Annotated in this window: 92 protein-coding genes; 44 read left to right on the top strand and 48 right to left on the bottom strand. The window is 70.5% G+C overall.

The features are described 5' to 3' along the window. Positions 1–352 precede the first annotated feature (352 nt). From Psi02_RS14610 to Psi02_RS14600, 3 genes are all read left to right on the top strand, one after another. Positions 353–892, top strand: coding sequence for an RNA polymerase sigma factor (locus Psi02_RS14610; protein WP_203974408.1), 540 nt, complete (start codon positions 353–355; stop codon positions 890–892). A 122-nt stretch (positions 893–1014) separates the two neighbouring features. Next, positions 1015–1992 (top strand): hypothetical protein, encoded by a 978-nt coding sequence (locus Psi02_RS14605; RefSeq protein ID WP_203974406.1) that lies wholly within the window; start codon positions 1015–1017, stop codon positions 1990–1992. A 135-nt stretch (positions 1993–2127) separates the two neighbouring features. Continuing rightward, positions 2128–2802 (top strand): endonuclease V, encoded by a 675-nt coding sequence (locus Psi02_RS14600; protein ID WP_239094891.1) that lies wholly within the window; start codon positions 2128–2130, stop codon positions 2800–2802. Positions 2803–2852: 50 nt separating this feature from the next. Here the strand turns inward: Psi02_RS14600 and Psi02_RS14595 are convergent, their stop codons facing one another. Then, on the bottom strand, positions 2853–3200 hold the full coding sequence (locus Psi02_RS14595) for an MmcQ/YjbR family DNA-binding protein (RefSeq protein WP_203974404.1): 348 nt from the start codon (positions 3198–3200) through the stop codon (positions 2853–2855). Next, entirely contained in the window at positions 3197–3502 is a 306-nt protein-coding gene (locus Psi02_RS14590) for an MTH1187 family thiamine-binding protein (RefSeq protein ID WP_275415195.1), read from the bottom strand. Before Psi02_RS14590 ends, Psi02_RS14595 begins: the two co-directional genes overlap by 4 nt. Before the next feature lie 180 nt (positions 3503–3682). Here Psi02_RS14590 and Psi02_RS14585 point away from each other — a divergent pair, with 180 nt between their 5' ends. Then, positions 3683–4867: an NAD(P)-binding domain-containing protein gene (locus Psi02_RS14585; protein ID WP_203974402.1), complete on the top strand. Its 1185-nt coding sequence runs from the start codon at positions 3683–3685 to the stop codon at positions 4865–4867. Between the two features lie 14 nt (positions 4868–4881). Here the strand turns inward: Psi02_RS14585 and Psi02_RS14580 are convergent, their stop codons facing one another. Continuing rightward, entirely contained in the window at positions 4882–5826 is a 945-nt protein-coding gene (locus tag Psi02_RS14580) for an SDR family NAD(P)-dependent oxidoreductase (RefSeq protein WP_203974400.1), read from the bottom strand. 180 nt (positions 5827–6006) lie between these two features. Between Psi02_RS14580 and Psi02_RS14575 the strand changes: the two genes are divergently transcribed. Continuing rightward, positions 6007–6585: a TetR/AcrR family transcriptional regulator gene (locus Psi02_RS14575; protein WP_203974398.1), complete on the top strand. Its 579-nt coding sequence runs from the start codon at positions 6007–6009 to the stop codon at positions 6583–6585. An 18-nt stretch (positions 6586–6603) separates the two neighbouring features. Here the strand turns inward: Psi02_RS14575 and Psi02_RS14570 are convergent, their stop codons facing one another. Both Psi02_RS14570 and murQ read right to left on the bottom strand, forming a co-directional pair. After that, a complete protein-coding gene (locus tag Psi02_RS14570) occupies positions 6604–7650 on the bottom strand; it encodes a serine hydrolase domain-containing protein (RefSeq protein WP_203974396.1) in 1047 nt (348 codons plus the stop codon). A gap of 6 nt (positions 7651–7656) precedes the next feature. After that, positions 7657–8574, bottom strand: coding sequence for an N-acetylmuramic acid 6-phosphate etherase (gene murQ, locus Psi02_RS14565; protein WP_203974395.1), 918 nt, complete (start codon positions 8572–8574; stop codon positions 7657–7659). 32 nt (positions 8575–8606) lie between these two features. On the opposite strand from murQ, the gene Psi02_RS14560 reads away from it, so the two are divergent. Then, positions 8607–9719, top strand: coding sequence for an exo-beta-N-acetylmuramidase NamZ family protein (locus Psi02_RS14560; RefSeq protein WP_203974394.1), 1113 nt, complete (start codon positions 8607–8609; stop codon positions 9717–9719). 2 nt (positions 9720–9721) lie between these two features. On the opposite strand, the gene Psi02_RS14555 is transcribed toward Psi02_RS14560, so the two are convergent. From Psi02_RS14555 to Psi02_RS14495, 13 genes are all read right to left on the bottom strand, one after another. Next, positions 9722–10588 (bottom strand): GNAT family N-acetyltransferase, encoded by an 867-nt coding sequence (locus Psi02_RS14555; protein WP_203974393.1) that lies wholly within the window; start codon positions 10586–10588, stop codon positions 9722–9724. Then, positions 10585–11607, bottom strand: coding sequence for an ABC transporter ATP-binding protein (locus tag Psi02_RS14550; RefSeq protein ID WP_203974392.1), 1023 nt, complete (start codon positions 11605–11607; stop codon positions 10585–10587). The genes Psi02_RS14555 and Psi02_RS14550 overlap by 4 nt, the downstream gene beginning before the upstream one ends. Next, the gene (locus tag Psi02_RS14545; protein WP_203974391.1) at positions 11604–12614 is read right to left on the bottom strand and encodes an ABC transporter ATP-binding protein; all 1011 of its coding nucleotides are present in this window, start codon (positions 12612–12614) and stop codon (positions 11604–11606) included. Before Psi02_RS14545 ends, Psi02_RS14550 begins: the two co-directional genes overlap by 4 nt. A 6-nt stretch (positions 12615–12620) precedes the next feature. Then, positions 12621–13532 (bottom strand): ABC transporter permease, encoded by a 912-nt coding sequence (locus Psi02_RS14540; protein WP_203974390.1) that lies wholly within the window; start codon positions 13530–13532, stop codon positions 12621–12623. Continuing rightward, a complete protein-coding gene (locus Psi02_RS14535) occupies positions 13529–14563 on the bottom strand; it encodes an ABC transporter permease (RefSeq protein WP_203974389.1) in 1035 nt (344 codons plus the stop codon). Before Psi02_RS14535 ends, Psi02_RS14540 begins: the two co-directional genes overlap by 4 nt. Further along, positions 14560–16365 carry an ABC transporter substrate-binding protein gene (locus Psi02_RS14530; RefSeq protein ID WP_203974388.1) on the bottom strand — a complete coding sequence of 602 codons (1806 nt, stop codon included), beginning with the start codon at positions 16363–16365 and terminating at the stop codon, positions 14560–14562. Before Psi02_RS14530 ends, Psi02_RS14535 begins: the two co-directional genes overlap by 4 nt. Positions 16366–16452: 87 nt before the next feature. Further along, positions 16453–17388 (bottom strand): MurR/RpiR family transcriptional regulator, encoded by a 936-nt coding sequence (locus Psi02_RS14525; protein WP_203974387.1) that lies wholly within the window; start codon positions 17386–17388, stop codon positions 16453–16455. 79 nt (positions 17389–17467) lie between these two features. Beyond that, the gene (locus Psi02_RS14520; protein WP_203974385.1) at positions 17468–18958 is read right to left on the bottom strand and encodes a glycoside hydrolase family 3 protein; all 1491 of its coding nucleotides are present in this window, start codon (positions 18956–18958) and stop codon (positions 17468–17470) included. Further along, positions 18955–19977: an N-acetylglucosamine kinase gene (locus Psi02_RS14515; RefSeq protein ID WP_239094887.1), complete on the bottom strand. Its 1023-nt coding sequence runs from the start codon at positions 19975–19977 to the stop codon at positions 18955–18957. Before Psi02_RS14515 ends, Psi02_RS14520 begins: the two co-directional genes overlap by 4 nt. 131 nt (positions 19978–20108) lie before the next feature. Beyond that, a complete protein-coding gene (locus Psi02_RS14510) occupies positions 20109–20333 on the bottom strand; it encodes a hypothetical protein (protein WP_203956593.1) in 225 nt (74 codons plus the stop codon). 76 nt (positions 20334–20409) lie between these two features. Continuing rightward, entirely contained in the window at positions 20410–22509 is a 2100-nt protein-coding gene (locus Psi02_RS14505) for a xanthine dehydrogenase family protein molybdopterin-binding subunit (protein ID WP_203974383.1), read from the bottom strand. Then, positions 22506–23504: an FAD binding domain-containing protein gene (locus Psi02_RS14500; protein WP_203974381.1), complete on the bottom strand. Its 999-nt coding sequence runs from the start codon at positions 23502–23504 to the stop codon at positions 22506–22508. The genes Psi02_RS14505 and Psi02_RS14500 overlap by 4 nt, the downstream gene beginning before the upstream one ends. Beyond that, on the bottom strand, positions 23501–24004 hold the full coding sequence (locus Psi02_RS14495) for a 2Fe-2S iron-sulfur cluster-binding protein (RefSeq protein ID WP_203974423.1): 504 nt from the start codon (positions 24002–24004) through the stop codon (positions 23501–23503). Before Psi02_RS14495 ends, Psi02_RS14500 begins: the two co-directional genes overlap by 4 nt. 139 nt (positions 24005–24143) lie before the next feature. Between Psi02_RS14495 and Psi02_RS14490 the strand changes: the two genes are divergently transcribed. The 3 genes from Psi02_RS14490 (at position 24144) to Psi02_RS14480 (ending at position 27445) form a co-directional block, all read left to right on the top strand. Then, positions 24144–24434, top strand: coding sequence for a DUF6400 family protein (locus Psi02_RS14490; protein ID WP_239094886.1), 291 nt, complete (start codon positions 24144–24146; stop codon positions 24432–24434). After that, a complete protein-coding gene (locus tag Psi02_RS14485) occupies positions 24421–24648 on the top strand; it encodes a hypothetical protein (RefSeq protein WP_203974379.1) in 228 nt (75 codons plus the stop codon). Before Psi02_RS14490 ends, Psi02_RS14485 begins: the two co-directional genes overlap by 14 nt. 109 nt (positions 24649–24757) lie before the next feature. Further along, the gene (locus Psi02_RS14480) at positions 24758–27445 is read left to right on the top strand and encodes a YfhO family protein (RefSeq protein ID WP_203974377.1); all 2688 of its coding nucleotides are present in this window, start codon (positions 24758–24760) and stop codon (positions 27443–27445) included. A gap of 25 nt (positions 27446–27470) precedes the next feature. Here Psi02_RS14480 and Psi02_RS14475 read toward each other — a convergent pair whose 3' ends face one another. Beyond that, the gene (locus tag Psi02_RS14475) at positions 27471–28787 is read right to left on the bottom strand and encodes an LVIVD repeat-containing protein (protein ID WP_373317630.1); all 1317 of its coding nucleotides are present in this window, start codon (positions 28785–28787) and stop codon (positions 27471–27473) included. 265 nt (positions 28788–29052) lie between these two features. Here Psi02_RS14475 and Psi02_RS14470 point away from each other — a divergent pair, with 265 nt between their 5' ends. Beyond that, complete coding sequence (locus Psi02_RS14470) at positions 29053–29694, top strand: DUF305 domain-containing protein (protein ID WP_203974374.1); 642 nt, start codon at positions 29053–29055, stop codon at positions 29692–29694. A gap of 430 nt (positions 29695–30124) precedes the next feature. Here the strand turns inward: Psi02_RS14470 and Psi02_RS14465 are convergent, their stop codons facing one another. The 3 genes from Psi02_RS14465 to Psi02_RS14455 form a co-directional block, all read right to left on the bottom strand. After that, on the bottom strand, positions 30125–31804 hold the full coding sequence (locus Psi02_RS14465) for a DEAD/DEAH box helicase (RefSeq protein ID WP_203974420.1): 1680 nt from the start codon (positions 31802–31804) through the stop codon (positions 30125–30127). 154 nt (positions 31805–31958) lie between these two features. Further along, entirely contained in the window at positions 31959–33431 is a 1473-nt protein-coding gene (locus Psi02_RS14460; RefSeq protein WP_203974372.1) for a class II fumarate hydratase, read from the bottom strand. A gap of 2 nt (positions 33432–33433) precedes the next feature. Next, the gene (locus Psi02_RS14455) at positions 33434–35158 is read right to left on the bottom strand and encodes an NAD-dependent malic enzyme (protein ID WP_275415194.1); all 1725 of its coding nucleotides are present in this window, start codon (positions 35156–35158) and stop codon (positions 33434–33436) included. 261 nt (positions 35159–35419) lie between these two features. On the opposite strand from Psi02_RS14455, the gene Psi02_RS14450 reads away from it, so the two are divergent. From Psi02_RS14450 to Psi02_RS14430, 5 genes are read left to right on the top strand one after another with little or no spacing between them, the layout of a single operon-like run. Continuing rightward, positions 35420–36919, top strand: a complete 1500-nt coding sequence (locus tag Psi02_RS14450; RefSeq protein WP_203974368.1) for a purine-cytosine permease family protein — start codon at positions 35420–35422, stop codon at positions 36917–36919. Further along, positions 36916–37575: a cysteine hydrolase family protein gene (locus Psi02_RS14445; protein ID WP_203974366.1), complete on the top strand. Its 660-nt coding sequence runs from the start codon at positions 36916–36918 to the stop codon at positions 37573–37575. The genes Psi02_RS14450 and Psi02_RS14445 overlap by 4 nt, the downstream gene beginning before the upstream one ends. Continuing rightward, positions 37572–38291 (top strand): GntR family transcriptional regulator, encoded by a 720-nt coding sequence (locus Psi02_RS14440; RefSeq protein ID WP_203974364.1) that lies wholly within the window; start codon positions 37572–37574, stop codon positions 38289–38291. Before Psi02_RS14445 ends, Psi02_RS14440 begins: the two co-directional genes overlap by 4 nt. Next, a complete protein-coding gene (locus Psi02_RS14435) occupies positions 38288–39304 on the top strand; it encodes an ADP-ribosylglycohydrolase family protein (RefSeq protein WP_203974362.1) in 1017 nt (338 codons plus the stop codon). The genes Psi02_RS14440 and Psi02_RS14435 overlap by 4 nt, the downstream gene beginning before the upstream one ends. Continuing rightward, positions 39304–40263 carry a PfkB family carbohydrate kinase gene (locus tag Psi02_RS14430; protein WP_203974360.1) on the top strand — a complete coding sequence of 320 codons (960 nt, stop codon included), beginning with the start codon at positions 39304–39306 and terminating at the stop codon, positions 40261–40263. Before Psi02_RS14435 ends, Psi02_RS14430 begins: the two co-directional genes overlap by 1 nt. Here the strand turns inward: Psi02_RS14430 and Psi02_RS14425 are convergent. Beyond that, positions 40227–41162: an NAD-dependent epimerase/dehydratase family protein gene (locus Psi02_RS14425; RefSeq protein WP_203974358.1), complete on the bottom strand. Its 936-nt coding sequence runs from the start codon at positions 41160–41162 to the stop codon at positions 40227–40229. The genes Psi02_RS14430 and Psi02_RS14425 overlap by 37 nt on opposite strands. A 102-nt stretch (positions 41163–41264) precedes the next feature. On the opposite strand from Psi02_RS14425, the gene Psi02_RS14420 reads away from it, so the two are divergent. Both Psi02_RS14420 and Psi02_RS14415 read left to right on the top strand, forming a co-directional pair. Next, a complete protein-coding gene (locus Psi02_RS14420) occupies positions 41265–41702 on the top strand; it encodes a MarR family winged helix-turn-helix transcriptional regulator (protein ID WP_203974356.1) in 438 nt (145 codons plus the stop codon). Between the two features lie 68 nt (positions 41703–41770). Next, a complete protein-coding gene (locus Psi02_RS14415) occupies positions 41771–42292 on the top strand; it encodes a hypothetical protein (protein WP_203974354.1) in 522 nt (173 codons plus the stop codon). 28 nt (positions 42293–42320) lie between these two features. On the opposite strand, the gene Psi02_RS14410 is transcribed toward Psi02_RS14415, so the two are convergent. Next, positions 42321–43220, bottom strand: coding sequence for a hypothetical protein (locus Psi02_RS14410; protein ID WP_203974352.1), 900 nt, complete (start codon positions 43218–43220; stop codon positions 42321–42323). 143 nt (positions 43221–43363) lie between these two features. Further along, the gene (locus Psi02_RS14405; RefSeq protein ID WP_203974351.1) at positions 43364–46030 is read right to left on the bottom strand and encodes a glycoside hydrolase family 3 protein; all 2667 of its coding nucleotides are present in this window, start codon (positions 46028–46030) and stop codon (positions 43364–43366) included. Positions 46031–46243: 213 nt separating this feature from the next. Between Psi02_RS14405 and Psi02_RS14400 the strand changes: the two genes are divergently transcribed. The 3 genes from Psi02_RS14400 (at position 46244) to Psi02_RS14390 (ending at position 49536) form a co-directional block, all read left to right on the top strand. Then, on the top strand, positions 46244–48268 hold the full coding sequence (locus Psi02_RS14400) for a helix-turn-helix transcriptional regulator (protein ID WP_239094884.1): 2025 nt from the start codon (positions 46244–46246) through the stop codon (positions 48266–48268). A gap of 174 nt (positions 48269–48442) precedes the next feature. Then, positions 48443–49042: an RNA polymerase sigma factor gene (locus tag Psi02_RS14395; protein ID WP_203974350.1), complete on the top strand. Its 600-nt coding sequence runs from the start codon at positions 48443–48445 to the stop codon at positions 49040–49042. 44 nt (positions 49043–49086) lie between these two features. Continuing rightward, positions 49087–49536 carry a hypothetical protein gene (locus tag Psi02_RS14390; RefSeq protein ID WP_203974349.1) on the top strand — a complete coding sequence of 150 codons (450 nt, stop codon included), beginning with the start codon at positions 49087–49089 and terminating at the stop codon, positions 49534–49536. Between the two features lie 218 nt (positions 49537–49754). Here Psi02_RS14390 and Psi02_RS14385 read toward each other — a convergent pair whose 3' ends face one another. The 3 genes from Psi02_RS14385 to Psi02_RS14375 form a co-directional block, all read right to left on the bottom strand. Then, complete coding sequence (locus Psi02_RS14385) at positions 49755–50525, bottom strand: peptidoglycan-binding protein (protein ID WP_203974348.1); 771 nt, start codon at positions 50523–50525, stop codon at positions 49755–49757. Next, positions 50509–50676: a hypothetical protein gene (locus tag Psi02_RS14380; protein WP_203974347.1), complete on the bottom strand. Its 168-nt coding sequence runs from the start codon at positions 50674–50676 to the stop codon at positions 50509–50511. The genes Psi02_RS14385 and Psi02_RS14380 overlap by 17 nt, the downstream gene beginning before the upstream one ends. A gap of 103 nt (positions 50677–50779) precedes the next feature. After that, on the bottom strand, positions 50780–52456 hold the full coding sequence (locus tag Psi02_RS14375) for a class I adenylate-forming enzyme family protein (RefSeq protein WP_239094883.1): 1677 nt from the start codon (positions 52454–52456) through the stop codon (positions 50780–50782). Between the two features lie 321 nt (positions 52457–52777). On the opposite strand from Psi02_RS14375, the gene Psi02_RS14370 reads away from it, so the two are divergent. From Psi02_RS14370 to Psi02_RS14345, 6 genes are all read left to right on the top strand, one after another. Beyond that, positions 52778–53311, top strand: a complete 534-nt coding sequence (locus tag Psi02_RS14370; protein ID WP_203974346.1) for a nuclear transport factor 2 family protein — start codon at positions 52778–52780, stop codon at positions 53309–53311. After that, positions 53308–54063, top strand: coding sequence for an SDR family oxidoreductase (locus Psi02_RS14365; RefSeq protein ID WP_203974345.1), 756 nt, complete (start codon positions 53308–53310; stop codon positions 54061–54063). The genes Psi02_RS14370 and Psi02_RS14365 overlap by 4 nt, the downstream gene beginning before the upstream one ends. Beyond that, entirely contained in the window at positions 54060–54818 is a 759-nt protein-coding gene (locus tag Psi02_RS14360; RefSeq protein WP_203974344.1) for a VOC family protein, read from the top strand. The genes Psi02_RS14365 and Psi02_RS14360 overlap by 4 nt, the downstream gene beginning before the upstream one ends. Then, positions 54815–55885 carry an NAD(P)H-dependent amine dehydrogenase family protein gene (locus Psi02_RS14355; RefSeq protein WP_203974342.1) on the top strand — a complete coding sequence of 357 codons (1071 nt, stop codon included), beginning with the start codon at positions 54815–54817 and terminating at the stop codon, positions 55883–55885. Before Psi02_RS14360 ends, Psi02_RS14355 begins: the two co-directional genes overlap by 4 nt. Further along, positions 55882–57483, top strand: coding sequence for an AMP-binding protein (locus Psi02_RS14350; RefSeq protein ID WP_203974340.1), 1602 nt, complete (start codon positions 55882–55884; stop codon positions 57481–57483). Before Psi02_RS14355 ends, Psi02_RS14350 begins: the two co-directional genes overlap by 4 nt. A 204-nt stretch (positions 57484–57687) precedes the next feature. After that, positions 57688–59616 carry a Xaa-Pro dipeptidyl-peptidase gene (locus Psi02_RS14345; protein WP_239094882.1) on the top strand — a complete coding sequence of 643 codons (1929 nt, stop codon included), beginning with the start codon at positions 57688–57690 and terminating at the stop codon, positions 59614–59616. 84 nt (positions 59617–59700) lie between these two features. On the opposite strand, the gene Psi02_RS14340 is transcribed toward Psi02_RS14345, so the two are convergent. From Psi02_RS14340 to Psi02_RS14325, 4 genes are read right to left on the bottom strand one after another with little or no spacing between them, the layout of a single operon-like run. After that, entirely contained in the window at positions 59701–61224 is a 1524-nt protein-coding gene (locus Psi02_RS14340) for a long-chain-fatty-acid--CoA ligase (protein WP_203974338.1), read from the bottom strand. Positions 61225–61241: 17 nt separating this feature from the next. Continuing rightward, positions 61242–62258 (bottom strand): winged helix-turn-helix transcriptional regulator, encoded by a 1017-nt coding sequence (locus tag Psi02_RS14335; RefSeq protein ID WP_203974336.1) that lies wholly within the window; start codon positions 62256–62258, stop codon positions 61242–61244. A 19-nt stretch (positions 62259–62277) separates the two neighbouring features. Beyond that, positions 62278–63792: a carotenoid oxygenase family protein gene (locus Psi02_RS14330; protein WP_203974334.1), complete on the bottom strand. Its 1515-nt coding sequence runs from the start codon at positions 63790–63792 to the stop codon at positions 62278–62280. Between the two features lie 15 nt (positions 63793–63807). Beyond that, on the bottom strand, positions 63808–65031 hold the full coding sequence (locus tag Psi02_RS14325) for an acetyl-CoA acetyltransferase (protein WP_203974332.1): 1224 nt from the start codon (positions 65029–65031) through the stop codon (positions 63808–63810). Positions 65032–65128: 97 nt separating this feature from the next. On the opposite strand from Psi02_RS14325, the gene Psi02_RS14320 reads away from it, so the two are divergent. Genes Psi02_RS14320 through Psi02_RS14310 form a run of 3 tightly spaced genes read left to right on the top strand, consistent with a single transcriptional unit; the run spans position 65129 to position 68060 of the window. Next, positions 65129–66373 (top strand): acetyl-CoA C-acyltransferase, encoded by a 1245-nt coding sequence (locus Psi02_RS14320; RefSeq protein WP_239094881.1) that lies wholly within the window; start codon positions 65129–65131, stop codon positions 66371–66373. Beyond that, positions 66370–67254, top strand: a complete 885-nt coding sequence (locus tag Psi02_RS14315; RefSeq protein ID WP_203974330.1) for an SDR family NAD(P)-dependent oxidoreductase — start codon at positions 66370–66372, stop codon at positions 67252–67254. Before Psi02_RS14320 ends, Psi02_RS14315 begins: the two co-directional genes overlap by 4 nt. Beyond that, positions 67251–68060: a DUF1295 domain-containing protein gene (locus Psi02_RS14310; RefSeq protein ID WP_203974328.1), complete on the top strand. Its 810-nt coding sequence runs from the start codon at positions 67251–67253 to the stop codon at positions 68058–68060. Before Psi02_RS14315 ends, Psi02_RS14310 begins: the two co-directional genes overlap by 4 nt. A 76-nt stretch (positions 68061–68136) precedes the next feature. On the opposite strand, the gene Psi02_RS14305 is transcribed toward Psi02_RS14310, so the two are convergent. Next, complete coding sequence (locus Psi02_RS14305; protein WP_203974326.1) at positions 68137–68775, bottom strand: hypothetical protein; 639 nt, start codon at positions 68773–68775, stop codon at positions 68137–68139. Between the two features lie 166 nt (positions 68776–68941). Between Psi02_RS14305 and Psi02_RS14300 the strand changes: the two genes are divergently transcribed. Together Psi02_RS14300 and Psi02_RS14295 are read left to right on the top strand one after the other, a co-directional pair. Next, positions 68942–70048 (top strand): LLM class flavin-dependent oxidoreductase, encoded by a 1107-nt coding sequence (locus tag Psi02_RS14300; protein WP_203974410.1) that lies wholly within the window; start codon positions 68942–68944, stop codon positions 70046–70048. A gap of 29 nt (positions 70049–70077) precedes the next feature. Beyond that, the gene (locus Psi02_RS14295) at positions 70078–70695 is read left to right on the top strand and encodes an FMN reductase (protein ID WP_203974325.1); all 618 of its coding nucleotides are present in this window, start codon (positions 70078–70080) and stop codon (positions 70693–70695) included. 82 nt (positions 70696–70777) lie between these two features. On the opposite strand, the gene Psi02_RS14290 is transcribed toward Psi02_RS14295, so the two are convergent. From Psi02_RS14290 to Psi02_RS14275, 4 genes are read right to left on the bottom strand one after another with little or no spacing between them, the layout of a single operon-like run. Continuing rightward, positions 70778–71500: a TetR/AcrR family transcriptional regulator gene (locus Psi02_RS14290; RefSeq protein ID WP_203974324.1), complete on the bottom strand. Its 723-nt coding sequence runs from the start codon at positions 71498–71500 to the stop codon at positions 70778–70780. A gap of 15 nt (positions 71501–71515) precedes the next feature. Continuing rightward, complete coding sequence (locus Psi02_RS14285) at positions 71516–72763, bottom strand: ZIP family metal transporter (RefSeq protein ID WP_203974323.1); 1248 nt, start codon at positions 72761–72763, stop codon at positions 71516–71518. Beyond that, positions 72754–72939, bottom strand: coding sequence for a hypothetical protein (locus Psi02_RS14280; RefSeq protein ID WP_203974322.1), 186 nt, complete (start codon positions 72937–72939; stop codon positions 72754–72756). Before Psi02_RS14280 ends, Psi02_RS14285 begins: the two co-directional genes overlap by 10 nt. Next, on the bottom strand, positions 72936–73676 hold the full coding sequence (locus tag Psi02_RS14275) for a DivIVA domain-containing protein (RefSeq protein WP_203974321.1): 741 nt from the start codon (positions 73674–73676) through the stop codon (positions 72936–72938). Before Psi02_RS14275 ends, Psi02_RS14280 begins: the two co-directional genes overlap by 4 nt. 333 nt (positions 73677–74009) lie before the next feature. Here Psi02_RS14275 and Psi02_RS14270 point away from each other — a divergent pair, with 333 nt between their 5' ends. Both Psi02_RS14270 and Psi02_RS14265 read left to right on the top strand, forming a co-directional pair. Then, positions 74010–75125: a cation diffusion facilitator family transporter gene (locus Psi02_RS14270; RefSeq protein WP_203974320.1), complete on the top strand. Its 1116-nt coding sequence runs from the start codon at positions 74010–74012 to the stop codon at positions 75123–75125. Positions 75126–75288: 163 nt separating this feature from the next. After that, on the top strand, positions 75289–75708 hold the full coding sequence (locus tag Psi02_RS14265) for a CBS domain-containing protein (RefSeq protein WP_203974319.1): 420 nt from the start codon (positions 75289–75291) through the stop codon (positions 75706–75708). A gap of 31 nt (positions 75709–75739) precedes the next feature. Here the strand turns inward: Psi02_RS14265 and Psi02_RS14260 are convergent, their stop codons facing one another. Next, a complete protein-coding gene (locus Psi02_RS14260; RefSeq protein ID WP_203974318.1) occupies positions 75740–78364 on the bottom strand; it encodes a CHAT domain-containing protein in 2625 nt (874 codons plus the stop codon). 125 nt (positions 78365–78489) lie between these two features. On the opposite strand from Psi02_RS14260, the gene Psi02_RS14255 reads away from it, so the two are divergent. The 3 genes from Psi02_RS14255 to Psi02_RS14245 are packed head-to-tail and all read left to right on the top strand — an operon-like array spanning position 78490 to position 81120. Continuing rightward, positions 78490–79998, top strand: coding sequence for a S8/S53 family peptidase (locus Psi02_RS14255; RefSeq protein ID WP_203974316.1), 1509 nt, complete (start codon positions 78490–78492; stop codon positions 79996–79998). A gap of 38 nt (positions 79999–80036) precedes the next feature. Beyond that, positions 80037–80519, top strand: a complete 483-nt coding sequence (locus Psi02_RS14250) for a hypothetical protein (protein ID WP_203974314.1) — start codon at positions 80037–80039, stop codon at positions 80517–80519. Positions 80520–80565: 46 nt separating this feature from the next. Then, the gene (locus Psi02_RS14245; RefSeq protein ID WP_239094888.1) at positions 80566–81120 is read left to right on the top strand and encodes an AAA family ATPase; all 555 of its coding nucleotides are present in this window, start codon (positions 80566–80568) and stop codon (positions 81118–81120) included. On the opposite strand, the gene Psi02_RS14240 is transcribed toward Psi02_RS14245, so the two are convergent. Together Psi02_RS14240 and Psi02_RS14235 are read right to left on the bottom strand one after the other, a co-directional pair. Beyond that, complete coding sequence (locus Psi02_RS14240; RefSeq protein ID WP_203974310.1) at positions 81087–82838, bottom strand: ABC transporter ATP-binding protein; 1752 nt, start codon at positions 82836–82838, stop codon at positions 81087–81089. The genes Psi02_RS14245 and Psi02_RS14240 overlap by 34 nt on opposite strands. 79 nt (positions 82839–82917) lie before the next feature. Beyond that, the gene (locus Psi02_RS14235) at positions 82918–83562 is read right to left on the bottom strand and encodes a nitroreductase family protein (RefSeq protein WP_239094880.1); all 645 of its coding nucleotides are present in this window, start codon (positions 83560–83562) and stop codon (positions 82918–82920) included. Positions 83563–83674: 112 nt separating this feature from the next. On the opposite strand from Psi02_RS14235, the gene Psi02_RS14230 reads away from it, so the two are divergent. Together Psi02_RS14230 and Psi02_RS14225 are read left to right on the top strand one after the other, a co-directional pair. Beyond that, entirely contained in the window at positions 83675–84391 is a 717-nt protein-coding gene (locus Psi02_RS14230; protein WP_203974306.1) for an IclR family transcriptional regulator, read from the top strand. A gap of 112 nt (positions 84392–84503) precedes the next feature. Beyond that, complete coding sequence (locus Psi02_RS14225; protein WP_203974304.1) at positions 84504–85490, top strand: glutathione S-transferase C-terminal domain-containing protein; 987 nt, start codon at positions 84504–84506, stop codon at positions 85488–85490. Between the two features lie 374 nt (positions 85491–85864). On the opposite strand, the gene Psi02_RS14220 is transcribed toward Psi02_RS14225, so the two are convergent. Next, on the bottom strand, positions 85865–86398 hold the full coding sequence (locus Psi02_RS14220; protein WP_203974302.1) for a hypothetical protein: 534 nt from the start codon (positions 86396–86398) through the stop codon (positions 85865–85867). 25 nt (positions 86399–86423) lie between these two features. Continuing rightward, positions 86424–87323 (bottom strand): PspA/IM30 family protein, encoded by a 900-nt coding sequence (locus Psi02_RS14215; RefSeq protein WP_203974300.1) that lies wholly within the window; start codon positions 87321–87323, stop codon positions 86424–86426. A gap of 560 nt (positions 87324–87883) precedes the next feature. Between Psi02_RS14215 and Psi02_RS14210 the strand changes: the two genes are divergently transcribed. Beyond that, entirely contained in the window at positions 87884–88111 is a 228-nt protein-coding gene (locus Psi02_RS14210; protein WP_203974298.1) for a hypothetical protein, read from the top strand. A 411-nt stretch (positions 88112–88522) separates the two neighbouring features. On the opposite strand, the gene Psi02_RS14205 is transcribed toward Psi02_RS14210, so the two are convergent. Beyond that, positions 88523–89374, bottom strand: a complete 852-nt coding sequence (locus tag Psi02_RS14205; protein WP_203974296.1) for an alpha/beta fold hydrolase — start codon at positions 89372–89374, stop codon at positions 88523–88525. Between the two features lie 23 nt (positions 89375–89397). Continuing rightward, a complete protein-coding gene (locus tag Psi02_RS14200; RefSeq protein ID WP_275415196.1) occupies positions 89398–90327 on the bottom strand; it encodes a patatin-like phospholipase family protein in 930 nt (309 codons plus the stop codon). Positions 90328–90468: 141 nt separating this feature from the next. Here Psi02_RS14200 and Psi02_RS14195 point away from each other — a divergent pair, with 141 nt between their 5' ends. The 3 genes from Psi02_RS14195 (at position 90469) to Psi02_RS14185 (ending at position 92498) form a co-directional block, all read left to right on the top strand. Next, complete coding sequence (locus Psi02_RS14195) at positions 90469–91260, top strand: helix-turn-helix domain-containing protein (RefSeq protein WP_203974291.1); 792 nt, start codon at positions 90469–90471, stop codon at positions 91258–91260. 300 nt (positions 91261–91560) lie between these two features. Beyond that, positions 91561–91944, top strand: coding sequence for a VOC family protein (locus Psi02_RS14190; RefSeq protein WP_203974290.1), 384 nt, complete (start codon positions 91561–91563; stop codon positions 91942–91944). A 140-nt stretch (positions 91945–92084) separates the two neighbouring features. Continuing rightward, complete coding sequence (locus tag Psi02_RS14185) at positions 92085–92498, top strand: hypothetical protein (RefSeq protein ID WP_203974288.1); 414 nt, start codon at positions 92085–92087, stop codon at positions 92496–92498. A gap of 43 nt (positions 92499–92541) precedes the next feature. Here Psi02_RS14185 and Psi02_RS14180 read toward each other — a convergent pair whose 3' ends face one another. Continuing rightward, entirely contained in the window at positions 92542–93048 is a 507-nt protein-coding gene (locus Psi02_RS14180; RefSeq protein ID WP_203974286.1) for a hypothetical protein, read from the bottom strand. A gap of 224 nt (positions 93049–93272) precedes the next feature. On the opposite strand from Psi02_RS14180, the gene Psi02_RS14175 reads away from it, so the two are divergent. Both Psi02_RS14175 and Psi02_RS14170 read left to right on the top strand, forming a co-directional pair. Beyond that, positions 93273–93767 carry an NUDIX hydrolase gene (locus Psi02_RS14175; RefSeq protein WP_203974284.1) on the top strand — a complete coding sequence of 165 codons (495 nt, stop codon included), beginning with the start codon at positions 93273–93275 and terminating at the stop codon, positions 93765–93767. Between the two features lie 592 nt (positions 93768–94359). Further along, on the top strand, positions 94360–94668 hold the full coding sequence (locus Psi02_RS14170) for an MmyB family transcriptional regulator (RefSeq protein WP_203974282.1): 309 nt from the start codon (positions 94360–94362) through the stop codon (positions 94666–94668). 16 nt (positions 94669–94684) lie between these two features. On the opposite strand, the gene Psi02_RS14165 is transcribed toward Psi02_RS14170, so the two are convergent. From Psi02_RS14165 to Psi02_RS14155, 3 genes are all read right to left on the bottom strand, one after another. Next, on the bottom strand, positions 94685–96523 hold the full coding sequence (locus tag Psi02_RS14165) for a hypothetical protein (protein ID WP_203974280.1): 1839 nt from the start codon (positions 96521–96523) through the stop codon (positions 94685–94687). Further along, positions 96508–97263 (bottom strand): ABC transporter ATP-binding protein, encoded by a 756-nt coding sequence (locus Psi02_RS14160; protein WP_203974278.1) that lies wholly within the window; start codon positions 97261–97263, stop codon positions 96508–96510. The genes Psi02_RS14165 and Psi02_RS14160 overlap by 16 nt, the downstream gene beginning before the upstream one ends. A 189-nt stretch (positions 97264–97452) precedes the next feature. After that, on the bottom strand, positions 97453–98344 hold an 892-nt coding region (locus tag Psi02_RS14155), incomplete at its 5' end, for a galactose-binding domain-containing protein (protein WP_203974276.1).

Raw genomic sequence — 98344 nt, 5'->3', positions numbered from 1 at the left:
CCGGCCAGCCCCTCCGGAATCACCTGCCGCTCGACATTCACAGCGCCAAACTAACAACCCCCACCGACAAAAACTCGCACACATAAAGCATGAATCGGACATTCACTTCACTCACTAATTGGGATCTACACGAGAAGACCATTATCAAACGCCAGATCCCGTCTCACCCGAGATCCGATCCCTCTCCCGCCCATCTCCGGCGGTCTCGCTGCACGCGCGACCGAGCCGTCCCCGCATCACACTCTCGGAAGGCCGGATTCCACCGGAATATGCGTCTGAAAGACGTATGGAAGGGTGCTGACCGTAGGGGCAAGAAGGTGTGTCCTGTCCTTCCGGCAAGGGAGCCCCTTGCATGATCGCTGTCCCCGATGCCGTCTCGGTCGTCGATCCCGAGCGGTTCGGCACCGTCTTCGACGCGCATTACGAAGAGATCCGCCGCTACATCGGGCGGCGACTCGACCTCGACATCGCCGAGGACCTGGCTGCGGAGACCTTTTTGATCGCGTTCCGCCGACGCCACCGGTTCGACCCGCAGAAAGGCATGATCCGGCCCTGGTTGTACGGCATAGCCACCAATCTGATCGGCCGTCATCGGCGGAGCGAGTTGCGCCGCTACCGCGCGCTGGCCCGAACGGGGCCGCCGCCGGACGATGACCGCCACGACCAGCGGATCGTCGACCAGGTCAGCGCCGGGACGACGGTCGGCCGGCTCTCGGGGGCGCTGGCGAGTCTGTCCCCCGGCGAGCGAGACGTGGTCCTGCTCATCGCCTACAGCGGCCTGACCTACGACGAGGTCGCCGCGGCGCTCGAGATCGCCTACGGCACGGTGGCCTCGCGGCTCAACCGGGCCAGAACCAAGCTGAACGAGTCGTTGGGATGGGGCCCTGAATGAATGAGTTCAAGCTCATCGACACCGCCATGCCAGACGTACCTCCGTCCGATCCCGAGCAGACCGCCGAGGTCAGAGCCAGGGTGCTGAGGGACCCGCGGACGAGACGGCGGTTCGGGATGCCGGTGGCGGCGGCCCTGGCGGCGCTCGCCACGGTGGCGGTGATCGTCACGATCGTGGCGGTCCCTCGGCTGACGGGGCCGGTGCCGGCCTCTCCGGCGGACCGGTCGGAAGCTTCATCGGGGCGGTACTGGCGAGTGATCATGGAGGAGGACGGGTTCTCGCGGACAAAATCGAATTACTACGTGCGGCAGCGCATCAGCCACGTCCAATGGCGACGCACAGACCTCGTCGACGAAACAGCAGCATGGGGTCCTGAAGCGAACCTGGTGGACGAAAAGCGGTTCCTCAGTTTGGAACCGGCTACCGCCGCCGATCGGGAGGCGTGGAAGCGCGCGGGTTCCCCGGAGTTCTGCGAATATCCCATGAAATGCAGAGATGGCGACCTACGCGTCGGCCAGACCAAGTTCGACCTGCTGCTTGGGAGTTGGTTCTGGCAGAACGGTTTTTCCGGGCCTCCATTGACGAACCTGGAGTCCATGAAATTGCCCGGCGATCCCTCAACGCTTAGGTCCGCGCTCCTCCGTTTCTGGCCTGCGGGTGATCACCCGGAGAAAGCCTGGGACGTACCCGTGGAGGACACGCCGACCAAGGACGATTGGCTCTGGGGGACAAGCTCGGACATCCTCGCGCAGTTGCCGATCTCCTCGGCGACACGTGCCGCCTTCTATCGCATGCTCACCGAGCTTCCCGGTGCACGGGTCGTCCGTCGCTCAGGCACTGTGACGATCGCCCGGGCACTCCAGGACGGTTATCTCGAACAGCATGTCGTCTTCGACCCCGCTACGGGGAGGTTGTCGGCCATGAAGTATGTGCTGCTGAAACGAGACCCAGCGAGGACGGGTGGCGCGGCCGACTTCTCCAGCCTGCCGAAGGGCACTGTGATCGATCAGTTCACGTTCACGCAGATGGGCTGGACCAACGAGGGACCGGTGCTTCCCAAGGGCTGCACGCTCCGGGAGCAGCGGCCATGCGGCCCCTGAAACCCCGCATGCCGACGTAGGAACCCCACCGAACCGCCTCCGTGACAGGGCCCGGTGCGTTCGAATCCGATGAGCCACCCGGACCCGTCCGCGCTCTCGCCGAGGTGCCAGTGGTTATCGTCCTCGATTGTGAGAATGCGCCTGTCCATGACCATGCCCGCGACCGCTCGCGAGGCCGAGCTGATCCAGGAGGAGCTGCGGTCGCGGCTCGATCTCGTCGGGCCGGGTGAACGCCGTCCGGCGAGAGTGGCCGGCGTCGACGTCGCCTACGCCGATGATCGTCTCGCCGCCGCGGTCGTCATCCTCGACGGGGTCACGCTCCAGGTGCTCGACCAGGTCGCCGTGCCCGGGCGGGTCGCCTTCGACTATGTGCCGGGGCTGCTGGCCTTCCGAGAGCTGCCCAGCGTCATCCAGGCGCTGGAGCGGCTCTCCGTCACACCCGACCTGGTCGTCTGCGACGGGTACGGCATCGCCCACCCACGACGGTTCGGCCTCGCCTGCCATCTGGGCGTGCTCACCGGTCTGCCCGCCATCGGCGTCGCGAAGACGGCGTTCGTGGGCGCCTACGACGAGCCGGCGCACGAGAGAGGCGCCTGGAGCGATCTGTGCCTTGACGGCGACGTCGTCGGACGGGTGCTTCGGACGCAGGACGGCGTCAAGCCGGTCTTCGTCTCGGTCGGCCACGCCGTCGACCTGGACACCGCCTGCCACAACGTCTTGGCGCTCACTCCCCGCTATCGCCTTCCGGAGACGACGAGGGCCGCCGACCGGCTGTCACGGGAGGCACTCCGATCGACCTCCGGCATCTGATCGCCACAGGGAAACGGGTCCTTGATCGCTCAGCGGCCTTGCTGAGAGGGTCACCGAACCTCAGCGAGGTACGCGGCGGCGACCCGCTTCGGCACGACCATGCGCCACGCGTCGACGACGAGTTCCTCCATCTCGGCGTGGTCGAGCGCGGCGAGCCAGGCCCGGACCCAGTTGTAGCGCTCGTCCGAAGGGCGCGGCATGTGGAACTTGTCCGGCTCCGCGGCGATGATCGCGGCCCGCTCCTCCTTCGGGAACGCGAACCCCATCGACGTCTCGTCCGCGGAGATCGTCACGTAGACGATCCGGCCGACGCGGAACGTGACCCGGTCTCTGACCAGCTTCTCCTCGGTGCGCGGCAGGGCTGCGGCCACCTCGCGGATCTCGGCCGCGGTTGTCACGCCTCCTCCGCCAGGTGGCGTTCAATGGTGGCCACCTTCGCGTCGAGACGGCCGCCGCCCGAACGCGAGTCCGCCTTGAGAACCACGCTCACCCGGGGCGCCCGTGCCTCGACGGCGGCCACGGCGGCCGTGACGACCGCCAGGACCTCGTCCCAGCTCTCACCCTCGACCGTGGTGAACATGGCGTCCGTGCGGTTCGGCAGGCCGGACTCGCGCACGACGCGGACCGCCTCCGCCACCAGCTCTCCGACGTCCTCACCGGATCCGATCGGCGTGACGCTGAACGCCACCAGCACCGACATTGCTCCCCCTCACAGCTGCGACGCCGGGCCCCGTCCGAGCCCGGCATCCGCGAGCGTATCCCGGGCCACCGACAGAGCAACCGACAGCCACCGGCAGCCACTGGCGGAGCCGCTGCCCAGAGCTCCGGCAGGACTTACCCCGAGGGAAGCCGGACGCCCGGCGCGTTGTTGACCACGGCCGTGAGCACCACCGCAACCGGTCCGGCCGCGAGCATTCCCGTGACAGACGTCGACGTCGTCGTCATCGGAGCCGGCCAGGCCGGCCTGTCCAGCGCGTACTTCGTGCGCCGCTTCGGGCTCGGATTCGTGGTCCTGGACGCCGAGCCGGGACCCGGCGGCGCGTGGCGGCACCGGTCTCCGACGCTGACCATGGAGAAGATCCACGACATCTTCGACCTGCCCGGCGTTCACCGGACTCCTGAGGTCGATCCGGCTCTGCTCGCCGCCGACGTGGTGCCGGGGTACTTCGCCGACTACGAACGGCAGACGGGACTGCCCGTCCTGCGTCCCGTGAAGGTCCGTTCTGTTACCCGTCACGAGGACGGCAGGCTCCTGGTCGCCGCCGAAGAGTCGGGCGCCGAGCCGCAGCCGAGCCGCCGGGCGGCGGACGATCCGGGACACGACGCCAGGAGCCTCCCCGCGGACCTGGGCGCCGCCGTACCCCGCACGTGGGCGGCGCGCGCGGTGATCAACGCGACGGGCACCTGGAGCCGGCCGCACTGGCCCTACTATCCCGGCGCCGCGGACTTCCGGGGCAGGCAGTTGCACTACGCCGACTATCGGGGACCCGAGGAGTTCGCCGGGGCGAAGGTGGTCATCGTCGGCGGGGGTGCCTCCGCGACGCACGTGTTGTCCGAGGTCGCGGACGTCGCCGCGGAGACCATCTGGGTGACGCGAAGCCCGCTCGTCTTCCACGAAGGTGCGTACGGCGAGGACCGCCGGCGGGCGGCCGTCGCCCGGGTGGAGGAACGCGTGCGGGCGGGGCTGCCGCCGCAGAGTGTGGTGAGCGCCACCGGCCTCGCCTACACGAAGGTCATCAGGGACGCCATGGACAAGGGGGTGTTCAACCGGCTGCCCATGTTCAGCCGGATCACCCCTGACGGCGTCATGTGGGACGACGGCCGGGTGGCGGGCGCCGATGTGATCATCTGGGCGACCGGGTTCCGCTCGGCCATCGGCCATCTCGCGCCCCTCAAGCTGCGAGGCCCGGGTGGCGGCATCCAGATGGACGGCACCCGCGTGGTCGCGGAGCCTCGTCTCCACCTGGTCGGCTACGGCCCCTCGGCCAGCACGGTCGGGGCCAACCGCGCCGGCCGCGAGGCCGCTCAGCAGATCCGCCGCCTGCTGTCCCCCAAGGCCGCCTGACCCACGCCGGCGTCCTACGCGGCCAGGGCCTCGACGGAGACCTGCCAGAGCAAGGTGGCCGCCTCGCGGTCGAGCGCCCAGGCCGCGACGCCCCGCCGGGTGCCGGGCTGGTGCGGCTCCGCCTCGTTGCAGTCCTCGAAGTAACGGCCGCCGACGCCCTCGAGCAGAGGCGACGTCGCGAGGAGGACGGACGTCGCGGCGCCCTGCTCGGGCGTCTTCCACGAGACACCCGCGGCGCCGCTCTGGGAGCGCAGGCGCTCGAGTTCCTCGTCGGAGACGTACCGCTGGAGGTTGGTCCGGATCCCGCCCGGCATCAGCGCGTTGGCGGTGATGCCGTCGTCCGCCCACCGCCGGGTCGCCTCGACCGCCATCAGCACGTTGGCCGTCTTGGACTGCCCGTAGGCGGACCACGGCTCGTACTCCCGCTCCCGGAAGTGGATGTCCTCGAAGACGATCGGCGATCGCAGGTGCGCGCTCGAGCTGACGGCCACGACGCGGGCGCCTCCGGCCGCCGCGAGCGCCCGGTGCAGCCCGGTGGTGAGCGCGAAGTGGCCGAGGTGGTTGGTGGCGAACTGCAGCTCCCAGCCCTCCGGCGTGCGCATCTCGGGCGAGGCCATCATTCCGGCGTTGTTCACGAGAATGTGCAGCGGACCGTCCCACGCGGCGGTGAACGCCGCGACGGACGACTGGTCGGCGAGGTCCAGCCGCGCGACGAGGATCTGCTTGTTGCCGGTGGTCGCGACGATGTCCTCGGCCGTGCGCTCCCCCGCCGCGAGGTCGCGGACCGCCAGAGTCACCTCCGCGCCCGCTCCGGCGAGCGCCCGTGCGGTCTCGATGCCGATGCCGGAGGCCCCGCCGGTAACGATGACCCGGCGTCCGGTGAGGTCGATGCCGTCGACGACCTCGGCAGCGGTCGACTCGGCGGTGAACGGCGTGGTGATGCGTGTGGTCGCGGTCATTTTCGTTCCTGTCTCGCCACGATTGACGTCATGCCAGGGCATGCGCACCGGGGGCCCAGCCGGTACGCTGAAAACGGAGGAACCTCCGTTACGTGAAGACTCTAATCGGAGGAACCTCCGTTTAGCAAGTTGCGCCCGCCCGCAGGACAATGAGCTGCGAACGCCCGACGAGGAGGAAACGTGCCGCCCGCCCGACCGCTGCGCGCCGACGCCCAGCGCAACCGCGACCGCTTGCTGGAGGTCGCCGTGCGCGCGTTCTCCCAGGACGGCCCGGACGTGACGCTCGAAGCGATCGCGAAGGAGGCGGGCGTGGGCATCGGCACGCTCTACCGCCACTTCCCCACGCGGGAGGCCCTCGTCGAGGCGGCCTACCGCAACGAGCTCGCGAGGTTGTGCGACGCCGCCTCTGAACTCCTGGAGGTCAAGCCTCCTGACCAGGCCCTGCGCGACTGGATGGACCACTTCGTCGACTACATGGCGACCAAGCACGGGATGGCCGACGCGCTGCGTGCGGTCGTCGCCTCGGGCGGAAACCCGTACGCGCACAGCCGCGACCGGCTGATCGGCACGATCGGCGCTCTGCTCCAGGCCGGCGCCGGAGACGGGAGCGTGCGGGCCGACGTCCCGCCGGACGATGTGCTCGCGAGCCTGAGCGGCGTCTCCCTCACCACCAGTGCCCCCGAACGGCGCGAGCAGGCCCGCCGCCTGCTCGATCTGCTGATGGACGGCCTGCGCTACCGGGCTCCGAACGGGACCTGACACCCGGCGGGACCGCGATCAGGCCAGGAGAGCCTCGGCGGCGACCGCGTGGCGAAGATCCCGGATGCCGGGCCGTCCCCGCAGCGGATGGACGTTGTTGGTGAGCAGGACGACGGTCAGCCGGCGGCCGGGATCCACGACGAGCGACGTCCCGGTGAAGCCGGAGTGCCCCCACGCGTCCACGAGCGGGCCGACGATGGCCGGGTCGCCGATCCGCACGCCGAGCCCCTGGCGGAAGGCGCTGCCGGTGACACCGTGGTCGCGCGTCATCTCGGCCGCCGCCTCACGGGAGAGGAGTCCGCCGCCGCCGCGCAGCGCTTCGCAGAAACGGACCAGGTCCGCGGCCGTGGAGAACAGCCCCGCGTGCCCGGCTACGCCGCCGAGCGCGTGGGCGGTCTCGTCGTGCACCTCTCCCCTGACGCAGGCCGCCGCGGACTCCCCCAGCCGCGCCGCGCGCTCAGGCTTGTGCTCGGTCGCCACGATCCTCGGCAGCCATGCCGGGTCCGGCCGGTAGGCGGTGTCGGCGAGGCCGAGAGGCCCCGTGATCCGCTCCCGCACGAGCACGTCGAGAGGCGCGTCCCCGGCGATCTCGGCGATCCGCCCCGCCGTGATCATGCCGACGTCGGAGTAGACGTGCGTCCCGGACGGACCGGCAGCCGGGGTGGAGAGGATCGTGTCCCACCGGCGCTCGGGAGGTTCCGCCTCGACCCGCCGCCCAGGCGGCAGGCCCGCCGTATGGGTGATCAGGTGCCGGAGCGTGATCGCCGGCCGATCGCCGTAGTGATCCGGCAGCCATGTCGCCACCGGTTCGTCGATGGACACCCGGCCGTCGTCGGCGAGCGACAGCAGCACGACGGTCGTGAACAGCTTGGTGATCGAGGCGAGATCGAAGATCGAGTCGAGCGCGACCGGCGGGCGCTCCCGAGCCGGGGTCTGCGACGCGTCCGCGTAGCGCACCGCCTCTCCCACGGCCGCCTCGGCCGCGGTCCGCCCGTCCACGGCGATCACCGCGACAGCTGCGGACGCGACCTCCGGGACCGCCGCCCGGAGAATGTCCTCGAGCATGCGCCGTCAGTCGCCTTCCCGCGAGTCATCGGCGCCCAGCGCGGTGTCGAGCCTCCCGCCGCGGTCGGCGAGCAGCGCACGGGCCTGGCCTGCGGAGAAGCCGCACTGGATCATCACGACGGCGGTCTTCACGTCGTGGTCCGCACCTTCGAGGGCCTCGCGGGCGACGGAGATCTCGGCCCCCGTGACCTCCGCGACGATCCGCACCGCACGGTCGACGAGCTTCGAGTTGCTCGCCGACACCTCGATCATGCGATTGCCGTACGTCCGGCCGCACCTGATCATCGTGATCGTCGAGATCATGTTGAGGACCAGTTTCTGGGCCGTGCCCGCCTTGAGCCGGGTCGACCCGGTCACGATCTCCGGCCCCACGATCACTTCGACGGCGTGGTCCGCCTCCGCGCCGAGCGGCGTGCCCGTGTTGCAGGCCAGCGCCACCGTCAGGGCGCCGCGCCTGCGGGCCTCCGCGACCGCCGCCACCACGTACGGCGCGCGTCCGCTGGCGGAGATCCCCACGACCGAGTCTCCCGGGCCGACCCCCTTGGCCCGGATGGCCTCCGCTCCCGCCTCCGCGTCGTCCTCGGCGCCCTCGACGGATCGGGTCAGCGCGGGCTCGCCTCCCGCGATGATGCCCTGGACCAGGTCCGGGTCGGTGCCGAAGGTCGGCGGGCACTCCGAGGCGTCGAGCACCGCCAGCCGTCCCGACGTGCCGGCGCCCACGTAGAGCAGGCGGCCGCCCGCGGTGATCCGCGCGGCGATTCCGTCGACCGCGGCCGAGATCACCGGGACCGCCGTCGCCACGGCGGCGGGAACCGCGGCGTCGGCCTCGTTCATCAGCCGGGCGATCTCCTCCGTCGGAAGCGTGTCGATCCGGCTGTAGCGGGGATCGCTCTGTTCGGTGGCGAGAGCCGCAAGTGATTTCATCCTAAATATCCTATTTGGAGTATTTTATCCCGATGATTCGTGTCCGGACGGGGCTGGAAGAGCTGCTCGCGGCACCGCGGCCGGCGAGTCACGGCCGTGCGGGCCTCATCACCAACCCCACAGGAGTCCTGCCCGATCTGACCCCGTCGGCAACGGCCCTGCTGTCGGCCGGAATCCGGCTGACCACGCTCTTCAGCCCCGAACACGGCCTCCGGGGCACGGCGCAGGCGGGCGCGGGCGAGGGCGACTCGACCGATCCGGCGACCGGACTGCCGGTCATCGACACCTACCGGAGACCCCCCGACGAGCTCGCCGAGCTCGCGGCGGCCTCGGGTGTCGACGTGCTGGTGTTCGACGTGAGCGACATCGGCACGCGCTTCTACACCTACGTCTGGACGATGTACGACCTCATGGTCACCGCCGCCCGGCTGGGCCTGCGCTTCGTCGTGCTCGACCGGCCCAACCCGATCGGCGGCGTCGACGCCGAGGGGCCGCTGCTCGACCCGGCGAGCGCGAGCTTCCTGGGCCGCGCGCCCATCCCCGTACGGCACGGCCTGACACCCGGTGAGCTGGCACTGTTCGTCAACCGCACGATCGACGCGGACCTGCACGTGATCCCGCTCAGCGGCTGGCGGCGGGAATGGCACTTCGGCGAGACGGGCCTGCCCTGGGTGATGCCGTCGGCCAACATGCCCACGCTGGACACCGCGCTCGTCTACCCGGGGACGGGCCTGCTCGAGGGCACGAACGTCTCCGAGGGGCGCGGCACCACCCGGCCGTTCGAGCTGATCGGCGCGCCGTACGTGGACGGGCGTTTCGCGCCCGAGCTCAACGGCCTCGGGCTTGCGGGGGTGCGCTTCCGCGACACGTGGTTCACCCCCACGTTCGGCAAGCACGCGGGTCTGCAGGTGCGCGGCGTCCAGGCGCACGTCGGCGACCGGTCGGCGTTCCGGCCGGTGCTCACCGGGGTGTCGATGCTCCACTGCCTCCGCACGCTGTATCCGGGCGAGTTCGCCTGCGACCCGTTCCTCGACCTGCTGTGGGGCTCGGCCTCGCTGCGCGAGCACCTCGACGCGGGCCAAGACCCGCGCGGGCTCTGCTCGCCGGTCTCCTGGTTGGGCCAGGTGGAATTGCTCTACGACTGACATCAGCCGAGGGCGCGGCGATAGAGCCAGAAGACCCGCTCGACCCGCGCGCCGAACGCCAGAGAGTAGAACCGGACAGGGCCCACCCAGCCGATCTGAACCTGGCGCAGGCCCGCCGCCCTCTGCTCCGCCAGGCACCGCCTCGCGAGGACCCGGCCCACCCCGAGCCCCCGGGCCGCCTCGGCCGTGCCCATCGGGCCGAACCAGAGGGGGCGGGAGCCCCACGCGGCGAACCCGAGGATCTCCCCGTCGCGCGACGCGTAGTGGCAGCCCGTCGCCTGCTCGGCCTCCCAGGCCCACGCGTCGTTCCAGTGCCGGCGGGCGAAGGCGGCCACGGCCCCGCGCTCCCCGGCGGGCGCGGCATGGAGGGTCACCCCGGCCGAGGCCAGTCGTGCGGTGACCGCGTCGTCCTCGTCGAGCAGTCTCCCCATGGCCGAGACGTCGGCCGTCATGTTCCAGGCCACCCGATACCGGTCGTACCCGAGGCTCTCCGCCAGGCAGGCCGCCGGGGTGTAGCGCACGTCGATGCCCGGCCAGGCGTAGCACGGCGGGTTCCCGGCGAATCTGACCTCGGTGGCGCCTTCCGAGCGCAGCCACTCCTGCGCCTCCTCGGCGAGGCGGCGGCCGATTCCCCGGCCGCGGGCCGCGGGGTCGACGGCGATCAGGTCGAGGTGTCCCACACCGCCCTCGGACATGGAGGCGAACACGGCCCCGTCGAGGCCCGGAGTGGCGAGCACCGTCCACCGGCGCCCGGACGGCGGGGAGGCCAGCCGCCGCACCAGCAGAGGGGCGTCGGCGTCGGCCCAGAGGGCGGCCGCCGCGAGGTCCTCCACGCGGGCGCCGGGCGTCACCTGCCGGATGTCGGTCATGCCCCCACGCCCTGCGGGATCACGCTCCTGCGCCGCGGATGGAAGCAGGCGTGCAACTGCACGGTCGCCTCACCGCTCTCCCCGCCGTCGTGACCCAGAACCGGCCGCTCACTTTCGCAACGGGAGGTGCTGAAGGGACATCTGCGCGAGAAGAGGCAGCCCTCGTCCGTCTGCGCCTCGTCGAGCGCCTCGGTCGGCACGACCTGCTCGGCGCCCGGCCGTTCCAGCCCGTGCAGCACCGGGATCGCCGACAGCAGCGACTGCGTGTACGGATGCACGGGGTCGGCGATGATCGTCTCGGTCGGTCCCCGCTCGACGACCTGCCCGCGGTAGATCACGTAGAGCTCGCCCTCGTCCCCGACGTATCGGGCGGTGGCGATGTCATGGGTGATGAACAGCACGCTCACGCCGAGCCGCTCGCGCAGGTCGCGCAGGAGGCCGAGGATGCCGAGCCGCAACGACACGTCGATCATCGAGACGGCCTCGTCGGCCACGAGCATCTCGGGGTCCATGGTGAGCGCCCGCGCGATGACCACCCGCTGGCGCATCCCGCCGGACAACTGGTGCGGGTACCGCGGCAGCACGTAGCCGGGGTCGATCCCCACCAGGTCGAGCAACTCCTCCGCGCGGACGTCGACCCACGACTTCGAGCGTCCCGTCTGACGGGCGCGCAGCCGCAGCGGCGCCTCCAGGGTCTGGTGGATCGTGCGGGTGGGGTTGAGCGCCGAGTAGGGGTCCTGGTGGATCAGCTGGATCCGGCGGTAGTACGGCTGGCGGTTGCGGTGGGTCAGCGACGACATCGGGGTGCCGTCGATCACGATCTCACCGGAGTCGTAGGTCTCCAGACCGGCGATGATCCGGCCGAGGGTGGTCTTGCCGCAGCCCGACTCCCCGATGAAGGAGACCGCTCCGCCCTTCGGGATGGCGAAGTCGACCCCGCGCAGGGCCGGGACCTCACGTTTGCCGAGGACGTTCCCGCGCTGCTTGAACGTCTTGGTGATCGCAGTGCCCGTGATCACGCGTATTCCCTCCGCTTCACCGGCGCCGGCCGTCCAACGGCGTGGCAGGCGACCGTCCGCCCGTCATGGGTCACCGTCTCGGGCTCGACCGTCTCGCAGATCTCCATGCGCTTGTCGCAGCGCTCCCGGAACACGCATCCGGCGACAGGGAGGGTGCCGAGCGTGGGAGGCCTGCCGGGCAGCGCCCTGGCCAGCGAGATGTCCCCCGACAGGCGCGGGATCGCCCGGATCAGTCCCTGGGTGTAGGGGTGCCGGGGCGTGCCGAGCACCTCGGTGATCGGGCCGTGCTCGACCACGCGCCCGCCGTACATCACGGCGAGGTCGTCGGCCACCTCGGCGACCGCTCCGACGTCGTGGGTGATGACGAGTGTGGTGAGCGCCCGCTCCTCGTGGACCTCCCTGATGATCCGCAGGATCGTCGCCTGCGTGATCATGTCGAGTGCCGTCGTGGGTTCGTCGAGCACGACCACCTGGGCGTTCAGCACGAGCGCGAGCATGATGCCGACGCGCTGGCGCATCCCGCCCGACAGTTCGTGCTGGTGGGAGTCGAGCACGCGGGCCCCGTCGAGGCCCATCCGGGCAAGGAGCGCCTTCGCGTCGGCCACCAGCGCACGCAGGTCGTCCACGTCGTGCGAACGGCCGAGGTCGAGCAGTTGCTTGCCGATGGTCTTCAGCGGGTTGAGGGAGCTCTGCGCGGCCTGGAAGACATAGCCGACCTTGCGTCCGCGGGTGCGGCGCAGGTCCTCGCCACCGAGGTGGAGGACGTCCCCGAGCCCGTCGATCTCGACGCTGCCCGCGGCGATCCTGCCGGGCGGCTGCACGGCGTTGAGCAGGGAGAGCGCCAGGGTCGACTTCCCGGAGCCCGACTCCCCGACGACGCCGGTGATCGTGCCCGGGTTGAGTGTGAGGCTCACGCCGGAGACCGCCGGCAACTCGCCCGCCGGCGTCTTGTAGACCACGGTGAGGTCGCGGATGCGTACCTCTGGCGCGGCGGAATCTCTGGTCAAGCGGGGTCACTCCTCACGCAGGCGGGGATTGAAGATCTCGTCCATCGCGTCCACGATCAGCACGATGCCCAGCGTGAGCAGCAGGATCGCGAGCAGCGGCGCCAGCAGGTACGGCAGCGCCGCGGGGGTCGTGAGCGCCCCGCCGCTGAAGACGGCGAGGTTCAGCATCACGCCCCAGTTGTTGGCGTCGAAGGGCAGGACGCCGAGGAAGAACAGGCCCACCTGGGCGTAGACCGCGCCGGTCACCGCGATCAGCATGTTCATCGCGATGTAGGGCGCCATGCTGGGCAGCAGTTCACGCCCGATGATGTGCCTCGTGGGCAGGCCGAGCCCTCTCGCCGCCTCGATGAAGCCCCGCTCCCGCAACGACAGCGTCTGGGACCGTACGGCACGGGCGACGCCGCCCCACCCGAGCAACCCGAGGACCAGGCCCATCTCGATCGGGCTGGTGAACTTCCACACGGTCGACAGGACGAGCAGCAGGGGCAGTCCGGGGATCGCGAGGTTCAGGTCGGTGAGCCGCATGAGCGCGCTGTCCCACCTGCCCCGCCTGAACCCGGCGAACAGCCCGATGGCGGTGCCGAGCGCGACGGTGATGACCGCCGTGGCGAGGCCGGTGAGCAGGACGTAACGTGCGCCGGTGATGACGAGCGCGAGAACGTCGGTGCCCTCGAAGTCCGTGCCGAACAGGTGCTGGAGGCTCGGCGGCGCGTAGAGCGCGTTGTCGTCCCGCGGCAGGTTGGCGGGGTAGAGCAGCGGCCCGACGACGCCCATGACGGCGAATCCGAGGACGATGACCACGCCCGCCATGCGGCTCGGCTTGCGGCACAGCACCCGCCACACCCCGCGCCAGAAGTTGCGGCGCAGTGTCGCGCGGGTGGTGCCTGCGGTCATCTCGGGGATGACGGTGACGGTCATGCCGCCTCCCCGCTCCTGACCCGCGGGTCGATCGCCGTGTACAGCAGGTCGGCGACGATGTTGGCCACGACGATGCCCACCGTGATCACCAGGAACGTCCCGCCCATAAGCGCGTAGTCACGGGTGCTGATGCTGTTGACGAGCAGCAGCCCGAGCCCGGGATAGTTGAAGATCTCCTCGATGAAGATCGATCCGCCGAACAACATGCCGATCGACAGGGCGAGGATGGTGAACAGCGGCAGGATCGCGTTGCGCGCCAGGTAGCGGAACACGATGCCGCGTTTCAGGCCGCGCAACTCGGCCGCCAGGATGAAGTCGTCGCCGAGCACGGCGACCACGTTCGACTTCATCGCCAGGATCCAGCCTCCGTAGCTCGCGAGCGTGTACGTCACGACGGGCAGCACGGCGTGGTGGATCAGCGAGCCGATGTAGCCCGCGTTCAGCCCCGGGACGAACGCCACGTCCACCGGCCCTCCTGACGGCAGGATCGGCCACAGCGTCGTGAAGATCGCCGTGAGCAGGAGCCCGATGACGTACACCGGGATGCCGTGGAGCAGCGAGCCGGACAGCGCGAGCAGGTCGCCGAGCTTGCCGGATCGCTTGATCGCCGCGTAGACGCCCATGATCACGCCGAGCAGGAAGCTCAGCAGGGTGCCCGCGAGGACGGGCAGCACGGTCCAGCGCGCGGCGGAACCGATCAGGCTGGTCACCGCGACGCCGGGCGTGCTCAGCGAACGTCCCAGGTCGAAGTGGAGCAGCGACCACATGTACCCGACGTACTGGTCCCACAGGCTGCCCGTCGGGAGGAACCCGTACAGCACGGCCGTGGCCCGTTCCGCCTGGTCCGGCGACATGCCCTTCTGCAGGAGGCTCTCGTACATCCCCTGGACGGGGTCGCCGGGGATCTCCCTGATGATGACGAAGCTGATCGTCGCGACGACCCAGATCATGACCAGTCCGCGGACGACGTGCCCCGTCACCCGGCGGGCGAGGGCGGTTCCCCGCGGACGGTCCCGCACCGCTTTCGTCATGCCTGCCTCTTCCTGATCATGCCGAGCTGCATCCACACGCCCGACGACAGCCGCAGCGCCTCGCTGTCGTCCGGGGGGAAGCCCGTGTACCGGGATGTGTTCACGAACTGGGTGTTCACGTAGTCCCACAGCTGGATCACCGGCAGCTGCTCGTTGGACACCTTCGCCAGCGTGCCGACGATCTGCTTCTGCTCTCCGGCCGAGGCGAAGCTGAGCCTGCTGGTGAGCGCGCCGGGATCGACCCGGCCCGCGCCGGTGACGTCGACCGTCTCCGGGCCGCCCATCCAGTTGCCCTCGGTGCCCGGCGCGACGTGTTCGAGCCGGCCACCGAACATCTGCCAGCCGTTCGCCTGTCCGTACAGGCGCTGGTAGATGTTGTACGGCGAGGGCCCGAGGCCCATCAGCCAGAAACCAACATCGTACTTCCCTGCCGCCAACTCACTGAGATAGAGGGTGTAGTCGGCGGCGGTGACGACCGTCGCGTCGACCCCGTGGTCGGTGAGCTGACTGCTGATCGACTTGGCCGCGGAGATCCAGTCGGAGAACGACGCGGGCACGTGGATCTCCACCTTCCACGGCTTGCCGTCGGGCAGCGCCCACTTGTTCCCCCGGCGCGTCATCCCCGCCGCCTTGAGCTCCGCCGCGGCCTTGGCCGGGTCGAGCCGGTAGGGGTCGAGGCCGGAGAACGCCGACCCCAGCCAGACCTTGGCCGCCTCGGCGTGGATGCCCGACGTCGTGAGGGAGGGCGTCCCTCCCTCGGGTGCGGCGATCTTCGTCACCTGCGCCCGGTCGATCAGGTAGGCCAGCGCCCGGCGCACGTGCACGTTGTCGTACGGCTTGCGCGCCTGGTTGAACGCCAGGGACGTGGAGACGGGCGAGAAGCCCTTGATGACCTGGCTGCCCTTGACCGCGCGGATGCGGTCCAGGACGGCCGACGGCACGGACGTGAAGGGCGCGTTGTCGAGTTTCCCGGCGATCAGGTAGTTCCAGATCTGCTGGTTGCCCGTGTAGTTGAGCAGCTCGACCTTGTCGGGGCCGATCAGTTTGCTGTCGTAGAAGTACGGGTTGCGCTTGAGCAGCGCCGCGCCGGGGTTGATCCGCTCCAGCACGAACGGCCCCGCGGACACGTCCTGGCGCGGCGCGAATCCGATGACCTTGTCGGCCAGGCCGGTGATCTCGGTCTTCGCCCGCTCGGCGGGCTTGCCCTTCCCGTCCTGGGCGAGCTTGAGCTTCTGCCAGAAGTCGCGGGGCAGTAGCGAGCCGTAGACGTGGGCGGGCACGACGACGGTCGACAGCAGGTTGCTGAGGAACGTGTTGCTCTTGTTCGCGCCCTGGGTGATCCGGATCGTCGTGGGGTCCACCACCTGGATGGTGGCCGCGGCGCCCGCCGCCTTGGGGTCGAGCGCGTAGGCCGTGCCGCCCTGGGTGTAGGCGAGGCCGATCGAGACCCGGATGTCCTCACTGGTCACCGGCTTGCCGTCCGACCAGCGGGCGTTCGGCTGCAGGTGGATCACGACCTCCGACTGGTCGGGGGACGACGTCCAGCTCCGCGCGATCGCGGGATAGAACTGGTTCGGGTCGATCGGGTCGTTCTTCGGCCAGGCCAGCGCCATCCCGTTGTAGCCGTCGAAGACAGAGCCCACGGGGTTGAAGGGGTTGATCGGCGCGCTCGCGTTGATCTGCTTGTCGCCGTCGATCGTGGTGTAGATCCCCCCCTGCCCTGCATTCTCCTGGCCGGTACTTCCACACGCGGTGGCGGTGGCGATCGACGCCAGAGCCGCGATCGCCGCGAGTCGCTTCATGGGCTGCTCCTGGTTCCCGGTTGCCTGGACAATACGGGCGCCCGGCGGCAGCGTCAATTTTTTCCGTCTATGGAGACAGTCGTGAAGTTAATTTTTACCTAGGCCGTCCACCTGCGGAGACGTCTGACGATGGCGGTGCCGGGTGTCGTCGAGGAACCGGTCCAGCGCTCCCTTGGTGGCCCGCAGGGCGCCCTCTGAGGCCTCGAAGGTGCGCTGCGCGACGCCCACGAAGACGCAGTCGACGATGAGCAACTGGCTGATGCGGCTGGCGAGCGCGCCCGGCCGGAAGGCCGTCTCCCGGCCGGCCGACACGAGCACGTGATCGGCCGTCTCCGCGAGCGAGGAACGGGGGTTGTTGGTGATCGCGACCGTCGCCGCCCCCGCCCGCCGGGCCGTCCGCATCGGCTCCAGCACGTCGGGCGTCTCCCCGGTGCAGCTCACGCCGATCGACACGTCGGAGGGCCCGGCCACGGCGGCCGCCGTGAGAGCGAGGTGGACGTCGGTGAAGGCGTGCGCGGAGACGCCGATGCGCAGGAGTTTCTGCGCCATGTCGGCGGCGACCAGGCCCGACGCCCCCACACCGAACACGCTCACCCGCCGGGCGTCCGCGACGGCCGTGACCACCGGGCCCAGCCGTTCCGGGCTGAGCTGCGCCGCGGTGTCCGCCAGCGCCTCCGACTCCGCCCTCGTGACCTTGGCGATGACGTCGGCGAGCGGGTCGTCGGGGGCGAGGTCGCCCGGCACCAGTCGTTCCGGCCGTCCGTGCGCGGACGCGGCGGCCAGGGCCAGGCGCAGCTGGGAGTAGCCCGTGAACCCGAGGGCGCGGGCGGTCCGCACGATCGTCGCCTGGCTGGTGCCCGAGGCCTCGCTCAGCTCGGTGATCGTGCTTCCCGCGACCGTGGCCGGGTCGTCGAGGATCAGCCTGGCGATCGAGCGCCCGGCCGGGGTGAGGGAGGGCAGCACCGCGCGCACCGTGGCGACGAGGTTCGCGGACACGGGCCCGCCTGATGAGGGCTCCTTCATGAGGCTCCTTCTGGGGGAGGTGAAACGGGGAAACGCGGGTGGGGAGGCCGTTCCGGGGAGGTTCGAGGGGCTCCGATCGTCAGGCGTGCTCCTGCGTCCGGATGGCGGTCAGCCGGCGGGCGGCCGCGCGCGCCGACACCGTGGAACCGCCGTGGGTGGCAAGGTACACGGCCCCCGCGGGTGTGCCCGGCACGCCCGTCTCGACCACCACGGCGTCGGGCCGCACCTCCAGGGCTCGCGCCAGCAGCCGCTGGATCCAGTCGTGCCGGGTGGCGTCGCGTACCACGACGACGACCGGGCGGCGGAGATCGGTGAGGTCGGGGAGATCCTCTCCCTCGGCGACCTCCGCCACGACGGTCCCCGGCATGATCTCCCCGATCGCGGCGCCGACGCCCACCGCCGTGGCCCGGCCCACGGCCTGGGACGGGCGGGTGGTCATCTCCACGACCAGCGGGGCGACCCGCAGCATCGGGCGGCCGGGGGTTCCGATCACGCGCAGGGCGGCCGTCGCGGTCTTCAGGCCGACGCCCTCGTCGGCGTCGCGGGCGGCCGCGGCCCTGGCCGGGGCCTGCTCCGCGTGCCATCGGGCGAGTTCGAGCACCCGGCCCGCCGCCTCGGCCAGGCGGGCTTCGGGCACGCGGCCCTCCCGTACGGCGGAGACGATCGCGTCGCGGAGTGCGTAAACGCTCTCTCCACCGGGTGAGGAGACGCCGACGCAGATCGCGTCGGCGCCGGCCGCGAGGGCGTGGACGGTGATCTCCTCGGGAGTCTGCAGCGCGGCGACCGCGCGCATCTCGATGGCGTCGGTGACGGTCAGCCCCCCGAACCCGAGCTCCTCCCGGAGCAGTCCGGTCAGCACGGCACGGCTCAGCGTGACCGGAGAGCGGTCCAGGGCGGGCACGAGCAGGTGGCCGCACATGATCGCGCGCACGCCCGCCTTGATCGCGGCACGGAAGGGCGGCAGGTCCCGCCGTTCGAGGACCTCCCGGGACGCGCGGACCTCGGGCAGGGCCAGATGGGAGTCGGTCACGGTGTCCCCGTGACCGGGGAAATGTTTCGCGCAGGCGGCCACGCCCGCCCCCTGGAGCCCCTCGATCCACGCCACGGCGTGCCGCCGGACCCGCTCGGGATCCGACCCGAAGGACCTGACGCCGATCACGGGGTTGCGGGGATCGGCGTTGACGTCGACGACGGGCGCGTAGTCCATCGTGATGTCCGCCGCGCCGAGCATGCGCCCGATCTGCCGGGCGACCCGTGCGGTCGCCCGCACGTCGTCGGCGACGCCGAGGGCGAGGTTGCCCGGCCATGAGCTGCCGGTCCGCGCCTCCAGTCGGGTGATCGCGCCCCCCTCCTCGTCGACCGCGACGATCACGCCCGGGTTCTCCTCGCGCATCGCCGCGACCAGTTCGGCGGTCTGTGCCGGGCCGGCGAGGTTGCGGGTGAACAGGACCGCGCCGCCCAGACCTTCGGCGAGGGCCCGGCGCAGCCAGTCCGGCGGGGCCGTCCCCTCGAAGCCGGGCTGGAGCACGGTCATCGCCAGCCGGCAGAGCTCGCGGGAGCGTGTCCTCATCGTTCCTCCGAAACCGGCACCCGGTCGAGCAGCCGCAGGTGCGCCTGATGCGCCCGGTCCGGCGGCAGGGCCGCCCGGATCGCCAGCGCCGCCGCACCGGCGGCGCCGTCCCGTGCGGGCGTCCACGGAACCCGATCCCCCAGCGCGGCGTGCACCCTGCGTGCCAGCTCCGTCGGCTCGGTCAGCAGCGAGCCCGCCAGCACCAGCGGGCCGCCGTACCCCTCTGCGTCGCCTTCGCCGTCTCGTGGGTCCCTGGCGGCCACCTTCGCCGTACGGCTCAGCCGGCGCGCGGCCTCGTCGAGGATGTCCCCGGCGACGGGGTCGCCCCGCCGGGCGGCGTCGTCGACCACGGGGGCCAGCGTGCCCAGCCAGGCCGCGCCCGCCGAGTCCACCTGCTCGTAGACGGCCGAGACGAGTTGCCGGGTGAGTTGCCGGCAGATCTCCGGGGAGAGTTCACCGGCCGGGGCGGCCCGGCCGAGGACCGCCGCCGCTACGAGGTCGACCAGCAGGGTGGGCGGGGTCCTGCCGTCGAGGGCCGTGAGCGCCCGGGTGAGGGCATGGCGCCCGATCCAGACTCCGGAGCCCTCGTCGCCGAGCAGCCAGCCGAGCCCGTCGGCACGCCGCACGACCTCTCGTCCCCGGATTCTGGCCGCCATCGCCCCGGTGCCGGCGACCAGCACGGTGCCGTCAGGGTCGGGGGTGGCGCCGCAGAAGGCGACGAGCACGTCGGGCACCACCACGGGAAGGCCGGCCAGCCCGGCAGCGCGCCAGGCCTGGACGGCCGGCGTCTCGGCGCGGGCGACCCCCGCGAGTCCGAAGACGCCACCGGCGACCCGTGACCGGTCGAGGCCCTCCAGCGCGGCGGTCAGCGCCGTCAGCAGGCTGGCGGCCGGGTCGGGCGCGGACAGCACGTTGGCTCCGCCCGACCGTCCGCGCCCGGCGACCTCTCCGGTCTCCCCGGCCACGGCACATCGGGTGCTCGTACCGCCACCGTCCACCCCGACGAACAGAGCCGTCACGACCGCCCCTTGCGTAGATACCTTCCAACAAGTTACAAGAGAGCGAAGATTTTCTACAACGAGCAACGAGTGCTGTGACGGGGGCGCCCGTCCCGCGGACCCCGGCGGGGACCCGCGGGATCGCGCGAGGACTACCTGGAGTTGTCGGCCAGGTCCGCCAGGTCCGCCGCCATCCGGAAGAGCCTGTTGCGGCCCAGATCGCCGATCGTCTTGATGTTGAAGGCCTGCTTGAGGAGCTCGGCGTCCTTCTCGGTGATGCCCGCCATCGCATGAACCGGGGCCTTGAGCAGCTCGGCCAGGCTCATGTTCTCGTACTTCCGATCGAGCAGCTTCGCCAGATCCGCTGTCACAGTCATGGGTCCCCCCCTCGACACGGGCCAAGGGCCCGTACTTCGGGGGTGCCCAAACCGGTTGTTTTCTATGCGAGTTACCTCAAATACCCCCACCGATGAGCCGGTCCAGGCGGATCGGCAGATCGCGGACCCGGATGCCGGTGGCGTGGTACACCGCGTTCGCGATGGCCGCGGCCGTGCCCACGATGCCGATCTCGCCGATCCCCTTCGACCCCATCGGGTTCAGGTCGGGGTCCTCCTCCTCGATCCAGAACGCGTCGACGTCGCGGACGTCCGCGCAGGCGGCCACGTGGTACTGCGCCAGGTCGCGGTTGAGGTAGTCGCCGAACTCGAGGTCCATGACGCTCTCCTCGAGCAGGGCCATCGACAGGCCCATCGTCATGCCACCGATCAACTGCGAGCGCGCCGTCTTGGGGTTGATGATCCGGCCGGCCGCGAACGCGCCCAGCAGGCGCAGGACCCTGACCTCCCCGGTGTCGAGATCCACTCCGACCTCTGCGAACTGCGCGCCGTACGCGTGCCTGGAGAGCGGCCGCTGGGAACGCAGCTCCTCCGCCGTGTCCGCGCTCGCCTCGAGGCCGCCGGGCGGGACGTCGCCCGCGCGGCGATGGAGGGCGTCCATCAGCCCCTCGCAGGCCCGCAGGACGGCCGTCCCCCACGAAGCGGTCCCCGACGATCCTCCGGCGACCGAGGCGCGGGGCAGCGCGCTGTCCCCGACCTCCATCCGCACCTGAGCCGGGGGGACGCGCAGCGCGTCGGCGGCGATCTGGGTGAGCACGGTCCTCGCCCCCGTCCCGATGTCGGCGGCGGCGATCCGGACCGTGAAGCCGCCCCCGGGCTCGGCACGTGCGGAGGCCTGGGACGGCATCCGGTAGACCGGGTAGGTCGAGGACGCCACGCCGGTGCCGATCAGCTGCCTGCCCCGGCGGCGGACGCCCGGCTCGGGGTCGCGCCCCGCCCAGCCGAACCTCTCGGCTCCCCCGCGCAGGCAGGCGACGAGGTTCCGCGAGCTGAAGGGAAGCCCCCGCTCCGGATCGATCGTGGGCTCGTTGCGGACGCGCAGCTCGACCGGGTCGATCCCGCAGGCGACGGCCAGCTCGTCCATCGCCGACTCCAGCGCGAACATCCCGGGCGTCTCCCCGGGCGCCCGCATCCAGGTGGGGACCGGGACGTCGAGCCGGACCAGCCGGTGCGAGGTCCGGCGATGCGGCGCCGCGTACATCATCCGCGTGACGACCGTCGTCTGCTCGGCGAACTCCTTGATCGTGGCCGTCTGCTCGAACGCCTCGTGCACGATCGCGCTCAGCTTCCCGTCCTCGTCCGCGCCGAGCCGTACGCGCTGGACGGTCGGGGTCCGGTAGCCGGTCACCGCGAACATCTGCCGCCGGGTGGCCGCGAGCTTGACCGGGCGGCCCACCTGCTTGGCCGCGAGCGCCGCGAGGACGACCTGCGCGTGCGGGGCGCCCTTGCCCCCGAAACCCCCGCCCACGTACGGGGATATCACCCGGACGCTCTCCGGCGGCAGGGCGAACAGCGGGGCGATCGTGGCGCGCACCCCTGAGGTGCTCTGCGTCGCGTCGTACAGCGTCAGCCCGTCGGCGTCCCACAGGGCGACCGTGGCGTGCGGCTCGATCGGGTTGTGGTGTTGCGCGGGCGTGGTGTACGTCGCGTCCACCACGACGGAGGCGAAGGCGAGGGCCGTGTCGGGATCGCCGAGCTCGCTGTCCGTGGCGTAGTTGGGGTTGACGTGATCGGGCCGGTACATCCCCGGATGGTCGGGCCGCAGCTCGACGTCGTGCGGTTCGGGCCGGTAGTCCACCCGCAGGAGGCGGGCCGCCTCGGTGGCGCTCTCCAGGGTCTCCGCGACCACGACCGCGACCACCTGTCCGCGGTAGGCCACCCGCGGCGACTGGAGCACGGTGAGCTCCGCGTCCTCGACCGGGGCGAGCCGGGGCGCGTTCTCATGCCAGATCGTGGCGATCATCCCGGGAAGCTGGAGCACCGAGTCAGCGTCGACCGCGCGGACCTCTCCCCTGGAGACCGTGGCCTGGACGACCACGGCGTAGGCGAGGTCGGCCGGGACGTTCTCGTAGGCGTACCTCGCCCGGCCCGTCACCTTCTCCGGGCCGTCGACCCGGTCCAGGGCCGTCCCGGCGGACGGCGCGGCGACGGTGGTCATGGGGCCTCCACGAGGTCGAGCAGTGTGCGGACCACCACGTTGCGAGCGAGTGGCACCTTGAACGCGTTGTGCGGCAGGGGGGTCGTCCCGGCCAGTTCCTCGGCGGCCGCCTGGGCGAACGCCGCCTCGGTGGCGGGCGAGCCGCGCAGGGCGGACTCGGCCCGCTCCGCGCGCCACGGAATGTGGGCGACGCCGCCGAGGGCGATCCTGCAGTCCCTGACCATGCCGTCCTCGAGGTCCAGCGCCGCCGCGACCGACACGACCGCGAACGCGAACGACGCGCGGTCGCGCACCTTGCGGTAGCGGGAGCGGGTGGCGAACGGCAGCGGCGGCACCTCGACCGCGGTCACGAGATCGCCGGGTTCGAGCACGGTGTCACGCTCGGGTGCGTCGCCGGGCAGCCGGTGGAAACCGGGCATCGGCACCTGGCGGGAACCGCCGGGGCCCGCGATGTGGACGACCGCTCCCAGCGCGGCCAGCGGGACCGCCATGTCCGACGGGTGGGTGGCGACGCAGGCCTCCGACTGGCCGATCACGGCCAGGTTGCGGTGGTCGCCCTTCCGCGCCGGGCAGCCGGATCCGGGCACCCGCTTGTTGCACGGCTTGCTCACGTCCTGGAAGTAGGAGCAGCGGGTGCGCTGCAGCAGGTTCCCCCCGACCGTCGCCATGTTGCGGATCTGCCCGGAGGCGCCCGCCACGACCGACTGAGCCAGCATCGGGTAGCGCCGCCGTACGAGGGGGTGGGCGGCCAGGTCGCTGTTGCGCACACCGGCGCCGATGAGCAGCCCGCCGCCCGCGGTCTCCTCGATCTCGTCGAAGGGCAGCCGCGTGATGTCGACGAGGACTCCGGGCGAGACGACGCCGAGTCTCATCAGATCGACGAGGTTCGTTCCCCCGCCGAGATAGACGGCGCCGGCCCCGTCCGCCGTGCCCGCCACGCAGGCGGCGACGGCCGATCGGACGTCGGTGGCCCGTTCGTAGGCGAAGGGCCTCATGAGCCCACCTGCTTGATCGCCGCGACGATGTTGACGTAGGCGCCGCATCTGCACAGGTTGCCGCTCATCCGCTCGCGGATCTCGTCGTCGTCGAGCGCCGCGGGCCCCGACACGTCGGCCGTGACCGCGCTTGGCCATCCGTCGGCCACCTCGCGCACCATCGCGACGGCCGAGCACAGCTGGCCGGGGGTGCAGTAGCCGCACTGGAAGGCGTCCCGCTCGACGAACGCCGCCTGCATCGGATGCAGGGCGCCGTCGACGGCCAGCCCCTCGACCGTGGTGATCTCCCGGTCGTCCACCGTCACCGTCAGCGTCAGGCAGGACTTGACCCGCCTGCCGTCGACGAGGACCGTGCAGGCGCCGCACTGACCGTGGTCGCAGCCCTTCTTGGCTCCGATGAGATCCAGGTGTTCTCGCAACGTGTCGAGAAGCGTCTCCCTGGTGTCCACGGTGATGGGGCGCTCGTCTCCGTTGACCGACAGCAGAATGTCGGCAGTGATGGGGTCCGCGAAGACCGGACCGCTGTTTCCTTCGCCGTTCACGCGCGTGCCCTACCCAGTTGTCCGGCGTGCATATCCCGGCCCGGCCCCCACCCCTTCGTAAAATCACACGATTTGCCCACATAGCCATATATGGTGCATGACGGGACAAAACTTCGACAGCGAACGGGAAAACACCGTCATGCCCCAGGACGACAGCGGCGAACACGCCGTCTTCGAGATCGACCTCACCCTCGAGGAGGCCAGGCGCCGCGCCGAGGTGGTCACCGCACTCGGGAGCGACTGGAACCCGATGGAGGCCATGCGCGCGGAGGAGGCGGCCTACGACGCCCTCTACTCGGATCTCGACGCACAGCAGCAGGAGACCTACGACATGCTGGTGGCCGCCGGCGTGCTGCCCCTTCGGAAGCCCGGCCATGTTGCCGATTGACCCGCACGCCGACCTGGGCCGCCGGGCCTGGGTGTCCTGCCCTCAGTGCCGCGACGACAGGGACTGCGCGGACTGCGGAGCCGGGCGCAACTGCCGTGACCACTGGCGCTACCTCCTCGGCACCACGGGGAGCCTCATTCACGTCCAGTGCCCCGGCTGCGCCCATCTGTGGGATCACGAGACCCGGTTCCGGAACGGCACACGCCGCCGCTGATCCTCGTAGATCATCCACTGGAGCCGGCGAGAAGTCCGGTGTTCACCTGCGGGTCAACATGATCGGCTAGGGTGCCCTCTGGCCAACCCCACCCATGCCATGAGGATCCGTGACCACGCAGGAAGTCGAGCGCGCGCCCGCGACCGCGGCCGCCGCCCCCACGGTGAAGCACGTCGCCCGCTCCGTCGGCCGGAGAGCGGGAGCCGCCCTCATGGCGGCGATGCTGGCGGCCATCGGGCTCTGCGTGGGCGACGCCGTCGCCGGGTTCTTCCCCTTCGGGCCCGCGTCGCGCAGCATCAGCGACCTCGGCAACCAGTACATCCCCTTCTACGCGTACTGGTGGGACGTGCTGCACGGCCACGCCCGCGGAGACCTGATCATCAACTGGGCTTCCGGGTTCGGCTCCAGTTACCTCCCCGACGTGTTCTACTACCTGGCCAGCCCCTTCTCCCTGCTGGTCGCGCTGTTCCCCCGCGCCCAGGTGGACCTCGCCGTCTACGTGATCACCGCGGCCAAGATCGCGGCGGGCGCCGCCGTCATGGCCTGGTACCTGCGCGGCCTGTCGGTCCGCGGCCCCTTCCGCTCCGGCCTGGCGGCCGTCTTCGGCGCCGCGTACGGCCTGTGCGGCTGGGCCGTCACCGACGCCGCCTACAACCCCATGTGGCTCGACGGCCTGATCGCGTTCCCCCTGCTGTGCATCGTCGGGGAATGGGCCATGGCCGGGCGCAGGCCCGTGCTCGGGCCGCTGTGCGTGGCGTTCGCCGTGGCCACCGGCTTCTACACCGCCTGCTTCGCGATGATCGGCGCCACCGTCGTGTTCCTCATCCGGGCGACGACCGGGGAGTCTCCCCTGCGGGCCAGGCTGCGCGGGTGCGGGCGCGCCGGGTTGTACGCCGGAGCCGGCCTGGGGCTGGCCGCGCCCGTCGTCCTGGTGGTATACCTCGCGGCGGCGGACGCCTGGCCGGTCACCCCCCGGCCCTTCACCTCCGTCGGCGTCTCCGCCGTGCTCGGACGGCTACTCCCCGGCAGCTACGAGTTCAACTCGCCTGCGATCTTCGTGGGCACGTTCGCGCTGTTCGCGGCGTTCACGCTGCCGTTCAACCCGGCCGTCCGGGCGCGGGCGCGGCTGGCCTGGTCGGTGGCGATCGTGGCCGTGGCGGCCTCGATGTTGTGGGAGCCGACCGTCCGGATCTGGTACGCCAACACGACCCCCAACGGGAGCACCTACCGGGAGGCCTTCGTCCTGAGCGGCATGATCGTCGCCGCCGGATGGACGTCGTTGTCCCGGGGCGCGCCCCGGCCGTACGCGCTGGCGGGGGGCGCGGCATTGCTCGGTCTCACGATCTGGGCCGCCTCCGGCTGGGAGAAGACCACCCCCGAGATGCTCCAGTGGGCCGGGGCCGTCGCCGCTGCAGGGGCCGTGCTGTACGGCGTGCTCGCGCTGGCCAAGCGGGTCGGCCGGCGGACGTGGCGGATCACGGCCGGCGTCCTGCTCGTGCTGGTGGCGGCGGTGCAGACGGCCGAGGCCGCGGCCAACGTCGCCGACGTCGACACCAAGCGCCAGGGGGCGCTCGGCTACTACGCCGCGTGGGGCCCGTGGCACGACCGGTTGCGCAGGACCGTGGACACCGCCGACGCGTGGCCGTCCTCCCGTACGGACCCGGGCGAGGCCCGGATAACCGGCAACGATCCGCAACTGATCGGCGGAGAGGGCGCCGCGTACTACAGCAGCGTGACCTCGGTCACCCTCATCGACATGCTGAGGAGCCTCGGGTTCGGCTGGATCTCCCGGGGCCGCTCGCCCAAGAGCCTGGACAACCCGGTGACCGACACCGTGTTCTCGATCGCCGCGCGGGCCCACTCGACGGTGACGGGCGCGTCCCAGTCGCGCGGCGGGGACCAGGCCGACGTGACCCTCACCCGGCGGCAGGTCCCTCCGCTGGTGACCGTCAGGCCGGACTACGCTCCGCCGCCGCGGTACGGCGAGTCCCCGTTCCTCAACCAGGAACGGCTCCTCGGCACCTCCGTGTACACGGTTCCCGAGGTGCGCTACCAGCGCAAGGACGGCACGGACCTCGGCACCAGCGGCCCGTTGGACACCGTTCCCGATCCGGCCCCCCGCTCCTATCCGTACAACCTCCTCGCCACCTGCCGTCCTGGCCAGGAGGTGTACCTGTACGCCCCCGACTACTCGGGCGGCGCCTCGCTCGTGGACAGCGGGTACCGGGTCGGCCTCACCGGCTCCGCCGGGCGGAACCGGGCGCCGATCGAGTGGCTGGGCACGGTTCCCGCGACGGGACGGGTCAAGGTCAAACTCCGGCCGATGGACCGCGGGACGGTGCCGGACCACCCCATCGCCTGCCTGGACACCGCACGCCTGGCCGAAGCCGTGCAACATCTCCGGAGCACGGGAGCCACCCGCGTCCAGGTCTCCGGGCACAGCGTCAGCGCCACGCTGCCCGCCGGCAGCGCCGGGACCGCGGTCATGTCCATGCCGGCGATCAGGGGCTGGACGTGTGCGCTCGGGAACGGCGCGGCCCGGCCCGCCGGGAACTTCCTCGGGCTGGTCGCCGTGCCGCTGGACGGCAGAGCGACGCGGGTGAGCTGCTCGTTCACTCCGCCGGGTCTGAAGATCGGTCTGACCGTCACCGGGGGCACCCTGCTCGGCGCGGCCGCGCTCTGGATCGGCCTGTGGCTCCTGCGGCGCAACCGGGCACGTGGACGCGCTCAGCAGGAAGGGACGGCGCCCGAGACCGTCGTGGCCTCGGACACCGCCCCATCGTCGGTGCCTCAGTGATCAGCGGGCCGGGAGAGCCTGCCTGCTAATGCCCGTGACCGTGGCCTCGCTCGGAGTACGAGCCCTGGGTCTGCGTGTTGAGCCGGTCGACGCGAACCTTGCTCGCCGAATCGGTCCTACGGTCATCGATCTTGATGACGTCGAAGCCGCGGTTGAAGTCGCTGGCGTAGACGTAGCCGTTGTAGTAGTACGCGGACCAGAACCCGCCGGACCCCTCGGCGGCCGGGCCGCGCTCGAAGTAGCCGATCTCCTTCGGGTGCGCGGAGTCGGTGAAGTCCCAGAACGAGGCGCCGCCCTGGTACCAGGCCTGGACCATGATGTCGCGGCCCTTGACCGGGATCAGCGAGCCGTTGTGGGCGACACAGTTCTCGGTGTCCGACTGGTAACGGGGGATCTTGAAGTAGCTCTTGAAGACCAGCTTGCCCCGCACGATGTCGTAGATCGCGTCGGCGCCCCGGTTCGGGCCGATGGCCTCGTTGCAGGTGGCCGCGCCGCCGCCGCCGAGTTCGTCGGTGAAGACGACCTTGGTGCCGGCGTTGTTGAACGTCGCGGAGTGCCAGAACGCGAAGTTCGGGTCGGTGGTACGCGCTGTCACCTTGGGCTTCTCGGGGTCGCGGATGTCGAACAGCACGCCGTCGCCCATGCAGGCGCCGGCCGCGATGCCCTTCTCCGCGTAGACCGTGATGTCGTGGCAGCCGCTCGTGGGGACGAGCAGGCCCGGCTGGGTCTCGTTACCGCCGTCGGGGAACACGACCGGGGTGGCCACCACCGACGCGGACGTCGGGTTCTTCAGCGGCACCTTCACGATCGAGATCTTGTCGTGCGGCGGCTGGCAGTCGGGGAAGTTCGCCGACGGGCTGTAGGAGGAGATGTACAGGTAGACGTTGTTCCGCTTCTTGTCCGGCACCAGCGTGTGGGTGTGCGAACCGCAGCTCGTCTCGACCGACTTGATGTACTTCGGGTTCGTCTTGTCGCTGACGTCGAAGATGCGGATGCCCTCCCACGATGCCTTGACGGACGCGGGCTGCGCGGCGCTGGCGCAGGAGTCGTCGCTTCGCGAGGAGTCGACCGAGGCGAACAGCAGGTCGCCGTAGACCGAAAGGTCCATCTGCGAACCGGGGCAGACGACTGAGCTGACTGCCTTCGCCTTCTTGGGGTTCTTGATGTCGTAGATTGAGAAACCGCCATAGTTACCGACATAGGCATAATTGCCCTGGAATGCGATGTCGGTGTTGATGGTGGCCGCGATGGCGGCCGGCTTGGGGACGTTCGTCACGTGCTCGACGTTCGAGCTCATGACGATCTCGTCGGTTCCCGGGATGTCCGCGGCCTGAACGGGCATCACCGGCAGCGCGATCGCCGCCGCCGCTCCCACCAGAACGAGGAACCGGCCGACCCGGCCGCCTCTGCGGAGGTTGGACAACACGCAGGTACCCCTCCTTGGTCGCACACGTCCGGGCATGCGAAATGTCATCAGATCGACACCCGGACAGGAATTTGTACGCCATAGTGCCTGCTTTGGGAAAATAGATCAACATACCGGCTTTACCGGATTTTCCATATTTTGTTAGTGTGCCTAAGGACGGCTAGAGATCAAGGGAGGCCGGGTGCGCGCCGCACTCCTCACCGCCACACTCATCGGGACAGTCATCGGGACGGTCATGCTCACCGGGTGTTCGGGCTCGCCCGAGACCGTGGAGGCCAGACCAACCGCACCGGTCATCGCCCCAGGCAGGCCCGGGGAGGAAGCGAGGACGCTCGGCCCGTCCGAGGCCGCGACGGCCGTCCCTTCGCCGGCCGCGAACGCGGCCGACGTCCTGTTCATGCAGGACATGGTCGTCCACCACCGCCAGGCCCTCGACATGAGCGACCTGGCGCCCACGCGCGCCGCGTCGGACGGCGTCAAACGCATGGCCGCCCGGATCAACGACACCCAGGGGCCGGAGATCTCCGCGATGACGCGCTGGCTGGAGCAGCAGGGCCAGCGACTTCCCGACCACCATCAGCTACAACATCAAGACATGCCCGGCATGGCCACACCCGAGCAGCTGGACGCTCTGCGCAAGGCCACCGGCGCCGACTTCGACCGGCTGTTCGTGCAGCTGATGATCGACCACCACATGGGCGCCATCACCATGGCCGCCGCCGAGTTGGAGAAGGGCTCCCACGTGATGGTCCAGGAACTGGCCCAAGACATCTCGGTCACCCAAACAGCCGAAGTCAACCGCCTCCGCCAACTCCAGCCGTGATCATGCGCACCTTCGGGATCTTGCCGTACGACCTGCGGAGACGCCATCCGTGATCATGCGCAGATTCGGTTAAGGCAGCACCGACCTGCGACTTTTCTGATCGTGATCATGCATAGATTCCGCCATGGCCGTACTGACCTGCGGTCATCCTCGCCGTGACCATGCACACGGCAACCAGATGCATGATCACGCACGGCGTTCGCGCAGGCCGGACGGCATGCTCACGAATCTGCGCATGATCACGAACAGCGTTTCCGCTGCTCATACGGCACCTGCGCGAACCCGTGCATGATCACGCCAGAGGTTCGGGCAGGTCGTACGACACGCGCCCGAAGGTGTGCATGATCACGCGGAGGGTTTGGGCAGGTCACGGGGGAAGATCCCGAACTTGTGCATGATCACGCCCGAGGGGGGTCAGGCTCGAGAGGGGTCAGTAGGAGGCGTCGCGGTCGCGGCGGATGGTGACCTTCCGGCCCTTGATGGTGGTCCTCCGCAGGGCGTCGATGACTTCCTGGACGGCCGCCTCCGGGACCTCGACCAGGGAGAACCGGTCGGCGATCTCGATCGCGCCGATGTCGCGCCCGCTCACCCTCGTCTCGCCGGCGATGGCGCCGACCAGGTCCTGAGGCCGGATCCGCGCGCTGCGCCCGGCGCCGACGAACAGGCGGGCCATTCCACCTCTCGACGGCCCGCGCCCGCGCCGCTCCTCCCGCGGCCCGGCGTCACGCCCGCCCCCGTCTCGCCCGGCTCCGTCACGGCGACCGCGGGTGGGCGACAAGGCGATCTCGGGGATCTCCTCCTCGTCGGCCGCCGCGCCGGTGGACTCGTGCGCGAGTTTCACCGCGGCGAGGGCCACCTCCATCACGTCGAACTCGTCAGCGAGGGTCTCGACCACGACGCGGAACCGGTCCAGGTCGTCGTCCTCGAGGATGCTCTCGTGAATCGCGGCCCGGGTCAGCTCGAGTCGCCGCGCCAGCAGATCGGCGATCGTCGGCACCTTCTCGATCTCGATGCGGCTCCGGGTGACCCGCTCGATGGTCTTGAGCATGCGGTGCTCGCGCGGTTCGGCGAGTGTGATCGCCACGCCTTCCCTGCCCGCCCGGCCCACTCGCCCGATCCGGTGGACGTACGACTCGGGCGCCGAGGGGACGTCGTAGTTGATGACGTGGGTGAGCTGCTCGATGTCGAGCCCTCTGGCCGCCACGTCGGTCGCGACCAGCAGGTCGGCGGTTCCGGTCCGCAGCCGTCCCATCACGCGGTCGCGCTGCTCCTGGCCCATGCCTCCGTGCAGCGCCTCGGCGCGATAGCCGCGCCCGTTGAGCGTCTCGGTCAGCGAGTCGACCTCGTCACGCGTACGGCAGAACACGATCGCGGCCGCGGGCGACTCGACGTCGAGCACGCGCCCGAGAGCGGCGGGCTTGTGCGACCGGGACACGATGTAGGCGCTCTGCCGTACCCGCGGGCTCTCCCCCGTGGTGGCCTGCTCGTGTTCGATCTTGATCCGGACCGGGTCGGTGAGGTGCCGGCGGGCCATCCCGTCGATGCGAGGCGGCATGGTCGCCGAGAAGAGCACCGTCTGACGGTCTTCCGGGGTGTCCTGAAGGATCGTCTCGATGTCGTCGGCGAAGCCCATGTCGAGCATCTCGTCGGCCTCGTCGAGCACGACCATCCGGAGTCCGCTCATGGACAGCGTGCCCCGGCCGATGTGGTCGAGAGCACGCCCGGGGGTCGCGACCACCACGTCGACGCCGCGCTCCAGCGCGCGCAACTGGCGGCCGATCGGCTGCCCGCCGTAGATCGGGAGCACCCGCGCCCCCATGTCCTTGCCGTAGCGGTGCATCGCCTCGGACACCTGTACGGCGAGCTCCCGCGTGGGGACCAGGATCAACGCGACCGGCCCGGACTCCGGCTCCCTCTCGGACATGCGCTGCAGCACGGGCAGGGCGAACGCCGCCGTCTTGCCCGTGCCGGTGGCTGCCTGTCCGAGCAGGTCGCGGCCTTCGAGGAGGGGCGGAATCGCCTCCCGCTGAATGGGAGTCGGCTCCTCGTAGCCGAGATCACCCAGAGCTCGCAGGAGCTCGGGGCGCAGTGCCAGATCCGCGAAGCTCATGGCTTCGTCGGTCACGTTCACGATGTCGGGCTCCTCTGAGGACGGGCAGGATTGCGGGGACGGGTCCACCCTATGATCCCCCCAACCTGACACTCCTTCGTCAGCGGGCGGCCCTCACCGGCGGAAAGTCCGGCCGGCACGGCCCGCGGAGACGTCATCTGCCGGTACGGCGCGAACGGCCGTCGCCCGCAACTCCCGGGCGGGTGAGGCGCTCCGGATCGACCACCTTGTCGAAGAGTCGCTCGCTGACGCCCGACTTCATCGCGGCCTCCTTCAGCGTGAGGTCGTCGGAGATCGCGCGATGCGCGATCCTCGCGGACTCGTCGTAGCCGATGACCGGGCTCAGCGCGGTCACCATCATGACCGAGCGCTCGATGTCGGACTCGAGCTTGGATGTGTTCAACCGCACACCCTCGACGAGGTACTCCCGGAAATGGTCGATCATGTCGGACAAGATCCGGATCGAGTGGAGAACGTTATTGATGATCACCGGCCGGAACGCGTTGAGCTCGAAGTTCCCCTCAGCCCCGGCCATCGAGACGGCCCCGTCGTCGCCGATCACCTGGACGGCGACCATCAGCATCGCCTCGGCCTGAGTCGGGTTGACCTTGCCGGGCATGATCGAGGAGCCCGGCTCGTTGGACGGCAGGTCCAGCTCGTGCAGCCCGGTCCGCGGGCCCGAGCCCAGCCACCGCATGTCGTTGGCGAACTTGAACAGCGACACGGCCAGGGTGCGCAGCGCCGCCGAGACGCGCACGAGCGGGTCGCACGACGCTTGGGCGGCGAACCGGTTGGGTGCGCCGGTGAACCCGTGCCTGGTCAGCCGGGCGATCTCACGGGCGACCTCGTCCCCGAACCCGGGCGGGGCGTTCAGCCCGGTGCCCACCGCCGTCCCGCCGATCGCCAGCCTGTCGAGACCCTTCGCCGTGGTCCTCAGGTGCTCGGTGGAGTCGTCGATCTGGGCGACGTACCCCGACCATTCCTGGCCGACCGTCAGCGGCGTCGCGTCCTCCAGGTGGGTACGGCCGACCTTGACCACATGCGCCCACTCCCGGCTCTTGCGCCCGGCGGCGTCGCTCAGCCGCGACAGCGCGGGCAGCAATCGCGCCTCGAGGGCCTGGACCACCGCGATGTGCATCGCGGTGACGAAGGTGTCGTTGGACGACTGGCCCATGTTCACGTGGTCGTTCGGGTGCACCGGATCCTTGCTGCCGAGACGTCCGCCGAGCAGCTGGATCGCCCGGTTCGAGATCACCTCGTTCACGTTCATGTTCGACTGCGTGCCCGAGCCGGTCTGCCAGACGTACAGCGGGAACTCCGCGTCCAGGCTGCCGTCGATCACCTCGTCGGCGACGCGGGCGATGAGGTCGGCCTTCCACCGGGGCAGGCGGCCCGCGTGGCCGTTGACGCGCGCCGCCGCCTTCTTGATGTAGCCGTAGGCGTGGTAGACGGCCTTGGGCATCCGGTCGTCGCCGATGTTGAAGTGGATGAGGGACCGTTGCGTCTGCGCGCCCCAGTAGTGGCCGGCCGGCACCTCGATCTCCCCGAGCGAGTCGCTCTCGGTACGGGTGCCCGACGCGTCCAGGCCGATCGGCACGTCCAGGATCTTGGGGTCGTTGCGCGCCATCGTCAGCCTCCCCTCACCCGGCGGTACTCGGGTTGCCACATCGCGTCCTCCACCTGCTGGATGACGTCGTGCAGTTCGACGCGCGCGAGGCTCTCCTTCCCGGCCTCCCCGGCGACCTCGACGGCGACCAGGGCCGAGATCTCCCTGAGGTTGTCCACCTGCGGCAGCAGGGACGCCCCCGGCGTCGACACGTCGACGAGGCTCGCCACGGCGTCGGCGGCGGCCTGGAACATGCCGTCGCTGACCCGCCGGGCCCGCGAGACGGTCACGCCGAGCCCCAGCCCGGGGTACAGCAGGGCGTTGTTCGCCTGTCCGATGGCGTAGGTGACGCCCTTGTAGGTGACCGGCTGCACCGGGATCCCGGTGGCGACCAGGGCGCGGCCGTCCGTCCAGCGGATCAGGTCGCCGGGCATCGCCTCGATCCGCTCGGTCGGGTTCGACAGCGGGAAGATGATCGGCCGGTCGGTGTGCGAGGCCATCGCCCGGACGATCTCCTCGGTGAAGGCGCCGTGAACCGTCGAGGTGCCGATGAGCATGGTCGGGTGGACGTGGTCGATCACCTCACGGAGCCCGATGCGCCCGTCCTCGCCCCGCCGGCCCGCGACCTCCCCGGCCGGCCGGGCGTAGGGGGCCTGGTAGTCCCGCAGGTCGTCCATGTCGTCGGTCAGGAGTCCCTGTTTGTCGACCGCCCATATCTGCCGGGTCGCGGTCTCCTTGTCGAGCCCGGCCCGCATCATCGCGTCGCGTAGTTGGTCGGCGATGCCGATGCCGGCCGTACCCGCGCCGAACACGACGATCCGCTGCTCCCGCATCGGCACGCCCGCGACCCGGGTGGCGCCCAGCGCGGCGGCGAGCACGATCGCGCCCGTGCCCTGCATGTCGTCGTTGAAGGTGCTGATCCGCCCGGTGTACTTCTCGAGGATCCGCCGGCCGTTCGACGGCCCGAAGTCCTCCCAGTGCAGCAGCGCCTTGGGGAACATGCGGGTGGCGGTGGCGACGTAGGCGTCGATGAAGTCGTCGTAGCGTCCGCCGCGCACCCGTGAGTGCCTGTCGCCCACGTAGGAGGGGTCGTTGAGCAGCGCCTCGTTGTTCGTCCCCGCGTCCAGCGCGACGGGGATGACCCGGTTCGGGTGGATCCCCGCGGCGGCGGTGTAGACGGCCAGTTTGCCGACGGCGATGCCGCTGCCCCCGCCGATCCCCCAGTCGCCGATGCCCAGGATCTCCTCCGCGTCGGAGGCGACGATCAGGTCGACGTCGTCCGGCCCCAGCCCGAGGTTCTCGAAGGCCCGCTCGATGCCGCCCACGTCGTCGATCGACAGGTAGACCCCGCGTGGCCTGCGGTACTCGTGGCTGTACGCCTTGATCGCCTGACCGACGGTGGGGTCGTAGACGACGGGGAGCATCTCCCTCAGGTGGTCGGAGAGCAGGCGGTAGAACAGCACCTCGTTGCGGTCGTGCAGCGCCGTCAGATAGATGTTCTTGCGGAGGTCGTCCGGCTGGGCCTCGTATTGTTCGTAGGCCCTGCGCGCCTGCTCGTCGAGTGTCTCGACGGCCGGGGGGACGAGGCCCTCGAGCCCGAGTTCCGCCCGCTCCTCCTCGGTGAACGCCGTGCCCTTGTTCAGGAGGGGATCGCGCAGGACCTCCAGTCCGCGCGCCGGCGTGATGTAGGTCCCGTCGGTCTCCGTGAAGCTCCGACCTCCGAGTTTCCCGTTCTTCGCAGCGGACACCGGGCCCACCCCCGTGGCTGGAATCATGCTTTTCCGTCATAAACGGTGCTTACGGTCCTTTACGGGGGTTCCCACCACCGGGAACGGCAAGCCAAAGCGGGGACAAAGGTCATCTCAGGCGTCCATTGCGCCCGACCCCGGACGCGCCCGCCGTACGGCCCCTGTTCGCACGGCGGGCGCTGGCCCGATATTTACGGGGTCTTGACGCTATGTCGGTCTAAGTCCTATGTTTCGCTGAACAAGTTTAGACAGGTAGGACACATGGCCAGTACGCAGGGCAAACATCAGCAATCCACGACTGCCGGCCGGACGCTGACGATCGAGACCCACGGGCTCGACGTGATCGGCGACGATGAGCGGAAAGGGCGCCCCAGGCAGCTCTTCTGGCCGTGGTTCGGCGCCAACGTCTCGATTCTGGGCCTGAGCTACGGCTCGTTCGCGCTCGGGTTCGGCATCTCCTTCTGGCAGGCGCTCATCGCGAGTGTGGTGGGCATCGTCTTCTCGTTCCTGCTGTGCGGCTTCGTCGCCGTGGCGGGCAAGCGGGGCTCGGCCCCCACCATGGTGCTCAGCCGCGCCGCGTTCGGCGTCGGAGGCAACCGCCTGCCGTCCGCCATCTCCTGGATCCTGACGGTGGGCTGGGAGACCGTGCTCACCGCGCTCGCCACGCTCGCGACGGCGACGGTCCTCGGCAGGCTCGGATGGGGCGGCGGCACCTCGACCAAGGTCATCGCGCTCATCGTGGTGACCGTGCTGATCATCGGCGCGGGCGTCATGGGGTTCCACCTGATCATGCGCCTCCAGACGATCATCACGATGGTCACCGGTGTGCTGACGGTCGTCTACATCGTGCTGGTCGTCGATCACATCCACTGGGACACGGTCGCCAAGGTCCCCGGCGGGTCGTCGCAGGAGTTCATCGGGGCCCTGGTGTTCATGATGACCGGCTTCGGCCTGGGCTGGGTCAACGCGGCGGCCGACTACTCGCGCTACCTGCCGAGGAAGGCGTCCAGCCGCGGCGTCGTCGGGTGGACGACGTTCGGGGCGTCCGTCGCGCCGATCATCCTGGTGGTCTTCGGCCTCCTGCTGGCCGGCTCCTCCTCCGACCTGAACACGGCGATCGCGGGAGATCCGATCGGGGCGCTCGCTGCCGTGCTGCCCACCTGGTTCCTCATCCCGTTCGTGGCCGTGGCCGTGCTCGGCCTCGTCGGCGGCGCCGTCCTCGACATCTACTCCTCCGGCCTCGCCCTGCTGGCGGCGGGTCTCCGGGTGCGCCGCCCCGTCGCCGCCCTCGTCGACGGCGTGCTCATGATCATCGGAACGGTGTACATCGTCTTCATCGCGGACGACTTCCTCGGCCCGTTCCAGGGCTTCCTGATCACGCTGGGCGTCCCGATCGCCGCCTGGTGCGGGATCATGCTGGCCGACATCCTGGTCCGCCGCCGCGACTACGACGAGAACGACCTCTTCCGTCCCTCCGGCCGGTACGGCAACGTCCCCCCGGTGCCCCTCGCGATCATCGTCGTGAGCACCGCCATCGGCTGGGGCCTGGTCACCAACACGTACGCGGGCTGGCTCGAATGGCAGGGCTACCTGCTCGGCCCACTCGGCCTCGGCCCCAAGGACGGAGCCTGGGCCTACGCCAACCTCGGCGTGCTCGCGGCGCTCGTCGTGGCCTTCGTCGCCACCCTGCTGGTGAACCGGTCGCGCGTCCGCGCCCAGGAGAGCTTCTCTCCCGCTCCCACCGAAGGCGTGGCGTCGTGAGCGACCCCCAAGGCCCGCACGGCCCGCAAGGCCCGGAAGCCACCCGAGGCCCGCAAAGCCCGGAAGGTCCGCGAGACGCCCAAGGTTCCCGGCTGCCCTGGCTGGCCGTCATCGACATGCAGCGGGTGTTCGGCGAGCCGTCCAGCGACTGGTTCACCCCACGGTTCGCCGAGACGGTCGGTCCGATCAAGGAACTGACCGGCGCGTTCGGGTCCCGCGTCACCTTCACCCGCTTCATCGCGCCGGAGAACCCCGAGGGGGCCTGGCGCGAGTACTACAGCCGATGGCCCTTCGCCCTGCAGCCGCCGGACGCCCGGATCTACGAGCTGGTCGACGACTTCGGGGACGGCGCGGGCCCGACACTGGACGCCACGACCTTCGGCAAGTGGACGCCGGAACTGGCCGAGGCCGTCGGCCCCGCAGGACGGCTCGTCGTGGCGGGCGTCTCCACCGACTGCTGCGTGTTGTCGACCGTCGTCGCCGCGGCCGACGCGGGTGTGGAGGTCCTGGTCGTCTCCGACGCGTGCGCGGGCATGACCGACGAGAGCCACCGGCAGGCGCTGGACATCATGGCGCTGTACGGCCCTCTGGTGCGGGTGGTGACCTCGGCAGAGGTCCTGCGCGGCATCGAGGACGCCACGGGAAGGGCTTCGTGACCGGACCCGTCAGACTGAAGCACCAGCGGATCACCAGCGCTCTGGAGAAGGAGATCCGTTCCGGCCGGGTCCCGCGTGGGGCCCGGCTGCCGGGCGAGCTCGCGCTCGCCCGGCGCTTCGGCGTGAGCCGCAACACCGTCCGTACGGCTCTCGCCGAGCTCAACGAGGCGGGGCTGATCACCACCCGGACCGGCAAGGGATCCTTCGTGCTCTTCGACGGGCGCCCGCTCGACGACCGGCTCGGGTGGGCGCACGCCCTGGCCGCGCAGGGTGTCGAGACACGGGTCCGCGTCGTCGGCATCACCGCGGCGCGGGACGCGGAGCTGTCCGCCCTTCCGGGGATGGCGTCTCCGGACGTCATCGTCGTCGAGAGAGTGCGGGAGATCGAGGCCTCGATCGTCGTCTCCTACGAGCGCAGTCGCGTCCCCGCGATCGGCGAGTTGCGCGAGCTGCCCGCCCGTGGGCTGGGAGGCGACTCGCTCACCGAGGTGCTCATCCGTGCCGGCCTGTACGCCGACCACGGGGAGCAGCGTCTCCAGGGCCGCAGGATCGACGCCCGCGAAGCCGGGCTGCTGCGGCGCGAGCCCGGCGCGTGGTTCCTGAACACGCGGCGGACCAGCTGGGCGGCCGACGGCGCGTTCGTCGAGCGCGTCGACAGCCTGCTCGACCCCGAACACTTCCAGCTGTGCCTGGACTTCCGCGAAAGCACCCCATGACCACGACACGATCGAGAGCCGCCGGCGCCCTCTACGGGCTGGCCATCGGCGACGCGCTCGGCATGCCCACGCAGATGCTCTCCCGTCCGCAGATCACGGCACGGTACGGACCCGTCCTCGGCGGATTCCTCGCCGCGGCGCCCGACCACCCGCTCGCGGCGGGGATGCCCGCCGGGGCGGTCACCGACGACACCGAGCAGGCGATGGTGCTCGCCGGTCTGCTGATCGACGGCGACGGCAAAGTGGATCCCGCCGAGCTGGCCCGCCGCCTCGTGGTGTGGGAGGAGTCCATGCGGGCCCGCGGCTCGCTCGACCTCCTCGGCCCGTCGACCAAACGCGCCGTCTCCGAGGTGGTCGCCGGGGCGGACGTCGCCGAGACCGGCCGGTTCGGCACCACCAACGGCGCGGCGATGCGGATCGCGCCGGTCGGCGTGGCGACGGGATCGGACGACCTGCACGCGCTCGTGGACCGGGTCGTCGAGACGAGCATGGTCACGCACAACACGGGGGTCGCGCTCGCGGGTGCGGCGGCCGTCGCGGCGGCCGTCTCCGCCGGAGTCGCGGGAGCCGACGTCGGGGAGGCCGTGCGGTTCGCCGAGGCCGCCGCGCGGCTCGCGGCCGGGCGCGGGCACTGGGTCGCCGCCGCAGACGTCGCGGAGCGCATCGCCTGGGCGACGGCGCTCGTCGACGGGTTGCCGGACGAGGAGGTGTGCGAGCGCGTCTACCTGCTGGTCGGCACGAGCCTCGCCACGCAGGAGTCCGTCCCCGCGGCGTTCGCCATCCTGTGGGCGTGCCGCGACGACCCGTGGCGGGCCTGCCTGCTGTCCGCCTCGGTGGGCGGCGACTGCGACACCATCGCCGCGATGGCGGGAGCCGTCGCCGGCGCCTGCCACGGCGTGGACGCCTACCCCGAGGACGCCCGCCAGACCATCGCCCGTGTCAACGGCCTGCGCCTCGACGAGACCGCCGACGCGCTGCTGGCGCTGCGTTCCCCCTCGGGACACGAGCGCTAGTGGGACGGACATTCGACAGGTTGCTCCACGTGGGCAACGTCGTCGTGGACCTCGTGCTCGACGTGCCGGCCCTGCCGGAGCGCGGGGGTGACGTGCTGGCGACCGGGTCCGCCCGCGCGCCCGGCGGCGGGTTCAACGTGATGGCGGCCGCCGCCAGGCAGGGGCTTCGCGTGGCCTACGCGGGGGCCCACGGCACCGGTCCCTTCGGCGACCTGGCAGGAGCGGGCATGCGGGAGGCCGGCATCGAGGTCCTCCATCCCGCGCGGGCCGCTCTCGACACGGGGTTCGTGGTCGCCGTGGTCGACGCCGGAGGCGAGCGCACGTTCCTGACCAGCCCGGGAGCGGAGGCGACGCTGACCGGCCGGGATCTCGACGCGGTCGCCACGGGCGCGGGCGACATCGTCTACGCCTCCGGGTACGGCATGCTCCACGCGTCCAACCGGGTGGCGCTGGCCGGCTGGCTGCCCCGCCTCCCGGACGCCGCCCCGCTGGTCTTCGATCCGGGCCCGCTGGTCGGGGAGATCTCCGCCGACGTCATGCGGGCCGTCCTCCCCAGGATCGACTGGTGGACGTGCAACGCCCGCGAGGCGGCCGTCGTCACCGGCCACGCGGATCCGATGACGGCGGCGGCGGACCTCGCCGTCCGCACGGGGAGACACGGCGTCCTCGTGCGGACGGGCCCAGACGGATGTGTCGTCGCCGAACCGGGCGGTCCGCCCGTGCGGGTGCCCGGGTTCCAGGTGGACGCGGTGGACATGAACGGCGCGGGCGACGCCCACACGGGCGTGTTCGTGGCCGCGCTGGCCACCGGTTCCTCCGCCGTGGAGGCGGCCCGCACCGCCAACGCCGCCGCGGCGCTGGCCGTCACCGTGCGGGGGCCCGCCACGGCCCCGTCCGCCGGGGAGTTGTCGGCCTTCCTTCGTCAGCGGGGGTTGCCGGCCCGGAGCCAGCGGACGTAGTCGCCGACCGCGCGGTCGAGGTCGTATTCGGGCTGGAACCCGGTGTCGCCGCGCAGCCTGTCGACGTCGAGGCGTACGCCGGGCGCGGTGCCCGGCCGTCGTCCTTCGGCGAGGCCGGGCGCCCTCCCGGGTACGGCGCTCGCGAGGGCCTCGGCGACTTCGCGGTTGGTCGTGGTGCGCCCGCTGCCGACGTTGTAGGTCCGGTGGCTCAACGCCTCCGCCGTCTGCAGCAGCGCGATCGCCCGGCCGCAGTCGCGGACGTAACACATGTCGATCGCGTCCTCGGCGTACAGGGGTCCGGGGACGGCGTTTCCGCCGACGGCCGCGTGGACGAGCTGGGGAGCTCCGAAGAACGGCGAGGCCGGCCTGCCGAGCGGACCCCAGATCGCCCCGATCCGGACGCTGACGACGTCGAGGCCGGTGTTTCCGGAGACGGCGCCCGCCAGGATCTCCGCGCTCTTCTTGTGCGCGGGGATCAGGTGGGCGCTGCCGATCGGCAACGGCACGTCCTCGCGATACGCCTCGGCGACCTCCGCTCCGCCGTACACGCCGATGCTGCTGGCCAGCACCACCCGGGCGACATCCCACTCCTGCGCGGCGCGCAGCACGTTGAACAACGCCCGCGTGTTCGCCCACAGCTCGTCCAGCGGCGTCTCCGCGCCCAGGCCGGCGGCGGCCAGATGGACGATGCCGGTGATGTCGTGGCGTTCGCCGACCCCGAGGAGGCTGTCGAGGTCGGTGCAGTCCATCGGCTCCACGACGGCCTGGCCGCCGGTCGCCAAGACGTCCGGCGACCGCCCCGCCGTCCGGCCGCCGATCACGCAGCGCTCCCCCATGTCCAGCAGTGCCCGGCTCGTGTGCGAGCCGATGAAGCCCAGTCCACCCGTAACGAGAATCACGGCAGTCGTCCTTCTCCCGATCGGCGCCCACAGGTCGTTAGCGCGCTAATGACACGGTATCGATGTAATCATTAGCATGCAAACGATCCGTAGAATGAGCCCGTGACCGAACTGATCAGGCTGCTCACGCGGGCGCAGAAGCTGTTGCGCACCGCCGCCGACGACGCGATGAGCCGCCACGGGGTGCGCATCGGCCAGAACCTCGTGCTCGAGGTGCTGTGGGAGACGGACGGCCTGACACCCGGCGAACTGGCGGCCCGCCTGCAGGTCACCACGCCGACGGTCGTCAACACGGCGACCCGGATGGAGGCCGCCGGTCTGCTCGTGCGCCACAGGGACCCGGCGGACGGCCGCCTCGTCCGCCTGCATCTCACGCCGAAGGCGCGCGCCGCGCAGGAGCCGATCGAGGCGGCCAGGCGACGGCTCGCCGAGCACGCCATGGCCACACTCACCGACGACGAGCGCCGCCACCTGCGCAGCGCCCTCGAAAAGATCATCAAGCGGATGACCGAATCCCCGCCCGACCTCGGCGACGCCTGAGCTGCGGTTCACGAACCCGCATTCGCGCGCATTTGCACCATTCAGGGAATCGGGCATGATCTGGCGCCATGGGTTTCTGGGGGTCGATTGTGGTGGCACGGTCGGACGTGCCCCTGTCCGGGCTGCGCGCGTTGAAGGGCTATGACGGGCACCCCAAGGAATTGGAGCGTGCGGCGGACGGGTGGCGGATCTGGGAACTGAGCGTCGACGATTCCCTGCCGGATCCGAAGGACCTCGTCGTGGGCGTGTCCGAGGAGACCGGAGCGCCGGCTCTCGTCGGATTCGTCATGGACAGCGACTGCGTCGCGGTGGCGGCTTTCAGCAGGTCGGCCGGCGCGTGGTCGGCCTGTCTCGCCCCGAACAACATGGCGGCGTATCTCCGGCCGGACGATTTGACGCTGAGCGACGTCTTCCTGCCTCCCGAGGAGGCGGCCGTGCTGGCCGTGAGATGGGCGGCCGACGCGGGATATCGGATCTCACCGGTGCCGATCGCCGAATTGCTGCATCGCGAGGGCGCCCCCTACGCGGAGCACCTCTTCGCCGAATTCATCGAACGAGTCGGCATCGCGCTGAGGCCCGGGGTCGGCTGACTCTCCCGTCGGGGCCCGGGATCGCGCGTCAAGAGAGCGCGGGGGCGAAAACGGGGGTCAGCGCCCCTCCCGCGTCGGGGTCCGTGCTCGCGTCCCGCGGCCAGACCATCGACGCCGTGTGCCGCTTCCCGTCCAGTTCCACCTCGACCTCGATCGTGTACGGCTCCCGCCCGACGGCGCCCAACACCTTCTCGTTGGGCACCTCGGCGTGGAACCTGACCTGCCCCTTCGGTCGGCAGTCGTCCCCGGCTCGAGGGAGGTCGTAGCTCGTCCGGCCGTTCCGGCCGGTGATGGTCAGCGTGGCGGCGGCCTCGCGTGGCGTCGTGCGCAGGTGGTCGATCCAGAACTCGAACGTGCCGTAGTTGTCCGGCTTGCCGTCGTGGTCGTGGAAGGCGCCCAGGCCCGCCTGGGGAGCAGGCGTCGAACCGGCGCGGGTGGTGGTGACCGCGAACGCGGCGGCGAGATCGCCGCCGCCCGGAGCCCGCCCGAACACGTCGATCCGGTATCTCCCCGCGGGCCCGGCGGGCTCCAGTCGCCACGTGCCGGTTCCGGCGCCGACGAGACGTGCGGGAAGCTGCACGTCACAGGGCTGCGGGAAGGCGACCGCAGGCTGCAGTTGCGTCGCCTGGAAGGTCCAGTCCTCGAGGGGGAAGGAGACGGTGATGTCGCCGGTCACCGTTCCCAGGTCCGGCAGGTTCTCCGGCCTCCCGTCGGCGCACGTGTTCCGGTAGCAGTACGTGAACGCGTCGAGGGACACCTGACGCCCATCGCCGCGCACGGTCACCTGGGGCGGTGCGGTCATCCCCGCCGGAGCCACCGGTTCCGCCGAAATGGGGACAGCAGAAGTCCCCGCACGCGGGTTCGCGCCCGTCCCGCAGGACGTGACCGCCACCAGGGACACGAACATGACCGTCCATCGCCAGCGCACATCGGCCTCCATAGGCTCCCGCCCTAATGACGGATCGCGCACCGGCTCGGTTCGAACCGGTGCGCGCGGGGGTGGGTCCCGAAGTCCCGCCCGGGTGGTGGGAGGCGTCCACTCCCACCACCCGGAGGTCTGTGCGCGCCGGACTATGTCGTGCCGGCGCAGGTTTCGGCGTCGGCGTCCTTCGCGGCGCCGGGCACCCAGCGGACGTTCGCGAACGACGCGGAGAACGCCCCGTCCGTGTAGATCAGGAACGGCGTGTTGACGACGCTCAGGTCGAGGCCCCCGGTGGCGAAGCACGAGATCGGGACCTTGACGGTGGCCTTGGCGCCCACGGGCAGTCGCTGGAACAACGGCGTCGCGTCGATCTCGGCGAAGCACGGGTAGACGCAGTGCGTGCTGATCACCGTCCGCGCCGCCGGCGGCTGGTGCACGACGGTGTCGAAGACCAGGGCGGCGTCGGCGTTGAGGTAGCCGCGCAGGTCGCTGCCGCCCGCCGGATCCTGCATGTAAATCTGCGCGGGCCCGCTGCCGTTCCAGGTCGCCTTCAGGCCGTCGCCCTGCACGTTGACGTCGGACGGCACGACGCTGATCTCGGAGTGCGCGGCCTCGCCGTCCACGCCGATCTCGGTGCCGCCCCAGTTCTCTGCCGAGCCGATGAAGCTCTTGTACGGTGCGACGTCGGCGCGGTTGAAGATCTCCAGGTCCTCGGTGGCGGTGCCGCCTCCGCCCGTCTGGCCGCAGGCGAACTCGGGTGAGGTCTCGTCCAGCGTCCCGACGGAGCCGGACTGCCCGTAGCGCAGGCCGTACCCCGCGGGGAAGAGCGGGTCGTAGTCGGCGTCGCCGGTGTTGAGCGGCGTCTGGCAGGCCGACTTCGGCCACGAGTACGACAGCTTGCCGGTGTAGCCCGCGCCGCTGTGCCTGCCGCGGACGAGCAGGTCGGCGACTCCCGCGCCCTCGGTTCCGGGAAGCCAGGCGGCCACGAACGCGTCGGAGCGGTTGAGCTCCTTGTTGACGTAGAGCGGGCGGCCGGAGAGGTAGACGGTGACGACCGGCGCGCCCTTGCCGCTGACCTTGTCGAGCACGGCGAGGTCACCCGGGTAGAGCTTGGCCGCCTCCAGGGTGCGCCGCGACAGGTCGCCGACACCTTCGGCGTACGGCGTCTCGCCGATGACCGCGATGACCGCGTCGTACGCCGAGGGGTCGACGCCGTCACCGGTCTCGCTGAAGGTGACGTCGTCGGTGCCCAGCGCCGCGCGCAGACCGCCGAGGATCGTCGTGCCGTTCGGGAAGTCGGCGTTGGTGTTGCCGGTCCCCTGCCAGGTGAGGGACCAGCCGCCGGTCTGGTTCTGCAGGTTGTCGGCGCTCTTGCCGACGACGAGCACCTTGGCCGAGGGCGACAGCGGCAGCACCTTGTGGTTGTTCTTGAGCAGCACCTGCGACTCGCGGACGGCCTCGCGGGCGAGGTCCTTCGCCTGGAGCGCGTCGGCGGATCCCGCCGCGTAGCGGGCGGACGGCCTGGGCTCGTCGAACACGCCGGCGCGCAGCTTCACCCGCAGGATGCGCGTGACGGCGTCGTCGATCCGCGACATCGGGATCTCGCCGCTTTCGACCTGCGCGACCGTGTTGGAGATGAACGCCTTCCAGTCGTTGGGCACCATGACGATGTCGATGCCCGCGTTGATCGCCCGCGCGCAACTGGCGTTGGTGCAGCCCGCGACCTGGCCGATGCCGTTCCAGTCGGAGACGACGACGCCGTCGAAGCCCATCTTCTGCTTGAGGATCCCCGTGAGCGCACGCTCGCTGCCGTGCAGCTTGCCCTCGTCGATGCCGAGGTCGGCGTTCGTCCAGCTGTTGAACGACGCCATCACGGTCTGGGCGCCCGCGGCCAGCGCGCCGTAGTAGCCCTGGCCGTGGATGTTGATCATCTGGGCCTCGGAGGAGGGATCGACCCCCTGGTCGACGCCCTTGTCCGTGCCGCCGTCGCCGATGTAGTGCTTGGCCGTGGCGATGACACCCTTCCGGCTGATGCCGTGCGAGTCGCCGCCCTGGAGTCCGCGGACGGCCTCGTAGCCGTAGGCGCGGGTGATCCGGGGATCCTCGGAGAAGCCTTCGTAGGTGCGGCCCCACCGGTCGTCGCGCACGACGGCGAGGGTGGGCGCGAAGGCCCAGTCCTGACCGGTCGCGTGCATCTGCTTCGCCGTCGCCGCTCCGATGTCGCGGACGAGGCAGGGGTCGTGGGCGGCGCCGAGGCCGATGTTGTGCGGGAAGAGGGTCGCGCCGTAGACGTTGCTGTTGCCGTGGACGGCGTCGATGCCCCAGATGACGGGGATCTTCGTCCGGGTGGCCGTCGAGGCGGTCCAGTAGGCGTCGGCGAGGTCCAGCCAGGCCTGCGGCGACGCGTGCTTGTCGCGGCCCGGCCACGAGCCTCCGCCGTTGAGCACCGAGCCGATGCCGTACTGCCCGACCTCCGCGGGCGTGATGGCGGCGATCTCCGGCTGCGTCATCTGGCCGACCTTCTCGGCGAGCGTCATGCCGCCGAGGATCTTCTTGATGCGCTTGTCGTCGGAGGGGTCGCGCTTGATCCGGCTTTCGACCTTCGGCCAGTCGGAGAGCGCCGGCAGGCGGTTCTCGATGCGGGCGCATCCGTGGGCGTCCAGGGCGGGCTTGCCGACGACGGGCTGCCCGCCGCCCTTCGCGGCGTCGGCTCCGGCGCTCGGAACTCCGGCGGCCCCGCCGCTCAGGAGCAGGACGGCCGCCAGCGTCGCGAGCGTGCTCCGGCTCGCGCGTAATGGGGCCAGGGATCTGATCATGAGGAGTCCCTTCTCACGGCGCGGGTTCGGTCAGGGTGCGCCTCCGGGCGGCGTTCGCCCGATCTTGGCCCGAGAGCGCTCTCCGGTCAAGGGGCCGTGAATGCGGAGTCAAGATTCGTTGAAAGATCCCTCACGTTCACGGACGTGATGCCGTGCGCCGTCCCCTGCCGGACCGGCATGTATCAAAGCGGCGGTGTCCTGCTCTTCATTCACATGGAGGATCCTCGGGACAAGTGGCCGTTCGGCGGGCGCGGGGCCGAGCTCGACCTGATACGCGAAGCCCTTCACGGCGACCGCCGCGGCATCGTCGTCAGCGGCCCCGCCGGCGCCGGCAGGAGCCGTCTCGCGGCCGAGTCCGTCGCCGGTCTCCCGTACGCGTGGGTCACCGGGACGCGCGGCACCGCGCCGCTTCGTTTCGCGGCGTTCGCGCACCTGCTGCCCGGTGCGGCGGCCGACTCGCTGAGCCGGGCCGTCGACGCGCTGCGGCCGGTGCGCGTGCTCGTCGTGGACGACGCCCACCTTCTCGACGACGCATCGGCGGCCCTCGTCCATCACCTGGTGGCGAACCGGCGCGCACGCGTCCTGCTCACCCTGCCGGCCGGCGCTCCCGCCCCCGACGCCGTCCTCGCGCTCGGACGGCAGCACATGCTCTCCCACCTCCGCCTCGGCCCGCTGCCCGCCGCGGAGGTGACCCAGGTCCTCGGCGCGGTGCTCGGCGACCACGTCGAGGCGCTGACCGCGCAGAGGCTCCGGCGGGTGAGCGACGGGAACCTGTGGCTGCTCCGCGAACTGGTCGTCGCGACGCGCGAGGCGGGCATGTTGCGGCGGGTGAACGGCGTGTGGCGGTGGCGGGGAGCCGTGCCCATGACGGGCCGGCTCAGGGACCTGGTCGGAGCCGCCATGGGAGAGGTCGACGGGGCCGAACGGGAGGCGCTCGAGCTCGTCGCGTTCGGCGAGCCGGTCGACGCCACCGCCGCCGGTACTCCCGTCGCCCCGCTGGAGAGGCTGGAGGCGAAGGGACTGGTCGTGACCGACGACGCCCTTCTCGTACGGCTGGCCCATCCCCTGTTCGGACCCGCCGTACGTGCCGGCGTCGGGCGGCTGCGCGCGCTCCGGCTGAGCCGTACGGCACGGCCGGAGGAGGACCTCGCGTCGGCGTTGTCGGCCCAGTGCGCGCAACTGACCGCGCTCGGCCACACCGGCGACGTGACGCAGGTCGTCCCCGGCGTCGGCGAGCGGCTCACGGAGGAGGACGAGGGCTGGGACGAACCCGGCATGGTCGACTTCTGCGCGCGCCGGGCCTGGATCGCCCGGCTCCGCGGCGAGCTCCGTGAAGCGGTGGCCTGGAGCACCGAAGGCCTGCGGCGTTCTCCCCTGCACGGGCCGTGCCTGGCGGAGCTGGCCTGCTCCGCCACCCAGTCCGGTGACCTGCTGACGGCGGAGGACGCGTTGAGCCGGTGGCCGCAGGACTCGTTACCCGAGTTCCTGGCCACGCCCGCCTCGTTCCTCATCGCCCGCGCGTGGGTCTTCGCCACACGGGGCGAGCAGGACGCCGCGGTGGGATCCGCCCTGGCGGCCGCCCGAGCGTGCAGGTCGGGCGCCTGCCTGCCGGATGGGCTCTTCGCTCTGCACGGCGCCGCCCGTTCCGGCGCCGAGGAGCCGGGACAGCCGCTCGCGCCGTACGGCGCCGGCCGGTCCACCGGCCCAGGATCAGGTGAGCTGTTCGCCCTGCACGACGTCGTACGGCTCGGCGCACCCGGCCTGGTCGCCGATCGGCTCAGGCGGCTCGCCGACACCCTGCAGGGAGACCTCGCTCCGCTGCTCGCCGACCACGCCGCCGCTCTCGTGGCGGCCGACGGGCCCGCCCTGGACAAGGTGGCCGGGAGACTGGCGGACCTCGGCCTGCTGTTGCATGCCGCCGAGGCCGCCGGCCACGCCGCGAAGGCCCACCGCGACGCCCGGTCCGCGGACGCCTCCATCGCCTACGCCTCGACGCTGGCCCAGGCCTGCCAGGGCGCCCGCACCCCGGCCCTGCTCGACCTCGCGACCCCCCGCCTGACCCCGAGGCAGCGGCAGATCGCCGGCCTGGCGGCGGCGGGGCTCACCAACCGCGAGATCGCCAAGCGGCTGGGGCTGTCCATCAGGACGGTCGCCAACCAGTTGTGCCGGGCGTACGAGAACCTCGGCAGCAGCGACAGGACCGCGCTGCGGCGGTTGATCAGCCTGGCCTCAGGCTGATCGACCGCGCACGTCACGCTCGGCGCCGGCCCGGCGCGGCTCCGTTCGAATCGGGATTCGTCCCCGCTTCCGTGCCGTGGCGGATCGGCGGGAAACCGCGCCCGGCGCCCGGGAGGTCGCGGCCGATCTCGAACAGGTCTCGCTCCTCACACGGCAGGTCCCCCTCGTCGTACGATGACGATCCCGGATGCACCCGACGTAAGGGCGTGCCGCGTGGACATCGACTCGACCGGCGCCCTCTTCCAGGCCGCGGCCAAGGGAGACGCGGCGGCATGGGAGGCACTCGTCGGCCGCCTGAGCCCACTCGTCTGGTCCGTCGTCCGCTCGCACCGGCTGATCGACGCCGACGCCCACGAGGTCTTCCAGACCACGTGGTTCCGGCTCGCCGACAACCTCACCCGGATCAAGGAACCGGACAAGGTCGGCTCGTGGCTGGCGAGCACCGCCCGCCACGAGTGCCTCAAGGTCATCCGCGGCTCCCGCAGGGTCGTGCCGACCAGTGACGTCGACGTCCTGTCGCCCGAGGCCGACGACCGCTCCCCCGAGCAGGCCGTACTCGACGCCGAGGAGGCCGCGGGCCAGGAGGCCGCGCTGCGCCGTGTCTGGCAGGCGTACGAACAGCTCTCCGACAGCTGCAGGCGGCTGCTGCGGGTCCTGATGGCCTCGCCTCCGCCGAGTTACGCCGAGATCGCGGCCGGTCTCGGCATCGCGATCGGAAGCATCGGCCCGACGCGGGGGCGCTGCCTCGGTCACCTGAGAAGGTTGCTCACGTGATGACGCGGCGAACCGGAGGGCCGGCGACGTGAACGGTGACGTGCGTGAACGGTGACGTGAACGACGACGCGGAGCTGGAGAATGCGCTGCGGCGGGCCGCGGAACTTCTCGACCCGGTGCCGGCGTCCCTCATGGAGGTCGCCGTCGAGGCCTTCCGGTTCCGTACGGTCGACGCCGAGCTCGCCGCGTTGACGTTCGACTCGATGGCCGGGACGGCGGCCGTCCGCGGCCCGGCGCAGGCGCGCGTGCTCGGCTTCGGCGGACAGGAGGCCGGCCTCGATCTGGAGATCACCGCGGCCGGGCCGTCCCACCGTGTCGTCGGCCAGGTGACGCCGCCGGCTCACGCGGTGGTGGAGGTCCGGGGTGACACCCCCGTGTCCGTCACCACGGACGCGCTCGGCCGCTTCATCGTGGACCGGGTTCCGCCCGGTCCGCTGAGCTTCCGCTGCCGCGTCGGCGACGTCGTCTTCACGACGGAATGGGTCACCGTCTGACCGGACGGCGACGCCGGCGGAGGACCCATCGCGCGCGAGCAGTACAGGTTCGGTCGTGCGGGCGCGGCCCTTTCGTTTCTCACGGAAGTCGTGCGAGATTCCATGAGAAACGAAATCGCGGACCCTCGCCCCCGCAGGCTTCGGCCGCTGAGATGCGTTCCACGACGACCAGCCGGCTGCCCGGGCTTGGCCCTCGCGGCCGGAGATCCGAGCGGAGGTCAGGCCTTGAGGCGGGCCTCCCACAGGGCCACCCAGGTCCGCTTGTCCACTACCCCCGTCGCGTCCATGCCCTGACTCTCCTGGAAACCTCTGACGGCCGCCCTGGTGTCCGGGCCGAAGTCGGCGTCCACCCCGGCGGCCCCGAGCCTGAACCGGCGGCGCCGGAGTTTCTCCTGGACGCGCCGCACGTTCGCGCCCTTGTGCCCCTGCTGGACCGTGCCGGGGAACCCGGGAGCGTCTCCCAGCTCGGCCAGGACGGCCGCGAGCGAGAGATTCGGGACGGACGGCCTGCCGTCGTACGCCGGGCGGCCGAAGCCCACCACGCAGGCGTTCGTCCGCCGGTTCCGCACGCAGGCGTCACCGATGTTGCCGTCGATCGTCTGGATGTCGCGCGCCGAGTGGACCTTCTCGACCGTGGCGACGTGATCGATGGCGTCGATCTTCTTGCCGCCCGCCCAGTCGAAGAAGACGATGTCGCCGGCGCGGATGCCGGCCGTCCCCGCGTGCCACCGGCCGTTGTCCTTGAACCACTGGGCGTGGCCCACGGTCCAGGCGAAGTCGCCGACGACGGCGAGCATGTCCTTGCCGCCCGCGGCCAGCGCGCACTGCGCGACGTACATGTCGCACCATGCGCCCTTGTCCCAGGCGTCCGTGGGCCGCAGGTCCTTCCGCTCACGGTAGGAGGCCCCGAACACGGTCCTCCTGCTGGAGGGCTCCGCGTACCCGAGGTACCTGGTCATCTCCTTGAGCAGCTCACTGGGTCTCGGCATCGCGCGCCACCTCGCGATCGATCTCGTCGTAGTCGGGCTCGTCGAAGTCCTGGGGCGGATCGTCAGGGGACGGCTCCGGCACAGGTCGCGGCTCAACCGGTAGGTGTTCTTCCATGTCCTCATATGACCGGCAGGTGGGCGTGCCGGTCATGAGTACCCCCCTACTCGTTCGGGGCCGCCGCCGTCGAAGCGACCCCGAAGGGTGTGACCGTCAGTGCGCGAAGTCGGCGCCCAGGCCCATGCCGTCTCGGGTGTCAGGCGAGCTCACTGCGGAGTTCGCGCTTGAGGATCTTGCCGACCGGGTTGCGCGGCAGGTCGGCGCGCGTCTCCAGCCGCTCCGGCAGTTTGTAGGAGGCGATCCTGGCCGCACGGAGGTGGCCGAGAAGGTCGTCGAGGGTGACCTCGGCGCCCTCCTTGGGCACGACGACCGCGCAGACCCGCTCGCCCAGGACCTCGTCCGGATAACCGACGACGGCGACGTCGGCGACCCCGGGATGGGCGGAGAGCAGTCCCTCGATCTCCGCGGGGGCGATGTTCATGCCGCCGCGGATGATGAGGTCCTTGGCGCGGTCGACGTACCGGAGGAACTCGCCGCGTTCGCCGTCGATGACGAAGACGTCACCGGTCCGCAGGTAGCCCTGCTCGTCGAACGGATCGGGCAGGCGCTCGCCTTTGAGGTACCCCGCGAAGACCGTCGGGCCCTTGAGGCGCAACTCTCCCGGGCGGCCCGGCTCGGTGACCTCCTCGCCGGTGTCGGGGTCGACGAGCCTGACCGACACCTGGCGGGAGATCCGCGAAGTCCACGTGACGCCCGGCACGCCGTACCGGGGGAAGTAGCGCGCCCGCTGCTCGGGATCGGGCACGTCGTGGGGGTCGGTCAGCAGCGCGATCCCCTCGTTCGAGCCGAAGAAGTTCACGATGCCGATGCCGTGGACGTCCTGCCAGCCCTTCACCATCGGGGGCGGGAGCGGCGCGGAGCCGGACCCGATCAGGCGGAGCGACGAGATGTCGGCGCGGGCGAGGAGGTCCGCGCGCGCCAGCAGCAGGGACAGGAGCGCGGGCGGCGCCACCGTGTACGTCGCGCGCTCCTCGGTGATCTGCGCCAGGAACGTGGACAGGTCGAACGGATGATGCTGCACGAGCACGCCCCCGACCCGCAACCACGGCAGGAACATCCCGTTGATGCCCGCCATGTTCACCATGGGGAACGGGTTGAGCAGCACGTCGTCGCCGGTCAGCCGGGGCGCGTCCACGGTCGCCCAGCTCATCGCCAGCCAGTCGTAATGGGTGCGCGGCACCCCCTTGGGCGTGCTCTCCGTCCCCGACGTCCAGCAGATCGTGACGCAGTCGTTCGGGTCGGCCGGGTGGGCGGCCGCGTGGGCCTCCACGAGCCGGAGCGCCTCCTCCGGGTCGGTCCCGGCGAGCTCCGCATCCAGATCCTCCCCGTACGCGAGGACCGTCCGCAGGCCGGGCAGAGCCGTACGGACCTCGTCGGCCGGTCGGCGGTCACCGGACCGCGCGACGGTGACGAACGCCGCGAACCCGGCGAGGGCTCCCAGTTCCGTCACCTCGTGCTCGCGGTACTGCACCGGCAGCGGCGAGACCACGATCCCCAGCCGCCAGCACGCGAGATAGACGGTGACCAACTCGACGGTGTTGGGCAGTTGCACGCCCAGCACGTCGCCCGCGCGGAGCCCGTGCCGCAGGAACACGGCGGCGAGCCGGTTCACCTCCGCCTCGAGCTCACGCCAGGTGAGCCGCCGCGGCGGGACCCCGAGCAGGTCGTCCTTGTTGCGGGGGTCCACGAGGGCGAGCCGGTCGGGGGCGGCGGCGACGCGGACGCGGAACAGGCCGTCCATCGTCTCGTCGCTCCACCAGCCGAGGCGGGTGTATTCCTCGACCCGCTCCCGCGAGTGCAGTCCCCGGGTCACCGGTGGTCCCCGCGGACGTCGACGCCGCCGCGAGCCGCGGTGTCCTGGGCCCTGTGAGTTCTGTGCATCCGACGTCGCTCCCCTGCGAGTTCCGTACGGCTGCCGGCAGTGTGTTGCCGGTCACAGCGTTACTACAACAGACAGAGTGATGGCGTCAACGGGTCGCGCCCCGGTCGAAACTCGTCCGCAATCAACCCTGGCCGCTTAACTCTCTTAGTTGTAGCGTGATGCCTGGCCTGTCCGATCGGCCGCTCCCCCCGGACGGCGAGACGGCCGGACGGTGCGGCCGAGACGGTGGTTGAGACGGTGAGGAGGCCAGGCGTGACGGACCGGTTGCGGGAACTGCTCGACAAACAGGACATCTACGAGGTGCTGGCGCGCTATCTGCGCGCGGTGGACCGGGGCGACGTCGCGGGCGTCTCGGCCTGCTACCTCCCCGGGGCGACCGAGGACCACGGGGGCGTGTTCAGCGGCAGCGCGGAGGACTACGTCGCGAGCGTCGCCCCCGTGGTGGCCCATCCGCGCGGCCGGACCATGCACTGCATGACCAACGTGCTGGTCGAACTGGGAGACGACCCGGACACCGCCCAGGCCGAGTCCTACGTGACGACGTTCACCCGGGTGCGCACGCCCGACGGTCACGGCCACTCGTTCGTCGGCGCCCGGATCATCGACAGGTTCGAGCGCCGCGACGGCCGCTGGGGCATCGCGCACCGCACACTCGTATGGGAGTGGAATCACGACGCGGCCGCCAGTGAGACCTGGATCTTCGGCATGCTCGTCCCCGACCCGTCCGTGCTCGTCCGCGGCGGCAAGCACCCGAACGACCCGGTCTACGGCGGAGCGGCCCGATGATCGAGCTGACGGGCCGGGCCGCCCTCGTCACCGGCGGGAACAGGGGCATCGGCAGGGCGTTCGTCGAGGAGTTGCTGGCCCGCGGCGCGGCCCGGGTCTACGCGGGCGCCCGCGATCCCGGCGACGTGGACACCGCGCTCGTCGAGGCCGGAGCCGTGCCGGTACGGCTCGACGTCACCGACCTCGGCCAGGTCGCCGCGGCGGCCGCCGTGTGCGCCGACGTGTCCGTCCTGATCAACAACGCGGGCCATTTCGCCAACCGGCGCCTGGTGCTGACGGACGAGCCGGACGCCGCCAGGGCCGAGATGGAGGTCAACTTCTTCGGCACGCTCAACATGATCCGCGCCTTCGCGCCCGTGCTCGCGGCCAACGGCGGCGGGGCCATCGCCAACGTGCTGTCGGTGGCCGGGATGGTGCCGACCCCGTTCATGGGCGGCTACTCGACGTCCAAGGCCGCAGCGCTCTGGCTCGGCACCATCGCCCGAGCCGAGCTGGAACCGCAGGGCACGCAGGTCACCTCGCTGATCGTCGGCTCGGTCGACACCCGGATGGCCGCGCACGTCGACGGGCGCAAGGAGGATCCGCGCGACGTCGCGCGGGCCGGACTGCGTGCGGTGGAACGCGGGGAGAGCGTCGCCGACACCGACTGGATGGCGGTCGACGCCCGTGCGCGGATGGCTCGCGACCCCGGCCGCTACGAGCGGCAACTGGCGAAGCTGCTGCACGCGTCCACGCTGCGAACTGGCCGATGAACGCGCCCGAACTCGTCCAGGCGACCGTCGCGGTCCACGACCTCGCCGCCGCCGGCATCCGGGAACGGCTCGGGCTGGCTCCGGGGTTCCCCGATCCCGAGCTGGCCGCCTGGGCGATCGTGAACGAGGTGCTGACGCTCGGCGACACCTATCTGGAGGTGGTCGCCCCCTCCGGCCCTCAATCCCGCCTGCACCGCTTCCTCGAGGACGGCGAAGGCGGCTACCTGGTCGCGTTGCGCGTCCCGGAGACGGCCGCGCTGGCCGAACGGTGCGCCGCGCTGGGTGTGCGGATCGTGCACCGGCAGGACCTCGACGGAGCGACGATCACCCAGCTCCACCCCGGCGACCTCGGCGTCCTCGTCGAGGCCGACGAGATGCCGCCCGGACGCGCCTGGCACTACGACACGTGGGACACGCCGGGCCGTTCTCCGGGCGCGCGGGCGGGCGACCTGGTCGCCGTCGACGTGGCCGTCGCCGATCCCGCCGCGACGGCGGTGTCGTGGTCGCGGCTGTTCGGCCTGCCCGTCGAAGGCGCCGCCGCGGAGAACAGCGCCGTTGAAGGCGGCACAGGGGAAGGCGGCGCGGTGGAGGGCGCCGCCGTGCGCGCCGGGCGTGGGCTGATCAGGTTCGTCCCCCTGACCGGCAGACGCGGCCTGGTCGCGCTGGACCTCCGGGCGTCAGAGGCCGGCGTGATCGAAACCGCCGGGCTGACCATCCGTCTCGTCCCTCATGAGGTGCCCGGAGGAGCCGCATGACCGTGCGCGTCATCCAGTGGGCCGCCGGCGCCATCGGCAAGACCTGCCTGCGGGCCGTGCTCGACTCACCCGGCCTCGAGCTCGCCGGGCTGTACGTCTACGGCGATCGCAAGGCGGGCCGCGACGCCGGCGACATCGCGCGCCGTCCCCTCACCGGGATCCTCGCCACCCGCGACAGGGACGAGATCCTGGCCACCCCGGCCGACGTGGTCGTGCACACGCCGCGGCTGCAGGTGCCGTACGAGACGCACGACGCCGACATCCTCGCGCTACTGCGTTCCGGCAAGAACGTCATCACCACGGCGGGCAACCACTTCCCGCGCGCGCACGGCCGTGAACGCGAGGAGATGTTCCTGGCCGCCTGCGCCGAGAGCGGCACCACGCTGTACGGCGTCGGCATCAGCCCCGGCGTCATCGGCGAGCGCCTGGCCCTCGCCCTGTCGGGCGTCTGTCTCGAGCTGGACCGCATCGTCGTCGACGAGGTGCTGGACGCCACCCGGATGCCCGATCCGAACTTCGTGTTCGACGTGATGGGCATGGGCTCCGACCCCGCCGCGATCGACCTCACGGCGGGCGAACTGCCCCGGCTGTACGGCTGTCTCTACACCGAGACGCTGGCGTTCATGGCCGAGCGGATGGGCCTCGCAGTCGACGCCTACGAGCCCGATCACCACATCGAGCCCGCCACCCGCGACCTGGAGGTGGCGGCGGGGACCATCAGGAAGGGCACCGTCGCCGCCACCGAGTGGCGCTGGCACGCGCTGTCCGCCGGCCGCCGCGTTCTCACCCTGTCCATCGTCTGGACCATGGACCCGGCCATGCCGCGCTACGCCGGGCGCGACCACTGGACGGTGACCGTGACCGGCAGGCCGGGACTCACCATGACGCTGAACCTGGTCGAACCGAACGATCCGCACAGCAGGACCACCGCCGCGCAGTTCGTCACCGCGGGGCCGGTCATCCGCGCGATCGGCGACGTCGTGGCGGCCCCGCCGGGCATCTTCGAGCCGCCGGTCTTCGCGCCGTACACCTTCAGCACCGAGGGCACCACCCAGGGGGCATCGTGAACACCTCGCTCAGGACCGATCCGGACGCCGGTTACGCCCTGCACGCCGACGGCACCCGCGTCGACCGGCTGGCCGACATCGTGCGCCGCCGCGCGGCGGCCACCCCGGATCTGCCCGCCGTCATCGAAGCCGGCGGGGTCGTCACCCACGCTGAGCTCGATGAGCGTTCCAGCCGGGTCGCGCAGGCGTTGCTGGCCGACGGCGTCCGCCCGGGCGACCGGATCGCCTACATCGGCGTCAACGCCGCCTCGTTCCTCGAGGTCCTGTACGGCGCGGCCAAGATCGGCGCGATCGCCACCGCGGTGAACAACCGGCTCGCCCCGCCGGAGGTCGCGCGGATCCTCGCCGACGCCGAGCCCGCCGTCCTCGTGCTCGGCGCGGGCGACGAGCGCCTCCAGTCCGCGGCGACGCCGTCCGTCGTCAGGGTCGTGACGGCCGAACCGGTCGCGGGCGCGACGCCGTACGAGGCCTGGCTGGGCGGTCACCCGCCGGTCGACCCGGGTGAGCGACCCGATCCGGACGCGACCGCGGTGATCTTCTATACCTCCGGGACCACGGGGACGCCCAAGGGCATCATGCTGAGCGGCCGCAACCTCGGCCGGGCCCTGGCGACCATGCACCACGAGATCGACCTCGACGAGACGTCGGTGGCGATGGCGCCGATCCCCTACTTCCACATCTCGGGCTTCGGCCTGGCCCTGATCGCCGCCGTGAACGGGGCGGCCATCCTGCTCGAGAACGCCACCGCGCCCGGGGAACTGCGCGACCTCCTGATCGCGCGCCGGGTGTCCCACGCGGTCATGGTGCCGACGCTCATCCAGCGACTGGTGTCGCTCGACGGCGTCACCGACCACGACTGGTCCGCGCTCAAATACGTGGTGTCCGGCGCCTCCCCGATCCCCCTGCCGGTGATCGTCCGGGCGACCGAGACCCTCGGCTGCCGGTTCATCCAGAGCTACGGTCTCACCGAGTCGACGGGCGGCGTGACCATGCTCACCGCGGACGACCACCTGCCCGGCCCCGGCCAGGAACGGCGGCTGCTGTCGGCGGGCAGGGCCATGCACGGCGTGCCGATCCGGGTGGTGGACCCCGCGGCCCTGCCGGGCGAGATCCGCGACCTGCCGCCCGGCGAGCGCGGCGAGGTGCTCATCGGCGGCGGCCACGTGATGGTCGGTTACTGGCGCAACCCGGCCGCGACCGAGGCCGCCGTTCTGCCCGGGGGCTGGCTGCGCACCGGCGACGGCGGCTCGTTCGACGAGGACGGCTACCTCTACCTGCACGACCGCCTCAAGGACATGATCGTCAGTGGCGGGGAGAACGTGTATCCCGCCGAGGTCGAGAGCGTGCTCACCGCGCATCCGGCGGTGGCCGAGGTCGCCGTGATCGGGGTGCCGTCGGAGCAGTGGGGCGAGGTGCCCCACGCCGTGGTCGTGCTCCGGCCGGGGGCCGCGCAGGTGGGCGCCCAGGACGTCATCGCCTTCGCGCGGGAGCGCCTCGCCCACTTCAAGTGCCCGCGGGGTGTGACCTTCGCCGAGGCACTCCCCCGCAACGCCAGCGGCAAGCTGCTGAAGAACCGCCTGCGCGAGACCTACTCCTGACCGCGGAGCACGCGGGAGGCGGGCGCGGTCTCCTTGATCACCGCATGTGATCTCTCTTGATACACAGGGTGCACCTTCTGTCTCATATGTCACATCCCGGCCGCAAGGAGGTGTACAAGACGTAAAGGGATCTTGTCAGGCATTCCATGCCGGGTGAGAGTTGCGCGCGATCGTCCCTTTTTCCGGTAATCCGGGAGGATTTGCGTGCTCAAATCCCGTCGGCGAAGCGTCTCAGCCGCTTTCGCCCTCACAGCGGCACTGGCCATGGTCGTGGGGACCACACCGGCCGACGCGACGACACAACCCAAGATCAAGGTCGAGGGAGGAGTCACCCAGCCGGTCTTCTCCTACGCCGACGCCATCCGCGAATACGTGTACGTCGAGTCGAGTGTCGACAGCGACGGCGACGGCGCGAAGGACCGCGTGCGCGTCGACATCATCCGGCCGAAGGAGTCGGACAAGGGGCTCAAGGTTCCCGCGATCATCGACGAGAGCCCTTACTACGACAACTCGGGCCGGGGTAACGAGGCGGAGCGCAAGACCTACGACGCCGACGGCAACCCGCTCAAGTTCCCCCTGTTCTACGACAACTACTTCGTGCCGCGCGGCTACGCCGTGCTCAACGTGGACATGATCGGCACGACCAAGTCCGACGGATGCCCGGACATGGGCGGCAAGGCGGACGTCCTCGGCGGCAAGGCGGTCATCGACTGGCTGAACGGCCGCGCGAAGGCGTACGACGCCGCCGGGAAGGGGGTCAAGGCCACCTGGAGCACCGGCAAGGCCGGGATGATCGGCAAGTCCTACGACGGCACGCTCGCCAACGCGGTGGCGGGAACGGGCGTCGAGGGACTGGTCACCATCGTGCCGATCAACGCCATCAGCTCGTGGTATCGGTACCAGCGGATGAACGGCATCGTCTACAACTACAACTACCCGTCCTATCTCTCCAACGCCGTCGACACCGATCCGGACGCCAAGTGCGCGGCCGTACGGACGGGACTGGACGCGGCGGCCGGGGACGACACCGGCAACTACAACGCGTTCTGGAACGAGCGCGACTACCTCCACGGCTCGATCTCCGACGTGCGGAAGGTCCGCGCCAGCGTCTTCGCGGTGCACACGCTCAACGACCTCAACGTCAAGACGGACAACATGTCCACGTGGTGGGACGCGCTGGCTGACAGGAACGTGCCGCGCAAGATCTGGCTCGGGCAGTACGAGCACGTCGATCCCTTCGACTACCGCCGTGACGTCTGGGTGGACACGCTGCACCGCTGGTTCGACTACTGGCTGCAGGGCGTCCACAACGGGATCATGAACGAGCCGCGCGCCGACATCCAGGCCGCTCCCGACACCTGGATCACGCAGAAGGACTGGCCGGCTCCTCACACGAGCAAGGTGGCGTTGCGCCCGGCCGCGGACGGCTCCCTCGGCCTCGTCAAGGCCGCCAAGGGCACGACGGCCGCGTTCACCGACGTCAGGCAGTCGGAGAACGCCATGACCGCCGACGTGGGAACCCCGGCGGCGGGACGCGCCGCGTTCACGACCGGCGAGCTCCCCGGCGACCTGCGGATGTCCGGCACTCCCGAGGTCTCGCTGAAGGTCACGCTGGACAAGCCGACCTCCAACCTCACCGCGCTGCTCGTCGACTTCGGCGAGGAGGCCCGAGTGGACTGGCGGTCCGGAGGCGGCATCACGACGAACACCGACGAGACCTGCTACGGCGACAGCACGGCAACCGACGACGCCTGCTACCGGACGACCACCACGAACGTCGTGAGCCGGCCCCTGGAGATCGTGGCCCGCGGCTGGATCGACGTGCAGAACCGCGACTCGCTGACGACGTCGTCCCCCCTGCCTGCCGGGGAGTCCGCCACCGTCACGTGGGACACCCTGCCGCAGGACTACACCTTCAAGCAGGGCCACCGGCTGGGCGTGATCCTCGCGGGCACCGACTCCAGCTACTCCCGCGACACGGCCACCGGAGCCGCGGTGACGGTCGACCTGTCCAAGAGCAAGGTCACACTGCCTCTGGTGAGCGACAAGGGCGCACACGGATTCGGCGGCAAGCACGGCTGGCACGGCCCCGGCAGGGTGGACCTGCCGACGCCGCAGGCACGCCTGTTCTGATCCGCTGACCCACCCTGATGCGGCGGAGCCCGGCCCCGGGCTCCGCCGTACAGGTGCGCGGAGTCATACGCGGGCCGGGCTGCGTCAGCCGATGCGCCGCTCCGAGCCCTCCCACCAGGGACGGCGCAGCTCCCGCTTGAGGATCTTCCCGGACGGGTTGCGCGGCAGCGCGTCGCTGAACACGGCCTTCGTGGGGCACTTGTAGTGCGCGAGCCGTTCCCGCGCCCAGGCCAGCATGTCGTCCTCGGTGGCCTCCGCGCCCGGTCGCAACACGACCACCGCGAGCGGCGTCTCCCCCCACTTCTCGGACGGCACCCCGATCACCGCGGCCTCCAGCACGGCGGGATGACCGGCGAGCACACTCTCGATCTCGGCGGGATACACGTTCTCCCCACCGCTGACGATCATGTCCTTGATCCGGTCGTGCAGGTAGAGGTAGCCGCCGGAGTCCATCGACCCGGCGTCGCCCGTCCGCAGCCAGCCGCCGGGAAGGAAGGCGGCCTCGGTCGCGGCGGTGTTCCGCCAGTAGCCGGTCGTGACACAGGGCCCGCGCACGATGACCTCACCGGCCGTTCCCGGCGCCGCCGTCCCGCCGGTCTCCAGGTCGAGTACCGCGACCTCCATGCCGGGGACGGCCCGGCCCGCCGAACGCAGCCGTCCCTTCACGGGGTTGTCCGGCAGGTGCTGGTCGGGTCCGAGCAGCGTGGTGACGCCGATCGTCTCCGTGAGGCCGTAGGACTGGAAGAACTCCGCGCCGAACAGGGCGACCGCCCGGCTCAGCAGACTCTCCGAGATGGGCGAGGCGCCGTAGACGACCTGCCGGAGCGCGGAGAAGTCGGCGTCGCGGGCCGAGGGCAGCTCGGTCATGATCTGGATGACGGCGGGGACCAGCGCCGTGTGGGTCACGCGATGATCGACGAGTTGGCCGAGCATCGACTGGGGTGTCGGCTCGCGGCACTGCACGAGCGTGCCGCCCTCGGCGATCGTGATGAGCGCCCACCCCGCCCCGGCGATGTGGTAGTAGGGGATCGGAACCATGCTGACGGTGTCGGGGCCGAGGGTGAAGCACGCGCCGAACAGCTCGACGGCGGAGGCGAGACCGGCGGCGGTGACGTGCACGCCCTTGGGCCGGCCGGTGGTGCCGGACGAGTACATGAGGACCACCAGCGCGTCGCCGGTCGCGTCCCGCTTCGGGTCGGCGGGCTCCTGCCCGGCGAGCCACTCCTCGTAGTCGGGACCCACGGCGATGACCGGGACGTCCGCGGCGCCGCCGAGCGTCTCCACATGGTCGGGACCCGCCACGACCAGTGACACGTCCGCGTCGCCGAGGATCCAGCGCATCTCGTCGGGAGCCAGCCGGAAGTTCAGCGGGACGAGCACCACGCCGGCCTTCGCGGCGCCGAAGAGCAGCTCGAAGTATTCGGTCGCGTTCCTGTCGACGTAGCCCACCCGGGATCCCGGGGCGAGCCGCGCCAGTGCCGCGGCCACCCGGTCGGACCGTTCGGCCAGCTCGCCGTAGGTGAGGGCGCGACCGTCACCGGTCACCACGGGGGAGCCGGGACTCCGCGACGCCGAGGAGCGCAGCAGATCGGCGATGCCTGAGGACACCTGGTCCTCCTTTCTCGTCAGGCCGGGCGTTCCACCACGACCTCGGTTCCGCGTAGCGGCGTCGAGCAGGCGTCGCAGGTCAGCTGTGCCTGGAAGTCGTTGCCACAGGCGCGGTGGGTGTAGACGAGGGCCGGGCCCTCCTCCGCCAGGAACCATCGCTGGCCCCAGTCGATCGTGGTGATGACCACGGGGAAGAAGGCACGCCCCTTCTCCGTGAGGTGGTAGCTGAGCCAGTCGGCCCGCTCCGCGCTGGGGGCCTGCTCGAAGACGCCGAGGTCGCAGAAGGAGCGCAGCCGTTCCGCCACGATCGTCGGCGGCGCGCCCAGCCTCTGCTCGAAGTCGCGGAACCGGTGCAGCCCCTGGAAGGCCGCACCCAGGATGGCCGCCGACCAGCGGTTGCCGATGAGGGCCATGGTCTGCGGGAACATCCCCGCGCCGCCTTCCGAGGTGGACCCGGATCGGCGGCGGGTCGTCGCGGCGGGGACCGACCGCTCCCAGGTGCCGCTCGGGCCGAAGCCGCCGGTGATGTCGCGCGGGCGCACCGCCTCGCCGCAGGCGGCGCACGAGAGGATGGGCAGGAACTCCTTGCCGCACGTCCGGTGGACCATGCGCGGCAGCGACTCGACGTGTTCGGGCACCCAGGCCGACTCCCAGGCCCAGATGGTCAGCAGCACGGGCCACAGGTCGCGCCCGCGCCTGGTCAGCCGGTACTCGAACCGCCTGCCCTGGCCCTCGTCCCCGGCCTTCTCGAGGATCGCCATGTCGGTGAGCGAGGCGAGCCTGCGGGTGAGCACGGCGTGCGAGATGGGCATCGCCTTGCGCCACTCGCCGTACCTGCGGACCCCCATCAGCGCGTAGCGGAGGATGAGCAGGTTCCACTCGTCGCCGACGAGCCCCAGGGTGAGGCCGACGGCGTTGGCGTGGCCTGCCGGCAGCCGGGTCGGCCGATCCGGTGGATGGACGAGCACGTGCGTCTCCGTCTGTCTGCGGTCCGGTCCGCCGTCGACGCGCCGCTCCGCCCATCGGGCCGTCATCGGAGCCCCCGCGCCCGCATCAGAGCCGCAGGGCCCGAACCGGGGAGTCGGCCTCTCGCCAGCCGGGGATGGAGTCCCCCGGCGCCCAGGTGGCGTGCGTTCCGCTGGAGACGCGCTCCGGCAGCCTGATCCTCGCCACCGGACCGTCGGCCACCCGCGCCGCGTCGAAGATCAGACACTCGGATCGATCTTCGTTCATGTCGGTCGTCAGCGTAACAAGATAGCCGTCGTCCTCGGCGGAGGCGCCCGAGCGCGGCGCCATCGCGGGCTCGCTGCCGTACACGCCCTCGGGGAGGCGGAAGCGCTCCTCGCCGCCGGTCACGAGGTCGTGCCGGACCAGGCCGTCGAACAGGAACCAGCCCTTGGCGCCCGTGGCCGCGTAGGCGTACCGGTAGTTCAGGCCGCCGTAGGCGTTGTTGACCACGCCGAACTCGGTGATCGAGTCGGTCAGGCGCTCCTCGCGGCACCGCCCGGTCACCAGATCGAGCCGCCAGCGGTGGAGCGTCGTCTGCATCCGGTCCAGCGCGAGGAAGCGGAACATGCGCTGGTAGTAGCTGCCGTCGCCGGTGTCCTTCGGCTCGGGGTCGCCCTGGAAGAACCCGTCCAGGACGATCTCGTCTCCCTCTTCGTACGCGTTGACCCAGTGCAGGACATACGTCGGGTCCGCCTCGAACCACCGCACCTGCGAGGAGCCGCCCTTGCGCGGGATCACGCCCAGCCGCGTCGGCAACTCCGGGTGGAACCGGGCCGCGTACATGCCGCGCGCCATCAGCTCCGGCTCCCAGAACAGCGGGCAGTCGTTGAGGATCGCGTAGTTCTCGGTGAATGCCATGTCGTGCGGCAGGCGCGGCCCCGGCAACGGGATGTCCACGTAGTGGCTGAGCCGGTCGTCCGCCCCGACGACTCCGTAGTGCATGTACGGCTCGTCCGTGCCGTAGTTGAAGAACAACAGATCACCGGTGCGCGGGTCGACCTTCGTGTGCGCGGAGACGCCGCAGTCGTAGGGGAAGCCGCCGCCCCAGTCGGCCTTGCCGAGCGTCTCCAGCGTGAGCGGGTCGAGCCGGTAGAGGTCTCCGCACTGGTAGAAGCTGGTCAGCGCGACACCCGCGTGCACGACGACGTCGGTGCTCGAGGAGTCCTTCATCCGGCCGCGCGCGCCCCAGCCGTCCTCGCGCGGGGACTTCGCGGGCCGCTCGGCGATGCCCGCCCACAGGGGCTTGCCCGCGTCCGCCTCGGCCAGGAAGCCGTCCGTGCGGACGAACCTGTTGCGGTAGAACGCCTTGCCGTCCCGGAAGCCCACGACGTGGACCATGCCGTCGCCGTCGAACGGGTGGTAGCGCTCCAGCGCGGGGTGCACGGGGTTCTCGGTGTTGCGCAGGTAGACCCCGTCGAGGTCGGCGGGGATCTCGCCGACCACCTCCAGGTCGTCGGCGCGCCATTCCGTGGTCTGCGGCCGCCACGGCCCGGTCCGGTACGGATGATCGTCATCCTCCGGCAGGGTCGACAGGACCCTTCCGACGACGTCGACGTCCACAGCCTTCTCCCTCGCTCAGTCGGCGCCGACGACGAAGGCGACCGTCGTCGTCGTGCTGCCGCCGATGTTGAGCGTGCCGAACCGGCGCGCCCCCTCCACCTGGTAGTCCCCGGCCCGGCCGGTCACCTGACGCGCGGCGTCCAGCACCATCCGCACGCCGGTCGCGCCGACGGGGTGGCCGCCGCCGATGAGCCCGCCGCTCGGGTTCACGGGGATGCGCCCGCCGATCTCCAGGTCGCCGTTCTCGATCGCCTTCCAGCTCTCGCCCGGTCCCGTGATGCCGAAGTGGTCGATGGCCGCGTACTCCGACATGGTGAAACAGTCATGGGTCTCGATGCCGTCGAGGTCGTCCACGTCCGCCATTCCGGCGCGGCCGAACGCGTCGAGCACGGCCCGCCGCACATGCGGCAGCACGTACGGATCATCCGCGCTGCGCTCCAGCTTCTGCGCCAGCGGCAGGCCGACGGTGCGGTGGCCCCAGCCGAGGATCCGGGCGAGGGGCTCGCGTGCGAGGTCGGGCCTGCGGGCCAGGAACCGCTCGCCGACCAGGACCACGCCGGCGCCGCCATCGGTGATCTGACTGCAGTCCGTACGGCGGAGCCTGCCCTCCACGACCGGGTTGGCGGCGTCGTCGGCCCGGAAGCTGCCCTCGGTGAAGGTCCAGCCCCGGGTCTGCGCGTTGGGGTTGGCCCGGGCGTTGCGGAAGTTCAGCTCGGCCACCGCGCGCAGATGGGAGTCGTCGAGGCCGTACCGTCGGTCGTACTCGTCGGCGAGGGCGCTGAACATGTACGGCCACATGAACCGGGCGTCCTCCCCCTCGTGCCCGACCCAGGCGGCCGCGCCGAGGTGACCGGCCGCCTCGTCACCGGAGACCGTGCGCTCGAGTTCGAGACCGAGCACGAGGGCGCAGTCGTAGCGGCCGGCCTCGATGTCCGCCATCGCGGCGAGGGCGGCGACGCCTCCCGACGCGCAGGCGGCCTCGTGCCGCGCCGCCGGAGTCTCCCAGAGCTCGGGGACGACGGTCGCCGGCATGCCGCCGAGTTGTCCCTGACCGGTGAAGAGCTGGCCGAAGGCGTTGCCGACATGGATCACGTCGACGTCTTCGGGTGCGAGGCGCGCGTCCTCCAGCGTGCCGCGCACCACCTGCCCGGTCAGCTCGGCGAACCCGTCACCGGCTCTTGACCAGTTGCGCGCGTAATCGGTCTGGAATCCGCCGAGGATCCACACGGCTTCCGGCATGCCCGCACCTCCCTGCCTTCTCCCGTTCTTACTACAACAATGAGAGTGTTCCGTCAACGAGAGGACCTTGCCGGGCCGGGATGCCGACACTACATTTATGAGAGTCAATGTCGGGCGGCAGAGAGGCGCGATCGTGTCCGACGTCTACGTGCTGGAGTATGTGCGGACCCCTCGCGGCAAAGGCTCCGCCCGCGGTTCCCTCCACCACCGCAGCCCCGTCGACCTGGTCGCCGCGCTGCAGCAGGCCATCGTCGAGCGCACCGGCCTCGATCCCGCGGCCGTGGAGGACGTGGTGGTGGGATCGGCCTCACAGGTCGACGAGCAGGGCGCCAACCTGGCCCGCACCGCGACCCTCCTCGCCGGGTGGGGCGACGGCGTCCCCGGTGGCACGATCAACCGTTTCTGCGCCTCCGGCATCGACGCCGTCGCCCAGACCGCCGCCCGGATCCGCTCGGGCGACCTCACCCTCGCCGTCGCCGGAGGCGTAGAGAGCGTCTCGCGCGTCCCGATGTTCAGCGACCGCGGCCCGTTGTGGTCGGACCCGGAGACCGTCAAGCGGGTCGGTTCGATCCACATGGGCGTCGCCGCCGACCTGAACGCGACCATCGACGGCTGGCGGCGCGAGGAACTCGACGCCTACGCGGTGGAGACCCACACCAAGGCCGCCGCCGCGTGGGACCGCGGCGACTACGCCCGCTCGGTCGTCCCGGTGCCGCGCGCCGACGGCACGGTCTTCGACCGCGACGAGCTGATCAGGCCCGGCACCACCGCCGCGACGCTGGCCGCGCTGCCGCCCGCGTTCGAGGAGCTGGGCGCGGCCGGCCAGGACGATCTCGCGGTCGCCGCACACCCCGAGGTCGGCGCGATCTCCCACCTGCACACGGTCGGCAGCTCCCCCGCCCTCGCCGACGGCGCGGCGCTCCTCGTGCTCGGCACCGAGGAGCAGGCGCACCACCAGGGCCTGCGGCCACGGGCCCGCGTCATCGCGTCCGCGACCGCCGCCGTCGACCCGGTGATCATGCTGACGGCCGGTCAGACGGCGGTCGAGAAGGTCATCGCCAAGGCGGGGCTCACGCCGTCCGACATCGACGTGTTCGAGTTCGCCGAGGCGTTCTCCGCGCTGTGCCTGCGGCTGCGCCGCGACCTCGGACCCGGGCCCGACCGGCTCAACCCGGCCGGAGGGACCATCGCCATGGGCCACGCCTTCGGCGCCACCGGAGCCATCATGGTCGGCGGCTGCGCCGACGCGCTCGACAGGCTCGGCGGCAGGTACGGGGTCGCCGCCGTCAGCGGCGCGGCCGGACTCGGCGTCGCGGTCCTCATCGAGCGGGTGCCCGCGTGAGCTCCCTCGACGGGCGCGTCGTCGTCGTCACCGGTGGAGGCCGCGGCCTGGGCCGGGCGTTCGCCCTGCACCTGGCGCGACTCGGCGCGCGGCTGGTGGTCAACAACCGCAACCGGGTGGTCGACGAGAACGGGCTCGGCCCGGCCGACCACGTGGTCGAGGAGATCCGCTCCGCGGGCGGCGAGGCGGTCGCCGAGCACGGCGACGTGGCCGATCCCGCGACCGCGCGGCGGCTGGTTGAGCTGGCGACCGGCACCTGGGGACGGATCGACGCCTGCGTGACCAGCGCCGCCGTCAGCGCTCCCGCGATGTTCCACAAGTCCACGCCGGAGGCGTTCGAGGCCGTCATCCGGACGAACGTCCTCGGCACCGCCCAGGTCGCCGCGGCGTGCTCGGCCGTCATGCGCGAGCAGCGGCACGGCCGCATCGTCATGGTGGCCTCCACTGCCGGGCTGCACGGCGAGCCCGCCGTGTCCGCGTACGCCGCGAGCAAGGGCGCCGTGATCGCCCTCGGCCGGACGGTCGCCGTCGAAGGCGCGCCGCGCGGTGTGCACACCAACGTGCTCCTCCCCTACGCGCTGACGCAGATGACCGAGAACGGCATGGCCGGCGAGCACCGTCATCTGATGGACCCCGAAGCGGTCGCCCCCGTGGTGGCGGCGCTGTGCGACCCGTCGTGCGAGCTCAACGGCGAGGTGATCGTCGCCGCCGGGAGCGGGCTGCGCGCCTCCGACTCGGTCGAGTGGGGCACCGTGCCCGCCTCCTGCTCCGGCCCCGAGGAACTGGCCGACCTGCTCGGCCGCAGCCGCAAGGGCCCTGTCCACCGCTACACCAACGCCAGGGACGGGTTCCTGGACTTCGCCGCGGAGATGACCCGATGACGGGACTGCTGACCAATCTGCTCGTGACGGTGCTCGCCGTCGTGGTCACGATGCTGGCCACCATGGCGTACGCGCTGCGGACGGGCACCCAGAGCGTCGTCGACACGATCTGGGGCCTCGGTTTCGTGGTGATCGCGGCGGTGAGCTTCGTGACGTCCCAGGTGCTCGGGGACGGCCTCGACGGGCGGCGGGTGCTCGTGCTCGTCCTCACCGCCCTGTGGGGAGTGCGGCTCGGGGCGTACATCCACGCGCGGAACCGGGGCAAGGGCGAGGACCCTCGTTACGCCGCGCTGATGCGCAGGAACAGCGGGCCCGTCATCCCCTATGTGATCAGGACGATCTACTGGCCGCAGGGCGCCATCATGTGGGTGGTGTCCCTGCCCGTCCAGGTCGCGATGTACGAGACCGCGCCCCTCGGAATCGTCACCTGGCTCGGCGTCGCCGTGTGGCTCGTCGGCCTGCTCTTCGAGACCATCGGCGACCTGCAACTGTCCCGCTTCAAGGCCGACCCCGCCAACCGGGGGAAGGTCATGGACCGCGGCCTGTGGGCGTGGACCCGCCACCCCAACTATTTCGGCGACGCGACCGTGTGGTGGGGCCTGTTCCTCGTCGCCTGCGCGCACTGGGCCGCCCTGCTCACCGTCGTCTCACCCCTCCTCATGACCCACATGCTGGTCAACCGCAGCGGCAAGGCCCTCCTGGAGCGCCGGATGGCCCGCTCGCGCGGCCCCGAGTACGCCGACTACCTGGCCAGGACGAGCGGGTTCCTCCCCCGCCCTCCGCGCAGGAGCGGCGCCACGCCGTGACGGCGGCGGGCGCGGGCCGTCTTGTCGTGGTGCCAGATGAGCGGGCAGGCAATCGAATTCTGGCGTGCCACGAGGTTCAGACGGGGGTGCCGCCGTCTCCGTCGCCGCAACACGCGACCGCGGGTCCGCCGAGCGAGTTGTCCATCGACGGCGCGGGCGACATCGGCAAGGCCGGTAAGAGCGGAATGGTTCTGATCAACAGCGCGCCGAAGCCGAACTGGAACGTCGCCTCGCCCTGGAGGAGGAACCCGTCGTCCTGCAGCAGATAGACGGCCGCGATGATGCCGCCGGCAAGCTGGACGAGCAACAGCGCGGTGCCGGCGCCGTGCGCCCAGGCGACGAGCCGTAAGGCGAGCAGCAACTGGAGCATGAACAGAGCCGCACCCAGCAGCCGGTGGGTCCAGTCGACCGCGCCGCTCAGTGTGTACGGCGTCAGGATGATCCCGCCGAGCAGGAGCGCGAACGCGTCGGCCGCGATCCGCAGATGGCCCGGCGACGGCGACGTGGACGCCGCGTGGCGTAACGCCCTTCTGGTGAACAACGCCGCACTCAGGATGCCCACCGCATAGGGCAGGACCGTCTCCCAGTGAACGCCGTAGTAGCTCATCCCGTTGTTGGCCCCCAGGCCCTCGGGCATCAGCACGATACAGAGCAACAACCCAACTAGCAGGCAGACCTGTCCTCTGACCAGGTCGCCCATGACCTTGTCCCGCATCGGGCGGTGCGCCTCCCCTCTCCGCCGGATGCTTCATCATCGATGAGGATCAGCGAGGCCGTCGAGGCCTCCCGTCACGCTTCAAGCGTTCTCGCAACGGGAATAAGATCCCCTCGTCTGCGTTTAGGTGGTTGAAATTTCAACGACAAGGAGACTGGTGAGCACGATGCAGTTCGGAATCTTCTCCGTCGGCGACGTCACCACCGACCCGACCACGGGTAGGACGCCGAGCGAGCACGAGCGAATCAAGGCGATGGTGGCCATCGCCCTCAAGGCGGAGGAGGTGGGGCTGGACGTCTTCGCGACCGGCGAGCACCACAACCCGCCCTTCGTCCCGTCCTCACCGACCACCATGCTGGGGTACGTCGCGGCGCGGACCGAACGCCTGATCCTCTCGACGGCGACGACGCTGATCACCACGAGTGACCCGGTGAAGATCGCTGAAGACTTCGCGATGCTGCAGCACCTCGCCGACGGACGGGTCGACCTGATGATGGGCCGTGGCAACACCGGCCCGGTCTACCCCTGGTTCGGGCAGGACATCCGCCAGGGCATCCCGCTCGCGATCGAGAACTACGCGCTGCTGCACCAGCTGTGGCGCGAGGACGTGGTCGACTGGGAGGGACGGTTCCGCACCCCGCTGCAGGGCTTCACCTCGACGCCCCGCCCGCTGGACGGCGTTCCGCCGTTCGTCTGGCACGGCTCGATCCGCAGTCCGGAGATCGCTGAGCAGGCCGCCTACTACGGCGACGGCTTCTTCCACAACAACATCTTCTGGCCGATTGAGCACACGCGGCAGATGATCCGCCTCTATCGGGAGCGCTACGCCCACTACGGGCACGGCACCCCCGAGCAGGCCATCGTCGGCCTCGGCGGGCAGGTGTTCATGCGTAAGAACTCCCAGGACGCCGTCCGCGAGTTCCGCCCCTACTTCGACAACGCCCCCGTGTACGGCCACGGGCCGTCGCTCGAGGACTTCACCAGGGAGACCCCGCTCACGGTGGGAAGCCCGCAGGAGGTCATCGACAGGACGCTGACCTTCCGGGAATCCTTCGGCGACTACCAGCGTCAGCTCTTCCTGATGGACCACGCGGGGCTGCCCCTCAAGACCGTGCTGGAGCAGCTCGACATCCTCGGCGAGGAGGTCGTGCCCGTGCTCCGCAAGGAGTTCGCGGTGGGACGGCCGAGCGAGGTGCCCGACGGCCCGACCCATCAGTCCCTCATCACCCGGCGCGACGCCGAGCAGGCCGAGCCCGCAGCCTCCGGATCCTGACTTCTGAACGAACGAGCGTGGAGAAGAACGTGAAGCCCCTGAAGATAGTGGCCGTCTCCGCCGGCCTCAGCCAGCCGTCGTCGACGCGACTGCTCGCCGACCGGCTGGCGGAGGCGACCCGGCGGCGGCTCTCCGAAGAGCGGGAGGTCGAGGTCCGCGTGATCGAGTTGCGCGACCTGGCCACCGACGTCGCCAAGAACATGGTGACCGGTTTCCCCGGCCCCGTGCTGCGCGAAGTCATCGAGGCCGTGACGGAGGCGGACGGCCTGATCGCGGTGACCCCCATTTTCACCGCCTCCTACAGCGGGCTGTTCAAGTCGTTCTTCGACGTGATCGACAACGACGCGCTCGCCGGGAAGCCCGTTCTCATCGGAGCCACGGGCGGCACGGCCCGGCATTCACTGGCTCTCGAGCACGCCCTGCGCCCGATGTTCGTCTACCTGCGGGCGCTCGTCTTGCCGACGGCCGTGTACGCGGCGTCGGAGGACTGGGGCGGCGGCGGGGACGCCCACACGGACGGCCTCGCCGTCAGGATCGACCGTGCGGCCGGGGAGCTGGCCGATCTGCTGCTGCGACGGCCTCCGGCGACCAGACCGGTCGATACGGTGATCCCGTTCGCGGAGCAACTGGCCGCGCTGCGCTCCTGAACGGCCGGGCCGGACGGCCCCCGGCGGACGACCCCGTCACGCTGGAAGAGGCCAGGCACCCGACCCCCGGGACGGCCTGGCCTCAGGATCCGGACGGCGCCGCGGCGAGAGTGGTGAGCCACTGCTGGAGCAGGGCGGTCTCGGCCGAGGTCAGGTCCGCAGGCGGCGTGTCGCGCAACTGCGCGCTTAGCGTGGTCGCGGTCACCGGGACGCCCGGCGCTCCGGATGCCGTGCCCGGCGCCGTCCCGCCGGGCCCTGGAGCCTCGTCGACGGTGATGGACGCGATGACGGCGTCACGCACCAGACGGGAGAATTCCTGGTCGGTGTAGATGGCGGGGCGGGAGACCAGGGACAGCGCGACTCCCGCGTTGGCGGACATGACCATCTGAGCCGCGAGTTGCGGCGAGATCCGGAGCCTGCCCGCCGCCGCGCATCGCTCGAGCACCTCCACCAGCAGCCCGTGCGCCTCGGCCGCCGCGCCCGGCGGGGCCGAGAGACCGGGCGAGTACATCAGCCGGTAGTAGTTGGGGTTGTCGACCGCGAACGCCACATGGTTGTCCCATCCGTCCCGCAGGTCCTGCACGGGGTCGGCCGACGGCTGGGCCGCCCGCTTGCCCGCCAGATACTGCTCGAAGCCGTAGTCGACGACCGCGGTCAGCAATCCCTCCTTGTCGCCGAACTGCCGGTAGAGCGCCGGCGCACCGACCCCCGCGGCCTCACAGACCGCCCGGGTCGAGATGTCCGCCTCCGGCGACTCGGAGAGCAAAGTCGCGGCGGCCTGAAGTATCCGCGTTCTCGCATCCATGATAACGATGTTAGCTCATTCGGGGTGGCCGTCGAAGACCGCCAGCAACCTACGTCGCTCGTCCTCGGACAGGTCGGCGATGTGCCGCTTCTCGTCGACGCCGCTCGACTGGATCAGGGAGTCGACCCTATCCGGCAGGTAGCCGGGCAGGAGACGGACGATCCGGCCGACGACCACACGCCCGGTGGTCTCATCGTGCCGCTCGAGCACGTCGCCGAGGCTCAGCTTTCCCGACGTCACGGCCTCACGGAGCTCCGCCCTGTTGAGCGGGCGGGCCTCGGTCGCCGGCGTCGCCCCGGGAACCTGGGCGAGCGGCGCCGCCGGTGAGGTGCGCGAGCCACCCGCCAGAGCCGGTGGCGCCGCGTGGGCGTGGGCCACGGCCGCGTCGGGGAACCCGGCGAGAGAGTGCCGGAAGAGCGGGGCCGCCTGCTCGGGCTCACCCTCGCCGTGGAGGGTGTGCGCCGTGACGATGACGACCCCCACGGTCGTGGCGGCCATGGCCGCGATCGTGACCTGGCGCCGGGAGAGCCGGCCGTCCCGTTGGTTGCTCGCGGCGAGCTTCATGCCCACCACCGCGGTGCGGAGCAGCACGCCCATGACCATGCTCAGCAGGATCGGCACGAGCCAGCCGGGCATCGGGGCGACGGTGGCCATCAGCACCCCGACGGCTGGGCTCACGCACGCGACCACCAGCCAGGGGGCGACCCGCTGCTTGGCCAGGTCCAGGAGAGCGGCCAGCGCGAGCCCTTCACTCGCCGAGTGGATCGTCAGCGCGATGATCACGACGGCCGACGCGGTGAGCCCGAGGGTGGCGCCCTCGATCGCCCGGTGAAGCGTGAGCGCCGCGGCGGTTCCCATGCCGCCGAACAGCGCCGCGTCGACCGCCTGCTTCACCCGGCGATGACGCCCCGGCGCGTGCATCGCGCCGGGAGCCGCGTCGGACGGACAGGCACACCCCCGCCGCGTGAAATAGGTGATGACGAGAAAGCCGAACGAGGCGGACAGAAGGAGCGTCCAGAGGGGGACTCCGGCCTCCACGGCCTCCGACCACGCGTCAGGCAGCAGGTCGACCAGCGCCGTGACCAGCATCATCGCCGAGGCGATCGCCAGCCACAGGCTCAACCGCCGGGTGTTGCGCCGGGCCAGCCACGCACCGGCCAGGGTCGCGGCGCAAACCAGGACCACCGCCGCCCACGCCTCCCGCCTCCCCGGAATCGCCTCCAGCACCGGCCCGACGGTGCCCACCCAATCCGTTAGCGGCATCGCTGAGATCTCCTGTCGATCTTCTCGGTCTGCTCGGTCTGCTCGGTCCGCCGACCGGTCCGGTCACCGTTCTGCTCGCTGTCGTGCGAGGCGTCGTGCTCGCTGTCGTGCTCGCAGTCCCCCTCGCCGTCGTGCTCGTTGTCGCGCTCCCAGTCCCGAGACGTGGCGGCGTTCATCCGAGCGCGCGCCCGTTCGCGCCCGGATGGGACTGTTCCCCCGCCGCCAGGCCGCTCACCAGGGGTGCGGTGTCGCCGTCCCGGTCGCCGTCGGGATCATCCGCGGCGGCGTGCTGGGCGAGGAGCGGCTGGACGCCGCCGAAGTCGGGAAGCTCGTCGAGCAGTCCGTGGAGCCGGCCGATCTCGCCGTCCACGATCTCCCGCAGGCGCGCGCCGAGGTCGGCCACGAAGGCGTGCAGTCCTTCCACCCGGCGCTCGAGGACGTCCCGATGGGACTCTCTGGCCTCCCGTTGCAGCAGCGCCGCCCGTCCCAGCGCGTCGCTCTCCACCACCTCGGCCTGCTCCTGCGCCCTGGCCAGGATCGCGTGCGCCTCCTCCTGGGCCATGGCCAAGGTCCGGTCGGCGGCCTCCTGGGCGATCTCGACGATGCGCACCGCGCTGTCGCCGGGCGAGAGCACCGCCCGCTGGATGTTCTGTTCCGCCTGGTCCTGCCGGACCCTGAGCTCCTCGTTGTCCCGCAGGACGCGGCTCAGAGTGGTTTCGACCTGCCCGAGGAAGCGATCCACCTCGGCCAGGTCGTATCCCTCGCGCAGACGGACGACCGTGAACACCTGGTTGCGCACGGCGGCCGGGCTCAGCAGCCCCGTCGCCCCGTGCGGGTCGGAGCCCGCCCGCATGGCCGAACCGTTCTCCGCCACGTCCACCGCGGAGTGGCCGTGCCCATGTCCCTCGCCCATGACCTACCTCACCGAGCCTTTCGACATGTCTCCGCGGGCACTGTGAGCCGCCGCGGCATGGAGGATCCGCGCGGAGGCTGTCCGCCTGGCGATTGCCACGCTGTCTCCCTTCGATGGCATCGCCTCCCCCAGCGGGAGCCCGGCGGGTCGGCCCGGTGCTGCCGCCTGCGATGCTTACTAAAAGTAGTTCTCCAGTTACTTATCGTTTACACATCTGAGCAATCAATCAATCGTTCTTGGCCCTCCCGGAGGGCTCCCGAGTGAGATACGGAACGCGACCGGCCCGCTACGCCGTACCTTGACAGCGGCTCCGACCGGCCTACACTCGCACGTATGAATATCCGTTCACATGTCGTGCCGACTGATGCCCAGCACAAGCACGGACATGGGCACGGACACGGCCACGCGGTGCGCACCGACGCCGACAAGCGTCTCCTCGGTGGTGCGCTCGCGCTCATCGTCGCCTTCATGGCCGTCGAGGTGGTGATCGGCCTCATCGCCCGGTCACTCGCGCTGGTCTCCGACGCGGGCCACATGCTCACCGACGCCATCGCGATCGTCTTCGCCCTGATCGCGATGCGGATCTCGGCCAGGCCGCCTCAGGGCGGCTTCACCTACGGACTCAAGCGGGCCGAGATCATCTCAGCGCAGATCAACGGGATCACGCTGCTCCTGCTGGGGGCGTACTTCGTGGCCGAGGGCGTCCGGCGGCTGGTCGTGCCGCCCCAGGTCGAGGGCGCCTACGTGGTGGCGACGGGGCTCGCCGGGATCATCGTCAACCTCGCCGCGACGTGGCTCCTCAACAGGGCCGACCGGACCAGCCTCAACGTCGAGGGCGCCTTCCAGCACATCCTCAACGACCTCTACGCGTTCATCGCCACCACCGTCGCCGGGGCGGTCGTCTGGCTCACCGGCTGGGGCAGGGCCGACGCCGTCGCCGCCCTCGTCGTCGCGGCGTTGATGCTGAAGGCGGGCTGGGCTCTGGTCCGCGACTCGGGCCGGATCTTCATGGAGGCGGCCCCCACGGGCCTGAACCCCACCGAGATCGGCCGTAAGACCGCGGCTCTGGAACACGTCGCCGAGGTCCACGACCTGCACATCTGGGAGGTCACCTCGGGCTATCCCGCGATGTCCGCGCACATCCTGGTGGCGCCGGGGGCGGACTGTCACACCGTACGGCAGGCCGCCGAACGGCTGGCCCACGACGAATGGGGAATCGGGCACACCACCCTCCAGGTCGACCACGCCGCTCCGGAGGTGCTGGCCCTGGGCCGCACGAAGCCCGGCCACTGCGCCGGCCCCCGCTCCGACCGAACCGCTGACGCCGATCCTCCCTCAGCCGCTGCCGAACCCGGCGGCACCGCCGACTCCGGGCACGGCCACCCCACCGGTCACGGCCACCACGCCGGGACGGCGGGCGGGGCCGCGCACGGCGAGGACGGCGGGTGACGCCGGGTTCCCCGGCGGAGGCGGACTCCCTCCCTTCGGGGAATGACGCCGGACCGAATGGGGTGCGGGCTGAATACCCGGATCGGGACTTTCGACACTGTTTCCCGCGCTCGGCCCGCTCACATGATGGGAGGTGAGGGAAATACCGAAGGGGGAGATCCCGGTGACCACAGCGCGAGAGATCATGCACCCTGGGGTCGAATGCGTCGGTGAGCACCAGACGCTCCGGGCCGCCGCGGTGCTCATGCGGGACCTGGACGTGGGTGCCCTGCCGATCTGCGGTGACGACGACCGGCTGCAGGGCATCCTCACCGATCGGGACATCGTTACCAAGTGCGTCGCGATCGGCTGCGACCCGATGACGATGACCGCCGGTCAGCTCGCCCAGGGCAAGCCTGTCACGATCACCGCTGACGCGGATGTCGGCCGTGTGCTCCAGACGATGGAGGAGAGCCGGATCCGCCGGCTTCCCGTCATCGAGGATCACCGGCTCGTGGGCCTGATCACTGAGGCGGATCTGGCCCGTCACCTGCCCGAGGAAGAGGTCGGGCACTTCGTGGAGTCCGTCTGCGCGACCCCGTGACTTACGGCCGCTCGACCGGGCCGCTCGCCGTTCAGGCGGCCCCGATGGCGGAGAAGGACCATCCGGTCGCCTGGTGGAGAGCTGAAGACGGGAGCGTCGCGCGTGCGTCGCGGAGGGCCTCGGCCAGTCCGCGCCCGCTCCTCAGCGCCTGATGCAGTGCCACCATGAGCGGGACCACGGCCTCGTCGTGCACGGGCACCGAGCTGGCGACGATCCCGGCGGTGCCGAGCGGAAGCAGCGCGGTCGCGAGGCCGAGCAGTTCGTCCGCGCCCACCGGTTCGAGCGTGCCCGAGTCGCAGCTCGACAGGACGATCCGGTAAGGAGCGCTCCTGAGCCGTTCGAGATCGTGCACGATCAGCGGGCCGTCGTCCATCTGCAGCGAGGAGAACATCGGGCTGTCGGCGCGGAAGGTCCCGTGCGCGGCGATGTGGGCGATGCGGCAGCCGTCGATCTCCTTCAGCACGGCGTCGCCGGCGGCCGTCCCGTTCTCCAGCACGGTCGCGCCGCCGTACAGGTCCGCCAGAACCGGCACCTCCGCACCGCCGGTCGCCAGGCCGGGGCCGCGGACGAGCACCACCCGGTCGCCGCGCGGCTCGATCCGCCGGGCGCGCAGCCATGTGCTCGCGGACGGCGACACACTCAGCACGCGCTCCCGCAGCGCGGGGAGCAGCGCCCACGGCACGCCGTGGAGCGGCCCGGGCGGGACGACGACGACCGGCTCCTCCCCCACCAGATGCCGTGCGGCGGGCCCGAGCAGGATCTCCTGGAGCCGCCGCCCGGCCTCTTCCAGAAGGGTGGTCCGCCCTCCCGGCCCCTGGTAGGCGAACCTGCGCAGGGCGGCGCGCGCGTGTTCGGCCTCTGCTGCGGCGTCGGCGACCCGGCCCGCCTGGAACGCGCGGACCCGGCCGCTCCCGCAGAGCAGGACGACCAGCCGGCCGTCGAGCGCGACGATTTCGATCAGCCGCCCGTCGCCGAGGGCGGCGAGCAGGGCGCGCACGTCCACGCGGTGGTCGGGCGCGGTCCCCTCACTCCGCATCCGCAGGCTGCGCGCGCGGATGTCCCGCTCCAGCCGCTCCTGCTCCCTGCGTAACCACGGCACCGGGCTGCCCGCCGACCTGGCGGCCTCCACGCGGCTGGAGATCTCACGGAACGCGGTCAGGTCCCGCTGCAACTCGGGGTCGTCCGGTGGCCGGGCGGGCGGGACGGCGAGCGCGGCCGCACGCCGGCGTTCGCTCCAGACGAGGAGCCGCCGCGGGTCGCCCGAGGTCGCCCGTTGCGCGAGGGTCGCGAGTTCGGCTCCCCGCGCGGTCACGCGGGCCCGCAACTCGGACGCTCCCAACGTCATGCGGTGCTCGTCGAGCAGTTCGAGCCCCCGCCGGCAGGCGTCGAGCAGCCCGCGGCTCCGTCCCGCCGCCTCGGCCAGCAGCGCCTGGGCGACCCACCCGTCGACCCGCGCGAAGGCGGGTCCACGCCACCTCCCCTTCGCGGCGACGGCCAGGTGTCTGTCCGCGTCGGCCCCGCGGCCGAGGGCCGTGGCCGTACGGCCGGCCAGCAGGAACGCCTGGACGGATTCCGGCGACCCGAGTCCGGTGAGCCCCTCGGCGACCGCGACCGCCTCCCGCAGGAGCGCCTCCGACGCCTGCCCGGCGGCGAGGCGGGCCTGGACGCGCACGAGCCGCGCGTGGGCCTCCCACCACTCGCGCCGCTGCGCGGAGAACGAGCGCACCGCGGCGTCGGCGCGGGTGGCCGCCGCCTCGGGATCGCCGGAGTCGTTGAGCGCCCGGGCGGCGACGAGCATCAGCTCGGCCCGTCGCGTGGTCTGGCCGCCCAGCCGGTCGAGCAGTTCCGTCGCCGCGTCGGCCTCCTGCGCCGCCTCACGGGCGAGCCCGGCCGCGAGCAGGGCGCCGCAGCGGGAGCCGGCCAGGACGAACGCGGGCGTGCCGAGGGCGGCGTAGCGCCGCGCCGCCTCGTCGAAGTGGCCGAGCGCCGCGGGCAGGTCTCCCGCACGGAAGGCGGCGAGCCCGCGGTTCTCCACGGCGACGGCCTTGTCGTGTTCCTGGTCGGTGGCGTCCCACAGCCGCTCGGCGGCGGCGAAGTCGGCCTGGGCCCATTCGGCCGCGCCCATGGCCAGGTTGACGGTGGCGCGCAGGGTCAGCGCCCGGGCGCTCCAGATGATGTCGCCGGCCCGTCTCAGGATGGGGATGGCCCGCCGCAGGTCCTCCAGAGCCTCGCGGTGACGGCCGAGCACCCACAACGCGTACGACCGGCGGAACAGCACGCGGGCGAGCGTGACCCCCGTCCCGCGGGCGACCCCCTGGTCCAGGGTGTTCAGCCCCCGCCTCGTACGGCCGGCGTGGACGTATGCGGTTCCGAGGGTGGCGAGCACGTCGGCCTCACGGTCGGCGGAACCGGACCTCGCCGCCAGGTCGCGCGCTCGCCGCAGGTGCCCGAGCCCGACCGCGAGCTCGCCGAAGTCGCGCTGCCATATGCCGATCACCTGGTGCGCGATGGAGGCCTCATACGGCCCGGGACCCGGCTCCGCGTCCAGCAGCGCGTGAGCCCGTTCGAGGGCCTCCCCCGGCCGCGCGAACACCAGGGGCAGCAGTTCCACCGGATCCGGTGCGGACGGTCGCCCCGATGATCTTCCCGCGACCACGGCTCGATGTTAGACATTGAGTGACCGGCACGTCCACCCTCCGTACATCACGCGGATGTATCAGACCGCCGGTCACCGGCTCTCGTTCATGACACCACGACATCGGCTTCACAAGGAGCGGCCTCATGGCGCCGAACAGATTCAGAGAGCAGTTCGAGGTGATACGGCGGGCGTTCGCGGACGACTCCGCCAATCCCGTTCAAGTGACCATGAACGAGTCGGAAGGACTCGTCTACGAGAAAACCCACATCCTCACGCGGGGCGACGACGTCGAGCAGGTCCTCACCCTGCTCAACGAGAGGCTCCCCCGCAGTCGCCGGCGGCTGATCCGGAACACGGAGAACCCGGACACGCAGCCGTCGGACACCTATCGCATCCAGGTCGGGGACCCCGCGGAGGAGGCCGACGACGACGGAGGCGTGACCGACGCGTTGAACGAGTTGCGCGCCGAACGGAGCTTCCACGGGTCGACGCTGGCCACCATGAACCACGTCGTCAGCATCACCAACGTGAACTGCTGCCCCGCCGACGAGCCCGACACCGTGCGGGCGACCGGCGAGGGGGCGCTGAACCCGGGCATCGCCCCGCGGATCGACTCCGAGGAGACCGTCGACATCCTGGTGATCGACACCGGGCTGGTGAGCGACTACAGGAAGCACTCGTGGATCGCCACAGGGACCGGCGAGCCGGCGGACCTCTTCATCGGCGGCGAGCCGAGGGGCGGATCGTTGCCGCACATCGACGCCGGCGGCCTGCTGAAGCCGCACGAGACGGCGCCCGACGGGACTCTGCTCCAGTACGTCGGGCACGGCACGTTCATCCTGGGTCTCATCCGGGCCGTGGCGCCCACGGCGAGCGTCTACGTCCACAACGCCCTCCAGGGTGTCAAGGCGGGGGCCATCCTGGAGAACGACCTGGGCAACGTCCTGTTCGGCGTCATCGCCGAGCGTGGCTGGCCCGACATCCTCAGCCTGTCCGCCGGCACGGGAACGGCCGACCAGGCGGCGCTCAAGGGACTCGAGCACTTCATGGACCGGCTGCGCCAGACGAGGACCCTGCTGGTCGCCGCGGCCGGCAACGACGGCCTGGCCAGGAAGTTCCACCCCGCGGCGTACGCGGGCGACCGCGACTTCCGCGACGCGGTCGTGTCGGTCGGGGCGCTGCGCAACGACGAGGAGCCCAAGGGCGCCTGCTTCACCAACTACGGACCGTGGGTCCGCGTCTACGCCCCCGGCGAGCGCCTCACCAGCGCCTTGACGGGAGTCGGCGAGAGTGTGCCCTACGTGTACCAGCACTCGACCTTCGACGACTGCCGTTACCTCTGCGGCGATGACGCCTACGAGGAATGCGTCTGCCAGCTTCCCAACCACACCGGCGTCCTCAGCACCGAGCCGCCGGTCGGGACCGGCACGGACTTCACCGGTCTGGCGCGATGGAGCGGCACGTCGTTCGCCACGCCGATCGTCGCCGCCATGATCGCCAACCACATGCTCTGGACGGGCGAGCGCAACCCGAGGGAGGCCGCGAAGGATCTGCTCGCCACGCGTCACAGCCACGCGAAGGTACGCGGAAGGGACGCCCTCGCGCTGATCCCCGACACCTGGCGTCCCTTCGACTACACCCCCACCTCGTAGGGGCTCCAGCGCACCATTCCGGCAGAGCGAGGGAATCCATGAACTCCGACGACGACCGACTCGAAGGCACCCTGTCCCGTGCCGTGGAGTTCATGGATCCCCTGCCTTCCTGGCTCGTCCCGCCTGCCGTGGCCGCTCACGCCATGCGTTCGGTGGACGACGAGCTCGCCCGGCTCACCTTCGACTCACTCGCCGGGCCGCTGCTCGTCCGGACGGGAGGCGGGACGCGCCTGCTGGCGTACGAATGCGGCGGGACGACCGTCGAGGTGGAGGTCGTGCACAGCGGCGCCGGCACCACCATCGTGGGGCGGCTCGTCCCGCCGCGACCCGCCGAGATCATCGTCGAGACCGGCACGGCGGCCGGCACCGGAATCGGCGGCAGCCGCGTCGCCGTCAGGACCGACTCCCTCGGCCGCTTCACCTGCGGCGGCGTCTCCCCCGGGCCGTTCCGGCTCCGCTGCCGGCTGGACGACACCGTGGTCGTCACCGAGTGGACCGGCGACTGGTGGCCGTCGCGATAACCGCCCGGCACGACCGGCGACTATAGGGTTCCGGTTCGTGGAAACGATGCGCAGGGTCTCGGTGGTGGGCAATTCCGGGTCGGGCAAGACGACGCTGGCGCGCCGCCTGGCCGAACAACTGGGCGCGCCGCACGTCGAGCTGGACGCGTTGTATCACCAGCCGGGTTGGGAGCCGCTGCCCGCCGACGAGTTCCGCCGCCGGATCGACGCACTGATCACCCGCGACGCGTGGGTGATCGACGGCAACTACAGCGCCGTACGCGAACGGATCTGGGCCCGCGCCGACACGGTGATCTGGGTCGACCCCCCACGCCGGGTCGTCATGTGGCAGGTCGTCACCCGCACGCTGAGGAGGGCGGCCACGCGGGCCGAGTTGTGGAACGGCAACAGGGAACGCTGGCGCAATCTGACCACACTCGATCCGCACGAGTCGGTCGTGATGTGGGCGTGGACGAAACACCGCGAGTACCGGGACAGGTACACGCGGGCCGCCGCTTCCGCGGACCACGCGCACCTGCGGTTCGTCCGCCTGCGATCGCGCCGCGACGTCCGCCGCCTCCTCGATGCTCAGCCGGCCTGCAGCGACCGCAACCCGGAGTAGACGCCTCCGCCGCGGAGCAGGTCCTCGTGCGAGCCGATCTCCGCGATCCGGCCGTCCGCCATCACCACGATCCGGTCCGCCCCCCGGATGGTGGACAGGCGGTGCGCGACCACGAAGACGGTACGGCCGGTCACCAGGCGGCCGAGCGCCTCCTGCACCAGTGCCTCGGAATGCGAGTCCAGCGCGGAGGTGGCCTCGTCCAGGATCAGCACCCGGGGGTCGCGGATCAGCGCGCGGGCGATGGCCAGGCGCTGCTTCTGGCCGCCCGACAGGCGGGCGCCCCTCTCGCCCACGACCGTGTCCAGCCCGTCCGGGAGCCGGTCGATGAACTCCAGCGCGTTGGCGTCGCGCAGGGCCCGCCGCACGGTCTCCTCCGGCACGTCGCGCATGCCGTAGGTGACGTTCTCTCTGATGCTGCCCTCGAACAGGATCGACTCCTGGGGCACCACCGACAGGAACCGGCGGTAGGTCCGCAGGTCGAGCGTCTCCATGTCCCTGCCGTCCAGGAGGATGACGCCCGATGTGGGCCGCAGGAACCCGATGACGAGGTTGAGCACGGTGGACTTCCCCGCACCCGACGCGCCCACCAGCGCGATCGTCTCGCCGGGCGTCACGGTGAGGCTGAGGCCGTCGATCGCCGGGCGGCCCGGCTCGTAGGCGTAGGTCACGTCGCGGAACTCGAACGTACCCGTGATCCCGTCGACCTCCTGCTTGCCGGCGTTCTGCTCCAGATCGGGCGCCTGCAGCACCTCACCGATCGACCGGACCGCTTCAAGGCCCTTGCCGATCACGGGGGTGAGGCTCATCAGGGTGGTGACCGCCGAGGTGAGGGTGGCGAAGAAGGTGCTGAGCATGACCACGTCGCCCGGGGTGATCGCCAGCACGCCGTAGTAGGCGATCAGCGCCGACCCGGCGAGGAAGCCGACGCCCAGGACGTTGAGGATGATCCATGCGAGCGAGCCGAACCTGCCGTTGACCAGGTCGAGACGCAGGCCGGTGCGCAGGACCTTGCTCAGGGTGTGGTCGACCCGGTGCAGCGCGTCCTGCTCCAGCCCGTGCGCCCGGGTGATCGGGATGAGCGCGGTCATCTCGCTCACGCGTGAGGAGAGCCGTTCCACCTCTTGGCGGAAGCTCTCGTTGTCGGACCGCATCCGGCCGCGCATGCGCATGACGAGGAACGAGGCCGCTGGGACGACGAGGAGGAAGACCGGCAGCGCGAGCGGCACCTTGAACGCGATCACCCCGAGGCCGCCGACGAGCATGGCGAGTGCGCTCAGGCCGCCGTCACTCGCCTGCTGCGCCATCTGTTCGACGACCTCGACGTCGCGGATGACCTTGGTCTGCAGGACGCCGGCGCTGACCCTGGAGTGATAGCCGATCGACAGGTCCTGCATGCGGCGGCACAGCGCCGACCGGACCCGCGTTCCCATCCGGCGGATGGCGCCGTGCATGTTGCGGACGTAGAGCAGGTGGCCGGGATAGTTGAGGACCAGCAGGAAGAGCAGCGCGCCCGTGTTGGCCCACAACGCCGCGACGGGCCGGTGCGCCACCAGCACGTCGATCACGTTGGCGGTGATCAGGGGAAGCGTCCAGGTCGGGCTGTGCTTCACCATGAACGCGACGACGGCCACGGCGATGCCGCGCCGGTCCTCGCTGAACAGGTAGGCGAGAGTCCGGACCGGATGCTCCCCGCGATAACGATGATCCAGCGCCGTCATGCCCGACCCTCCATACGATCCCCGGAGATCCTTACATCACCCCGTTAACGGGATATTTCAGGGGATGGGGGTTGGCTCCTCACCACTGGTCCCAGTGCAGGACCTCCTCACGTGGGATCCGGTGGGCCGGGCGGAAATCCGTGCCGATCGTGTACGCCAGGGGGATGAAGGCGGCCAGCATCACGTCGTCGTACGGGACGCCGAGGACCTCGGCCATGTCCCGCTCGAGTGGCGCCTGGCCCGTGGTCCAGACCGTGCCGAGGCCGCGGGCGCGAGCGGCCAGCATGAAGCTCCACACCGCAGGCAGGATCGAGCCCCACGTCATCGCCTGGTCGAGCACGGGCGCGCCGTCCGTGCGGCCCTCGACGCACGGGATCACGAGAGCCGGCACCCGGTCGATGACCTGGTAGAGATGGGTGAAGCCCGCGGAGATCCGCTCCATGGACCCTGGGTGGGCGTACATCCGCCTGACGTCCTGAGGGTTGACGGGTCGGGCGCCCTCGGCGGAGGCGACGCCCCGCCGGAAGACGTCGACCACGGCCGCCCGCCGTTCGGGCTCGGTCACGACGACAAAGTGCCAGCGCTGGCGATTGCGGCCGGTGGGGGCCTGCACGGCGAGGTCCACGCATTCCTCGATCAGCGCCCGGGGCACGGGCCTGGTGAGGTCGAGGCGCTTACGCACGGCACGAGTGGTGGAAAGGAGTTCGTCGGCCGAGAGGTCCATGAGCATTCCCCTAGATCAGTATCGGAATTAGGTCGAATCCGGAATTTCCAACCTGACAGCGAGTTGTGACTGGTAGGAAGGCTCGACTTTCACCCACTGAAAGGGCCCGAACATGTCCGTCGCCGGAAGACTCCTGTCGGTCCTGGGCGCGTTCCAGGACGGGCCGGAGACGTTGCGGCTGTCGGATATCGCCGAACGGACCGGCCTTCCGCTGCCGACCGCGCTGCGGATGGTCAGGGAACTGGTCCTGTGGGGCGGCCTCGAACGGCAGCGCGACGGGACCTACCGCGTCGGCACGCGGTTGTGGGCCCTCGGCGAGCTCACCCCCTGCCTGCGCAGGTTGCGCGCGACCGGCCGGCCCTTCCTACGCGAACTCCACGACGTCACCCGGTCGGCGGCGCGGCTGTTCGTCCTCGACGGGCACCACGCCATGGTCCTCGACGAGTTGGGCTCCCCCGTCCTGTACGGCTCCCGCCTGCCCGCGCACGCCACCGCCGCTGGCCGGGTGCTGCTCGCGGACGCCCCCGAGACGGTGGTCAGGGAGTCCCTCGCCAAGCCGGCCCGGCTGACGCCGTACACGATCACGAACGTGGACGTGCTCGCCCAGCGACTCCAGGCAGTTCGTGAGGGGGGCGTCGCCGCGTCGCACGAGGAATGGCGGCAGGGAGTGGTCTGCCTGGCGGTTCCCGTGACGGCAGGCGACGTGGGCACGGTCGCGGCGCTGTCGGTGTCGGCGCCGCCCGCCGTCGCCGCCGGCCAGACCGGCAGGATCACCCGGGCGCTCGTGGCCGCGGCCGCCCGCATGTCGCGCTCACTGGACCAGACTTGAACCCCGGACACCACGCGAGGAGCATCACAGTTGCGGAGTTCGCTTTACAGACTATCCTGGTAGGGATTGCAGGTTTAATGCCACGACCGGCCAGTGCTCGGAAGGTGACGTCATGACCGCATCCGCGGAAGCTCCCGTCTACGCGACCCCGGTGGACATCGAGACCTACGGCCCGTACGGCCCGGGCCGCATCGACAGCTCCTCGGGATGGAATCGTCCGCGTTATCCCTTCCAGGACCGGATCACCGCCGACGGCTCGAGCGGATACCCGGCGGAGCCCGGCCGCTACCACCTCTACGTCGGCTGGTTCTGCCCGTGGGCGCAGCGCACGGCGATCGTCCGGTCGCTCAAGGGCCTCGACGAGGTCGTGACGCTCTCCTACGTCGACGACGAGCGCGACGCCCGCGGATGGGCGTTCCGCGAGCGCCGCGGGGCCGACCCGGTGAACGGGTTCCTGTTCCTGGAGCAGGCCTACGACGCGACCGAGCCGGGCTATCCGGGACACCTGTCGGTGCCGGTGCTCTGGGACCGGAAGACCGGCAGGATCGTCAGCAACAACTTCCCGGACATCACCATCGACCTGGGCACCCAGTTCGAGCAGTGGGGAGACCCGGACATCCGGCTCTACCCGGAGGCCCTGCGCCCGCAGATCGACGAGCTGAACGAGGAGATCTACCGGAAGGTCAACAACGGCACCTACCGGGTCGCCGGGGCGACCACCCAGGAGGACTACGAGGAGTTCCGCCACGACTTGATCGCGACACTGGACGACCTCGACGCCCGACTGGCCGACCGCCGGTTCCTGTTCGGCGACCGCATCACCGAGTCGGACGTCCGGCTGTGGGTGACGCTCGCCCGGTTCGACCTCGGGTACAACCCGCTCGGCAAGATCAGCGAACGCCCGCTCACGGCCTTCCCCCACCTGTGGGGCTACGCCCGCGACCTCTACCAGCACTCCGCCTTCCGGGACACCACCGACTTCGGCTCCTTCCACTTCAAGGGCGCCTCCTTCCTCAACGACGGCCCCGTTCGCATCGAGGTGGAACCGCGCGAGGCCGACTGGGAGGCCCCCCACGGCCGCGAGAAGCTCAGCGCCTGATCCGCGCCCGGCCAGGTCAGCGGCTGCGTCGTGCAATCAGCGCGCAATTAACCAGGGCGGCAAGGGGAATCATGGTCACTCCGACAGGCCCTACGCCCAGGTCAGCGCTCCTACGGGCCGTGATCCAGGCACTTCCCAAGCCGACAGCGCGCTACGCCGGATAGTCGGTATCCCAGGGGTAGGTGAGGTGTTCGGGCGGTACTTCCCAAGCTCGCAGTTGGACGAGCAGGTCCGGTTACGACGAGTATGGCGAGAGCTCAGCCAAGGTCGCCGATCTCAGCCGCAGTGTGCGTGCCGGCGCCTGCGCATTGCCAAACGGCGGTTCCCTTCACCAGAGCGGCATGCAAGCCAAGCCGGTGCTCGGGACAGGTAGGTCACACTGCCCAGATGAGCTCCACGACGACCTCCTGAACTGCATCAGCAATCTCGACAAGCGCGCCGCTGGCGTCTCTACCGCTACTGGGCCAGATGGGGGGTCCGCCGCAGCCACCGGGGAACTCCACTCGCGCCGCGCCGGTGTCGTCCCAGTCCGGGATCGCAAGCCCTAACACTGCCTCGATTCCCGAAGCGCGGAGGTCGCCTTCCACGATCTTCACTGCCGTCTCCAGCGTGGCCCACAGTCCGGGCTCCAAGTCGAAGCCTGGCTCAAAGCTCATCTCCGTGAGCAACTCCTGTGCAAGACGGGCGATATCCGCAGGAGCCAGCTCCGCTGTCCGGCGCTCCAGGACCTCTTGTACGGCAGGCCCACTCAGGCGATATTCGTCCGCCATGCAACATGCAAGCTCGAGGACATGCTCGGCGCGAATGTCGCCCTCGCGTAGCCCTCGGTAGATCTGAGCGGCTAACTGCTCAGCAGCACCTTCGATCTGCTCGCTGTAGTACACGTCCGGAATTGTCTCCCGGAGCACGGAGTCGCGATCTCCACGAGCCCGACTATGGCCCAATCTCTTGTGCGCGGTTCAGCTCGATCAGTCGGAAGGCCCCCGCGCGGACCTCGGTCTCCTCGCCAGGGAAATACTCGGAGAGGAACGTCGCCAGGTCATAGTCGGTGAAGTCGTCGCCTTCACGTTCGAGTTCGGCTTGCGCCAACGACAGCGCCTCGTCGTACCACGCCCCCCAATCCTGGCCCATCCCCACGACGAGCAGTACCGCGATGTCCGGGGACTCTGCTGCGAACAGAAGGCGCAGATCCGCCGACTCAAGCCGCAACTCACTTGAGCCCTCATTGGCCGCGTCATCGCTAAGCTCCTGCTGCAGATCGTCGGCGACCTGCAGCAACTCGTTGATGGCGGCCTGGGCGGCAGTCATGTCGTCGACCGCCCGCTCGGACACGCCCGGCTCACCGCCCGCGGCGAGCGCCTCGTCGATCTCCCTCCTGGCCTGCGCCGCCGTGTAGTTGGCCTTGACGGCCTCCTTGCGGACCCGGAACATGTCCACCTTGGCCTGGAGCCGCTGTGACTGCAGGGCAGCGCGTTCCTCTTCCCTCACCAACTCCTCATACCGCCTCCGCGCAACGAGAGCATCCTGCTCGTGGCCGGTCCTACTGATCTGCAGTTCCCGGCGTTTGCGGGCAGTTGCCAGATCGGCGACGTCTCGGCGAACCTGCTGCAGCAGTTGGAGCACGCGCCGATAGCAATAATCGAGTGCGCTACCGGGATTCTGCGTGCGAAGCGCAGACTGCAGAGGGATGACCAGAGGTGGCCCCGTTTCGGCGCCACATTCGAACAACACCGCCACGGCTTCGCCGATCACTCTGCCCTTCTCAGGGTCTTGAGTCAGCAGCGTAGACAGCCATTCGCGGACCTCAGCGGACATGCGGACCCGATAGGTCATGCGCTCTCCGTTATGACGGCGGACGATGATCAGTTAGCCGGCCAGAGGCCGTTTTCTTTCAGGAGCCGCTTCGCAGCGTGCCGAGTGGCTTGCGACCCTTGTCCGAGAGCGATCTTCCGGAGCAATCCGGCGAAAAGCTCAACCTCCTCTGCAACCATCCACCCCAGGGACCTTGAGATCCAGTAGTCAGACCATGCGGTGAGACCACGCTGGACAACCGCCTGCAACGCCTGGGCCAGGTCGGGATCATCGGGACCAAGCACCTGTCTGGCGTCGCTCTCCACCTCGTTGCGTGACCTCTCCAGCAGAGGGAGGAGCCACATCCTTGATCTTTCGAAAGGACTATCAGTCCCCGCATTAAGTGACTCGACAGTCCAGGCCCCGTCGACAATGACCAACCACGGACCCTCCGGCTTGACAGCCAGGACCCTACGAACTGAAGTGCTCTCCATATCGACAAGCGTGGCATGCCGTCAGCAGCAAGATCCGGAACATACCGCCCCCAGGCACGCGAGGCGCACCGTTCTCAGGTCGCCGACCACGCGATATCGTCGCGATCCATGAAGCCCCCCACGCTCATGACCCCCGTCCTGCTTGCGCTCGTGTTGGTGTCCGCGTGTGGGGCTGATGAGACAGACCCGGTGCCCGCTCCCGCGATTCTCGATGGTCCGAGCATCCGGTCGAACCCGGATTCGGCCAGGCATGTGAAGTACTACGAGGCGTTGACTGCTATCGATCCGGAGATCAGGGACGACAACCCCGGACTGGGCCTGGAACCGCGGTCGTGATCAGTGCACCTCAATCAAGGGCTCGGCCGATGACGCGAAGCTGCTGGAACTGGCCGAGAAGCGGTTCGCGACGCCGGATCACCCCGAAGGCTTCGGGACGGCGAAGAACAAGCTGATCATGAAGGCCGTACGGCAATACGTCTGCCCGGAACCCTGATTTCCCCGACGGGCGATCAAGCAACCACTCAGGAGAAGACCCGGACATCCGGCTCTACCCGGTGGGCAGGCGAAGGGACACGTCACGCCGGGCTCGTCGACGTGACTCCCTCACCGTGGCTCCTGGAAATCCCGCCGTGCCCTCCCCGTCGGCTGTTGAGCCGCCGCGGCGGTTCCTCGCCCGTACGGCCAGGGCGACACTGGACGCGAATCCGCCGCCGCCATGAGAACGGCCCGGAGCAATCGGTGCGCCTTTCACGTGGCGAACTCCACGACCAGCCGGGCCAGTTCGGACGGCTGATCCTCCGGCACGAAGGTATACGAATCGGCGACCGTGACCAGTCGGGCGTCGGGCAGGGTTGCCGCGAGCCGTTCGAAGAGCCGGGCAGGGAAGATTTGGTCGTCCTCCGCGCGAACCAGCAACACCGGCTTGCTGAATCCGGTCAGCGCCTTGGCAGCGGCCAGCGTGTACCTGTTGTGCACGCCCACGATGAACCGCTTGGTGTCCCTGCGAACCTGGCGGCTGTCGTAGCTTGGCCGCAGGTAGGAGTCGATGATCTCGGCGGGGATGCCACGCTTGGCCAGCCGGCCGAACGCGGACGGCCGCCGCTGCACAATCGGCAGCCGGAGCAGTCGGCTGGCCAGCCAGACCGCACCGGGCAGCCGAACCAGCTTGGGCAGCGAGGTGAACGGATCGGGCAGGAACTCCTCGAACGCGTCGCACGGGGTGAGCACAACACGACCGAGCCGCTCCGGATGGTCGGCCATCAGGATCTGGGTGAGTGCACCGCCGGTGTCGTTGGCGACCACGGTGACGTCAGTCAGGTCAAGCGCGTTGAGGAACTCCGCGATCAGCTTGGCGACCCCGGAGGGCGTCAGGTCGGCGTCGGCCGGCATGGGGACCTGGTGTGCGCCAAGCGGCCAATCCGGCGCGATGCAGCGCAAGCCCGCGTCCGCGACGGCCGGCACGACCTTGCGCCAGAGGTTGGCGTTGACCAGCAGACCATGCACGAACACGACAGGCGGGCCGGAGCCGCGTTCGGTGTAGGCGACCCGGCCGCTGGGCAAGGCCACGGTCTTGCCGGTGCCAAGAGCTGTGTCGAGCATGCGGACCTCCGCGGCGATCGATGTCACCTCGGGGCGAACTTCATCGAGGCGTCTTCGATGCAGCCCAGTTCGTTCAATGCCGCCTGCCGGCCTGTGTCGACAACTGCGCGAAGCAGGCGTGGGCGTCGCTCGGTACGGCCGATCTTCGCGCTGCCGATCGGCGGGCGGATCTGCAGGGTCGCGGGGTGCGACGCCAGAAGCCGCTCTTCCTCCGCTCTGATGGCCTCGCGGCCCAGCCATGTCTCGAGGGCTCCTGGTGCGCGCCGGGCGAACCATCGCGACAACAACAGGCGTTCGCCGCGGGACGGAGCCGACGCGGTCTCGTCAATGCGCCGAGTACGAAGCGCAACGATGTGCGTGGCCTTCTGAGCAAGTGCCGTCCGTACGGGGATCGCCTCGCTCACCCCGGCGTCGACGAACGGCCGCCCGTCGATCTCAATCGGTTCGCCTGCGAGAAGTGGCATCGCGGTCGACGCGCGGAGTGCGGCCTGCAAACTTGCTCGGTCACGGATCTGCCCGTGCAGATCGATGGCCTGGCCTGTGAGGGCGTCTGTGGCGATCGGGTGGAATTCAACCGGGCTGTCGAGGATCTCCTGAAACCCCATCGGCAGGATCTCGGTGTACACGGTGTGGACAAGGAAACGAGTGTCCACGATCGGCTGCCGGAGCAGTGCACGCCTTGGATCGATGGTCGTCCGCATGATGATCGGATCCCACCATGCGTGCATGCTGCTTTCGGCTCGACCACACAACAGCCACGCTGCGTTCAGCGCTCCCGCGGAACTGCCGTAGACGGCATCGAACATCGGCAACAGCCCCAGTTGTTCGATGGCAATCGTCATGCCGCTCGAGTACGCACCACGAGAGCTTCCACCTTCGACCAGTAGTACGAGGCGCGCGTCGTCGTTGCGATGTCCGGGAGCGCTTCCTTGTTGCTTGCGGTCACGTAGCAACTGAAGGACAGTGGCGGTCAACGTTCCACCTTCTCTTCTTGTTGAGGGAACGTCGCCATCCTGCGCGCTTGGTGGACGCGGATGCGACTACCTGGCAGGTACTCGTTTCGACGCGTGCCGCCCCGGCTATCGTGACGTCTCGTGACAGTTACGAACATCGGTCACCTGATCCGCCGGCAACGGGGGCTGGCCCGGCGCAGCCAGATGGACCTGGCGCATGAGATCGGCATCTCACCCCGGCACCTGAGCTTCGTCGAGCTGGGCAAGTCGAAGCCGAGTCCCGAAGTGCTGATGAAGATCGCCCAGCATCTGGACCTGCCACTGCGGGAGCGGAACGACTGGCTTCTGGCGGCCGGATACGCTCCCCGCTATCCGGAAACGCCCCTGACCGAGTCGGCTCTTTCCCGGGTCCGGGCCTCGTTGCAGGCGCTGCTGGACACGCACGACCCGTTCCCCGGCATCGCAATGGACCGGCGGTGGAATGTGCAGCTCAGCAACCACGCTGCGCTCCGGCTGGTCTCCGGCATCCCCGAGGACGTGCTCGGCGTGCCGGCCAACGTTTTCCGTATGGCCCTACACCCCGCCGGGCTCGCCGGCCGTACTCGAAACCTCCCGCAATGGTCCGCCTACCTGCTGCGCCGGCTCGACCGGGCCGTGGTGCGGACCCAAGACCCCTGCCTTGCCGCGCTCGCCGACGAGATCGCGACCTGGCCCGCGGTCCCGGAGCGCCACACCTGGAGCAGCCTTTTCCCAGACGAAGCGGACGACCCGGTCCTGTCATGGCGGCTTGAGCTCGACGGCGAGGAACTATCGATGTACTCCGTCCTGAGCACATTCGGGACCCCGATGGACGTCACCCTGTCCGACCTGTCAATCGAGCTGTTCTTTCCTGCCGACGAGCAAACCGAGACCATCCTGCGACGCCACGCTTAAGCCGACGGTTCTACAGATCCCTCCCGTCCTCCTCTCTTCCGGGACACCACCGACTTCGGCTCCTTCCACTTCAAGGGCGCTTCCTTCGTCAACGACGGCCCTGTCCGCATCGAGGTGGAACCGCGCGAGGCCGACTGGGAGGCCCCGCACGGCCGCGAGAAGCTCGGCACCTGATCCGCGCACGGCCGGCCACCCGCTCGCGGTTCCCGGCGGAGCGGGTGCCGGCATGTTGCGGATGGTCCCGGCGGTGATCTCATCGATCACATATCGCCGGGGCGTGCACAGCGGTACCTTGCAGACATGGCGACACATTGGACGCTTGGTTGTGATGCAGCCGACCCACAGGGGATAGCGGCGTTCTGGGCGAGCGCGCTCGGGTATGTGAGTGAGCCGGGTTACGACGATCCAGATGGTGCTTCCATCGTCGATCCGAACGGCATGGGTCCTGCCATCGGCTTTCTCAGGGTGCCGGAGGGCAAGACAGCCAAGAACAAGATGCACATCGACATCCGAGTGGCAGGCGAGCCGCCCTGGGACATGGCCGAGCGCGAGCAGCTCATCCGTGTGAAGGTGGCCGAGCTGGTCGTCGCCGGAGCAACGGCTGTCCGCGAGGAGTCCTACGGTGAGCAGCTTGGTCATGTCGTGATGCTCGACCCAGAAGGCAACGAGTTCTGCGTCGCGTGATGGCAAAAAGGCGCGATGATCGCTCCACTTCTAATCCGATGCCCTTCCTCCTCCTCGCTGCCTGAGCGCCCCGGCCATGCCTGTGCGCTGCCACCGGGCGCGCGAGGCGCACCGCTTTCTGGTTCAGCCCCAGAGGTCAGGTGGCCGACCACGCGATATCGTCGCGATCCATGAAGCCCCCCACGCTCGTGGCCCCTGTCCTGCTTGCGCTCGTGTTGGTGTCCGCGTGTGGGGCTGATGAGACAGACCCGGTGCCCGCTCCCGCGATTCTCGATGGTCCGAGCATCCGGTCGGACCCGGATTCGGCCAGGCATGTGAAGTACTACGAGGCGTTGGCTGCTATCGATCCGGAGATCGGGGACGACAACCCCGACTGGGCCTGGGACCGCGGTCGTGATCAGTGCACCTCGATCAAGGGCTCGGCCGATGACGCCAAGCTGCTGGAACTGGCCGAGAAGCGGTTCGCGACGCCGGATCACCCGGAAGGCTTCGGGACGGCGAAGAACAAGCTGATCATGAAGGCCGTGCGGCAATACGTCTGCCCGGAACTCTGATTTCCCCGACGAGCAATCAAGCAACCGCTTAGGAGAAGACCATCTAATAGGGCTGGGAGACCAGAATGGCCCACTTTGCACCCGCTGGAACCCTGACGGTCAGCTGGTATGTTTTCGCCTTCATGGGAAGGGTCGCGTTCTCGTAATCAGTCATTCCGCTCGAACACGACTCCGTCCACCGGACCGTTCCCGTCGACTGGGCGCCCCCGTCCACCTCGAACGTGACATCACCAACGGCCCCGACACAGTCAGCGACAACCTCGTACACACCACGAGCCTTGAACTCACCGACCCAGCCCACGAGCTCCCCGGTGGGATCGATATGCCGAAGAAGAATCTTCCCGCCGGCGACACCTGTGAGATCGGCCAACTCGGGCGGCTCAGCGAGCGTGGCGGCTGTGATCGGTGCGGTGCCAGAAGGACTGGCCGGCGCTGTTGGAGTCGGCGTTGCCGAGTCCCCGTTGCCAGGCGCTACGCAACCGGCCACGAGTGCCGTAACCACGACGGCCAGAGCGAATCCACGCATCAGGAGCCTTCCCCTGTGGATCAAGACACCGCAAAGTATGGCGTACCACGCCGTACAAGGGTCTCCTTGCAGTGCGGGCACTTCCGCCTGTCGGCCGTCTGCTCCACGTACGTGGCATCGGGGCGCATCACCGCCGTCGGATCACCGGATCGTGATCGCCCTACCGGTTGTGGACGGGAACCCCGCCGATCTCCAGCGGTTCTGACCGAGACGGCCGGAGGCCGATCTCACGCGGCTAGCATGCCCGGGTGTCCTCGGTGAACCTGCGCCACTCGGTCCGCGCAATCGTCCTCGATGAGGACGACCGCATCCTGCTGTGCCGCTTCGCCATTCCAGAGCCGGCCGGCACCGTCGTATGGGCCGCACCCGGCGGAGGCATCGAGCGAGGCGAGACGCCGCTCGCCGCGCTGCGCCGCGAGCTCCATGAAGAGATAGGCCTGGCGGTCGCCACCGACCCACCACATGTATGGCACCAGCAGGTCACCGCACCCGGACACGCGCCGGGGTACGACGGCGTGGTCAACGACTATTTCCTTGTCCGCACCTCATCGTTCAATCCCCGTGGAGCCATGTCTGACGACGAGCTCGCCATCGAGAACATCAACGGCTTCCGCTGGTGGGGGCTACAGGACATCGCCGACTACCGCGGTTCCGAGTTGTTCTCGCCGCGCGACCTCGCCACCCCGTTGGCGGCGCTGATCACCAGCGGGCTTCCGACCAGACCGGTGCCGCTCGGCCTTTAGCCCCGATCGCTGACGTGTCAGTCCTGTCCCGGGACAGGACGCTGGACTGCGCCGGGTTTCCCGGCGGCCGTGGTGCGCCCGCTTCCGTGGAGACACTTTGGTCGACTTGTGCGCCATCACCCCCCACAAGGGGACATTGCGGGACTCAACCCCCAACGGGTTATCGGAGGTTGAGTATCTCCAGCATCTTCTCCACGGGCAGGAGCGGGTTCTGGGCGGCCACCGGCGCGGTCTCATCGTCCGCATAGAGCTCCAGTACGCGGTCCATGGGGAGACGCGGGTCGCACGAGGCGTTGCTCAAGGGGAACTCTCTGCTGAGCGCTTCGATCAGGGATGCCTGGGCCGTGGGATCGAGGACGGCCAGCGATCGCCGATTCCCGTCACCGCTCGCTGTCCATCGACGTGAGGATGGCGTCGGCGTACCGGTTTCCGGATGCCGCGCCGGCGGGGACGGCGGCCTCGATGCGCGCCAGCGCCTCGGGGCTCAGAGCCAGGGAGGCCGCGCCGAGCCGGTCGCGTCATCCCCCGGAAGTCCCGGTCGGTCAGGTGCCGGTCGGGCGTCCAGTGCCCTGACAGCAGGCCCCGGGAGAGCATGCCGTACGCGGTGACGCCGATGCCCAGCTCGCGGGCGGCCGACCCGTACGCCACGGAACTGGTCGAGCGGCTCCGCCGGGAGAGCGCGGAGTTCGCCGGGCTGTGGGATCGGCATGAGGTGGCCGTGCGCAGGCTCGACAGCAAGCGGATCGTGCATCCCGAGCTCGGTCTCATCGAGCTCGAGTGCCAGAACTTCGTGTGCGAGAGCGAGGCGCAGCGGCTCCTGGTGTTCACCGCCGCGGAGGGCAGCCACGCGGCCGAGCAGCTGCGGGTGCTCGGCGAGCGTATCGCCGAGCAACCCGTCTGAACATGCCCGCGCCGGCTCAGGCGGCCGCCGCGGGGAGCGCCTCCTCGCGCGGGCGGGGGCGGTAGGAGACCCACAGCGCCCCGCCGTACAGGGTGATGCCGAGCAGCACCATGAAGACGACCACCGGCCAGGCCCACGGGTCGGGGACGTGGAGGGCGAGGAACCAGCTCTTCTCCCGCGTGCCGTTGGCCTTCATGACGCCGGCGACGATGCCCTGCGGGAACAGCGGGATGGCGCCGAACGACCAGCCGACGATCGCGATGATCTGGTCGCGCTTCGGCAGGTCGTCGAACTTCTTCCACCTCGCCGACGCGGACTGCGCACGTTTGCCCGTGCGCATCGTCTGCAGCAACTCGGGGCCGTGGGAACGCAGCCTGCTCTCGGCCAGCGCGCCCAACCCCCACACGCACAGTGCCCCGGTCGCGATCCCCACCGCGACTCCCGGCCAGCCGTAGGAGGAGGCGACCAATCCGGCGGGCACGCCGGTGAGCCCGCCCAGCCCGATCACGGCGTAGGCGAGGCCGGTCAGCGAGCCGTCGTCCTCGGAGGAGCGCAGCGGGTTGCCGCCCCGTCGGTGCGGATCGATGCCGGGCACGAGCGCGTAGACCGAGATCAGCGGGACGATGCCCGCCCCGCCGCCGAGCAGGGCGGCCGTCAGGGCGAGCGGCAGCGGCCACGGGCCGCCTGTGATCGCGGCGCCGGCGACCGTCAGCGCCAGGCCCACCGGGCCGACGGTCAGCAGCCACGCCCACTGCCTGCCCCGGACCTCGGAGGCCCCCGGCGTCATCAGGGTGAGCCACAGGACCGTGCCGTCCGTGCCGTACAGGTTGGCCGACATCGCCCCCGCCATGAGGATGAAGACCGCGCCCGTGTACGGCAGCAGGCCGTTCATGCCCATGAAGAGCATGCACGAGGTGAAGAAGACGGCATAGGCCAGGGCGAAAGTGAGCTGGTGGTTACGCACCAGGTCGCGGGTCCAGGTGCGCATCTCCTTGGCCACGACGGCGCCCTGCGCGGACGCGGCCGTCATCGGCCGCCTGCCGCGGACGGACGGCCGGGCCGCGGAGGTGCGCCGGGTGAGTAGCGCCGCCCACGCGCCGAGCAGCAGCACGATCAGCAGGCACATCGCGCCGAGCGCGGCCGCCGAGCGCGGCCACGCCCCTTCGGCGGCCGCCTCGACGGCGAGTAGGCCCCAGCCGGACGGGAGGTACCGCAGGATGGCCGACGCCGTGGGCGGAATCCCACCCACCTGCTGGAAGGCCACGAAGAAGACCCAGCCCTGACCGAGCGCGGCGAGGATCACGCCGTTGCTGAGCCCCGCGGCGATCGCGCCGACCCGCGACCGCAGCGCCAGGCCCATGACGGCGGTCGCGACGCGGGACAGCAGGACGAAGACCACCAGCGACAGCAGCATCGCCGGGAGCGCGATCAGCACCGAGGCCGCCGAGCCGAGGCGCACGCCGAAGACCACGAGTGCGGCCAGGGCCACCAGGCTGACCACCGGAGCGACTCCGATGAAGGATGCGGTGAGCAGCCCGAACGCGAGGCGCCGGGGCCGCAGCCCGACAAGGGTGAAGTATTCGGGGCGCAGGGTCTCGTCGCCGCCTCCGATGAAGACCGGCCCGAAGATCCAGCCGAGCATCCAGACCGCGTACGCGGCGGCCAGCATGTCGCCGGTGTGCCACCCGGTGACCGAGCCCACGTTCGGATCGCCGACGAACGCGACGGCGATGGTGCCACCGGCCAGGATGAGCCCGAGCACGGCTCCTGCGACGACGAGGCCGGCCTTCTGGCTGTTCATCGAGTTGCGCAGGACGGCCATCTTCATGGCCGCCATGGTCATCGCGACAGCCATGACAACCCCTTCGCGCCGGCGCCGGACGCGCCCACGAGCTCGACGAAGGCGTCCTCGAGCGGGCCCGCGCCCCGGACCTCGTCCAGCGTGCCCGCGGCGGCGACCCTGCCCTGGTCGATGACCGCGACGTGGTCGCAGAGCTGTTCGACGAGGGCCATGACGTGGCTGGACAACACGACCGAGCCCCCGCCGGCGACGAAACCGCGGAGGATCCCCTTGATCGTCGTCGCGGAGACGGGATCGACGGCCTCGAAGGGCTCATCCAGCACCAGCAGCCGCGGCGCGTGCAGCAGCGCGGTCGCCAGCCCGATCTTCTTGCGCATCCCGGTGGAGTATTCGATCACCAGGGTGTTCTCCGCCGAGTCGAGCTCGAGGACCTCCAGCAGCTCGCCCGCCCGCTCCGCCACCACGTCCTTGGACAGACCGCGCAGCAGGCCCAGGTAGGTCAGGACCTCGCGTCCCGTCAGGCGTTCCGGCATGGCCAGGCCGTCGGGGAGCACGCCTACGAGCGTCTTCGCCGTGTCCGGGTCGGACCAGACGTCGGCCCCGAAGATCCGGGCGCCCCCGCTGTCGGGCCTGAGCAGGCCGACGGCCATGGCCAGGGTGGTGGTCTTGCCGGCTCCGTTCTGGCCGACCAGCCCGTAGAAGGAGCCCTGGGGGACGGTCAGGTCGACGTGATCGACCGCCACCTTCTCTCCGAAGGCCTTGGACAGGCCGGCTATCTCGAGCGCTGCGGTCATGACGATCTCCCGGTCGCGGGGGGTGGGCCGTTTCGCGTGCGAGGGGTCCAGAAAGCGGACAGGGGAGATTCGATCATGAGAACCTCCGACGCGTCGAGGGAAACAACCGAATCGTCACCGTTCCCGCGGCGCCGCGAAGGGTGGCGGGCCCCGGCCGTCCCTCGCGGGTACGGCCGGAGCCCGTGGGGACTACGCCGGATACACCTCGAACTCCGACAACTGGGCGGCGGACCAGCCCGTGTTGGCCGTGAAGTTCAGCCGCACATAGCGCGCCGACGTCTGCGCGAACGTGATCGTCACCGCGTTGCCCGTCGCCGGGTTGAACGAGTAACCCGTCGAACCGGCGATCGTGGCGAACGACGACCCGTTCGTGCTGCCCTGCACGGACAACGTCTGCGTCCGCGTCTGCCACGCCGACTGCGGCGGCAACTTCAGCACGACCCGCCCGATCGACGCCGCCGACCCGAGATCGACCTGAACCCATTGCGGGAACGCGTTGTTGGCGCTCTCCCAGTAACTGTTCGCGTCGCCGTCGACCGCGTTCCCCGAGCCGTAGTTCTGCGTGTGGCTGCTCTCCGACGTGGCCTTGCCCCGGGCCAGGTTGGTGTTCGCCTGGGCGTCCGTGGTGACGTTGACGGTGTTGGAGGCGGGCGAGGTGTTGCCCGCGGCGTCCTGCGCGGTCACGGTGAAGCTGTACGCCGTGCCGGCCGTCAGCCCCGTGACGGTGGCGGATGTGCCGGTCGACGAGGCCACGACCGCGCCGCCGCTTCGGACCTGGTAGCCGGTCACGCCCTTGTCGTCCGTCGAGGCCGACCATGTCAGCGAGACACTGGTGGCCGTCTTCCCCGCCACCGTGAGGTTGCCGGGTGCGGTGGGCGCCTGGGTGTCGGTGTCTCCGCCGCCGCCTGCCGTGCCGTACACCTCGAGTTCGGACAGTTGCGCGGCGGTCCAGCCGGTGTTGGCGGTGATGTTGACGCGGACGTAGCGCGCCGAGGTCTGCGCGAACGTGATCGTCACCGCGTTGCCCGTCGCCGGGTTGAACGTGTAACCCGCCGGCCCCGCGATCGTGGCGAACGACGAC

It is taken from the genome of Planotetraspora silvatica (assembly GCF_016863315.1).
Lineage (GTDB): Bacteria > Actinomycetota > Actinomycetes > Streptosporangiales > Streptosporangiaceae > Planotetraspora > Planotetraspora silvatica.
Note: the sequence above shows the minus strand (reverse complement) of the source record. Positions and strands in the feature narration are given on the sequence as shown.

Coding starts and splice junctions, on each gene's coding strand:
- Psi02_RS14190 (WP_203974290.1), top strand. CDS start 91,561: ATGGCGACACATTGGACGCTTGGTTGTGATGCAGCCGACCCACAGGGG.
- Psi02_RS14405 (WP_203974351.1), bottom strand. CDS start 46,030: ATGATCAGATCCCTGGCCCCATTACGCGCGAGCCGGAGCACGCTCGCG.
- Psi02_RS14225 (WP_203974304.1), top strand. CDS start 84,504: ATGACCGCATCCGCGGAAGCTCCCGTCTACGCGACCCCGGTGGACATC.
- Psi02_RS14365 (WP_203974345.1), top strand. CDS start 53,308: ATGATCGAGCTGACGGGCCGGGCCGCCCTCGTCACCGGCGGGAACAGG.
- Psi02_RS14380 (WP_203974347.1), bottom strand. CDS start 50,676: ATGACCGGCACGCCCACCTGCCGGTCATATGAGGACATGGAAGAACAC.
- Psi02_RS14270 (WP_203974320.1), top strand. CDS start 74,010: ATGAATATCCGTTCACATGTCGTGCCGACTGATGCCCAGCACAAGCAC.
- Psi02_RS14535 (WP_203974389.1), bottom strand. CDS start 14,563: ATGACGAAAGCGGTGCGGGACCGTCCGCGGGGAACCGCCCTCGCCCGC.
- Psi02_RS14170 (WP_203974282.1), top strand. CDS start 94,360: ATGCCGTACGCGGTGACGCCGATGCCCAGCTCGCGGGCGGCCGACCCG.
- Psi02_RS14540 (WP_203974390.1), bottom strand. CDS start 13,532: ATGACCGTCACCGTCATCCCCGAGATGACCGCAGGCACCACCCGCGCG.
- Psi02_RS14290 (WP_203974324.1), bottom strand. CDS start 71,500: ATGGATGCGAGAACGCGGATACTTCAGGCCGCCGCGACTTTGCTCTCC.
- Psi02_RS14475 (WP_373317630.1), bottom strand. CDS start 28,787: ATGCCCGTTCAGGCCGCGGACATCCCGGGAACCGACGAGATCGTCATG.
- Psi02_RS14600 (WP_239094891.1), top strand. CDS start 2,128: ATGCGCCTGTCCATGACCATGCCCGCGACCGCTCGCGAGGCCGAGCTG.
- Psi02_RS14335 (WP_203974336.1), bottom strand. CDS start 62,258: ATGACGGCCCGATGGGCGGAGCGGCGCGTCGACGGCGGACCGGACCGC.
- Psi02_RS14250 (WP_203974314.1), top strand. CDS start 80,037: ATGAACTCCGACGACGACCGACTCGAAGGCACCCTGTCCCGTGCCGTG.
- Psi02_RS14240 (WP_203974310.1), bottom strand. CDS start 82,838: ATGACGGCGCTGGATCATCGTTATCGCGGGGAGCATCCGGTCCGGACT.
- Psi02_RS14415 (WP_203974354.1), top strand. CDS start 41,771: ATGGGTTTCTGGGGGTCGATTGTGGTGGCACGGTCGGACGTGCCCCTG.
- Psi02_RS14485 (WP_203974379.1), top strand. CDS start 24,421: ATGTTGCCGATTGACCCGCACGCCGACCTGGGCCGCCGGGCCTGGGTG.
- Psi02_RS14355 (WP_203974342.1), top strand. CDS start 54,815: ATGACCGTGCGCGTCATCCAGTGGGCCGCCGGCGCCATCGGCAAGACC.
- Psi02_RS14205 (WP_203974296.1), bottom strand. CDS start 89,374: ATGCTCGACACAGCTCTTGGCACCGGCAAGACCGTGGCCTTGCCCAGC.
- Psi02_RS14510 (WP_203956593.1), bottom strand. CDS start 20,333: ATGACTGTGACAGCGGATCTGGCGAAGCTGCTCGATCGGAAGTACGAG.
- Psi02_RS14590 (WP_275415195.1), bottom strand. CDS start 3,502: ATGTCGGTGCTGGTGGCGTTCAGCGTCACGCCGATCGGATCCGGTGAG.
- Psi02_RS14580 (WP_203974400.1), bottom strand. CDS start 5,826: ATGACCGCGACCACACGCATCACCACGCCGTTCACCGCCGAGTCGACC.
- Psi02_RS14500 (WP_203974381.1), bottom strand. CDS start 23,504: ATGAGGCCCTTCGCCTACGAACGGGCCACCGACGTCCGATCGGCCGTC.
- Psi02_RS14280 (WP_203974322.1), bottom strand. CDS start 72,939: ATGAACGCCGCCACGTCTCGGGACTGGGAGCGCGACAACGAGCACGAC.
- Psi02_RS14305 (WP_203974326.1), bottom strand. CDS start 68,775: ATGCGGGACAAGGTCATGGGCGACCTGGTCAGAGGACAGGTCTGCCTG.
- Psi02_RS14285 (WP_203974323.1), bottom strand. CDS start 72,763: ATGCCGCTAACGGATTGGGTGGGCACCGTCGGGCCGGTGCTGGAGGCG.
- Psi02_RS14530 (WP_203974388.1), bottom strand. CDS start 16,365: ATGAAGCGACTCGCGGCGATCGCGGCTCTGGCGTCGATCGCCACCGCC.
- Psi02_RS14610 (WP_203974408.1), top strand. CDS start 353: ATGATCGCTGTCCCCGATGCCGTCTCGGTCGTCGATCCCGAGCGGTTC.
- Psi02_RS14255 (WP_203974316.1), top strand. CDS start 78,490: ATGGCGCCGAACAGATTCAGAGAGCAGTTCGAGGTGATACGGCGGGCG.
- Psi02_RS14160 (WP_203974278.1), bottom strand. CDS start 97,263: ATGACCGCAGCGCTCGAGATAGCCGGCCTGTCCAAGGCCTTCGGAGAG.
- Psi02_RS14490 (WP_239094886.1), top strand. CDS start 24,144: ATGACGGGACAAAACTTCGACAGCGAACGGGAAAACACCGTCATGCCC.
- Psi02_RS14210 (WP_203974298.1), top strand. CDS start 87,884: ATGAAGCCCCCCACGCTCATGACCCCCGTCCTGCTTGCGCTCGTGTTG.
- Psi02_RS14450 (WP_203974368.1), top strand. CDS start 35,420: ATGGCCAGTACGCAGGGCAAACATCAGCAATCCACGACTGCCGGCCGG.
- Psi02_RS14520 (WP_203974385.1), bottom strand. CDS start 18,958: ATGAGGACACGCTCCCGCGAGCTCTGCCGGCTGGCGATGACCGTGCTC.
- Psi02_RS14395 (WP_203974350.1), top strand. CDS start 48,443: ATGACGATCCCGGATGCACCCGACGTAAGGGCGTGCCGCGTGGACATC.
- Psi02_RS14385 (WP_203974348.1), bottom strand. CDS start 50,525: ATGCCGAGACCCAGTGAGCTGCTCAAGGAGATGACCAGGTACCTCGGG.
- Psi02_RS14230 (WP_203974306.1), top strand. CDS start 83,675: ATGTCCGTCGCCGGAAGACTCCTGTCGGTCCTGGGCGCGTTCCAGGAC.
- Psi02_RS14465 (WP_203974420.1), bottom strand. CDS start 31,804: ATGAGCTTCGCGGATCTGGCACTGCGCCCCGAGCTCCTGCGAGCTCTG.
- Psi02_RS14570 (WP_203974396.1), bottom strand. CDS start 7,650: ATGCTCGAGGACATTCTCCGGGCGGCGGTCCCGGAGGTCGCGTCCGCA.
- Psi02_RS14460 (WP_203974372.1), bottom strand. CDS start 33,431: ATGGCGCGCAACGACCCCAAGATCCTGGACGTGCCGATCGGCCTGGAC.
- Psi02_RS14215 (WP_203974300.1), bottom strand. CDS start 87,323: ATGACCTATCGGGTCCGCATGTCCGCTGAGGTCCGCGAATGGCTGTCT.
- Psi02_RS14245 (WP_239094888.1), top strand. CDS start 80,566: ATGCGCAGGGTCTCGGTGGTGGGCAATTCCGGGTCGGGCAAGACGACG.
- Psi02_RS14560 (WP_203974394.1), top strand. CDS start 8,607: ATGATTCGTGTCCGGACGGGGCTGGAAGAGCTGCTCGCGGCACCGCGG.
- Psi02_RS14325 (WP_203974332.1), bottom strand. CDS start 65,031: ATGCCGGAAGCCGTGTGGATCCTCGGCGGATTCCAGACCGATTACGCG.
- Psi02_RS14555 (WP_203974393.1), bottom strand. CDS start 10,588: ATGACCGACATCCGGCAGGTGACGCCCGGCGCCCGCGTGGAGGACCTC.
- Psi02_RS14310 (WP_203974328.1), top strand. CDS start 67,251: ATGACGGGACTGCTGACCAATCTGCTCGTGACGGTGCTCGCCGTCGTG.
- Psi02_RS14360 (WP_203974344.1), top strand. CDS start 54,060: ATGAACGCGCCCGAACTCGTCCAGGCGACCGTCGCGGTCCACGACCTC.
- Psi02_RS14435 (WP_203974362.1), top strand. CDS start 38,288: ATGACCACGACACGATCGAGAGCCGCCGGCGCCCTCTACGGGCTGGCC.
- Psi02_RS14400 (WP_239094884.1), top strand. CDS start 46,244: ATGGAGGATCCTCGGGACAAGTGGCCGTTCGGCGGGCGCGGGGCCGAG.
- Psi02_RS14165 (WP_203974280.1), bottom strand. CDS start 96,523: ATGGCTGTCGCGATGACCATGGCGGCCATGAAGATGGCCGTCCTGCGC.
- murQ (WP_203974395.1), bottom strand. CDS start 8,574: ATGAAATCACTTGCGGCTCTCGCCACCGAACAGAGCGATCCCCGCTAC.
- Psi02_RS14300 (WP_203974410.1), top strand. CDS start 68,942: ATGCAGTTCGGAATCTTCTCCGTCGGCGACGTCACCACCGACCCGACC.
- Psi02_RS14275 (WP_203974321.1), bottom strand. CDS start 73,676: ATGGGCGAGGGACATGGGCACGGCCACTCCGCGGTGGACGTGGCGGAG.
- Psi02_RS14505 (WP_203974383.1), bottom strand. CDS start 22,509: ATGACCACCGTCGCCGCGCCGTCCGCCGGGACGGCCCTGGACCGGGTC.
- Psi02_RS14525 (WP_203974387.1), bottom strand. CDS start 17,388: ATGAAGGAGCCCTCATCAGGCGGGCCCGTGTCCGCGAACCTCGTCGCC.
- Psi02_RS14320 (WP_239094881.1), top strand. CDS start 65,129: ATGAGAGTCAATGTCGGGCGGCAGAGAGGCGCGATCGTGTCCGACGTC.
- Psi02_RS14235 (WP_239094880.1), bottom strand. CDS start 83,562: ATGGACCTCTCGGCCGACGAACTCCTTTCCACCACTCGTGCCGTGCGT.